106 protein-coding genes and 1 tRNA gene (2 of these 107 running past the window's edge) are annotated in these 115,343 nt (G+C 57.6%); 68 read left to right on the forward strand and 39 right to left on the reverse strand.

Translation table 11 applies throughout. The features are described 5' to 3' along the window. A protein-coding gene (locus tag MFLA_RS13015) for a TolC family protein (RefSeq protein ID WP_011480771.1) crosses the window boundary here: on the reverse strand, positions 1–715 show its 5' portion. The gene continues 551 nt to the left of window position 1, outside the view; 715 of the gene's 1,266 nt are visible here — the first part of the coding sequence; it begins with the start codon at positions 713–715; its stop codon lies beyond the left edge, outside the window. A 661-nt stretch (positions 716–1,376) separates the two neighbouring features. On the opposite strand from MFLA_RS13015, the gene MFLA_RS13025 reads away from it, so the two are divergent. Then, positions 1,377–1,709, forward strand: coding sequence for a YnfA family protein (locus tag MFLA_RS13025; RefSeq protein ID WP_011480772.1), 333 nt, complete (start codon positions 1,377–1,379; stop codon positions 1,707–1,709). Positions 1,710–2,424: 715 nt separating this feature from the next. On the opposite strand, the gene MFLA_RS13030 is transcribed toward MFLA_RS13025, so the two are convergent. Both MFLA_RS13030 and MFLA_RS13035 read right to left on the reverse strand, forming a co-directional pair. Next, positions 2,425–3,699 (reverse strand): efflux RND transporter permease subunit, encoded by a 1,275-nt coding sequence (locus MFLA_RS13030; RefSeq protein ID WP_324286811.1) that lies wholly within the window; start codon positions 3,697–3,699, stop codon positions 2,425–2,427. After that, positions 3,680–4,819: an efflux RND transporter periplasmic adaptor subunit gene (locus MFLA_RS13035; RefSeq protein WP_011480775.1), complete on the reverse strand. Its 1,140-nt coding sequence runs from the start codon at positions 4,817–4,819 to the stop codon at positions 3,680–3,682. Before MFLA_RS13035 ends, MFLA_RS13030 begins: the two co-directional genes overlap by 20 nt. A 113-nt stretch (positions 4,820–4,932) precedes the next feature. On the opposite strand from MFLA_RS13035, the gene MFLA_RS13040 reads away from it, so the two are divergent. From MFLA_RS13040 to MFLA_RS13075, 8 genes are all read left to right on the forward strand, one after another. Beyond that, on the forward strand, positions 4,933–5,700 hold the full coding sequence (locus MFLA_RS13040) for an IclR family transcriptional regulator (protein ID WP_048811755.1): 768 nt from the start codon (positions 4,933–4,935) through the stop codon (positions 5,698–5,700). 301 nt (positions 5,701–6,001) lie between these two features. Then, positions 6,002–6,844: an ABC transporter permease gene (locus MFLA_RS13045; RefSeq protein WP_048811756.1), complete on the forward strand. Its 843-nt coding sequence runs from the start codon at positions 6,002–6,004 to the stop codon at positions 6,842–6,844. Beyond that, complete coding sequence (locus MFLA_RS13050) at positions 6,828–7,643, forward strand: ABC transporter ATP-binding protein (RefSeq protein ID WP_011480778.1); 816 nt, start codon at positions 6,828–6,830, stop codon at positions 7,641–7,643. The genes MFLA_RS13045 and MFLA_RS13050 overlap by 17 nt, the downstream gene beginning before the upstream one ends. 10 nt (positions 7,644–7,653) lie before the next feature. Continuing rightward, complete coding sequence (locus MFLA_RS13055; protein WP_011480779.1) at positions 7,654–8,673, forward strand: ABC transporter substrate-binding protein; 1,020 nt, start codon at positions 7,654–7,656, stop codon at positions 8,671–8,673. Between the two features lie 37 nt (positions 8,674–8,710). Next, on the forward strand, positions 8,711–10,069 hold the full coding sequence (gene glnT / locus MFLA_RS13060; protein WP_011480780.1) for a type III glutamate--ammonia ligase: 1,359 nt from the start codon (positions 8,711–8,713) through the stop codon (positions 10,067–10,069). Between the two features lie 11 nt (positions 10,070–10,080). After that, on the forward strand, positions 10,081–11,097 hold the full coding sequence (locus MFLA_RS13065) for an alpha/beta fold hydrolase (protein WP_011480781.1): 1,017 nt from the start codon (positions 10,081–10,083) through the stop codon (positions 11,095–11,097). Between the two features lie 49 nt (positions 11,098–11,146). Next, entirely contained in the window at positions 11,147–11,791 is a 645-nt protein-coding gene (locus tag MFLA_RS13070; RefSeq protein ID WP_011480782.1) for a TetR/AcrR family transcriptional regulator, read from the forward strand. 471 nt (positions 11,792–12,262) lie between these two features. After that, positions 12,263–12,589, forward strand: coding sequence for a hypothetical protein (locus tag MFLA_RS13075; RefSeq protein WP_011480783.1), 327 nt, complete (start codon positions 12,263–12,265; stop codon positions 12,587–12,589). On the opposite strand, the gene MFLA_RS13080 is transcribed toward MFLA_RS13075, so the two are convergent. The 5 genes from MFLA_RS13080 to MFLA_RS13100 all read right to left on the reverse strand — a co-directional run bounded on the left by MFLA_RS13080 (position 12,586) and on the right by MFLA_RS13100 (position 19,651). Further along, complete coding sequence (locus MFLA_RS13080) at positions 12,586–15,726, reverse strand: efflux RND transporter permease subunit (RefSeq protein ID WP_011480784.1); 3,141 nt, start codon at positions 15,724–15,726, stop codon at positions 12,586–12,588. The two genes, MFLA_RS13075 and MFLA_RS13080, sit on opposite strands and share 4 nt — an antisense overlap. A gap of 14 nt (positions 15,727–15,740) precedes the next feature. After that, positions 15,741–16,946 (reverse strand): efflux RND transporter periplasmic adaptor subunit, encoded by a 1,206-nt coding sequence (locus MFLA_RS13085; RefSeq protein WP_011480785.1) that lies wholly within the window; start codon positions 16,944–16,946, stop codon positions 15,741–15,743. Further along, the gene (locus tag MFLA_RS13090) at positions 16,943–18,259 is read right to left on the reverse strand and encodes a TolC family protein (RefSeq protein ID WP_011480786.1); all 1,317 of its coding nucleotides are present in this window, start codon (positions 18,257–18,259) and stop codon (positions 16,943–16,945) included. The genes MFLA_RS13085 and MFLA_RS13090 overlap by 4 nt, the downstream gene beginning before the upstream one ends. Positions 18,260–18,347: 88 nt before the next feature. Then, on the reverse strand, positions 18,348–18,662 hold the full coding sequence (locus MFLA_RS13095; RefSeq protein ID WP_195742014.1) for a hypothetical protein: 315 nt from the start codon (positions 18,660–18,662) through the stop codon (positions 18,348–18,350). 101 nt (positions 18,663–18,763) lie between these two features. Further along, positions 18,764–19,651 (reverse strand): LysR family transcriptional regulator, encoded by an 888-nt coding sequence (locus MFLA_RS13100; RefSeq protein WP_011480788.1) that lies wholly within the window; start codon positions 19,649–19,651, stop codon positions 18,764–18,766. Positions 19,652–19,753: 102 nt separating this feature from the next. On the opposite strand from MFLA_RS13100, the gene metE reads away from it, so the two are divergent. Next, entirely contained in the window at positions 19,754–22,039 is a 2,286-nt protein-coding gene (gene metE, locus MFLA_RS13105; RefSeq protein WP_048812006.1) for a 5-methyltetrahydropteroyltriglutamate--homocysteine S-methyltransferase, read from the forward strand. Between the two features lie 106 nt (positions 22,040–22,145). Here the strand turns inward: metE and MFLA_RS13110 are convergent, their stop codons facing one another. From MFLA_RS13110 to MFLA_RS13120, 3 genes are all read right to left on the reverse strand, one after another. Next, entirely contained in the window at positions 22,146–23,144 is a 999-nt protein-coding gene (locus MFLA_RS13110) for a catalase family peroxidase (RefSeq protein ID WP_011480790.1), read from the reverse strand. Positions 23,145–23,318: 174 nt separating this feature from the next. Next, positions 23,319–23,942, reverse strand: coding sequence for an isochorismate family cysteine hydrolase YcaC (gene ycaC, locus MFLA_RS13115; RefSeq protein ID WP_011480791.1), 624 nt, complete (start codon positions 23,940–23,942; stop codon positions 23,319–23,321). Positions 23,943–23,990: 48 nt separating this feature from the next. Next, a complete protein-coding gene (locus MFLA_RS13120; RefSeq protein ID WP_011480792.1) occupies positions 23,991–24,851 on the reverse strand; it encodes a pirin family protein in 861 nt (286 codons plus the stop codon). A gap of 104 nt (positions 24,852–24,955) precedes the next feature. Between MFLA_RS13120 and MFLA_RS13125 the strand changes: the two genes are divergently transcribed. Then, entirely contained in the window at positions 24,956–25,852 is an 897-nt protein-coding gene (locus tag MFLA_RS13125) for a LysR family transcriptional regulator (protein WP_011480793.1), read from the forward strand. Between the two features lie 50 nt (positions 25,853–25,902). Beyond that, the gene (locus MFLA_RS13130) at positions 25,903–26,931 is read left to right on the forward strand and encodes a DMT family transporter (RefSeq protein ID WP_229407065.1); all 1,029 of its coding nucleotides are present in this window, start codon (positions 25,903–25,905) and stop codon (positions 26,929–26,931) included. 29 nt (positions 26,932–26,960) lie between these two features. On the opposite strand, the gene MFLA_RS13135 is transcribed toward MFLA_RS13130, so the two are convergent. The 3 genes from MFLA_RS13135 to MFLA_RS13145 form a co-directional block, all read right to left on the reverse strand. Continuing rightward, positions 26,961–28,220 carry an NAD(P)/FAD-dependent oxidoreductase gene (locus MFLA_RS13135; protein ID WP_011480795.1) on the reverse strand — a complete coding sequence of 420 codons (1,260 nt, stop codon included), beginning with the start codon at positions 28,218–28,220 and terminating at the stop codon, positions 26,961–26,963. Further along, positions 28,217–28,609, reverse strand: coding sequence for a c-type cytochrome (locus tag MFLA_RS13140; protein ID WP_011480796.1), 393 nt, complete (start codon positions 28,607–28,609; stop codon positions 28,217–28,219). Before MFLA_RS13140 ends, MFLA_RS13135 begins: the two co-directional genes overlap by 4 nt. 220 nt (positions 28,610–28,829) lie before the next feature. Continuing rightward, positions 28,830–29,624, reverse strand: coding sequence for a quinoprotein dehydrogenase-associated SoxYZ-like carrier (locus tag MFLA_RS13145; protein WP_011480797.1), 795 nt, complete (start codon positions 29,622–29,624; stop codon positions 28,830–28,832). Between the two features lie 123 nt (positions 29,625–29,747). Here MFLA_RS13145 and MFLA_RS13150 point away from each other — a divergent pair, with 123 nt between their 5' ends. From MFLA_RS13150 to MFLA_RS13200, 11 genes are all read left to right on the forward strand, one after another. Further along, positions 29,748–30,383, forward strand: coding sequence for a TetR/AcrR family transcriptional regulator (locus tag MFLA_RS13150; RefSeq protein ID WP_011480798.1), 636 nt, complete (start codon positions 29,748–29,750; stop codon positions 30,381–30,383). A 61-nt stretch (positions 30,384–30,444) separates the two neighbouring features. Next, a complete protein-coding gene (locus MFLA_RS13155; RefSeq protein ID WP_011480799.1) occupies positions 30,445–30,948 on the forward strand; it encodes a MarR family winged helix-turn-helix transcriptional regulator in 504 nt (167 codons plus the stop codon). Positions 30,949–30,999: 51 nt separating this feature from the next. Continuing rightward, positions 31,000–32,424, forward strand: coding sequence for an efflux transporter outer membrane subunit (locus tag MFLA_RS13160; RefSeq protein ID WP_011480800.1), 1,425 nt, complete (start codon positions 31,000–31,002; stop codon positions 32,422–32,424). After that, the gene (locus MFLA_RS13165) at positions 32,421–34,604 is read left to right on the forward strand and encodes an FUSC family protein (RefSeq protein ID WP_011480801.1); all 2,184 of its coding nucleotides are present in this window, start codon (positions 32,421–32,423) and stop codon (positions 34,602–34,604) included. Before MFLA_RS13160 ends, MFLA_RS13165 begins: the two co-directional genes overlap by 4 nt. After that, a complete protein-coding gene (locus tag MFLA_RS13170) occupies positions 34,597–34,794 on the forward strand; it encodes a DUF1656 domain-containing protein (RefSeq protein WP_011480802.1) in 198 nt (65 codons plus the stop codon). The genes MFLA_RS13165 and MFLA_RS13170 overlap by 8 nt, the downstream gene beginning before the upstream one ends. Positions 34,795–34,805: 11 nt before the next feature. Then, positions 34,806–35,708 carry an efflux RND transporter periplasmic adaptor subunit gene (locus MFLA_RS13175; protein ID WP_195742015.1) on the forward strand — a complete coding sequence of 301 codons (903 nt, stop codon included), beginning with the start codon at positions 34,806–34,808 and terminating at the stop codon, positions 35,706–35,708. Positions 35,709–35,799: 91 nt separating this feature from the next. After that, on the forward strand, positions 35,800–35,994 hold the full coding sequence (locus tag MFLA_RS13180; RefSeq protein ID WP_011480804.1) for a DUF3008 family protein: 195 nt from the start codon (positions 35,800–35,802) through the stop codon (positions 35,992–35,994). 203 nt (positions 35,995–36,197) lie between these two features. Further along, a complete protein-coding gene (locus tag MFLA_RS13185) occupies positions 36,198–39,674 on the forward strand; it encodes a response regulator (protein ID WP_011480805.1) in 3,477 nt (1,158 codons plus the stop codon). A gap of 5 nt (positions 39,675–39,679) precedes the next feature. Next, the gene (locus tag MFLA_RS13190; RefSeq protein WP_011480806.1) at positions 39,680–40,540 is read left to right on the forward strand and encodes a CheR family methyltransferase; all 861 of its coding nucleotides are present in this window, start codon (positions 39,680–39,682) and stop codon (positions 40,538–40,540) included. After that, the gene (locus MFLA_RS13195) at positions 40,540–41,148 is read left to right on the forward strand and encodes a chemotaxis protein CheB (protein WP_011480807.1); all 609 of its coding nucleotides are present in this window, start codon (positions 40,540–40,542) and stop codon (positions 41,146–41,148) included. Before MFLA_RS13190 ends, MFLA_RS13195 begins: the two co-directional genes overlap by 1 nt. Further along, positions 41,138–42,355 (forward strand): hybrid sensor histidine kinase/response regulator, encoded by a 1,218-nt coding sequence (locus MFLA_RS13200; RefSeq protein WP_011480808.1) that lies wholly within the window; start codon positions 41,138–41,140, stop codon positions 42,353–42,355. Before MFLA_RS13195 ends, MFLA_RS13200 begins: the two co-directional genes overlap by 11 nt. Positions 42,356–42,423: 68 nt before the next feature. Here the strand turns inward: MFLA_RS13200 and MFLA_RS13205 are convergent, their stop codons facing one another. Further along, positions 42,424–43,176 (reverse strand): SDR family NAD(P)-dependent oxidoreductase, encoded by a 753-nt coding sequence (locus MFLA_RS13205; protein WP_011480809.1) that lies wholly within the window; start codon positions 43,174–43,176, stop codon positions 42,424–42,426. Positions 43,177–43,291: 115 nt separating this feature from the next. Here MFLA_RS13205 and MFLA_RS13210 point away from each other — a divergent pair, with 115 nt between their 5' ends. Then, complete coding sequence (locus MFLA_RS13210; RefSeq protein WP_011480810.1) at positions 43,292–44,191, forward strand: LysR family transcriptional regulator; 900 nt, start codon at positions 43,292–43,294, stop codon at positions 44,189–44,191. Between the two features lies 1 nt (position 44,192). On the opposite strand, the gene MFLA_RS13215 is transcribed toward MFLA_RS13210, so the two are convergent. Further along, positions 44,193–44,483 carry a hypothetical protein gene (locus MFLA_RS13215; RefSeq protein ID WP_011480811.1) on the reverse strand — a complete coding sequence of 97 codons (291 nt, stop codon included), beginning with the start codon at positions 44,481–44,483 and terminating at the stop codon, positions 44,193–44,195. 168 nt (positions 44,484–44,651) lie between these two features. Between MFLA_RS13215 and MFLA_RS13220 the strand changes: the two genes are divergently transcribed. Then, entirely contained in the window at positions 44,652–45,353 is a 702-nt protein-coding gene (locus MFLA_RS13220; protein ID WP_011480812.1) for a uracil-DNA glycosylase, read from the forward strand. Positions 45,354–45,375: 22 nt separating this feature from the next. On the opposite strand, the gene MFLA_RS13225 is transcribed toward MFLA_RS13220, so the two are convergent. From MFLA_RS13225 to MFLA_RS13235, 3 genes are all read right to left on the reverse strand, one after another. Next, the gene (locus tag MFLA_RS13225; RefSeq protein WP_011480813.1) at positions 45,376–45,885 is read right to left on the reverse strand and encodes a hypothetical protein; all 510 of its coding nucleotides are present in this window, start codon (positions 45,883–45,885) and stop codon (positions 45,376–45,378) included. 71 nt (positions 45,886–45,956) lie between these two features. Next, the gene (locus MFLA_RS13230; protein WP_011480814.1) at positions 45,957–46,493 is read right to left on the reverse strand and encodes a YMGG-like glycine zipper-containing protein; all 537 of its coding nucleotides are present in this window, start codon (positions 46,491–46,493) and stop codon (positions 45,957–45,959) included. Positions 46,494–46,507: 14 nt separating this feature from the next. Continuing rightward, complete coding sequence (locus tag MFLA_RS13235; protein WP_229407066.1) at positions 46,508–46,855, reverse strand: hypothetical protein; 348 nt, start codon at positions 46,853–46,855, stop codon at positions 46,508–46,510. Between the two features lie 344 nt (positions 46,856–47,199). Here MFLA_RS13235 and MFLA_RS13240 point away from each other — a divergent pair, with 344 nt between their 5' ends. Together MFLA_RS13240 and gndA are read left to right on the forward strand one after the other, a co-directional pair. Further along, a complete protein-coding gene (locus tag MFLA_RS13240) occupies positions 47,200–47,610 on the forward strand; it encodes a MerC domain-containing protein (protein WP_048811760.1) in 411 nt (136 codons plus the stop codon). A gap of 159 nt (positions 47,611–47,769) precedes the next feature. After that, positions 47,770–49,281: an NADP-dependent phosphogluconate dehydrogenase gene (gndA, locus tag MFLA_RS13245; protein ID WP_048811761.1), complete on the forward strand. Its 1,512-nt coding sequence runs from the start codon at positions 47,770–47,772 to the stop codon at positions 49,279–49,281. A 21-nt stretch (positions 49,282–49,302) separates the two neighbouring features. Here the strand turns inward: gndA and MFLA_RS13250 are convergent, their stop codons facing one another. Then, positions 49,303–49,548, reverse strand: coding sequence for a hypothetical protein (locus MFLA_RS13250; protein WP_229407067.1), 246 nt, complete (start codon positions 49,546–49,548; stop codon positions 49,303–49,305). 180 nt (positions 49,549–49,728) lie between these two features. Here MFLA_RS13250 and MFLA_RS14720 point away from each other — a divergent pair, with 180 nt between their 5' ends. The 8 genes from MFLA_RS14720 to MFLA_RS13285 all read left to right on the forward strand — a co-directional run bounded on the left by MFLA_RS14720 (position 49,729) and on the right by MFLA_RS13285 (position 60,137). Continuing rightward, complete coding sequence (locus MFLA_RS14720; RefSeq protein WP_195742016.1) at positions 49,729–49,890, forward strand: hypothetical protein; 162 nt, start codon at positions 49,729–49,731, stop codon at positions 49,888–49,890. A gap of 61 nt (positions 49,891–49,951) precedes the next feature. Next, positions 49,952–50,359: a PsiF family protein gene (locus MFLA_RS13255; RefSeq protein WP_011480819.1), complete on the forward strand. Its 408-nt coding sequence runs from the start codon at positions 49,952–49,954 to the stop codon at positions 50,357–50,359. A 156-nt stretch (positions 50,360–50,515) separates the two neighbouring features. Next, a complete protein-coding gene (locus MFLA_RS13260) occupies positions 50,516–51,250 on the forward strand; it encodes a dienelactone hydrolase family protein (RefSeq protein ID WP_011480820.1) in 735 nt (244 codons plus the stop codon). 129 nt (positions 51,251–51,379) lie between these two features. Further along, positions 51,380–52,408 (forward strand): restriction endonuclease, encoded by a 1,029-nt coding sequence (locus MFLA_RS13265; protein WP_011480821.1) that lies wholly within the window; start codon positions 51,380–51,382, stop codon positions 52,406–52,408. A gap of 81 nt (positions 52,409–52,489) precedes the next feature. After that, complete coding sequence (locus MFLA_RS13270; RefSeq protein WP_011480822.1) at positions 52,490–54,676, forward strand: type I restriction-modification system subunit M; 2,187 nt, start codon at positions 52,490–52,492, stop codon at positions 54,674–54,676. Next, entirely contained in the window at positions 54,673–55,770 is a 1,098-nt protein-coding gene (locus tag MFLA_RS13275; protein ID WP_011480823.1) for a virulence RhuM family protein, read from the forward strand. Before MFLA_RS13270 ends, MFLA_RS13275 begins: the two co-directional genes overlap by 4 nt. Continuing rightward, a complete protein-coding gene (locus tag MFLA_RS13280) occupies positions 55,767–57,056 on the forward strand; it encodes a restriction endonuclease subunit S (protein ID WP_011480824.1) in 1,290 nt (429 codons plus the stop codon). Before MFLA_RS13275 ends, MFLA_RS13280 begins: the two co-directional genes overlap by 4 nt. 12 nt (positions 57,057–57,068) lie before the next feature. Continuing rightward, positions 57,069–60,137, forward strand: coding sequence for a type I restriction endonuclease subunit R (locus tag MFLA_RS13285; RefSeq protein ID WP_011480825.1), 3,069 nt, complete (start codon positions 57,069–57,071; stop codon positions 60,135–60,137). Between the two features lie 291 nt (positions 60,138–60,428). Here MFLA_RS13285 and MFLA_RS15020 read toward each other — a convergent pair whose 3' ends face one another. Continuing rightward, entirely contained in the window at positions 60,429–60,554 is a 126-nt protein-coding gene (locus tag MFLA_RS15020) for a hypothetical protein (protein WP_267864403.1), read from the reverse strand. Positions 60,555–61,006: 452 nt separating this feature from the next. Between MFLA_RS15020 and MFLA_RS13290 the strand changes: the two genes are divergently transcribed. Genes MFLA_RS13290 through MFLA_RS13305 form a run of 4 tightly spaced genes read left to right on the forward strand, consistent with a single transcriptional unit; the run spans position 61,007 to position 66,946 of the window. Continuing rightward, the gene (locus tag MFLA_RS13290) at positions 61,007–61,942 is read left to right on the forward strand and encodes a carbohydrate kinase family protein (RefSeq protein WP_011480826.1); all 936 of its coding nucleotides are present in this window, start codon (positions 61,007–61,009) and stop codon (positions 61,940–61,942) included. Then, the gene (locus MFLA_RS13295; RefSeq protein ID WP_011480827.1) at positions 61,939–64,116 is read left to right on the forward strand and encodes an HAD-IIB family hydrolase; all 2,178 of its coding nucleotides are present in this window, start codon (positions 61,939–61,941) and stop codon (positions 64,114–64,116) included. The genes MFLA_RS13290 and MFLA_RS13295 overlap by 4 nt, the downstream gene beginning before the upstream one ends. 31 nt (positions 64,117–64,147) lie before the next feature. Beyond that, a complete protein-coding gene (locus MFLA_RS13300) occupies positions 64,148–66,100 on the forward strand; it encodes an alpha-amylase family glycosyl hydrolase (protein WP_011480828.1) in 1,953 nt (650 codons plus the stop codon). A 24-nt stretch (positions 66,101–66,124) separates the two neighbouring features. Continuing rightward, a complete protein-coding gene (locus MFLA_RS13305) occupies positions 66,125–66,946 on the forward strand; it encodes a mechanosensitive ion channel family protein (protein WP_011480829.1) in 822 nt (273 codons plus the stop codon). 83 nt (positions 66,947–67,029) lie between these two features. Here MFLA_RS13305 and MFLA_RS14970 read toward each other — a convergent pair whose 3' ends face one another. Beyond that, positions 67,030–67,383, reverse strand: coding sequence for a hypothetical protein (locus MFLA_RS14970; protein ID WP_048811762.1), 354 nt, complete (start codon positions 67,381–67,383; stop codon positions 67,030–67,032). 34 nt (positions 67,384–67,417) lie between these two features. Further along, complete coding sequence (locus MFLA_RS14975; protein ID WP_229407068.1) at positions 67,418–67,927, reverse strand: ArsR/SmtB family transcription factor; 510 nt, start codon at positions 67,925–67,927, stop codon at positions 67,418–67,420. A gap of 9 nt (positions 67,928–67,936) precedes the next feature. Between MFLA_RS14975 and MFLA_RS13320 the strand changes: the two genes are divergently transcribed. The 3 genes from MFLA_RS13320 to MFLA_RS13330 all read left to right on the forward strand — a co-directional run bounded on the left by MFLA_RS13320 (position 67,937) and on the right by MFLA_RS13330 (position 69,571). Next, positions 67,937–68,473, forward strand: coding sequence for a ProQ/FinO family protein (locus MFLA_RS13320; RefSeq protein WP_011480832.1), 537 nt, complete (start codon positions 67,937–67,939; stop codon positions 68,471–68,473). 61 nt (positions 68,474–68,534) lie between these two features. Next, on the forward strand, positions 68,535–68,975 hold the full coding sequence (locus MFLA_RS13325) for an NUDIX hydrolase (RefSeq protein WP_011480833.1): 441 nt from the start codon (positions 68,535–68,537) through the stop codon (positions 68,973–68,975). A gap of 5 nt (positions 68,976–68,980) precedes the next feature. Beyond that, entirely contained in the window at positions 68,981–69,571 is a 591-nt protein-coding gene (locus MFLA_RS13330) for a nucleotidyltransferase family protein (RefSeq protein ID WP_011480834.1), read from the forward strand. Between the two features lie 126 nt (positions 69,572–69,697). On the opposite strand, the gene MFLA_RS13335 is transcribed toward MFLA_RS13330, so the two are convergent. From MFLA_RS13335 to MFLA_RS13345, 3 genes are read right to left on the reverse strand one after another with little or no spacing between them, the layout of a single operon-like run. Then, on the reverse strand, positions 69,698–70,702 hold the full coding sequence (locus tag MFLA_RS13335) for an XdhC family protein (RefSeq protein WP_011480835.1): 1,005 nt from the start codon (positions 70,700–70,702) through the stop codon (positions 69,698–69,700). 5 nt (positions 70,703–70,707) lie between these two features. Then, complete coding sequence (locus MFLA_RS13340) at positions 70,708–73,008, reverse strand: xanthine dehydrogenase family protein molybdopterin-binding subunit (protein WP_011480836.1); 2,301 nt, start codon at positions 73,006–73,008, stop codon at positions 70,708–70,710. Beyond that, positions 73,005–73,466 carry a (2Fe-2S)-binding protein gene (locus MFLA_RS13345; protein ID WP_011480837.1) on the reverse strand — a complete coding sequence of 154 codons (462 nt, stop codon included), beginning with the start codon at positions 73,464–73,466 and terminating at the stop codon, positions 73,005–73,007. Before MFLA_RS13345 ends, MFLA_RS13340 begins: the two co-directional genes overlap by 4 nt. Positions 73,467–73,645: 179 nt before the next feature. On the opposite strand from MFLA_RS13345, the gene MFLA_RS13350 reads away from it, so the two are divergent. After that, positions 73,646–74,560, forward strand: a complete 915-nt coding sequence (locus MFLA_RS13350; RefSeq protein ID WP_011480838.1) for a LysR family transcriptional regulator — start codon at positions 73,646–73,648, stop codon at positions 74,558–74,560. Between the two features lie 22 nt (positions 74,561–74,582). On the opposite strand, the gene MFLA_RS13355 is transcribed toward MFLA_RS13350, so the two are convergent. Then, on the reverse strand, positions 74,583–75,818 hold the full coding sequence (locus MFLA_RS13355; RefSeq protein ID WP_011480839.1) for an MFS transporter: 1,236 nt from the start codon (positions 75,816–75,818) through the stop codon (positions 74,583–74,585). 56 nt (positions 75,819–75,874) lie between these two features. Then, positions 75,875–76,198 carry a VanZ family protein gene (locus MFLA_RS13360; RefSeq protein ID WP_229407069.1) on the reverse strand — a complete coding sequence of 108 codons (324 nt, stop codon included), beginning with the start codon at positions 76,196–76,198 and terminating at the stop codon, positions 75,875–75,877. A gap of 721 nt (positions 76,199–76,919) precedes the next feature. Here MFLA_RS13360 and MFLA_RS13370 point away from each other — a divergent pair. Then, the gene (locus MFLA_RS13370; protein WP_011480841.1) at positions 76,920–78,437 is read left to right on the forward strand and encodes an ATP-binding protein; all 1,518 of its coding nucleotides are present in this window, start codon (positions 76,920–76,922) and stop codon (positions 78,435–78,437) included. A gap of 539 nt (positions 78,438–78,976) precedes the next feature. On the opposite strand, the gene MFLA_RS13375 is transcribed toward MFLA_RS13370, so the two are convergent. The 4 genes from MFLA_RS13375 to MFLA_RS13390 form a co-directional block, all read right to left on the reverse strand. Continuing rightward, positions 78,977–80,776: a GGDEF domain-containing protein gene (locus tag MFLA_RS13375; protein ID WP_011480842.1), complete on the reverse strand. Its 1,800-nt coding sequence runs from the start codon at positions 80,774–80,776 to the stop codon at positions 78,977–78,979. Positions 80,777–81,041: 265 nt separating this feature from the next. Then, positions 81,042–81,323 (reverse strand): DUF5666 domain-containing protein, encoded by a 282-nt coding sequence (locus MFLA_RS13380; protein WP_011480843.1) that lies wholly within the window; start codon positions 81,321–81,323, stop codon positions 81,042–81,044. Between the two features lie 83 nt (positions 81,324–81,406). After that, entirely contained in the window at positions 81,407–85,123 is a 3,717-nt protein-coding gene (locus tag MFLA_RS14195) for an EAL domain-containing protein (RefSeq protein ID WP_011480844.1), read from the reverse strand. 95 nt (positions 85,124–85,218) lie between these two features. Next, on the reverse strand, positions 85,219–86,037 hold the full coding sequence (locus tag MFLA_RS13390) for a 2OG-Fe dioxygenase family protein (RefSeq protein WP_011480845.1): 819 nt from the start codon (positions 86,035–86,037) through the stop codon (positions 85,219–85,221). A 383-nt stretch (positions 86,038–86,420) separates the two neighbouring features. Here MFLA_RS13390 and lplT point away from each other — a divergent pair, with 383 nt between their 5' ends. The 3 genes from lplT to pqqA all read left to right on the forward strand — a co-directional run bounded on the left by lplT (position 86,421) and on the right by pqqA (position 88,081). Beyond that, positions 86,421–87,626 (forward strand): lysophospholipid transporter LplT, encoded by a 1,206-nt coding sequence (lplT, locus tag MFLA_RS13395; RefSeq protein WP_195742021.1) that lies wholly within the window; start codon positions 86,421–86,423, stop codon positions 87,624–87,626. 97 nt (positions 87,627–87,723) lie between these two features. Beyond that, positions 87,724–87,858 (forward strand): entericidin A/B family lipoprotein, encoded by a 135-nt coding sequence (locus MFLA_RS14735; RefSeq protein ID WP_011480847.1) that lies wholly within the window; start codon positions 87,724–87,726, stop codon positions 87,856–87,858. 151 nt (positions 87,859–88,009) lie between these two features. Continuing rightward, positions 88,010–88,081, forward strand: a complete 72-nt coding sequence (gene pqqA, locus MFLA_RS14740) for a pyrroloquinoline quinone precursor peptide PqqA (protein WP_081774944.1) — start codon at positions 88,010–88,012, stop codon at positions 88,079–88,081. A gap of 63 nt (positions 88,082–88,144) precedes the next feature. Here the strand turns inward: pqqA and MFLA_RS13405 are convergent, their stop codons facing one another. Beyond that, complete coding sequence (locus MFLA_RS13405) at positions 88,145–89,002, reverse strand: LysR family transcriptional regulator (RefSeq protein ID WP_048812015.1); 858 nt, start codon at positions 89,000–89,002, stop codon at positions 88,145–88,147. Positions 89,003–89,130: 128 nt separating this feature from the next. On the opposite strand from MFLA_RS13405, the gene MFLA_RS13410 reads away from it, so the two are divergent. Further along, on the forward strand, positions 89,131–89,517 hold the full coding sequence (locus tag MFLA_RS13410; RefSeq protein WP_011480849.1) for a DoxX family protein: 387 nt from the start codon (positions 89,131–89,133) through the stop codon (positions 89,515–89,517). A gap of 129 nt (positions 89,518–89,646) precedes the next feature. Further along, positions 89,647–90,423, forward strand: a complete 777-nt coding sequence (locus tag MFLA_RS13415; RefSeq protein WP_011480850.1) for a DODA-type extradiol aromatic ring-opening family dioxygenase — start codon at positions 89,647–89,649, stop codon at positions 90,421–90,423. A gap of 10 nt (positions 90,424–90,433) precedes the next feature. Here MFLA_RS13415 and MFLA_RS13420 read toward each other — a convergent pair whose 3' ends face one another. From MFLA_RS13420 to thiS, 4 genes are read right to left on the reverse strand one after another with little or no spacing between them, the layout of a single operon-like run. Next, complete coding sequence (locus tag MFLA_RS13420) at positions 90,434–91,699, reverse strand: murein transglycosylase A (RefSeq protein ID WP_011480851.1); 1,266 nt, start codon at positions 91,697–91,699, stop codon at positions 90,434–90,436. A gap of 4 nt (positions 91,700–91,703) precedes the next feature. After that, a complete protein-coding gene (gene apaG / locus MFLA_RS13425) occupies positions 91,704–92,087 on the reverse strand; it encodes a Co2+/Mg2+ efflux protein ApaG (protein ID WP_011480852.1) in 384 nt (127 codons plus the stop codon). A gap of 25 nt (positions 92,088–92,112) precedes the next feature. Further along, a complete protein-coding gene (locus tag MFLA_RS13430) occupies positions 92,113–92,892 on the reverse strand; it encodes a thiazole synthase (protein WP_011480853.1) in 780 nt (259 codons plus the stop codon). Then, positions 92,893–93,099, reverse strand: a complete 207-nt coding sequence (thiS, locus tag MFLA_RS13435) for a sulfur carrier protein ThiS (protein WP_011480854.1) — start codon at positions 93,097–93,099, stop codon at positions 92,893–92,895. A 310-nt stretch (positions 93,100–93,409) separates the two neighbouring features. On the opposite strand from thiS, the gene MFLA_RS13440 reads away from it, so the two are divergent. The 13 genes from MFLA_RS13440 to MFLA_RS13495 all read left to right on the forward strand — a co-directional run bounded on the left by MFLA_RS13440 (position 93,410) and on the right by MFLA_RS13495 (position 106,996). After that, complete coding sequence (locus MFLA_RS13440) at positions 93,410–95,068, forward strand: tetratricopeptide repeat protein (RefSeq protein WP_011480855.1); 1,659 nt, start codon at positions 93,410–93,412, stop codon at positions 95,066–95,068. After that, on the forward strand, positions 95,065–96,225 hold the full coding sequence (locus MFLA_RS13445) for a DegT/DnrJ/EryC1/StrS family aminotransferase (RefSeq protein WP_011480856.1): 1,161 nt from the start codon (positions 95,065–95,067) through the stop codon (positions 96,223–96,225). The genes MFLA_RS13440 and MFLA_RS13445 overlap by 4 nt, the downstream gene beginning before the upstream one ends. Positions 96,226–96,234: 9 nt before the next feature. Then, the gene (locus tag MFLA_RS13450; protein WP_048811765.1) at positions 96,235–96,459 is read left to right on the forward strand and encodes an acyl carrier protein; all 225 of its coding nucleotides are present in this window, start codon (positions 96,235–96,237) and stop codon (positions 96,457–96,459) included. A 5-nt stretch (positions 96,460–96,464) separates the two neighbouring features. Further along, positions 96,465–97,505, forward strand: coding sequence for a ketoacyl-ACP synthase III (locus MFLA_RS13455; RefSeq protein WP_011480858.1), 1,041 nt, complete (start codon positions 96,465–96,467; stop codon positions 97,503–97,505). A 2-nt stretch (positions 97,506–97,507) separates the two neighbouring features. Beyond that, the gene (locus MFLA_RS13460) at positions 97,508–98,278 is read left to right on the forward strand and encodes an SDR family NAD(P)-dependent oxidoreductase (protein ID WP_011480859.1); all 771 of its coding nucleotides are present in this window, start codon (positions 97,508–97,510) and stop codon (positions 98,276–98,278) included. Next, a complete protein-coding gene (locus MFLA_RS13465; RefSeq protein WP_011480860.1) occupies positions 98,275–99,018 on the forward strand; it encodes an SDR family NAD(P)-dependent oxidoreductase in 744 nt (247 codons plus the stop codon). Before MFLA_RS13460 ends, MFLA_RS13465 begins: the two co-directional genes overlap by 4 nt. Beyond that, positions 99,015–99,659, forward strand: coding sequence for an acetyltransferase (locus MFLA_RS13470; RefSeq protein ID WP_011480861.1), 645 nt, complete (start codon positions 99,015–99,017; stop codon positions 99,657–99,659). Before MFLA_RS13465 ends, MFLA_RS13470 begins: the two co-directional genes overlap by 4 nt. Positions 99,660–99,687: 28 nt before the next feature. Continuing rightward, positions 99,688–100,821, forward strand: coding sequence for an aromatic ring-hydroxylating oxygenase subunit alpha (locus tag MFLA_RS13475; protein WP_229407071.1), 1,134 nt, complete (start codon positions 99,688–99,690; stop codon positions 100,819–100,821). Further along, positions 100,811–101,434 (forward strand): UDP-3-O-(3-hydroxymyristoyl)glucosamine N-acyltransferase, encoded by a 624-nt coding sequence (locus MFLA_RS13480; protein WP_011480863.1) that lies wholly within the window; start codon positions 100,811–100,813, stop codon positions 101,432–101,434. Before MFLA_RS13475 ends, MFLA_RS13480 begins: the two co-directional genes overlap by 11 nt. Before the next feature lie 3 nt (positions 101,435–101,437). Next, positions 101,438–102,664 carry an FkbM family methyltransferase gene (locus MFLA_RS13485; RefSeq protein ID WP_011480864.1) on the forward strand — a complete coding sequence of 409 codons (1,227 nt, stop codon included), beginning with the start codon at positions 101,438–101,440 and terminating at the stop codon, positions 102,662–102,664. A gap of 16 nt (positions 102,665–102,680) precedes the next feature. Then, positions 102,681–102,857, forward strand: a complete 177-nt coding sequence (locus MFLA_RS14745; protein WP_195742022.1) for a hypothetical protein — start codon at positions 102,681–102,683, stop codon at positions 102,855–102,857. A 127-nt stretch (positions 102,858–102,984) separates the two neighbouring features. Next, positions 102,985–103,287: a hypothetical protein gene (locus tag MFLA_RS15100; protein WP_407635284.1), complete on the forward strand. Its 303-nt coding sequence runs from the start codon at positions 102,985–102,987 to the stop codon at positions 103,285–103,287. A gap of 175 nt (positions 103,288–103,462) precedes the next feature. Next, a complete protein-coding gene (locus tag MFLA_RS13495; protein WP_011480866.1) occupies positions 103,463–106,996 on the forward strand; it encodes a glycosyltransferase in 3,534 nt (1,177 codons plus the stop codon). A gap of 21 nt (positions 106,997–107,017) precedes the next feature. On the opposite strand, the gene MFLA_RS15025 is transcribed toward MFLA_RS13495, so the two are convergent. Continuing rightward, positions 107,018–107,146: a hypothetical protein gene (locus MFLA_RS15025; protein ID WP_267864410.1), complete on the reverse strand. Its 129-nt coding sequence runs from the start codon at positions 107,144–107,146 to the stop codon at positions 107,018–107,020. On the opposite strand from MFLA_RS15025, the gene MFLA_RS13500 reads away from it, so the two are divergent. Both MFLA_RS13500 and MFLA_RS13505 read left to right on the forward strand, forming a co-directional pair. Then, positions 107,145–107,351, forward strand: a complete 207-nt coding sequence (locus MFLA_RS13500; RefSeq protein WP_011480867.1) for a CsbD family protein — start codon at positions 107,145–107,147, stop codon at positions 107,349–107,351. The genes MFLA_RS15025 and MFLA_RS13500 overlap by 2 nt on opposite strands. 122 nt (positions 107,352–107,473) lie before the next feature. Beyond that, on the forward strand, positions 107,474–108,490 hold the full coding sequence (locus MFLA_RS13505; protein WP_048811768.1) for a hypothetical protein: 1,017 nt from the start codon (positions 107,474–107,476) through the stop codon (positions 108,488–108,490). Here MFLA_RS13505 and MFLA_RS13510 read toward each other — a convergent pair. Next, positions 108,458–110,608 (reverse strand): TonB-dependent receptor, encoded by a 2,151-nt coding sequence (locus tag MFLA_RS13510; protein ID WP_011480869.1) that lies wholly within the window; start codon positions 110,606–110,608, stop codon positions 108,458–108,460. The two genes, MFLA_RS13505 and MFLA_RS13510, sit on opposite strands and share 33 nt — an antisense overlap. Before the next feature lie 142 nt (positions 110,609–110,750). On the opposite strand from MFLA_RS13510, the gene MFLA_RS13515 reads away from it, so the two are divergent. The 4 genes from MFLA_RS13515 to MFLA_RS13530 all read left to right on the forward strand — a co-directional run. Further along, positions 110,751–110,824 (forward strand) — tRNA-Gly (locus MFLA_RS13515). 224 nt (positions 110,825–111,048) lie between these two features. Further along, the gene (locus tag MFLA_RS13520) at positions 111,049–112,224 is read left to right on the forward strand and encodes an MFS transporter (protein ID WP_011480870.1); all 1,176 of its coding nucleotides are present in this window, start codon (positions 111,049–111,051) and stop codon (positions 112,222–112,224) included. A 320-nt stretch (positions 112,225–112,544) separates the two neighbouring features. After that, positions 112,545–113,606 carry an HD domain-containing phosphohydrolase gene (locus MFLA_RS13525; RefSeq protein WP_011480871.1) on the forward strand — a complete coding sequence of 354 codons (1,062 nt, stop codon included), beginning with the start codon at positions 112,545–112,547 and terminating at the stop codon, positions 113,604–113,606. A 139-nt stretch (positions 113,607–113,745) separates the two neighbouring features. Next, positions 113,746–115,343: the 5' portion of an ATP-binding protein gene (locus MFLA_RS13530; protein WP_195742023.1), read on the forward strand. Its footprint extends 535 nt past the window's final position; 1,598 of the gene's 2,133 nt are visible here — the first part of the coding sequence; the start codon lies at positions 113,746–113,748; the stop codon falls past the right edge of the window.

The following is a 115,343-nucleotide window of genomic DNA, read 5'->3' on the forward strand; positions in this document are numbered from 1 at the left end:
ATGATAGGTATTCGTATGCTACCAATGGCGAGATGCTCTCAATATCACCATCAGCTTCAGTAAATCGTGGAAGGGCATTACCCCATAAAGCAGCCAGTCGCTTGCGGGCAGCATTCAATTCGGAAACTGCCTGATTGGCCTCGATCTTGGCAGCGGATTCAGCTACGCGCGACCTGGTTTCCTCTACAGGCGAAATCTTGCCAGCCTGAACTCGCTTGGCTGCAGCATCACGTGCCTGACTGGCAATCCCCAGCGAGGCTTGAGCCAGTTTCAGCCGCTCCTGAGCTGCCAGCAAGTTATAGAACGCATTCAAGACATTGGCACGAATCTCGGCCTGCTTGGCCTCTATCGCAGCAGAGGCTGCGTTATAACGTGCCTCTGCTGCACCCAAGCGTGCCGCGCGCTTGTTACCTAGCTCGAATGGTTGGTTAAGCATCACAGCCGTTTTTTGTGCGGAGTTTCGAGTAGTTTCGACCGATGTCGATATGGATGGGTTGGGGCGCAATCCAGCTTGCACACGCATGCCCTCGACGGCTTCACGCTCCCGCATTGCAACTGCGATTTCAGGATTAGCTTGCAGAGCCAGTTTGAGTGCATCCTGCAATCGTAATGCCGCAGCAGGCTCATTTTGGCCAGGCGCAGAATAACTGGTATCGGCTGCGAAAGCCGGAAGTGCTATCAGGATCAAACTGATCCATAGGAATAAATGACGCATTGAATTCTCCAAAAAGATGGGCGGAATTCAGCGAGCGTGAACAGCTAGGGTATTTAAAGTGTTAACAGGCTGGCGTCTCGCTGAACTAGGCAGCGATGAGCCAATTGGGGCGTTCCGGCTGGAGCGGGATCACTTGAGGAAAGGACTGTAGTATCTCGATGATATGCGGTGGCGCGTTAGCCGAAGGCGTAATAGTCGGTACCGGCAACATTGATTTCATGGCACCCAAGTGACAGTAGGGGCAATCACTATCCACACTTGGCATGGGTTTGCTATCGACTTTGAGGATGGTCTGATCAAATGCGGCTGGATCGCCATCCTTATGCTGATGCGTATGATGGCCAAAATGTTGGCCGGTTAGCCCAAGCTCATGACGGCAATATTGCGCTGCTGCAGCCCATGTGGACTCCATCAGGAATATAAGGATTATCAATCTGAGTATCAACCGAACCATAAGCATAGTCTATGCTTATTTAGGTAAACCAACAAGATTATGAAAGGCTTGGTTGGGAAAACGACAAAGGCCACAATTTTTCACGGCATTTACCGACTCTAAAGACCGGGGGCGGGACGAAAACTTGTGACCTAGCGAAATTGTACGCTTCTCGAGCGTGCACCAAAAGAAATATCCTATACAATGACTTTCAAGCAAGGAAAAAAGATGTTTGAACTTAAGACTGTCGCACTATTTGTGATCACTGCTCTGGCGGAAATCATTGGCTGTTATCTGCCTTATTTGTGGCTAAATCAAAACAAAAGCCCACTTCTCCTGATTCCAGCAGCAATCTCATTGGCATTATTTGCATGGTTATTGACGCTTCACCCGTCTGCAGCAGGCAGGGTTTATGCAGCTTATGGTGGTGTGTATATATTTGTAGCTATCTTCTGGTTATGGGTAGTGGATGACATTATACCAAGCAACTGGGATTTCTTGGGAGCCTCGGTAGCATTACTTGGCATGGCAATTATCATGTTCGCGCCAAGAAGCACTTAACTAAACAATTCTATCGATTCAGCAATACTCACATAGACCAGTTCACTATGGGTTGACGGCAAAATCTATTTCAAATTTTGCTGTTCAATTTCTTGAATCTGACTTTGAACCATATTGATAAGCTCATTCAAATCTCTATTTTTTTCTAAATTGGTATAGGTCAGAAACAACAGCGTTAAAGGGTGAACCACTGTGGAGGTATGCTCAAACAGCATCTATGCCCCATGGTTTTATGTTGAATACGAAATTGATTATGGTGATTGGAAGCCTAAATCGATATTGCTATTAAACACTCTGGATCACTTAGACGAAATATCTTCTAGATCGGATATTAAAATCACACAGGCACACGTAGTAACGCCTGTGTATCTCAATAATTCAAACGACTGGAAAATGGATCGACTGAGTCAGGTACTCAAGGCTACAAGAAAAATAAAAGGTAACGAGATACCAGTTACCATCTATATATTGAGCGATGGCAGAAAATTAACTGACAGCCAAATCACTGAGAAATCGAAGTTAAAAAATCAAGGAATCGTTTTTACCCACTAGTCCCGCATGCACTCAAGAACCTAGAGTTCAACTACAGGTAAATATAGAGTTTTAGGCGTGAGCTGTATGCGCATTTCGCAATGACCACCATCACTATGCAATATAAAACATAACTGAGCAATCAGGGGGATCAAGGTGAGCATTTCTCTTGGAAATTAAGTGCCTAATTCAATGAAATTGGTCGATCAACGAGCAGGCCGATGGCCAGTACCAAGGCGAACATGGTGATCAAGTTGATGCTATAACCGAACGCATAGAGCACGGACATCGTACCAAGCATCACCACGGGTACTGCAATGGTAGGAATGATCGTGGCCCGGAAATTCTGCAGGAAAACGAACATCACGACGAACACCAAGATGATGGCTTCAACCAGCGTGTGGATGATGGCTTCGATAGAGGCCGTCACCTTGGGAGCCGTCTCATAGGGATAATAGATTTTCACGCCAGCAGGCAGAAACGGCTCCAGCTTGGAAATAGTCTCATGAATTGCAGCAGCGGTCTCCAGGGTGTTGGCGCCAGTGGCAAGGCGAATCGCCAAGCCGGATGCGGGCTTGCCGTCAAACTTGCCCGCAATGGCAAAGTTTTGGCTGCCGAGGCCGACTTCCGCGATGTCTTTCAACCTAACTTGCGAACCGTCAGCATTGACCTTGACCAGGATCTCATTGAACTCCTCAGCAGTCTTCATGCGCATTTTGCCAATGATCGTGGCATTGAGCTGAACCCCTTTGGCAGTTGGCAAGCCGCCTAACTGGCCCATGGAAACCTGCACATTTTGCTGCTCAATCGCAGTCATGACATCGCTTGGTGTAAGACTGAAGTTGTACAGCTTTGCCGGATCCAGCCAAATGCGCATTGCATATGGAGAACCGAACACAATGAAATCACCCACGCCCTTGGTTCTGACAATCGGATCCTGCAGATAGGAACCCACATAGTTACCCAAGTCCGCATTGTCCCAACGCCCATCTTCCGACACTAAAACCGCCACCATCATGAAGTTGACAGAATATTTGGCAACCCGAATTCCTTGCCGTTGCACCTCCTCCGGCAATAAAGGCGTGGCCAGTTGCAGCTTGTTTTGAACCTGTACCTGGGCAATATCCGGATTGGTACCTTGGTCAAACGTGACCGTGATGTTCATGCTGCCGTCGGAATTGCTGGTAGAGGTGATGTAGCGTAAACCATCAAGCCCATTCAGCTGCTGCTCAATCACTTGCACAACGGTATCCTGCACGGTCTGTGCAGAAGCGCCGGGATAAGTCACCGTAATAGCAATGGCCGGCGCTGCGACATTGGGATAATGGTTGACGGCCAACCTGAATATGGACACGATACCCGCGAGCATAATGATGATAGCGACTACCCAGGCGAATACAGGACGGTCAATAAAAATCTGGACATGGATTGTTTCTCGCTTACTCGGCTGCGCTGGCAGGAAGTGCCTGTATAGGCTTGAGGTTGCTTGCCGCTTCGGCCTTCACCTTAATCCCATCTCTCGCAAGCTGAAGTCCTTCAGTGATCACTTGCTCCCCAGCAGCAATTCCTGAGCTGACAAGCCAGTAATTTCCCACCGTCCTATCCGTCTCCACAATTCGCTCATGGACGGTACCATCTCCATCGACCACCATTACGATGGCCTGCCCTCGATAGTTCCTTGCCACAGCCTGTTGCGGTACCAATATCGCTTTGCTGACCGTTCCCTCTTGCAGATGCGCGTGCACGAACATACCGGGAAGCAGTTTTTTATCAGGGTTGGGGAAAGTCGCGCGAAGAATCACCGATCCTGTTTCCTCATCAACAGAAACCTCTGAAAAGTTCAACGTTCCCTGCAGTGGATATTCAGACCCATCCTCCAGAGTCAGAGTGACCGCAGCCTGTTTGTTCCCTACGCTTTTCAATTTGCCAGACTCCATCGCCTTTCTCAGCCGAAGAATGTCTCGTGTGGATTGCGTGATATCCACATAGATGGGATCCAACTGCTGGACGACAGCCAATGCTTGGGCTTGACCGTTGGTTACCAAGGCACCCTCGGTAATGACAGACCTGCCGATGCGCCCAGAGATGGGAGAAAACACTTTGGTGAACTGGAGATTGATTTTTGCAGTCTGGAGATCAGCCAAGGCCAGTCGCCTTGCAGCCAATGCGTCATCTAGCTGCTGCTTGCTGATGGATTGGGAATTCTCGAGTTGCTGATATCGGGCAGCCAGCTTTTCTGTGCTATAGAGATTAGCTTCAGCGCGATCATAGGCAGCTTGATAGATTGCCGGGTCGATTTGGTACAGTTGCTGCCCCTGCTTGACATCCACACCTTCAACGAAGAGCCGTTTCTGTACCACCCCATTCACCTGCGGTCTCACTTCCGCAATCCGGTATGGTCGTGCCCTGCCCGGTAAGTCAGCTTGCGCGGTCATTTCCCCTGCCTGGACTACATAAACGCCCACTGCTGGAGGAGAAGAATCGGTTGCTGCTTGCTCCTGCTCACAGCCAACCAAAAGCCAAGTACATAACGCAACAACCACTAGACTCAGCTTGTTTCCATTATCCGAATAGTTCATGCAGCCACCTGAGAATTGCCATTAATCGATGCAATGTATCATATAATGGTACATTGCAAAAATGAACCCATACCCTTGTTGATTATTAGGAAGGTACAATAAGCGCACTTAATATGAACAAGGATCAGGCTATGAAGCCCGTCACGCATGGCATCCAGGTCATTTCCAAGGCATCTTTGATTTTGAGAATCCTGGCCAAGAATCCGCTTGGTCTCAGCTTGGCTAAAATCGCTGAAATCGCCCATTTGCCCCGGTCGACCGTTCAACGCATCGTCAAGGCCTTGGAAGAAGAAGAGCTCGTCAGCATGCTAGAGGGCAGGAGAGGTTTTAAGCTTGGCATGGCTTTCGGGCAGCTGATGCATGAAACTCAGATCGATATCATTTCCGTCATGCGCCCTCATCTAGAACGCCTGAGCAGCGAAGTGAACGAAACTGTTGTGCTATCTTCAATTTCCGCACAGCAATCCAACGTGATTTACCGCATAGTGGCTGAGCGGGACTTGAGAGTGGTGCCCACATTGGGATCAGTACATTCGCTCTATACAACGGTTGACGGTAAGCTGCTACTGGCCCACCTCAAGGATGATGAAGTACTGCAACGCATTGGTGATGACTATCCCAGGCTCACAGGGCAAACCAAAGACATCAAAGACCTCCTCAAGGATTTGGCACAGATACGCAAGCAAGGCTTTTCAATAGACCGCAATGAGCATATCAATGGCATCAGTGCCATTGGCGTTGGTATTGACACTTTCCTGGGAAGATATGCCATTGCCATTGTCACCCCCAGCTGCAGATTTGAAGATGAGCTTGAAAACTTCAAAACCAAGTTGACCACGCTTAAAAAACGCATCTTGCTTGAGTTGGGAAGATTAGCTTGACGTCCTCACTCCCCATTACCCCACATTTCATTTCTTAGCCTCTGGATAGCGTCAGCGGTCTACTTGCAACGCCGTCAGTAAACCGCCTTTCCATCAATCAGGGGGGCAGCCTTCCAGACCGATAACGGTCGATATTGCGCCCTGAAAAATGCCCCTCATCAGTGCAGTTTGACTCAATTAGCACCATGTAAGTGCCTGTCCAATATTCAAATTCATATCAGGTAACAACCTTAATCAATTGATTAATTAATAATTAACCGGCCAGTTAATTAATTGGCATACCCATTGCTTGATGAGTGTTATGAAAAAATATCTCTCATCCACGACTAACACTGGAAAGCCTTCTGCCCAACAGGCACGTAAGCGCTTATGGGCTGTACGTGGCGGCCCAGGAAACCATGAGTTTCTCGTCCGGTGCCTGGGATTCATGATTCCCCTTGCCATTTGGTGGGCCGCCTCTCTCAGCGGCCTCATCCCGGAAACCTTCCTGCCAGATCCGCCCAAAGTGCTGAAACGGTTGCTGCTATGGATAAGTGATGAGGGCTTCGGCCAAGACTTCTGGATCAGCTTTGTCCGCGTCAGCTCGGGCTTCTTGCTTGCTGCGGTCCTGGCGCTGCCCATTGGGGTGCTGGCGGGTACTTTCCGCCGTGTACAGATATTCATCGAACCACTCATGGATTTCATCCGTTACATGCCCGCCGTTGCTTTTGTACCTTTGGTATTGCTTTGGTGTGGCGTAGGGGAAGCGTCCAAGATTGCACTGATTTTTATCGGCACCTTCTTCCAGATGGTCTTGATGATGGCTGGCAACGTGCGCCAAGTCCCCATGGCGCAGATAGAAGCTGCGCAGACCATGGGTGCGACCCGCCGTGAATTGCTGTTTAAAGTCATCCTGCCATCGGCAGCGCCAGCCTTGCTGGACACCATTCGCGTGACGCTGGGCTGGGCCTGGACCTATCTGGTGGTGGCTGAGCTGGTAGCCGCCAATGAGGGCTTGGGCTATGCCATTCTCCGCGCCCAGCGCTTCCTGCTCACAGACAAGATTTTTGCCGGCATTCTCGTGATTGGCTTGATAGGCCTGATTCAGGATCAATTGCTGCGCGCCATTTACCGCAAGAGGTTTCCGTATGCCCAATCAAACTAAGCCTGTCGCGCAGGCCATCACGATTCAGGGGGTCACTAAGCGCTTCAGGCAAGGCAAGCAGGATGTTGAAGTGTTTACAGGGATCAACCTGAATATCGAAGCAGGTTCATTCGTTACCTTGGTAGGCGCATCAGGCTGCGGGAAGTCCACGCTATTACGACTGATTGCCGGTCTGGATATGCCAGATCAAGGGGAAATCACCATGAATGGCCACCTGATTGAAGGTCCAGGCGTGGATAGGGCAATGGTGTTTCAGCATTACAGTTTGTTCCCCTGGCTGAATGTCATAGACAACATCCTCTTCAGCCGGCGCCTAGCCGCCAATGCCCACGACATGATGGCATCCACGCGCAATGGCGATGAAGAAAGGGCTGAAGCGCTGCTGTCGCTGATCGGCTTGTCGCATGCCAGAAATGCTTATCCACACCAACTGTCCGGGGGGATGCGGCAGCGGGTCGCCATTGCCAGGGCATTAATGTCCAAGCCCAGGACATTGCTCATGGACGAGCCATTTGGGGCGCTTGATGCGCAGACCCGTGAAGTCATGCAAGACCTCGTGCTGGATGTGTGGCAGCGGGAAAACACCACCGTCATTTTCGTAACCCACGACGTGGAAGAAGCCATCTTTCTGGGCCAACAAGTTGTGTTGATGGCTCCCCATCCAGGCCGGATCGACACAATCTATGAAGTGCCGTTCGGCAAAGATAGGCCAGCGAGCCTGCGTATATCCACCGAGTTCAACCAACTCAAAAGAACCGTCATGGATCGCATCCGTGAAACCTCCCTCAATCACAAGTAAAGGAATTGCCATGCCCACGACCAACGCATCACCTATCCGCATATTGTTCGCTGCACTCGTCACCGCGCTTTTTCTCGTCACAGGAAGCACGGCCTACGCTGCCGAAAAATCCAAACCGGTTGTCAAGCTGGCGACCTCGGCATGGATTGGTTATGCCCCGTTTTATGTAGCGGTCGAGAAGAACCTCTTCGACAAGTACGGCGTCAAGGTGGAACTGCAAGATTTCGCCGACCCGGCCCTGATGCCATCCGCACTGCAAAGCGGGAGCATCCACGGCGCGATGTACACCTATGACCAGGTCATCATGCTCGTCGCCAATGGCCACGACTTCAGGGTAGTGATGCCCATCGATTATTCTAACGGGGCCGATGCCTTGGTCGCTTCCAAGAAAATCAAGTCCATTGCCGAGCTGAAAGGCCGGCGGGTGGCATATCCGTTCTCAACCTGCGACAACCTGCTGGTCAATTATGCGCTAAAAAGCGCAGGTCTGACCGAGGCAGACATCAAGGGCGTGGATACGACGCCAGAAAATGTGCCTGCGGCGCTGGCCTCGGGAGTCGATGCAGGCGCCACTTATGAGCCCAACGTCACCAAGGCGCTGAAACTCAAGACGGGCGCAGGGTTCCACACTCTCTATACTTCAGCTTCCGCACCAGGCCTCATCACGGATGTCCTGTATTTCCCCGCCAAGTTCATCAAGCAGAATAAAGATCAGGTCACCGCGATTATCCGCGGCTATCTGGATGGCCTTGATTACATGAACAAGCACCCGCAAGAAGCGCAAGCCATCATTGCCAAGCAATTGGCCGCCACGGCTCAAGAAGTCGCAGAACAAGCCAAGGGGGTCCGCAATATTCCATTGGCTGACATGGCAGCTTATTACGAACCCCGCCAGGACGCCCAATCGCTTTACACCAGCGGGGCGATGATCGCTGAAATCCAGCTGAAGCGTAAACAAATCCCCAAGGCGCCAAGCATTGACGACACGTTTGACGCCAGCTTTGTGGCTGCCATTGTCGCCAAGCCTTGATCCACCCTACTCAATCACCTATCCATCAGAGAATATTATGAAAGCTGGAACACAAAAAACCCTTACCCATTCCGATCTAGTCGAGCAGGGCGTGCGATTCTTGCTCGCTTCCTACGTGGATCTGCATGGTGTCCCCAAAGCGAAGGCCGTGCCTATCTCTCATTTCGACCGGATGATGAACGGCTCCGAAATGTTTACTGGCGCGGCACTGGATGGCGTCCCTCAGGAAATCAGCGACGAGGAAGTCGCTGCACACCCGGATATGGGGTCAGCCATCGTGCTGCCTTGGTCCAAGGATATCGCGTGGCTGCCGAGCGACCTGTATACCCAGGGTGAGCCATTCAACGCGTGCAGCAGGACCATCTTGAAAAAAGTGCGTCAGCAAGCAGCCGAGCTGGGCATGGCCATGCAACTGGGCATTGAAGCAGAGTTCTTTGTGCTCAAAGACCAGGAAGCAGGAGGATTTTCCCCCATCTCGACCAGGCATCACCTGAAGAAACCGGCGTACGATGTTGCCAGGCTTCTGGACAACAAGCCCTGGCTGTCAGAGCTGGTGGAGGCAATGGACTCGCTGGACTGGGGCGTCTATTCTTTTGATCATGAAGACGGTATTGGTCAGTTTGAAATAGATTTCAGCTATTTCGAAGTGCTGCGCATGGCGGATAACTTCACCTTCCTGCGCATGATGGCCAATGAAATCGCGCGCAAGCATGGCGGCTTTGCCTCTTTCATGCCCAAGCCCTATGGCGACCGCGCCGGCAGCGGGGCGCATTTCAATATCTCATTGACCGACATCAATACAGGCCTGAACCTGTTCGAACCAGAACAGGATGACCCACGTGGCTGCGGACTCTCAACGCTGGGCTATCAGTTCATCGCGGGCGTCCTCCGCCACCTGCCGGCGATCTGTGCCGTGGTTGCACCCACGGTCAATAGCTACAAACGCCTCGTCAAGCAAGGCAGCATGTCGGGCTTCACCTGGGCACCGGTATTCTGTTGTTATGGCAATAACAACCGTACGAATACAATCCGTATACCGCTGGGAGGAAAGCGCATTGAGATCCGTGCCGTAGACAGTGCGTGCAATCCATACCTAGGCGCAGCCATGATTCTGGCTGCAGGCCTGGAAGGCATTCGGGAAAACCTGGATCCGGGCGATCCTCACCTGGACAATATGTATGAAAAAACACCCGAGGAACTCGCCTCCTTGGGGATCAGGGAACTGCCCAAAACCCTGGAAGAAGCCATTGACGCGTTTGAAGCAGACCCACTATCGCGTCAAGTGTTTGGTGATCAAATGTTCAGCGCCTGGACACAATACAAACGTGAAGAATGGCTATCCTACATCACCCATGTCTCAGACTGGGAGTATGATCGCTACCTGAAATTATTCTAGGAATCAGTTGGATGCAACCACACGTTGACACCATTCACCTCGGCACGCTGCCATTGAGTCAGGGCGGCGTCCTCGAGGACGCCAAGCTGGTGTATGCGACCTGGGGCAGGCTGAATTCTGCCGGCACCAATGTCGTACTTCTGCCCACCTATTACACCGGCACCCATGATTCATACCGGCCATGGATCGGCAGCCATAGCGCACTGGATCCGGACCGCTGGTTTATCATCAGCCCCAACCTGTTCGGCAACGGCTTGTCCAGCTCGCCCAGCCATGCGCAGACCCCAGCACAACGTGCCGGTTTTCCGCTTGTCTCCATCAGGGACAATATCGATGCCCAGCACCGCCTGCTAACTGAGCATTTGGGCGTGAAGAGCGTCGCCCTGGCCATGGGTTGGTCTCTTGGCGCAGTGCAAAGCATGCATTGGGCTGCTGCCTACCCTGCCTTCATCCGCACGGTATTCAGCATATGCGGCACTGCAAGCTGCTGGCCACTGAACCGGGCTTTCCTCGCCAGCGTCCGTGCAGCGCTTGCCGCTGACCCGGCCTGGATGGACGGCGCATATGCACACGATGCCCCGCCCACCCGGGGCCTGAAAGCATTTGGACGCGTGTATTGCCCCTGGGCCTATTCCAGCACCTTTTTCAGGCAAGCACTGTATCGCACGCTCGGGTTCGACTCTATTGAAGCGTTGCTGCTGGCCTGGGAAGAAGAGCACTTGGCATGGGACGCCTGCGACCTGATGGCCATGCTGAAGACCTGGGAACATGCGGACATAGGATCGTTGGCTGGCCAATCGGCCAGCAAAGCGCTGGCAAACATCCGCGCAAAAACCATTATAATGCCCGGGAGTTGTGATGCGTATTTCACCGCAGAAGAAGCTCGCATAGAAGGGGCCTTGATACCCAACGCGGAAGTCAGGGTGCTGGATTCCCCCTTTGGTCACTGTGCCGGCGCGCCCGGCCGATTTGAAGAAGAAACCCGCACCATCGCCATGACAGCGCATGCGCTATTGGCCATGGCTTGAACATGTTGAGAAACCGCTACCTGACCACCCACTACACTTGCCAACCATCGTGAATGAACATCGCCCCAAAGTAGCCCGCCGAGAACGTGGCGAAACCCAAGCTGCCAACATCCTCTCAGTTGCTCTGGATCTTTTTGCCAAGCACCATGTTGCCAGTGTCACGACCAAGCAAATTGCAGCCGCAAGCAAGGTCAATTCGGCCCTGCTTTATTATTATTTCAAAAACAAGGATGACCTGTTCCGGCAGGCCGTGGATCATGCGATAGGGCAGGTGCTATTGCGCTTTGAGCATGTCCAGAAAACGGCGCACGGTCCGGCTGAGATTCTTTCGGCCTGGCTCAACCTGCACTTGCAGCAGGTTGAATTAATCCGCAAGTTTGTGAAAGTGGCGGTTGACTATGCCAGTAGTGAATCAAGAACTGCAGAGACTGACGCCACCATCAGTCGCTTCTACGACACCGAACGGCGCATGCTTTGCCAGGTGTTGCAAGAAGGGATAGAGACGGGTGATTTCGCCCAGGTTGACGTTGAACAGACAGCGACATTCATTTCCACTTTCCTGGATGGCATCGTCATCCGCTCTATCGTCCTGGAGGGGTTTAATTATGCGCAGTCCGTACAGGATCTCCGCACCTTCCTCTCCCACGAGCTGCAGGTTTCCATCCAAGAATCCACCAGTTTCCCCATGGAGTGATATGCCGGGAATGCCTTAATCTGCAGGTTAAGGTGGATGCATCAACACGTATTGCGTTTAGCGAAATCTGTTTCCCCGGCATTCCAATCCCTTCACAAGATTGACCACAATCCATCGCAATATCTTGACGGAAATATGCTTGGAATCATCCACACTTCAGCCCTCCGCTCCATCGACCTTCAACCGCCAACTGATTGACTTTACACTATTTTTAAGCAATTACTGTGCCGAATGGAGAGGGGGTTCATGTGGAAATATCTCGATCAACCCGGGATTCAATTATGCTTCAATGTGCGCTGATCCCCCGTTGATCGACTTCGAAGTCCTTATCTCTTATCACTACCGAAGGTCCTGTCCTGCACGAAGATACAGACCCAACTGTGATGCCATTCTTCAGCCATTCTGGCACTGTTGCCTTGTTGGCATTATGCGGATAATGGCGGCTAGTACACCCGTGAAAGCAAGAGATCCATGCCCATTCAGGATATCCAGGTCATCAACAAACGCGACCAGCGCATCACCTTGGACAACGGCGCGACATTGAGCATTTCGGTCGAGCAGATATTCAAGGTCAACTTTTACTTGGACGATGCCATTGTCGGCTACCTGCGCTTCGAATCGCTCTCCTCACTGAACAACCTTGAGATACGCCCTGTGTACAAGCTGCGTGAGGAATCGTTCGAGCATCCGGTATTGGCGCCGGAAGCCGATGCCCTGCGCAGCGCGGCCATTGCACTCTTCCAGGCCTATACCAATGGCAAGATCATGATGGGCAAGGAAAACCAGGCGGTGCATTAACCGTGTGTCGCGGGCAGTTTGCGGTATGCCCACTGGTACAACATCGGCAGCACCAGCAATGTCAGTGCGGTGGAGGAGAGTATGCCGCCGATCACCACAGTCGCCAGCGGCCGCTGCACCTCGGCGCCAGTACCGGTGGCAATTGCCATTGGGATGAAGCCTATTGAAGCCACTAATGCGGTCATCAGCACGGGGCGGAGCCGAGTCAATGCGCCTTCATGCACCGCCTGACCTAGCGGTTTCCCCTGTTCGCGCAGATCGCGTATAAAGGAGATCATCATCAGGCCGTTCAGCACCGCCACGCCAGATAAGGCGATGAAGCCCACGCCTGCGGAGATCGACAACGGAATGCCGCGCAGCCAGAGCGCAATGATGCCACCGGTCAATGCAAATGGAATCCCCGTGAATACCAGCAGGCCGTCCTTGAAGTTGTTGAACATCATGAACAGCAAGGTAAACACCAGCAGCAGGGCCACCGGCACCACCACCTGCAGGCGCTTTCTGGCTGATTGCAGGTTCTCGAACTGGCCGCCCCATGTCGTCCAGTAGCCACTTGGCACCTGCACCTGGCGTTGCATGGCTTCCTCAGCTGCCGCAATGAATGAGCCCATATCCCGTCCGCGGACATTGGCGCTGACGACAACGCGCCGCTTGCCGTTCTCCCGGCTGATCTGGTTCGGGCCTTCCAGAAGGTCCAGGGTAGCCACTTCCCCCAATGGGATATAGCTTGCCTGCGATTGATGGGCAGTGCTTGGCAACGGGATCGGCAATTGCCCCAGCACGGCAAGATCGCTCCTCATCTCGTCTGTCAGGCGTACCACGATGTCGAAACGACGGTCTCCCTGGAACAAGGTGCCGGCATTGCGTCCGCCAACGGCAATGCTGACCGCCTCCTGCACATCGGCCACATCAAGGCCATAGCGTGCGGCTTTTTCCCGATTGATGTTGACATTGAGGACCGGCAGGCCCGTGGTTTGCTCCACCTTGACCTCCGCCGCGCCGGGAATGGTCTGCAGCACTGCCGCAATGCGGTTGCCGGTGGCATTGAGCACCTCCATGTCATCGCCAAACACCTTGACTGCAACATCGCTGCGCACGCCGGAAATCAGCTCGTTGAAGCGCAGCTGGATCGGCTGCGAGAATTCGTAGCTGTTGCCCGGCAATGTCGCTACCGCTTGCTGAATAGCATGCAGCAGCGCTGCCCGGCTTTTGTGAGGATCCGGCCATTGCGCCATGGGCTTGAGCATAACGGTACCATCGGAAACATTTGGCGGCATCGGGTCAGAAGCAATTTCAGCGGTACCCGTACGCGAGAATACACGCTCGATTTCCGGGAATTGCGCTTTCAACGTGCGCTCAATGTCCTGCTGCATCGCCACGGATTGCGTCAGGCTGGTACCGGGGATGCGCACTGCCTGCACCACCAGGTCGCCTTCATCCAGGCTGGGGATAAACTCACTGCCAATGCGCGTTGCCAGCAGGCCGCTCAGGAAAACCACCGCGATGGCAAATACCACCACGACCCGCCTGCTCTGCATCACCCAGGTCAGCAAACGCGCATAGTGTTGCCTGGCGTGACGCATCAGCACATTCTCCTGTTCAGCCACCGGGCCGGTGACACACAATGCCACCGCCGCCGGGACGAATGTGAGCGACAGTATCATGGCCCCTGCCAAGGCGATCACCACGGTATAGGCCATGGGATGGAACATCTTGCCCTCCACACCCGTCAGCGCAAATACCGGCAGGTACACCATCATGATGATGAGCTGGCCAAACACCAGTGGCCTGCGAGCCTCCTGCGCGGCAGCAAACACTGTGGCAAAACGCTCTTCGCGCGTGAGCGGATGGCCTTGTTGCTTCTGTGCATGGGCCAGGCGACGCATGCAATTCTCGACAATCACCACCGCCCCATCAATGATGATGCCGAAATCCAGGGCGCCCAGGCTCATGAGGTTGGCACTGACCTTGTTGGCAACCATGCCGCTGAACGTAAACAGCATCGCCAGCGGAATCACCAGGGCAGTAATCATCGCTGCGCGGATATTGCCGAGGAAGAGGAGCAACACGACAATCACCAGCGCCGCGCCTTCCAGCAGATTGTTTCTGACGGTCTTGATGGCCTTTTCCACCAGCACGGTGCGGTCATAGACCGGAATCGCCACCACGCCCGGCGGCAAGGTCTTGTTGATATCCCCAAGCCGCTCAGCCACCGCCTGTGCCACGGCACGGCTGTTCTCGCCCATCAGCATGAACACCGTGCCGAGCACGACCTCGCGGCCATTCTCCGTTGCAGCACCGGTGCGCAGCTCACGGCCCATGCCCACGTCCCCCACATCCCGGATACGAATAGGTACGCCGCCGACATTGCTGACGATGATGTTCTGGATGTCTTCTATGGTCGCAACCTGTCCGGGTATGCGTACCAGGTATTGCTCCCCGTGTTTCTCGATGTAACCTGCTCCCACATTGGCATTATTGCGTTCCAGCGCCTTGACTATATCCCCCAGGCTCAGGCCATAGGATGACAGGCGGGCCGGATGGGGTGCGACCTGGTATTCCCTGGCAAACCCACCAATGGTATTGATCTCGGCCACTCCGGGCACAGTGCGCAGTTGCGGCTTGATGATCCAATCCTGGATGTCGCGCAGGTCGGCGGGCGTATAGGGACTGCCATCCGGTCTCACAGCGCCCTCCTCGCTCTCCACCGTCCACTGGTAGATTTCTCCTAGCCCGGTGGAAATCGGCCCCAGCTGCGGCGAGATGCCTGCAGGCAAGATATCCCTGGCGATTTGCAACCGTTCATTGACCAGTTGCCGCGCGAAGTAGATATCGGTGCCATCCTCGAATACCACTGTCACCTGGGACAAGCCATAGCGTGAGATCGAACGCACCTGCTTGAGATGCGGCAAACCGGCCATGGCGGTCTCGATGGGATAGGTAGCACGTTGCTCGGTTTCCAGCGGCGAATAACCCGGCGCAACGGTATTGATCTGCACCTGCACATTGGTAATGTCCGGCACCGCATCGATAGGCAGTTGCTGGTAATTGAAAATCCCAAACGCGACCATGGCCAATACACCGACCAGGACCAGCCAGCGGTAGTCAATCGCGGCGCGCAGTATGCGTTCAATCATGCTGTGTCTCCTGATCAATGCGCATGGTCGGCCATGGCCTTGCCGAGCTCGGACTTGAGCACAAAGCTGCCATCTAACACATAAGCCGTGCCGACATCCAGTCCGCTCACGATCTCGACCAGCTTGCCATCTGTACGCCCGGTTTCCACAGGCGTCGCCCTGAAGCCATCGCCATGCCTCACGAACACCACTTGGCTGCCTTCCAGTGTCTGCACGGCTTGCGCACCGACGGCCAACGGCACCTCGGCTTCCCCGGCAACAATCGCCACGTTGACGAACAAGCCCGGACGCCAGGCACGCGCTGGGTTGGGCAAGGTCACACGTGCTGTTGCCGTGCGCGTCTGCTCGCCAAGCAATGAGCCGACATAAGCTACCACGCCTTGCGCCTGCGATTCGAATGCCGCCGCCCGCACGGTCACAGTGCTGCCGACCTTGACCGTATCCAGATCCTTGGCAGAAACGATAATTTCAGCCCATACCGAAGAAAGATCGGCCAGCGTCATGACATTGGTGTTGGCCTGTACGGATTCGCCGAGCGCAAGATGGCGCTCGACAATCATGCCATCGAAGGGCGCACGCAACTCGTACCGGTTCAAGTTGCCACCGCCATCGCCCGCACCAATCGCCCGTAGCTTCTGCGATGCGTTCTGCACAGTGATCTCAGCCTCCTGCAAGGCTTGTAGCGCTTGCAGATAATCCTGCTCCGCTGAAATCCTGTCCTCCCACAGCTCCTTTTCCCGTTCGTAAACCTTGCGGGCCAACGCCAGGCGCTTTTGCGCGGCCATGGCATTGCTGCGCAATTCTGAAATGCCGGGGCTTGCAAGCGTAGCCAGTACCTGGCCCTTCTTCACCTGTTGCCCCAGGTCAACGGCTACCGATTCCACAATGCCATCCACGCGCGGCACGATATGCGCCGTACGGTCTTCGTTGAAGCGAATCTCACCTGGCAAGGTCAAGGTGGTGAGAATGCGTGCAGGCCCTGCCTGCGCGATCACCAGGCCAGCCGCACTTATCTGGGCTGAGCTCAGTTGCACGATGGCACCATCCTCATGCTCGCCGCCGCGCTCCTCCGCTTGGCGGCCATGAGAATTTGCTGCCTGGACACGGTGCTCGGCACCATCGTTCTCACGCGCCCGATCGGTATCCGCCACCATGCGCCAGGCCAGCAATGCTGTCACGATGATGATGGCAAATAGGATGATGTTCTGTTTGTGGTTCATTCTGATGGTCCTTGATGACTGCCGTGTTGCGCGGCAAATAACGATGCGCCTTGCGGGCCTAGAATCGCCTCCACTTCCGCCACCGCGCGCTGCACTTCGCCCAAAGCGCGGACATATTGCCCTCGCGCGAGGAACAAGGTGCGCTGCGCATCCAGCACATCGAGAAAATCGAACTTGCCAAGTTCGAACCCGCGCGTTGTGGCATCGAGCGCGCTTTGAGCGCCAGGCAGGATATCGCCACGGATCACCGATACTTCCTGGATGGCAGCTGCCAGGCGCTGGTGGGCCTGCGAGAGATCGGTACGCAAGCGTACCTGGGTGGAAAGCCGCTCATCGCGCGCCTTGTCGACGCGCAGCTTGGCTTCGAGGATATTGCCCTGGTTGCGATCAAAGAGGGGAATGGCAAGGGCGACGCCGACCACGCTCACTGTCTCGCTGGAGGATTCACGGCGCTGCACGCCGCCGCGCACCACCAGGTCCGGGTAGCGGCGGGCCTGCTCCACCTTGAGCATCGCTTCACGCCGGCTGACCTCCTGCTCGGCGCGTACCGCCTCAGGTGCATGGGACGCTAGCTCGTCCAGATACGCCAGGTCGGGCAATTCCGGCAGGATCTCCAACTCGCCTATCGCCTCGGTGAAGCGCGGCGCGGCATTGCCCCACAATGCAGCAAGGCGTCGCCTGGCATTGATCAGCTCGGCATTAGCCTGCGTCAATTCGATGCGGGCCCCGGAAGCAGCCACGCGCGCGCGCGTCTCCTCCACCGGCGATACCTTGCCTGCCGTCACGCGGCGCGCGGCAACATCCAGGCCGCGATTCGCCAATGCCAATGAGCTCTGCGCTAGACGATAGCGTTCCTGCGCCGCCAGCACTTCGTAAAAGCGTTGCACAACATCCGCATGGATTTGCGCAAAGCGTATCTGCAAATCGGCATTTGCCAAGTCACGCGCACGTTCTGCACTCTCGATGCGGGCGCCGCGCTTGCCACCGAGTTCGAACGGCTGTCCGAGCCAATAGGTCGTTTGCCGGGTAGGCGCGCGCGTATCCTCCATTTCCACGGAAAACTCCGGGTTGCGGAACAGGGCAGCCTGCATCCGGCTCGCAGTGACCGCCTCCAGCTCACGCTGGGCAATCGCCACCTCGGGATTGGCCGCGACAGCCAATTGCAATGCCTGCTCAAGTGTCAGACTTTCCGTATGCTCATGTTGGGTTGCCACTGCCACTGGCAGCACACCTTCGCGCTGCCAGTTTTCCGCCCCAGCCACAGATACATGTAATATGGCCGCCAGACACAACGGCCAGATGAAACACCTCATCGCACTCTCTCCAGAAAAATGGAAAACGAATCCGGCGAGTGAGAGGCTGTTTAACTAGAAAAAGCTGGAAGCAGGCACCACTCGCCGTTCAGGCAGCGTGATGCCAGTTGGGGCGCTCTGGGCGCGCCTGGGGAGAGTCCGGCACCTGGGACAAGGTGCGCGATAACACATGCTGATCGGCAGGAAAGAAGACCGACATCAGATTGATGCTTGGCAACCACTGGGGCGAGGCCTGCTGATGATACCCACAATCATTGTCGCCCGCTGCAGGCGAGAAATCAGGCAGCGCATCATGATGCTCATGATCGTGGTGACCGAAGTGCTGCGCGTCAGCGCCAAGCTCGTGCCCGCAGTAAGCCCCTGCCATCGCCCAGGACATCTGGAGCGGCAGAATCAACAGCATGGTTATCAGGACGATACAGCGGAGCATGGTGCGATTATAAAGCGCGCTTTCCATCAGGCACAACTTTTCCACGGCCCTACAGACATGGATTTGGCTGCAGCTCACTGCGCTTGCCGCTGCGCCAGCTCGACGAAGGCCTTGATATAGTCGATATGCATCTCGCCCTCGCGGATGCCGAGGAAAATCTGCTTGGCGATGCCGTTCTTGCCCAGGCGCAGCGGCGTCACGTCGAACTTGTCCTGGTATTCATTGACCAGCCAGCGCGGCAACGCCGCCACCCCGCGCCCGCTCGCTACCATCTGCAGCATGATGTCGGTCGTTTCGATCGGCTTGTGGCGCTTGGGGCTGATGCCCGCTGGCATCATGAACTGGGTATAGATATCCAGCCTGTCGACCTCCACCGGATAGGTGATCAAGGTTTCCTCCGCCAATTGTTCCGGCAGCACAGACGTGGCGTTACGCAACCGGTGCCCCGGCCCCACCACCAGCACCTGCTCGTAATCAAACACGGGCTGGAAATGCAGGCCGGGCTTGTACAGCGGATCCGGCGTCACCAGCATATCGATCTCGTAACCGAACAGTGCACCGATGCCGCCGAACTGGAATTTCTGCCTCACATCCACGTCCACGTCCGGCCAAGCCGCCAGGTAGGGCGCCACCACCTTGAGTAGCCATTGATAGCAGGGGTGGCATTCCATGCCGATGCGCAAGGTGCCGCGCTCGCCTTGGGCGAACTGGCGCAGGCGCTCTTCCGCCAAGGACAGTTGTGGCAACACGCGGTTGGCTACGGCCAGCAGGTATTGCCCGGCCTGCGTCAAGCGCAGGCTGCGCCCCTCGCGCAACCATATCTGCGTGCCAAGCTGCTGCTCCAGCTTTTTCATGCTGTGGCTCAACGCGGATTGCGTCAGGTGCAATCGATTGGCGGCTGCGGTCAGCGAACCTTGCCGCTCGACTTCCCGAATGATGGTGAGATGGATCCTATCCAGCATAATGATGAATTTAATTCATGGAATATTGAAATAATACCATTTTTAATCATGAATACACTGCGCTACCATGCTGCCATCTTAATCCTGATGAGAATAATGCATATGGCGACCACTCATAACCTTGGCTTTCCGCGTATTGGCGCCAGGCGCGAATTGAAGTTCGCACTGGAATCTTACTGGAAAGGCGAATCCTCCCGTGACGCGCTAAAGGCGCTGGGTGCCACGTTGCGCCAGCGCCATTGGGAAATTCAGTCTGATCTGGATTGCGTGCCTGTAGGCGATTTCTCGTTCTATGACCAAGTGCTCGACATGAGTTTCATCCTGGGCAATCTGCCGGAGCGCTTCCGGGATTTCCGCGGCGACCCGCTGGACAATTATTTCCGCGTCGCGCGAGGCCGCTCCGCCCAATCCGCCGAGGAATATGCCGCTTGCTGCGCTGGCGTCGCGGCAGGCGAAATGACCAAGTGGTTCGATACCAACTACCATTACATCGTGCCGGAATTCGATGCCCATACCGCATTCACGCTGGATGCCGCCCAGCTGCTGGCGCAAGTAGCCGAAGCCAAGGCGCAAGGCGTCAATGCCAAGCCGGTCATCATCGGCCCGGTCACCTACCTGGCGATCGGCAAGGCCAAGGACAATACCGACAAGCTCGACCTGTTGAGCAGGCTACTGCCCGTCTATGCGGAATTGCTGCAAGCACTTGCGGCACAAGGCGTGGAATGGGTTCAGGTCGACGAGCCCATCCTCGTCACCGAGCTCGACGACGCCTGGCAGGAGGCTGTCGAGACTGCCTACAACTATTTCAAGCGCGTCAATGTCAAGCTGCTGCTGGCGACCTATTTCGGCCAATTGCGGGAAAACCGCGCACTACTGGCCAGCCTGCCGGTTGCCGGCGTGCATGTCGACGCGATCAACGGCCGTGACGATGTCGCCCCGCTGCTGAAACTGCTTTCCGCGGACAAGGTATTGTCCCTGGGCGTGATCAACGGCCGCAACATCTGGAAGACCGACCTCAATGCCGTGCTGGACTGGATCGAGCCATTGGCGCAGCAACTGGGCGAGCGCCTGTGGATTGCGCCTTCGTGCTCGCTGCTGCACGTACCAGTGGATCTCGAGAGCGAACAGCGCCTGGATGCGGAGGTGAAATCCTGGCTGGCGTTTGCAGTGCAAAAACTGGATGAGCTCAAGCTGCTGGCGGCAGCCCTGCGCAATGGTCGTGACTCGGTCAAGGCGGCGTTGGATGCCAACCAGGCCGCCATCGACGCGCGGCGCCACTCAAAGCGCGTGCACAACCCTGCAGTCAAGGCCGCCCTCGGAGAGCTGGATGCCAAGCTCGGGCAGCGCAAGAGCCCTTATGCCCAGCGTGCGGCCAGGCAGGCCGCATCTCTCAAGCTGCCCTTGTACCCGACTACTACCATCGGCTCCTTCCCGCAAACCGCCGACATCCGCCATGCCCGTAGCGCATTCAAGGCTGGTCGCCTGGACGAGGTGGACTACAAGGCGGCGATGCGAAAGGAGATCGAACGCAGCGTGCACGAGCAGGAAAAGCTGGGTCTGGACGTGCTCGTGCACGGCGAAGCCGAGCGCAACGACATGGTGGAGTACTTCGGCGAGCAATTGGAAGGCTATGCGTTCAGCCAGTTTGGCTGGGTACAGTCCTACGGTTCGCGCTGCGTGAAGCCGCCCATCCTGTTCGGCGACATCAGCCGCCCGCAGCCAATGACCGTGGAATGGATCAAGTATGCGCAATCGCTGACCAGCAAGCCGATGAAGGGCATGCTCACCGGCCCGGTGACCATGCTCAACTGGTCCTTCGTGCGCGATGATCAGCCGCGCTCCGTCAGCTGCTACCAGCTGGCGCTGGCCATCCGCGCGGAAGTGCTGGACCTGGAAAAAGCCGGCATCCACGTGATCCAGATCGACGAAGCCGCATTGCGCGAGGGACTGCCGCTGCGCAAATCCCAGTGGAAGGAATACCTCGGCTGGGCGGTGGAATCGTTCCGCATCACGGCCAACGGCGTGGAAGACGACACCCAGATCCATACCCATATGTGCTATTCCGAGTTCAACGACATCATTGCCTCGATCGCGGACATGGATGCCGACGTCATCACCATCGAGACTTCGCGCTCGGACATGGAGCTGCTGGATGCGTTCGACGATTTCAAGTATCCAAACCAGATCGGGCCCGGCGTCTACGACATCCACTCGCCCAATATCCCGACGCTGGAGCATATCGTGCAACTGATGGAAAAGGCGGCCGAGCGCATTCCCGCCGAGCGCCTGTGGGTGAATCCCGACTGCGGCTTGAAGACCCGCCAATGGGCCGAGGTCATCCCCGCGCTCACCAATATGGTGGCGGCAGCGAAAACCTTGCGCGCCTGAAGGCCCTAGCCTCTTAGCGCCTGTTCACGAGACAGCAGGAGAACGCAACTAAAACTGGAGCGGGGTTCACTTCACGAACCCCGGTCCAGTTTTTTCACATCGTCAATCAATGTGACTGCAAGCGGCGGTTGAAGCTGATGCTGTAGGTCACAGGGCGGGCATGCAGGATAGGGTCGTCGCTAGCCTCAATGCCGTCCACCAGGTTGAGCGGGCTGAACATCATGGTTTTCTCGAATGCCGCACCATCGGTGCGGAAACGGTCGATCGTCAACGTGCCCAGTTCCACGATCTGGCGGCTGTCCGGCCAAACCGACGTGGCATCGTTCACCTCGTCGCCGGGATCGGCCAGCTGCACGGAGATGCGGTAGCTGTACGCCGCCTGTTGCAGGCGACCGGGCAGTTCGTGCATCAGGTAGTCCGCATCCACTGCCTTGGCAGCGTCGGCATTCAGGAATTTAGCGCCACCGACTGGCTCGATGCGATAGCGCCCGTAGCGCGTTTCTCCCTGGGCGTTGGTAAACTTGAACGCGTTCACGCCGAAGAAAGGCTGGGTGGCGAAGCTTTCAGGCACTGGCTTGGGTGTCATCACGAACCTGAGCGCAGCGGGATGCTGGCCGAGAAAAGCCTCGATCGGCTTGGGCTGCGCCTGGCTATCGCGCGAAGCCGCGACGGCCTGCAGCAAGCCCAGGAACTCTTCCGGGGTAACCGCAGGAAAGCCGTTGACCGAGATGCATACCAGGTCCGCACTGGCCTCGTCCGCCAGCTGGAAGCGAATGGCGATTCCCTTGGGAAAGGCGCTGCCGTCGTTATCCGCGCTATTGGGCACGCCAGTGGCGTTGGAATAACGCACCACGACCGGGTGCGGCGCGGTGAATATCTCGGCCTTGGTCACCTCCGCAGCACTGGCCGCAGGGGTGAAATGGCCTTCCACGACGATGCCCTTGGCATGGTTGGAGCGAAACCCGGGATGCGGCCCCCCGGCAAGCTCGGTCAGGGTGTCCACCAATTGTTCCGCCACCGGCTTGGCGGGCGTCTCGGCAAATACGGTCGGCAACATATTGAAAAGCAGCGTTATGAACAGCATGGATCGGACGACAGGTTGCATGATGAAAGCTCCTGATTACGTAAAAAAGCTGGGCTGCAGATTGGTTGGGCTAATTCGACTAGCCTAATATCAATCAACCGCTTATGCAAACTGTCCAGCATGAGCCGGTGGCAGCCGCTACGGCCCTGATCCCCGGCGCCATACCCGGCAGCCGGGGAACCATTTCGTTTCCGCCTATTTGGTTGTCAAGGTATCGTAGGCAGTGATCAGGTTGCGGTAATCGGGAATGTGGTTGGAAAACAGCGCACCCAGGCCTTCGATGTCGCGGCGCCAGTCGCGATGCAGCTCGCAGGCCGCGCCGAACCAGGTCATCAATTGCGCGCCTGCCGCCACCATGCGCTCCCAGGCAGCATCGCGCGTCATGGCGTTGAAGGTGCCGGATGCGTCGGTGATCACGAAGACTTCATAGCCTTCCTCCAGGGCCGACAGGGCAGGAAACGCCACGCACACTTCCGTCACCACGCCAGCGATGATCAATTGCTTCTTGCCCGTCGCCTTGACCGCCTTGACGAAATCCTCGTTATCCCAGGCATTGATCTGGCCCGGACGCGCGATATACGGCGCATCCGGGAACAGCGCCTTCAACTCCGGCACCAGTGGGCCGTTGGGACCAGTCTCGAAACTGGTGGTGAGGATGGTAGGCAAATTGAAATACTTGGCCGCATCCGCCAGTGCCAGCACATTGTTCTTGAACTTGTCCGGATCAATGTCGCGCACCAGGGACAATAATCCGGCCTGGTGATCCACCAGCAATACGGCAGCGTGATCGCGGTCCAGGCGTACATAGGGCTTAGTCATGGGTTTCTCCTTGTCATGGATGATGTTGATGTTTCAGGCTTCTCAAACTTATGTAGTCACAAAACGGCCATTGTTGTAGTCAGCAATCGCCTGGTCGATTTCCTCCCAGGAATTCATGACGAAGGGGCCATGGCCGACCACCGGTTCATTCAGTGGCGCCCCGTTCAACAGCAGCAAGACCGTGTCCTGCCGCGCTTCCAATACCAGCTCGCTGCCTTCGCGCTGCATCACGGCAAGCTCGGTAGGACGAATGGTATGTACATCCCCTATGCCTACCGCTCCATTCAGCACGAAGATGGCAGTGGTATACCCCTCGGGCAAAATGAATTTTGTCGTGGCGCCGGCATTGAGGCGAACGTCCCATACATTCATCGGGCTGAAGGTGCTGGCCGGACCTGTTCGTCCGTCAAATTCACCCGCGATCACGCGCACCTTGCCCGCCTGGGCAGGTAAATCCACTTCGGGAACCTGTGCGCTGCTAATGCCCTGATAGCCAGGTTTGGTCATTTTGTCCTTGGCAGGCAGATTGACCCATAACTGGATCATCTCGAACGCGCCGCCAGTCCGGGCATAATCGTCACCGTGGTATTCCTCGTGCACGATGCCGGAACCAGCCGTCATCCATTGCACGTCGCCCGGGCCGATGGTGCCGCCAGCATCAGTGGAGTCATGGTGCGAAACCTGGCCTGCGTAGACGATGGTGACCGTCTCGAATCCGCGGTGCGGATGCTGCCCGACGCCGCGGCGCTTGTCGGTCGGATCGAAATGCGCCGGGCCGGCGTAATCCATGAGCAGGAACGGGGACATTTCCTCATGGATGTCGCGGTAGGAAAAGATGTTCTGCACGGGAAAACCATCGCCAACCCAGTGGCGGCCATTGCTTCGCTTGATGAATGCCAGCTTCTTCATGCTATTTCTCCTGAAGTGAATGTCGATGGGTCCACTATAAAGAGAAGACTTTTATGGCACTAGATGGTTAAATATGAAATTACTTTTCAATATATGGAACAATTGTGGATTTCAACGAGGCTGCCGTATTCGTCAAGGTAGTGCAGGCCGGCAGTTTCAGTGCCGCAGCACGGCAATTGCAGCTACCGACTTCCACGGTAAGCACACGCGTCGCGCGACTGGAGCAACGGCTGGGCGTGACGCTGCTGCAACGTACAACCCGCCGCCTCAACCTGACGGAGGCCGGCAGGGCCTATTTCGCTCATGCGTCGATTGGCCTGGGATATCTACTTGAGGCGGAGGCAGCGCTGGACGCGGCCCGGCAGAAGCCACAAGGCAGGTTGAGAGTCACCGCGCCTGCAGACCTGGGGGACAGCTTGCTGGCCGGTCTCGTGCAACGGCTGCAACAGCAGCACCCCGCGCTGGAGGTGGAGCTGATATTGACCGATCGTTACATGGACCTGGTCGCGGAAGGCATCGACGCCGCGATTCGCACCGGGGAGCTCCGCGACTCCTCCCTGATCGCCAAACCGCTGGGCATGGCACGCTGGGCCATGTTCGCCAGCCGCGCATACCTTGCTTCCTCGCCACGGCTACAGCAACCCCAAGACCTCAACCAGCACCGCTGCCTGCAATTCAGCCCCATGGGTCGCGATGGCTGGACACTCAGGCGTGGGGAAGACATCATGACCATCCCGCTCACGGGCAGCACCATGGCCAACAGCATCGGCATCGTACGCAACATGGCACTGAACGGACAAGGCGTTGCATTGCTGCCTACCTATATCTGCAAGACCGAACTGGCCATCGGCAGCCTTGAACGCGTATTGCCGCAATGGCAGGCACAGGCAGACCCCGTGCACCTGGTTTACCCACGCCAGCGCTTCATGCCGCCCAAGCTTCTTGCCTTGATCGATATGGCACAGGCTGAGCTGCGACCCTGGTTCAGTGATCCCGCATAACCCGCCAGCACTGCTTCGCCAGCCGGACAAAAACACCTGCACTGCATCACATGTCCGCATCGTCGCGGGATGCGGACGCATGGGGCGGCATGGTGTCTGACGATCAGCCGATGACACGCTTGCTCGGCAAGTCCTGCAGCATCGTTCATCACAAGCTCGCTTATACTATGCGTCTCATGCAAAAACCTGCCGTATCACCGTTCACGCTTTACCTGATCCTGATCTTGCCACCATTGTTCTGGGCGGGGAATTTCGTTGTGGGACGCGCAGTGCACACGGATATCCCGCCGTTCACCCTGTCACTGGGCCGCTGGGTGATCGCCCTGCTCTGCATATTGCCGTTTGCCTGGCCCACCATGCGCCGCGACCTGCCGCTGTACTGGCAATACCGCTGGCGCCTGCTGGCGGTTTCCGTGGTGGGCGTCGCTGCGTTCAACACCTTGGTCTATAGTGGCCTGCACCACACCACTGCCACCAACGGTATTTTGCTGAACTCATGCATCCCGATCCTGATCCTGTTGTTTGGCGCCATGTTCTACCGCCTGCGCCTGCACTCTTTGCAGCTTCTGGGCCTGGCACTGTCATTTTTCGGCGTGTTGACCATCATTCTGCACGGCGAATGGGAACGCCTGCTCAGCCTGGCGTTCTCCAGCGGCGACCTGGTGATTTTCACGGCCATGATCTGTTGGGCGCTTTATACGCTCTGGTTGCGCGACCTGCCCGCGAGCATCCACCGCCTGGGCTTGATGGGCGCGCAAATCATGGTGGCGGTCATTGTCCTGCTGCCGCTCTTCATATGGGAACAGGCGCATGGACAACATGCCCGGTGGGGCCAGGAAACCTGGCTGGCGCTGGCGTATGTCGGCATCTTTCCGTCGGTCATCGCCTATACCCTGTACACGATAGGCGTGGAGAAAGCTGGCGCCGCCAGGGCGGGACTCTTCATCCACCTCATGCCGGTATTCGGCAGCCTGCTGTCCGTGATATTCCTGGGCGAGCATTTGCACCTGTTCCATGCCATCGGCATCGCCGCCATTCTGGGCGGGCTGGCGCTATCGAATCGTCACCAGCACCCGTGAAGCCTAGGAAAGAAACGCAGTGGGAATATTCACCCCAGCACGTCGTGCCAGATGTTCACGGCCCAGGCGCGTGCCTCACGCGCTTCCTCCACCGACCTTGCATGTGACACGCCGCCCCCCGGCGCCGGCTTCATTTCCCCGCTGTTCGCGTCATAGCGATAGACATTGGCCACGTGCATGGCCTCTTCTGCGCTGACATAGCTATAGCAGGTATTGGCAAACACCGGCGTGGGATCGGGTTCCTCACCGGCCAGGAGGGCAATGATCGCGCTGGCGCAGACCTTGGCTTCGGAAGTCGCGATATGCGCCGATTTCGGCAGGCCGGAATCCAGCGCGTCGCCAAGGATGTGCACATGACGCGCCTTCCGCGATTCGTAGGTGACGTAATCGACATCACACCAGCGCCCATCCGCATTGCCGAAGCCGTTGTCCAAGGCCAGCCGGCCCGCGGTCTGCGGCGGGATCAGGTTCAGCACGTCGAACTTGATCCGCTCAAAAGTGGTGTCAAGTGTACCTTTGCCCGGGTCTATGTCTTTCAATTCGCTTGAGGCGTGATATTCGACCAGCCCCGGATAAAGTTCGGACCAGGCTTTCTCGAACAGCGCGCGTTTGGAAGTGATGGCGGGATTGGCGTCCAGCACCAGCACCTTGGAGCGCGGCTTGTGCCGCTGCAGGTAATAGGCCGCCTGGCATGCCCGTTCATAAGGGCCTGGCGGGCAACGATAAGGCAGTGCCGGCACGGTGATCACGAACACACCGCCGTCGGGCATGGCCTGCAATTGCTGCCGCAGGGCAACCGTTTGCTGGCCCGCCTTCCAGGCATGCAGGAAACGCGACTGCAAATCCATGCCCGCCAGGGCGTTGAGGTGGCTGTAGTCGAAACTGACCCCCGGCGCCAGCACCAGCCTGTCATAGGCGATATGACTGCCGTCGTCCAACCGGATGCTACGCCTGTGCGCATCGACGCCAGTAACGCTGGCCTGCCGCATCTGGACGCCGTGGTGCTGCACCAATTGATCGTAAGAATGGGAAATTTCCTGCATCTGCCTGCTGCCGCCCAACACCAGGTTGCTCGCGGGGCAGGAGACGAAGGTCTGGGCCGGCTCGATCAGGATGACCTCGATACCGCCTTGGCTCCACACGCGCAGATACTTCGCCACAGTGGCGCCGGCAAACCCGGCACCCACCACCACCACACGCGGCGCGCCTGCCGCTGAGGCAAAACTGCGCCAGGAAGCAGGAAGCAGCAGGCCGGCCAATGCCAGCTTGTTGAAGCTGCGACGCTTCATTGCGTCCCCGCCTGTTGCCGGTATTCACGACAAGTCGCTGTCTCGGGAGCGGTGCAGGCAAAATAGCCGGCCAAGCCGACAATTTCTTCCCATTCCAATCCCTTGGCATGCTGGTTCATCACGCTGCCGTCATCCTGCATATCGCGGTATTGCCGCATCTTGTCGAGGAAACGCCCGGCAGGCATGCCGGCCAGACTGGGAATCTCGCCACGGCTCTTACCCTCATACCCATGGCACGCCGCGCAGGAAGCCGCCAGTGTGCGGATATGATGGCTGGCCGGACCAGCCGATGTCGCCACCGGCATGAGATAGCCCATTCCCAACAGGCCGATCAGGAAAAGCCGCATCAGGATGCCGCTATGACCAAGCAGAAATGGATTGCATGGCATCGCGACCCAAGCTGCCCGCTCCTGGGATTTCCCGTTCGATGATGCATGTCGGCATGGTTCCTCCTTCAATGATGAGGTGATGATGCGATTGTGGCCGACTTAAAACCGCTAAGGCCCTGTAGTGAAGCGACACTGGCCGAGGACTCAGCCATGGGCAGCCCGTGAAAGGCAGCGCCATATCATCGCAGCGCAACTCCGCCATCAAGATAAAGTAGTGGTGCTAAAGCCTGACGTCCAGGCTGTGGGTGAACTCGTTGTCTTCATTATCGCGGATAGTGACCGTGAGCGTGCCATCCCCCTTGGCAGTGAACGGCAGGCGGAGGTTGGGGTCTTCGCTGATGCCGATGTAAGTATCCGCGGCCAGCACCGGCTCGCCATTGTACCGTACGTCAATCTTGCTGATATAGAATGCGGGGCGGAAGCCCTGCGATACCAGGTCGCGCTGCAAGCCCGTGAACATCGGGTGCTTGATTTGCAGCCTGGCATAGCGCAGGTCGCCCTCGGCAGCTTCGTTATCCAGCGCCAGGCGCATCTTGCCCGCATTCTGCCGGGCTTCCTTCTCATCCCCGTCTATCGTGCCGCCGCACCCGCCGCTCGCCCTGATCTTCGCAGCATTGACATACCATTGACCATCGCTGGTCTCGGCCACCACATGCACCAGGGAATCCGTCTCCAGGCGAATACGCGTCGCCAGCTCCGCCTTGCCGCTGTGCGGGGTGAAATGGAAGACGGCGGCAAGCGGTACCGGGTTGGCATCGACGATCACCGACACCGACTTCACGTATTTATCCTGCCCCTGGGGATGATCAATGGAAAACGCAAACGGCACCTGTGCGCCGCTTTCTGCCCGCCTGGGCGCGGTGATCTTGATCAGGTCGCTTTGCTGCAGGGTCTTTCCGGGAAACAAGTCACGCTGCATGCTCTGCCATTTCTCGTCCGTGACTTCTGCCGTGGCAGCCAGGGAACATGCCAGGCCCAGTGCGCACAATACTCCCGACAGCCAGTGTATCCTCATTGCTTTATCCATTTCATCGTATAGAATACCAACCAGTTGGTATGGTATGCCGGTATACAGATTTGTCAATAGCCTCCGCCGCGCTACCCACCCATCAGATGAGGACGACCACGGAATATCCCTATGTCCAGCCAGACCCATGCCTCCACACGTGAACGCATCCTGCATATCGCCAGGGATCTGATCTTCGCGCGCGGATTTTCTGCCATGTCAATCGACATGATTTGCGGCCAGGCCGGTATCACCAAGGGCGGGTTTTTTCACCACTTTCCCAACAAGGAAGCGCTGGGTGAAGCAGTACTGCAGCAGTTCTGGCAGGATGCGCTGGCACGCCAGCGGCAGATCCTGGAATCTGCCTACCCTACAAAGCTGGACCAGCTTGCCGCCTACCTGGAGGATGCCATTTCCACCTACCAGGACCCGCAGTTCAGCCAGGGCTGCATGCTCGCTATCTTCACCATGGGACTGGCCGAGACCAACCCGCGGCTATTCCAGGTATCGCAAGAATATTTCCAGGATTGGCGCGGGCAATTGATTGACATGCTCAGCCAGGTCAAGGAAGAACAACATCTTGCAGCATTCGATGAAACCGCCTGGGCAGAACTCTATATTGCCACGCTTGAAGGCGCCCTCCTGCTTGCAAAGGCGATGGGCGACACGAAAGTGACCGCTCGCACCCTGTCGCTTTACAAGCAGCAATTGCTGGCGGCTGCCACTCAGCCAACCATGGCAAACACCTCAAGCCCACAAAAAAATTAAGGTATTATCCCGGTCAGCTATTGACACTCTCTAAGGTACCTAACTATCATCTGTCCGTACGATGCTACTGATTAAAGAACTGCCGACCTCAGAGTCGCTGAAAAAATTTGCGGGCCATTATCCGGAAGCCGATATCGTCGCGATCTGGGAGTTCGTCAACATCCTGCGTGCCGCCTCCGATCTATCGGATGCACTGGATAAAATGTTGCAGCAGCATGGACTGCTGCAAGGTCGCTGGTGGGTACTGGTCCTACTGTTGCGTGAAGACAATCTCAGTTCCTCCCCGTCGGAGCTTGCCGAAAAAGCCGGCGTCACCAAAGCCACGATGACTGGCTTCATCGACGGGCTGGAAAGCGAAGGGCTGGTTACCCGCCTCACTGACCGCAAGGACAGGCGCAAGCTCAAGATCAAGCTGACACCGGCAGGGCGCAAAAAGCTCGACGAGGTCATGCCGGTGTACTACACCAATGTTGCCGCCCTGATGTCCACCTTGTCCCTGCAGCAACGCCAGGATGTGGTTCGCTACATGCAGACCCTGGGCGCCAACGCCGACATCATCAAGTAACACAAGCGCACCAAACCGTTTTTACATTGTTATCCTGGGCGGGAGTCCACCATGCATCGCAACATCCTCAAGGCTTTCAGCACTGCTGTCATCGCGGTGCTGCCTGGATGTATGAGCATGTCGGGAATTTCCACCACCGCACAACCTAAAGACACCGCCCAACTCGAAGCAGGCCACGACATCTCCGAGGCCCGGCACGACCTGCCCTGGCCCGGGGAGGCATGGTGGCAGGTTTTTCAAGACCCGCAGCTCGATGCCCTCGTGAACCACAGCCTGCAGCAGCATCCGGACATCCGGGCGGCACGCAGCCGGACTGCCATTGCCGAAGCACAGGCCCAGGCCGCTGGCGCCCTGCTCGCCCCGCAAGCCAGCGCCAACGGCACCTTGGTGCGCGAGCGCTTCACCTCCCTCCAGTTCATCCCGCCCCCGTGGGCAGGACATACGGAATGGAACAACAAAGCCACTCTCAATCTCGGCTACGACCTTGACCTTTGGGGACAACGCGCGCAGCAATGGCAGAGCGCGCTCGACCGCACCCAGGCCACTGCGGCGGAAGCGCAGCAGGTCAAGCTCAGCCTGACCACTGCCCTGGTGATGCAATATATCGCGCTTTCCCGCGCGCATGCGCTGCATGACATCACTCACCACAGGCTGGACATTGCGCACCAGCAGCTGGACATCCGCAAGCGCGCGCTGGCCGCTGGGCTGGGCACCGAGATCGAGGTCACCGAGGCGGAATCCCTCATCCCGGCATTGCGGGCGCAACTGGAAGCTGGCGACGAGCGCATCACCCTGCTCCGGCAGCAACTTGCAGCCTTGGCGGGCGAAGGGCCGGGTTATGCCGAACGCCTGCATCCGCCCAAACTCTCCCTGGATGCCGACATCGGCCTGCCCGATGCCCTGCCTGCCAACCTGGTCGGCCGCCGCCCGGATATCGTCGCGGCAAAATGGCGGATTGAAGCAGCCCGGCACAATATCGCCAGCGCCAAGGCCGCGTTCTACCCCAACATCAACCTCCTGGGCTTCGTGGGCCTGCAAGCCATGGGCTTCGGCAAGATCCTCACCGAAAGCGGCATGGTGGCAGGCGTTGGCCCGGCCCTCTCGCTACCCCTGTTCGATGGCGGACTGCGCCGGGGCAACTTGGCTGCGACGACTGCAGATTACGACCTGGCAGTCGAGCAATACAACAGCATCCTGTTGCAGTCCCTGCAGGAAATCAGCGCACAACTCGTTACACTGCGCTCCAACGCAATCCAGCATGCGGAGCTGCTTGATGCCCTGCGTCTTGCGCAACGGTCCAGAAAGCTTGCCCTGACCCATCACCAGGCCGGGTTGGCCAACTACCTCCAGGTGCTGGAGGCAGAACACCACGTGCTCACACAACATGCCGCCCTGGTCGATCTCGAAGCTTCCCGGCTCAGCGCCTATGCAGACCTGATGAAGGCGCTGGGCGGCGGCGCCGGACAGCCACAATGAGCCGCGGCAATACCGGGCTGGCCTTCATGCGCCGCACGCGCTGGCGCTACATGCTGCTGGGCATGCTGCGGGACTGGGTGCGCGAGGATGCCCAAACCCTGATTTATATCGGCAAGGTACTGCTGGCATGCATGCTCGCCATGTGGGTATCACTCAGGTTCGAGCTGGAGCAGCCACGCACCGCGCTGCTGACTGTCGCCATCGTCATGCAGACCAGGACCAGCATGGTGCTGGCCAAAAGCTACTACCGCTTGATCGGCACCCTGGTCGGCATTGCCACCTCCGTGCTGCTGGTCGCCCTATTCGCGCAGGAACGCGTGCCCTTTCTCGTCTACCTGTCGCTATGGATCAGTTTCTGCACGGCTGGCTCCATTGTATTTCGGCACCACCAGTCCTATGCCTTTGTCCTGGCAGGCTATACGATCTGCATCGTCGGCCTGCCTGCCACGCTCAATCCCGGGCACACCTTCGATATCGCCATGACACGGCTTTCCGAGATCATGGTCGGGCTTGCGTGTGCCAGCCTGGTGAGCGCGCTCGTGTTTCCCCAGGGGGTCGGCGAGCTCCTGCGCAACGCCGTGCGCAAGCGTTTCCGCGACTTTTCCCGGCTGCTGTGCAGTCTGAACCGCGAGAAGCTGGATGAACCAGCCGGTCAGGCAGCGACGCTGCGCATGGCGAGCGATATATTCGAACTGGAAATATTCCATGCCTCCTCATCCATGGAAAGTAGCCACTCCCGTGCCTACCGCGAGCAGCTCAACATGCTGAACTCAGAATTCATGGCGGTCAGCACCAGTTTTCACTCTTTCGAACAATTGATGCGACGCCTGCATACAAGCGGTCACCCGCAGGTGGTAGACAGCCTGATGGTCCTGTTTGCCCCGATCCAGTCGGCGGTGCTGACCCACAGGCGTGAAGCGCAGGACGAGCTTGAAGCCAGGCAGGTAGCGCTCACTATCGATGCATTGGTGCAGCGATGGCCCACCCACCTGAACGAGGTCAGATCGTCACTGCCCAGCACGCTTACCGATAATGAGAAGCTGGATTTCGCTACCGGGGCGGAGCTGAGTCTGCGCATACTCTCGGAGCTGCATGCCTATGTTCATACCTACGCCAGCATGCGTAAACCAGAAAAAATGGGCATATCCAAACCCAGGCGCAGCCCGCGACTGGGCATGCACTTTGATCCGCTGGCCGCCTTGCTGGCAGGATTACGTGGGGGATTGGTGTTTGCGGTGATGTCCTTCCTCTGGATCGCCTGCGACCTGCGATCAGGCATTGAAGCCATCACCATCGCCACCATTGCGAGCACGCTGTTCGCCTCATCGCCGGCGCCCGGCAGGACGGTACGCCAATTCATCATCGGCGCTGTGATTGGCACGGCACTGCTTTATATATGCAACTTCCATCTGCTGACGCAGGCGCAAGGCTTCGTCATGCTAGCGCTGGCATTGTGCCCCGCGATCGCGATCGCGGCCTGGTTCACCACCAGGCCTGCCATCGCCGTCATTGGATCGGGCATCTTCATTGTCTTCTTCCTGCACATCGGCTTCAACAACGTGTTTGCCGCCGATCCGGTCAATTTCATTAACGAAGCGATCGCGGATCTGCTCGCCATCATGCTGGCAGGCCTCTTCTACAGTCTCATCGACCTGACCAACGACCTGTGGTCCCGCACCCGTGTCGCCCAGGCGTTGCGTGAGCTAATTCGGGATGCCTGCATCCAGACACCTCCGCCGGCGCGCGCCAAGCTTGAGGCCCATGCGCGGGAACTGCTCCTGCGCATGGGATCGGCACGCCGCGTGGCAGATGCCAAGGACAAGGAGGTGGTCGACTGGTTGCTGTCCACCCTGGAAATCAGCCAGGCCGTCATCGCACTACGTTTGGAATTAGACCGCACTGACGACGCCATCATTCGCAGCTCCATCGACCAAAGCCTGCTGCAACTGGCCCGGCTGTTCGCACAGCCCAGCAGCACGTTGCGGAGAAGCGCCATCACCTCGATCGCTGCCAGTATCGAATATCTGCAATCCAAGGCTCCCTTAGGCATCCCCAATCATGGGCAATTGCTCACCATGCTGCACTTCATCCATGGGGCGCTCCTGGACAAGGACTCGGTGCTCACACCCATCGCGCCGCTGGAGGATTCATCCATACCCGGAGCGCTGCGCCATGCCTAGAGAACTCGCCTTTCTCGATGCCTTGATGCCCACCCTGGTGCTGGCTTTCCTGGCCGCATTGATGCTGTATTGGCTGCTGGACAAGGCCCTGTTGTGGCTAGGCACCTATCAATTCATCTGGTATCGGGCACTGTTCCGCCTGGGCCTGTTTGTCTGCCTGTTCTGTTCGCTCGGGCTACTGATCTACTGACTGGAATGCATATGAAAGACCTTTACAAGCACATCCTGCGTATTTCTCTCACACTACTCGTCGTGGTGACCGCCGTGATCATGGGGCACATGCTCTGGGTACGCTACATGGACTCGCCATGGACACGTGACGGCAGGGTGCGTGCCGATGTCGTCAATATCGCCAGCGACGTCTCCGGCCTGGTCACCGAAGTCGTGGTGCACGACAACCAGTTCGTGAAAAAAGGCGACGTATTGTTCCGTATCGACGCCGAGCGCTACCACCATGCCCTGGAAGAGGCAGAAGCCAAGCTGGAGCAGCGCAAGATCAACCTCGCCCTCAAACGGGGGCAGTCCACGCGGCGCGCCATGCTCGACGACCAGGTGATTTCACGCGAGGACCGGGAGGATTCCGACCTGATCACGCTGGCAGCCAAGGCTGACCTTGACCAAGCCCGTGCCGAACTCGGCCATGCCAGACTCAACCTCGAGCGCACCGAGGTGCGGGCGCCTGTCGACGGCTGGGTATCCAACCTGCTGGTGCGGCCAGGAGATTATGCCCAGGCGGGCGAAGCCAAGCTCGCGTTGATCGACCAGAAATCCTACTGGGTCTACGGCTACTTCGAAGAGCACAAGCTCGCCCTCATCCATGTGAACGACCCGGCGGAAATCCGCATGCTGGGCACCGACTTCGTCCTGCACGGGCATGTCGAAAGCCTCGCGCGCGGCATCACCGACCGCGACAACCCAACCGATGTCAGGCTGCTAGCCAACGTCAACCCAAGCTTCAACTGGGTGCGCCTGGCCCAGCGCGTGCCGGTGCGCATCCATATCGACGACATTCCCGAAAACGCCGTGCTGGTCGCCGGCATGACCTGCTCAGTGATCATACATCCCGTCGTAAAAGCCACTAAAACGGCCATGCCCCCTGCTTGATTTCTCCCACAGCAAGAAGAGACATTGGCTGACTGCCATACACCTCACATTTGCGCACACTGAACGCTCCCAGGATTGCAGGAGAAGCGTCATGCCAGCAAAATCCAAGGCACAGCAAATGGCTGCCGGTGCCGCGCTCGCAGCCAAACGTGGAGAAGCCAGCAAAAAAGACCTGAAGGGAGCTTCACGGAGCATGGTCGAGAGCATGAGTGAACAGGAACTTGAGAAGCTCGCCTCCACCAAGCACAAGGGCAAGCCATACAAAGTGGAGCGCGATAGCCACTGATGAGGTAACGCAAGAACCGCAAGCCCTGCCTTGCGGACACTTGACGTAGGACGCGGTTACCCGACTTTGTAAGACTATTCCTACTTTAGCGAAAATCGCTGCTTATTTACTGGAATTATCGCGATATTCAGCGCTTTTGGCGCCTGCACGCCTCTCAGTTGCGCTACACTAACGCATCTTGAGATCTGCAGGATAAGCATTTCATGAGCGGTTATCAGGCTAATAATATCGATCAAACCAGTTTCAAGCGCATCCTGCGCCGCAACATCATGCTACCGCTCGGCGTCGGTATCGCGAGCGCTGCGCTTTTCGTCATCCTCATCTTCAACCTTCTGGACTCCATGAACTGGGTGGAGCACAGCGAACGCGTCATCGGCAAGGCCCAGGAAGTATCCAAGCTGGCGGTGGATATGGAAAGCGGGATGCGAGGCTACCTGTTGAGCGGCGATAACAGTTTCCTTCAACCCTACCTGCTGAGCAAACCCAAGATTCAGGCTGAAATCTCGGGATTGGCGTTGCTGGTCAAGGATAGCCCTGCCCAGACGGACCGCCTCAAGCGCACCCAGGCCTATATCGACCAATGGCATGAATACGCCAGCCAGATGATCAGCAAGCGGCAGGCCAGCGAGGATTTCATGCCCATACTACGTCAGGGCAACGGAAAAATGCAGTTCGACGCGATTCGCAATGAACTTGCCGCATTCGTCGCCGAAGAAGAACGCATACTCAAGACCAGGAGCGACAGCGCTCGCAAGACCACATCCTTTTCGCTGGCCTCCTACCTGTTGTTCGTGCTGGGGCTGACCGGGTTCCTGGGCTACTTTGGCCGCCGCGAGTTGCTGAGCCTCTCCCAAAATTATGAAGAAGTGCTGCGCCACCAGCAGGAACATGCCGATCACCAACAACGGCAAACCTGGTTGCGTACTGGCCAAACCGCGTTGGCTGAGCTAGGCATCGGGCAGATGGCATTACCGCAGCTGGGCCGCACCTCTCTCGACTTTCTGGCCCGATACATCGGCGCTCAGGTAGGCGCGATGTATGTACGCGAAGACGATGGCGCACTCAGGCGCTTTTCCACTTATGGCTTTAGCCCTGAGCACGAGCAGCAAGATTCTGTCATACGCGCTCATCAGGGTTTGCTGGGACAGGCCGTGGCAGAAAACCGCACCCTCGACCTTGACGACCTGCCGAGCGACTATATCAAGATCAACTCGGCCTTGGGCGACGCCACGCCACGCCACCTGGTCATCGTGCCGATCAACAATGACGGACGCATCAATGGTGTGATTGAGCTGGGCTTCATGCGCAAGCCCGAGCCGCTGGACATGGAGTTTCTTTCCTTGATTTCCGGCAACCTGGGGATCGCCATCGAGGCCGCATTGTCGCGCCAGCGCCTGCAGGATCTGCTGGCTGAAACCCAGCAGCTCAACGAGGAACTGCAAGTACAGCAAGAAGAACTGCGTACCAGCAACGAGGAGCTGGAAGAGCAGTCCCGTATCCTGGAAGAATCGCAAGCCACCCTGGAAAATCAGAAGGCCGAGCTGGAGCAAACCAATGACAAGCTTGCCGAGCAGGCGCTCAGGCTGGATGAAAGGAACGCCGCATTGCAGGAGGTGCAGGCCCAACTCCGCGAAAGGGCGGAGGATCTCGAGCGGGCAAGCCAGTACAAATCGGAATTCCTCGCCAACATGTCGCATGAGCTGCGCACGCCGCTCAACAGCTCCCTCATCCTCGCCAAACTGCTCGCCGACAACCGTGAAGGCAACCTCAGCGAGGAACAAGTCAAATTTGCGCAAACCATTTATTCCGCCGGCAATGACCTGCTCAACCTGATCAATGACATTCTCGACATTTCCAAGGTAGAGGCCGGCAAGCTGGAACTGAAGCCGCAGGAGCTCGCCGTCCAGCACTTGGCAAACTCGCTGCAGGCCGTATTCGAGCCGCTTGCCCAGCAGAAAAAGCTTGATTTCAGCATCGATATCAGCCCGCAAACCCCGGATACGATCTATACAGACCGCCAGCGTTTGGAACAGATATTGAAGAACTTACTCTCAAATGCCATTAAGTTCACCGATAAAGGCAGCATTTCCCTGCATATCTCCAACAATGCACATGACCAGATCAGCTTCACCGTGAAAGATTCGGGCATCGGCATAGACCCGAGCATGCATGAGGCCATCTTCGCGCCGTTCCGCCAGGTGGACGGCACCTCCAGCCGGCGCTATGGTGGCACCGGCCTTGGCCTGTCGATTTCCCGCAACCTCGCTGCCCTGCTGGGAGGTTCCATCAACGTGGAAAGCGCACGCGGCGAAGGCAGCAGCTTTACGCTGCTGGTGCCCAGGCAATGGCAGCCTGCCGCCATGCTGCCGCCGCCCCAGCCATCGCCTGACCCAATACAGCCTGTGCAGCAGCAGGAGCCGCCGACAAAACAACCGAAACAGTTCTCAGGCCCGACATTTCCCGATGACCGCGAACAGGCCCACGGCTCCAAGCGGCTGGTGCTGGTGATCGAGGATGAACCTGCATTTGCGCGCATCCTTTTCGACCTCGCGCATGAGATGGGTTACCAATGCCTGGTGGCGCATGCTGCCGACGAAGGATTGCTTGTTGCGGAAAAATATCAGCCACAGGCCATTCTGCTGGATATTCGCCTACCGGACGAATCCGGACTCAGCGTGTTGCAGACCCTCAAGCAAAACGGACTCACTCGCCACATCCCGGTGCATGTGGTATCCAGCGAGGACCATAGCGAAGCCGCGCTTCACCTGGGTGCCATCGGTTATGCGCTCAAGCCCACGACGCTGGAGGAATTGAAGCAGGTATTTGCACGACTGGAAGAAAAACTCTCGCAGAAAATCAAGCGCGTACTGTTGGTCGAGGATGATGCGCGCCAGCGCGAGAGCGTGCATCAGCTGATCGCCGATGACGACGTGGAAATCATCGCGGTAGAATTCGGCGAGCAGGCGCTGGAGCAATTGCGCCACAATATCTTCGACTGCATGATCATCGACCTCAAGCTGCCCGACATGCAGGGCAGCGAGCTGCTGCAACGCATGTCGAGCGAAGACATCTGCGCCTTCCCGCCCGTCATCGTCTACACTGGCCGCAACCTCAGCCGTGACGAAGAGGAAGAACTGCTGAAATACTCGCGCTCCATCATCATCAAGGGCGCGCGCTCACCCGAGCGCCTGCTGGACGAGGTCACCTTGTTCCTGCATAAGGTGGAATCCGAACTTTCCAGCGAGCGGCAGCGCATGTTGCAGGCCCTGCGCAGCCGCGAGCGCGTGTTCGACGGACGCCACATCCTGCTGGTGGATGACGATGTGCGCAACGTGTTCGCGTTGACCAGCGCCCTGGAACAGAAGGGAATGAAGATTGAAGTGGCGCGGAACGGCCTTGAAGCCATAGAAAAACTGAACCGGATTCCCGATATCAACCTGGTGCTGATGGATGTCATGATGCCCGAAATGGACGGCCTGGAGGCCACGCGCCGCATCCGTGCCGACAGCCGCTTCGAGCGTCTGCCTATCATCGCCATCACCGCCAAGGCCATGAAGGATGACCAGGAGCAGTGTATGAAGGCCGGCATGAACGACTATCTTGCCAAGCCCATCGAACTGTCACGCCTGTATTCACTATTGCGTGTCTGGCTACCCGCCGGGCTCAACCACACTGAGTGAGGCACATGCAGCAAAAAACTGTCCATAGTCCGGAACAGCCTCATGCCCACATGAGCACGCTGGACATCGAATTGCGCCTGCTGGCAGAAGCGATCTACCTGCGCTACAACTATGATTTCCGCGATTACACCGGCTCATCGCAGAAACGGCGCGTGGTACAGGCCGTCCGCGCCTTTGGCTGCAAGTCTGTCTCGGAGCTGCAGGCGCGCATCCTGCACGACGCGGACTTGTTCATGCAGCTGCTGCAATTCCTTACCATCCCGGTGAGCGAAATGTTCCGCGACCCCGGCTATTACGCTTGCCTGCGCGAGGAAGTCCTGCCTATCCTCAGGACCTATCCTTCGCTCAAGGTCTGGGTCGCAGGATGCAGCACGGGTGAGGAAGTGTACTCCTTGGCCATCCTGCTGCGCGAGGAAGGCCTGCTGGAGCGGACCATCATTTATGCCACGGATATCAATCCGGTTTCGCTGGACAAGGCGCGAAGAGGCGTTTTCCCGTTGGCACGCATGCAGCTGTACACCAAGAACTACCACGATTCCGGGGGAAAGCAGGCGTTTTCCGACTACTACACCGCCGCCTACAACGGCGCACTGTTTGACCGCTCTCTATGCGAAAACGTCACATTTGCCGATCACAGCCTTGCCACCGACAGCGTCTTCTCGGAAACCCACCTGATCTCCTGCCGCAATGTGCTGATTTACTTCAACCGCAAGCTGCAGGACCGCGCACTGGGGCTGTTCCACGACTCACTCTGCCATCGCGGCTTTCTCGGCCTGGGCAGCAAGGAAAGCATCGATTTTTCCGAGTACAACAAGCATTTCGAAGCCGTACAGAAACGTGAACGCATTTTCCGCAAGGTGGAGTGATGCAGAAAGCATTCTGCCATCTCCTGCAACAGCGCATGATCCGCGCGGTCGTCATCGGCGCTTCCGCTGGCGGCGTCAACGCCATGCTGAAGCTTTTTCATCGCCTGCCGGCACGTTATCCCATGCCTATCGTGGCGCTGCTGCACATGCAGCACATGCGTGATAGCAGGCTGCCGGAGTTGTTCCAGCATCACCTGAGAATGCCAGTGAAGGAAGCCGAGGACAAGGAAGAGATTGCGCCCGGCACCTTGTATTTCGCCCCGCCCGGCTACCATCTGGCGATTGAGCACAACCTGCAGTTCTCGCTGAGCTGCGAGGCGCCCTTGCACTTTTCGCGGCCTGCCATTGATATCCTGATGGAGTCCGCCGCAGATGCCTATGCGGACACCTTGCTCGGGATCCTGCTCACGGGCGCGAACCCGGACGGCGCTGCCGGCTTGCGGGCCGTCAAGCAGGCGGGCGGCCTCAGCGTCGTTCAGGACCCGGATGAAGCGGAAATAGACTACATGCCGCGCGCAGCCATCAGCCTGCAACAGCCCGACCTGGTATTGCGCCTCGCAGACATCGAACAATTATTGATCTCATTGGGAGAAACTTATGTCCACTGATACGGAGCTGCTGCCCAGCAAGTTGCTGATTGTGGATGACCTGGCGGAAAACCTGCAGGCGCTCTCTGCCATCATCCGTGGCGAGGACCGTGTCATTTACGAGGCAAGGTCGGGAGAGGAAGCCCTCGCATTGATGCTGGAGCACGACTTCGCCTTGGCCATCCTCGATGTGCAGATGCCGGGCATGGACGGTTTCGAATTGGCCAACTTCATGCGCGGCACGGCCAAGACGCGGGACATTCCCATCGTGTTCGTCACCGCAGCGGCGACTGAGTCCAACTTCGACTTCCGCGGCTATGCCACTGGCGCCGTCGATTTCCTTCACAAGCCCCTCGACATCGGCGCCGTCAAGAGCAAGGTCAACGTCTTCGTCGCCCTGCACCAGCAACGCATGGAAATCCAGCGCCAGGTCGCTGCGCTGGAAGCCAGCCGGAAAAAGCAGGAATCCCTGCTTGCGGAACTGCGCCACACACAAGCGGAGCTTGAGAAATCCATCACCATCCGTGACAACTTCATCTCCATGGTGGCGCATGAACTGCGCACCCCGCTCAATACCCTGTTCTTGGACGTGCAGGTGCGCACCCTGCAGCTGGAACGCGGCAATCTCGCCGCCTTCAGCCAGCAGGAACTGCAGAAAATGACGGAACGTGACCGTCGCCAGATCAAGAACATGATCCGCCTGATCGACGACATGCTGGACCTCACGCGCATCTCCAGCGGCAAATTGTCCGTGCGGCCAGTCAGCACCAACCTAACCGAACTACTGCAGCGCCTGGTGCACGACCTGACACCGCAGGCGCAGGCCTTGGGTTACACCCTGGAACTGGCAGCGGAAGAGCAAATCCATGGCGAATGGGATGCCTTCCGCCTGGAGCAGATCATTGCCAATCTGCTGACCAACGCCATGCGCTACGGCAGGGAAAAGCCCATCCGCATCTCGCTGAAGCGACAAGACGGTCACGCCCTGATTGCCGTCAAGGACCACGGTGTAGGCATTTCTCCTGAAGATCAGGCCCGTATCTTCCTCGCCTTCGAGCGTTGCCAGGGCAACCAGGTGAGTTCAGGATTGGGGCTGGGGCTGTATATTGCCCAGCACCTAGCAGAAGCGCACCACGGCAGGATCACCGTGCAAAGCACGCTCGGTGAAGGCTCTACCTTCACACTTCAATTACCGCTGCATGTCCAGCCGCAGGCGCTCCGAGCCTGAGGGAACGCAAGCCGCACCGCGGGTCATGGCAAAATCCCGGCGCAATAGTACCTGCACCGGGAAGCAGCCTACAGGAACATCCCGCCGGACGCCTCAATGCGCTGGCCGTTGACCCAGCCGCTTTCTTCCGACAGCAGCACCGCCACCAGGCCGCCGATATCATCGGGCAGCCCCACGCGCCCCAATGCCGTCTGCTCGGCCACGAAACGGTTGAGGTCCGCATTGTCGCGCACCGCACCGCCACCAAAATCCGTGGCTATCGCCCCCGGCGCCACAACGTTGACGCGAATGCCGCGTGGCCCCAACTCCTTGGCAAGATATCTGGTCAGCACCTCGACCCCACCCTTCATCGCAGCATAGGCTGCGTAACCCGGTAGCGAGAACCGCGTCAGGCCGGTGGAAATATTGAGAATATGCCCGCCGTCCCGCAGCAAGGGCAATAATGCCTGGGTGAGGAAAAACACACCCTTGAGATGAACATTGGCCAGCGCATCGAATTGTGCTTCCGTCGTCTCGGCAATCGGGCTGTGGATGCCCATCCCGGCGTTATTGACCAGGAAATCGAAATCCTGCCTGCCCCATTGCTGTAGTACCGGGCGCACCTCGGCGGCAAAAGCCGCGAAACTGCTGCTGTCGCCCACATCCAGCTGCAGGGCGGCAGCCTTTGCGCCAAGCTCACCGATCTCGGCGACCACGGCGTCTGCCTGCTCCCTGCCATTACGGTAGGTGATGATACTGTCCACACCTTTACGTGCGAGATGCAACGCCATGTTGCGTCCCAGCCCTCGGCTACCGCCGGTGATCATTGCAATCTTGCTCATTACATTGTCTCCTTCATGAATGATGTGGACATAGTCTATTGCGACAACAAATCGTGATAAATACCCACAAAATGATTACACTGTTCACTTTAAATGAACAAAATAGGCACTCCTCTTGGACAAGCTGCATGCCATGACGGTATTTACCCGCGTTGCTGAGCTTTCGAGCTTTACTCAGGCAGCCACCAGCCTGGGATTGCCCAAGGGCAGCATTTCCATGGCAGTGCAGAAGCTGGAGGCGCATCTTGGCACCAGGTTGTTGCAGCGCACCACGCGCAAAGTCGTGCTCACGCATGACGGAGAATTGTTCTATCAGCGCTGCAAGGATTTGCTGACCGATATGGACGAGCTCGAATCCATGTTCCTGCTCGACGAAACAGGCATTCAGGGACGCATACGTGTGGATGTGCCGCTTGCCGTCGCACGCGAAGTGCTGATGCCGCACCTGCCTGCATTCCTACGGCAGCATCCCGGCATCAGAATCGAGCTCAGCAGCACTGACCGCAAAGTGGACCTGGTAGCGGAAGGCTTCGACTGCGTGATACGCGTCGGCAGCCTGGGTGACTCGGGACTGGTCGCACGCCAGGTCGGCCTCCACCCCATCGTCAATTGCGCAAGCCCGGCATACCTGCAACAGCACGGCACGCCGCAAACGCTGGACGAGCTGACGCGACATTTCGTAGTGCATTACACGCAAGTGCTGGGCTCTGAGGAAGCCTACTGGGAGTACGTCCAGGGAAGCGACATCATCCGCATGAAAATGCAGTCCATCATCACGGTCAACAACAGCGACGCCTATACCCAGGCATGCCTGGCAGGCCTGGGTATCATCCAGGTACCACAGGCCGCAGCCCGGCCCTATATCATGCAAGATAGGCTGGTCGAATTGCTGCCGGAATACCGCGCAGCACCGATGCCAGTCTCCATGCTGTACCCGAACCGGCGTCACCAACCTCGCCGGGTCCGTGTCTTCATGGACTGGCTGGTTGACCGCTTACAGGACTACCTGGCCTGACTCAATTGCTCGCCAGGCAGGAGGCAAGGTAGTTCCGCCGCGTATCACCGTCGAGGTTCATCGCCGTGGCACTGATCTGGCACTGCTTGCGGGCCTGGTGCGCCGCCTCGCTCACAGAGGACAACACACAATTGTTGAGGTAGTGCTCACGCACCTGCCCGTTGAGATTCATGGCGGTTGCATTCACATGGCAGGCCTTCATGATCTGGAATTCGTCTTCCGCCAACGATGTGGCATTGGCAGGCAAAGCGGCCCAAAGGGACAAGGATAGGGTAGCCAGGGTTTTCATCATGCTTTCTCCATAGTATCGAACTCGCATCACCGGCAAGTCTGGCGCCCGCCTCGATGGTTCTTGCGCTCAGAAAAATCCTCCCTGGAACGATATTACGCCTTTTGCGCTTGCCCGGCAGCAATGAATTTAGTACCGTAGCCCGCATCATTCTCCCCTGGTTGAACGACAATGAGCACAATGCTGGACCCCGTGACCCATCCACGTCCGGAATCACTCCCGCCCGCCTGGGTGGAGGCTATTCCTGAATTGCAGGCGCTGTACCACAGCATCAGCGCCAGCCTGGAACCAGAGCAGGATGTACGTCCGCGCCGGGGACTATGGTTCGAAGCATTGCGCCAGGTCGAGCCAGCAGCGGCAAGGGTGGTACTGCTGGGACAGGATCCCTATCATGGTGAGGATCATGGCATCCAGCAAGCCCATGGCTTGTCATTCTCCGTACCGGAAGGCGTCAGGCCACCGCCCTCGTTGCGCAACATGCTCAAGGAAATGCAGACGGATGTGGGCCAGACCCTGTCGAGCGGCAACCTGATGCCGTGGGCGAAGCAAGGGGTGCTGTTACTCAACGCCTCGCTCACCACGCGCGGCGGCGTGGCAGGCGCCCATAGCAAGATATGGCAGGCATTCACGCATGCGGTCATGCGCTATCTGGGCCAGCGCGAAGCGCCGCTGGTATTCATCCTGTGGGGAAACCATGCGCAGCAGTTTCGCCCGCTCATTGCGTCCTGGCACCAGGTCATCAGCTCGGCACATCCTTCACCGCTATCCGCCCACCGCGGATTTTTCGGCAGCCAACCCTATTCCAGGGTCAATGCTGCGTTGCGCAAGCTTGGGCTGGGCGAGGTGCAGTGGGGAGAGCCGATAGCCCGCTGAACTGCACTGTCCAGCCCCGGCGTTACCTTGCCAGCAGGTCTATCGCCGTCAGGATGACATAGGTGGTAGGATCGTAAACCACGTTATAACCTTGGTAGTAGCCGATCACATATCCTGGCGGCGGCGGTGGCAACGTGCGCAGCACATGGACCGGTACGGGAGTGATATAGGGACGATACGCGGGCAGGACGGCGTAGCCGGCGCGGAAATCCGGCCTGCGGTCCCACCTGACCCCGCGCAGGCTGCGCTGGTATTGCGTATACAGCCTTGCCCTGTCCTGGTCGCGGAATTGATAGTGCACGTTCTGCTGCACAATCACGGGACGCGCACCGCGATCCCAACGCCTGTCTTGCTGCCGGTACTGCCGGTCGCCATGACCACGGTCATGGCCTCTATCCCAGCGTTGCTCCTGACGCTGCCCCCGATCATGCCTGTCGTCCCGGTCCGCATAGGCGGCCGCCTGGCCGAGCATGCTGGCAATCAATACCATGCCAAGGGCTGACCAAAGCCTGTTTTTATTCACCTGTTTCATACTGTCCTCCTGATCCTGCGTTCTCGAACGCGCTGTCTATCCCCGATACATGCAAACAACTTGAAAATGTTCTATTCCCGGTAATCCGGCGGTACGCCGGCCGACAACGGCTCGCCGCGATATCCCGGTGGCGGGGGCGGAGGCGGCACGCTGCGGCGCACAGGGGCCGCTTGCTCGCGGACCTGGGCCAGCCTGCCCGACACCGCCACCTTGTGCCCCTTGGCGTACATGCATTGCGTATAGGCATTGTCGTAACGCGCTTGGGAAGCCTGGTAGGAGTCCGCCGCCATGCCGGTACCGGCCATGGTGCCGACCAGCAAACCGGAACCCGCGCCGACGGCAGCCCCTTCATGCCCGCCGACCGCGGCGCCGAGCAAACCGCCCACCACCGTGCCCACTGCGGCACTGGTCACTGCGCTATCCTGGGCCGCGGTCTTGGCAGAGCCGCTTTGCTCCAGGCCGAACTGACGGCAAATGCTGTCGTCATAGCGGAATTGGTCGAAACTCTTGGTGCTGCCCGGCAGAGCCATGCGACTCGGGCCGTCCGGGGGCAAGGTGGCGCAGGCGCTCAACAACAGCAACGGAATCAATGCGGCAACGCGTTTCATGATGCATCCCTCCATTACCGTGCCGGCTGCGGCGCAACCTTTTGCCAGCCGGCAGGGCATTCCTTCACATAGGGATAGTAACCTTCCGGCTGCTTGCAGTAATACCAATACCCGCTATCCGCCGCCTCGGGCGCGGCGCTTTGCTGCGGAACCTGCTCGATGTAGACCGGCGGCGGCACGGGTGCCGGCGCGGGGGCGACGATCACGGGCGGGTAATAGGGATAGGTAGGCACTGCGTAGTAGGGGCGCGGATAATAGGGCCCCCAGCCGGGTCCATAGCCTGGGCCAAAATAAAACCCGATATTGGGGCCGCCATGACGGTGCCCGCCCCGCCATGGGTCAGCCTGGGCACTGACGCTCATCAGCAAGCTGCCGGTCAGTGCAAGAAGTATCATCGACCGTTTAGAGATTGCCACCATACACCTCGATTCGTCCCTTGTTTGGAAAGTAAACATAAGACTGGCAAGGCTGAGCCTAAGTTTGTAGGGCCAGTGTAAAGTTAGGTAATTCTGGGTAAACAATCCCCTGACAGTCATATCCCAGCTAGCAGGCTCTTTTCTCAGTCGGCTGACTGGCAGACACGGCAGGCAAAAAACAACCACAGACTGAGAAAAACCGCCGGTTCCCCGTGTCATAAAATTGCAACACAGTTGCTCCATGCCACGCATTGGGCTAGAATCCACATTCGTTAACCTCTGCAACTGTGGTGCACATCATCCGCCTCACCGATCCAAAATTCCTTAGCTGGGACAAATTCGGCAATTTCGTCTCGCTGCTTTGCCTGATCCACTGTACCGTGCTGCCCTTGATCGCCATGATCCTGCCGCTTTCCGTGTTCCTCGATGAGGCTGTGCACGTCTGGCTGTTCATTGCCCTGCTGCCCGCAGCCATTTTCGGCGCATGGTCGGGCTGGCGACATCACGGCGACAGCAAGCCCAGCCTGTTGCTGGCTGCCGGGCTGGCCTTGGTCGGCATCGCGGCATTCGCGCCCATGGACACCGCCGCGGAAATTGCGCTGACAATACCAGGGAGTTTGCTGCTGATTGCAGGACACACACTCAACCGCCGCCTCAACCTCCTTTCCCACCTGACCGCCACCACCACGGCAAACTCCTAAAAAATCACCATTATTACCGGCGTTACCGGAACTTTGGCTTTGTAGGTTTCTCCATAAAGGTCTATAGTCTGGCCTGGGAGCATTCTTACCGGTCTGTATATGATCGCGTGCTGTTTGGCTCTCGTTCCTATTCACCCTAACTCAAAAGAAGCAATCATCATGAGTACAAATACCGCAGATATTGGCCTCATTGGTTTGGCAGTCATGGGGCAGAACCTGGCACTCAACATCGCAGATCATGGCTACACGATCTCCGTCTACAACCGCGACCCGGAAAAAACGCGCAAATTCATCGCCCACTGCAAGGAAAACGAGCCTTCTGCCGATAACCTCAAGGGTTTCGAGGACCTCGCCACCTTCGTATTGAGCATCAAGCGCCCCCGCAAGATCGTATTGCTGGTGAAAGCGGGCAGCGCCACCGATGTCACCATCAACGCATTGGTACCCTTCCTGGAGGAAGGCGACATCATCATCGATGGAGGCAATGCCCTGTGGACGGATACCATCCGCCGCGAAAAGGAACTGCGCGCGAAGGGGCTTGAATTTATCGGCTCCGGCGTGTCAGGCGGCGAGACCGGCGCACGTTTCGGCCCATCTCTCATGCCGAGTGGCACGCGCAAGGCATGGTTCCACCTGGAGCCCATCTGGCGCGACATTGCCGCCAAGGTGGACCCACGCACTGGCAAGCCTATCGAAGGCGCCGCACCGGGCAAGCCGGTACAGGGCGGTTTCTCCTGCGCAGAGTATATCGGCCCTGATGGCGCGGGCCATTATGTCAAGATGGTGCACAACGGCATCGAATACATCGACATGCAACTGATCTGCGAAGCCTACTGGCTCATGAAGAACCTGCTCGGCATGCGCGCGGACGAAATCGGCCAAGTATTCGAGGAGTGGAACAAGGGCGAGCTGTCGAGCTTCCTGATCGAGATCACCGGTGACATACTGCAACAGAAGGACCCTGCCGGAGACGGCTTCCTCGTGGACAAGATACTGGATGCCGCGGGCCAGAAGGGCACCGGTCAATGGACCGCCGCCAACGCGCTAGAGTTGGGCTCTCCAGCCAATGCGATTGCCGCCGCCGTCTTCGCCCGCGCACTATCCACATTGAAGGCCGAACGCGTCGAAGCCAGCACTATCCTCAAAGGGCCCACGGTGAAGCTGGAATCCGATCGCGAACAACTGATCGAGGCGATCCGCAACGCATTGTATTGTTCCAAGATATGCGCCTATGCACAGGGCTTCCAACTCATGGACAAGGCGCAGGTCGCCTACAACTGGAAGCTCAATTTCGGCGAGATCGCGCAGATATGGCGCGGCGGCTGCATCATCCGCGCCCGCTTCCTGCAGAAGATCACCGATGCTTACGCGCTGGATTCACGCCTCAAGAACCTGATGCTGGACCCTTACTTCACTGAAGCGCTCGATGAAGGCCAGGCAAGCTGGCGGGAAGTGGTCACGCTAGCCGTGCGCAACGGCATCCCGGCCCAGGCGTTCTGCGCAGCGCTGTCCTATTACGACGGCTACCGCAGCGCATCGCTGCCGGCCAACCTGCTGCAGGCACAACGCGACTACTTCGGCGCCCATACCTACGAGCGCACGGATCAGCCGCGCGGTGAATTCTTCCATACCGACTGGCCAGAGCCTGGACGTCCGCAGTTCAAGGTATAAGCCCACCCAGGGCGGGAGCCCTCAGTTCCCGCCCGTCAAGACTGCAGCAATCGCCCGCAGTTCCTCCTGAGGATCGGCATACTCCTCATACGCGTGCGAAGTTCGCCGATACCAGTAACGGCTGTTCCATTCATCGCCCTCGATCTTGTGCAACACCGCATGTATCCAATGCGCGACCTCCTCATTTGCATCCTGTGCAATCCGGTGCGCACCGTCCCAGTCGCCGTCCAAAGCCAGCTCCACAGCCCTCAGCAATGACTGTTGCATCCTATCCTCCTTCATCGATCCATGCGCCATGTGGATTTTGCAGGGCAGACGGCATTTCCTGCAAGCGTGCAACACGGCTCCACTTACTGCAGCCTACACGGCACCGGTTTTCACGTCATATCGTTGTCACAACGGTACGCGATGATGACTGCCATGTTTCCCTGAGCCAGGAGTATCCCCATGCAACTTCTCAGCCAAGCCTTGCTGCGCTTGGCCAGCGCCATGGCGCTGGTCATCCTCTATATTCAGCACCTGCTGCTGCATATCGCGGCGTCATTCCCTTCGTCAACAATTGTCATTTTCTCCAATGCCGGGCAGCGCATCAGGCGCAATCGGCAGTAAGATAATCATTGCAGATCCCGGGCCAGAGCATGGCTCAACACCTCACGAGGAGACTCTTGCAATGAAACCGCTCATCCGCATCCTGTTGTTATCCATCCTCAGTATCACTGTCGCTCAGGCCAACCCGCAGCAGGACAAGATGAAATCCTGCAATGCCGAGGCTGCCGCCAACAACCTGAGCGGCGACGCCCGCAAGGATTTCATGAAGTCATGCCTGTCCGCGACAGCCGACACACCGGCCAACACCCAGCAGGCGCGCATGAAGTCATGCAACGCCGCTGCCGGAGAGAAAAGCCTCAAGGGTGACGACCGCAAAGCATTCATGAAAAACTGCCTGTCCAGCGGCCCTGAGCTCGCGGGCAATACCCAGCAGCAGAAAATGAAAACCTGCAATGCCGAAGCCGGCAAGCAAGACCTGAGCGGCGAGGCTCGCAAGGCGTTCATGAAGCGCTGCCTGTCCGCCAAATAAGCTCTGCCAGCCAGCCCTGAAGCATCTTCAAACCCGCTGGACGGGGCTGGCCTGCCTGATCAAATCCACATCTGATCGATATCCCTGCCCGAATTGTCCCTGGCGCGATAGAATATCGCCAGTTCTGATAATTAAATTTGTGGGAGGAGCCACGCAATGCTGATTCAAAGCCATATCGTCGACCTGGAAACCCCCACCGGCACCATGCGCACCTATGTGCATCGTCCTGCCGGCGAAGGCCGTTTCCCCGCCATCCTGTTCTACTCCGAAATATTCCAGCAAACCGGCCCTATCGAGCGTGCCGCACGTTTCCTCGCAGGCCACGGCTATGCCGTGCTGGTGCCGGAAGTTTTCCACGAACTCAACCCGATCGGCACCGTGCTCGCCTATGACGACGCGGGCCGCGACAAGGGCAATGCCGACAAGGCGGCCAAAGACGTACAAGGTTACGACAGCGACAACCGCGCCATGATCGAATGGGTACAGTCACAACCCTGGTTTAATGGCAATATCGGCGCTGCAGGCTTCTGCATCGGCGGCCACCTGGCATTCCGTGCCGCCCTGCAACCGGAAGTCAAGGCCACCGCCTGCTTCTATGCCACCGACCTGCATACCCAGATCATCCCCAGCAAGCCGGGCCAGCACAGCATGGAACGCCTTGCCGACATCAAGGGCGAACTGCTCATGATCTGGGGCAAGCAGGACAACCACATCCCGACCGCAGGCCGCGTACAGGTCTACCAACAATTAACGGATGCCGGCCTCAGCTTCACCTGGCACGAATTCAACGGCCAACACGCCTTCATGCGCGACGAGGGCGAACGCTACGACCCACAGCTCGCCGCCATCGGCTACCAACTGGCCTTGCAATTGTTCGGTAATACGCTGTAAGCCAAACTCAAAACCGCAGGTTCACCCCTGCGGTTTTTCATCGCTGTGTTTCCCCGCCTGCCGCCCGGAAAAACACATGCCACAAGCCCTGCACAGACAATCACCTGCAAATGCATACCTGATAGAATCATGCAGAACCAAGTGAAAACCAACTCAGGGGCAGTCAGATTGGCAAGAATGTGGATGATACGGGGAGAAGGCGGCAGCCTTTACGATGAATTCAGAGAAAACAATATCGCCGCAATCGGATGGAGCCAATTCGCACAACACGCAAAACAAGGCATCTCCCGCAAGCAATTAATCACTCTTTACGAGCAAGCAGACCCCCACGCCAAGCCTGGCACCATTATCTCCGGTGCTTCACAAGTCTGGCGATTTGTGAATGAAATCAGCGTGGATGATTGGGTTATCACTTACTCTCCCATCAACCGCACCTATCTGATCGGCAACATCCTCAGCGAGTCTGAATATCGCCATGACTTGGTGAGTCAAGGCATGGCCTTGGTACGCCGGGTGAAATGGCAAACCCAGGAACTGGCACGGGATGATTTGAGCACCCCCAGCAAAAACAGCCTGGGCTCAACCATGACAGTTTTTGAAGTGCCCGCCGCCGTGGCCACAGAAATCCTGGGAATATTACAAGGTAGCTCCACAGGTTGCGGAACACCACCCGATGAAATCATCGACGACCCGCTTGCAGACATTGATTCCCAGGCCTTGGAACGCATCAAGGATATGGTCAACAAACTGGACTGGGACGACATGCAGCAACTGGTGGCCGGCATCCTGCGCGCCATGGGCTACAAGACCCAGGTTGCGCCGCCCGGATCAGATCGTGGCAAGGACATCGTCGCTTCGCCCGATGGCTTCGGCTTTGAACATCCGCGCATCGTCGTAGAAGTTAAACACCACAAGGGACAAATTGGTAGCCAGGATATCCGCAGCTTCCTCGGTGGCCGCCACAAGGATGATCGCGGGCTGTACGTCAGCACCGGTGGCTTCACCAAGGATGCCCAATACGAGGCCGACCGCGCATCCATTCCATTAGCAATGTGGACACTGGATCATGTAGTGCGTGCCCTGATCGAACACTACGACGCGACCGATGCTGAAACCAAACGCATTGTGCCGTTGAAGCGGTTGTACTGGCCAGCTTGAGCTGGCCAGTACAACTCTCCGCCAATGCCATAACATGACCATTACTGGCGAACTTACGCACTTGGAACAAGAAGATTTTTGATGAATGTCCACACACACGAAGTACTGAAAAGCACCATATGGGAGATCGCCAATCGACTGCGCGGCCCCTACCGGCCACCTCAATATCGTCTGGTCATGTTGCCGATGGTGGTGTTGCGTCGCCTGGATTGCGTGCTGGAGCCAACCAAGGACAAGGTACTCAAGCAGTACGAAAAGCTGACGGCGCAGAACATGCCGGAAAGTGCGATGGAGCGCTTGCTTGGCCGCGCGGCGGATCCCAAGCGCAATCATCCGCTCTACAACACCAGCCCATTCACCTTCGAGCGGTTGCTGGGCGACCCGGAGAACATTGCACCGAATCTCGTCTCCTATATCAACGGCTTTTCCCCTACGGCGAGAACCATTTTCGAACGGTTCAAGTTCACCGACCAGATCGAAAAACTCGACGCCAGCAATCGACTGTTCACCATTGTCAAGGCGATGGCCGATGTCGATCTGCATCCAGATCGCATAGACAACCTGCAAATGGGTTACCTGTTCGAGCATCTGGTGATGCGCTTCAACGAACAGGCCAACGAAGAAGCGGGCGATCACTTCACGCCGCGTGAAGTCATTCGCCTGATGGCGAACCTCGTCTATACAGGCGAGAAAGACGTCTACACCCCAGGCATTTTCCGCACCATTTACGATCCCGCCTGCGGTACCGGCGGCATGCTGTCGGAATCGGAAAAATTCATCCTCGACCAGAATCGCCAGGCCAATCTGGCCTTGTTCGGGCAGGAATACAACGATGAATCCTGGGCCATCTGCTGCTCGGACATGCTGATCAAGGACGAGGACACCAGCAGCATCGTGCTGGGCGACACGCTGGGTGACGGCAAAACCCGCGACGGCTTCGAAGGAGAAAAATTCCACTACATGCTGGCCAATCCACCTTTTGGCGTGGAATGGAAAGATCAGAAGACCATCGTCGAGAAAGAGCACAAGGAGTTGGGCTTCGCTGGTCGGTTCGGCGCCGGATTGCCCGCTATCAACGACGGTTCGCTGCTGTTCCTGCAGCACATGATTTCCAAGATGCATCCCTACAAGGCCGGGGATGAAAACGCCGTTGGCTCCAAGATCGCCATCGTCTTCAACGGCTCGCCGCTGTTCTCTGGCGATGCAGGGTCGGGGCCGTCGAACATCCGCCGCTGGATCATCGAAAACGACTGGCTCGATGCCATCGTCGCTCTGCCTGATCAACTGTTCTACAACACCGGCATCTACACCTATGTTTGGCTGGTCACCAACCGCAAGGCGCCCGAGCGGCGCGGCAAGGTGCAGTTGATCGACGGCACGCGCTTTTGCCAGCGCATGAAGAAAAGCCTCAACAACAAGCGCCACGAAATCACCGAAGATCAAATACGCGAACTGACCCGCCTCTACGGAAATTTCCGGGATGGCGAAACGGCAGAGGTCGTGATCGACCACAAGACGGGCGAGAAGGAAACCCGCGTCGTTTCCCGCATCTTCGAGAACCGTGAGTTCGGCTTTCTCAAGGTGACGGTGGAACGCCCCTTGCGCATGAACTTCGAGGCCAGCGCCGAGCGCATCGCCAGGTTGGACGCGCAATCTGCCTTTGCCAACCTGGCGACCTCCAAGAAGCGCAAGGACGACAAGGCCGCAGCACGCGAGATTGCGGCTGGCCGTGAACAGCAAGACGCCATTCGCAACCTGCTGGTCAGCCTGGAGGCCAAAGGCCGCTACAGGGATCGCAAGGTGTTCGAAGCCGATCTGGACAAAGCCGCCAAAGCTGCCGGGGTGAAACTGGCCGGGCCCATCAAAAAGGCCATCTTCGCCGCGCTGGGCGAGCGCGACCCGGAGGCCGAGATCTGCCGTGACGCCAAGGGCAGGCCGGAGCCCGACAGCGAACTGCGTGACACCGAAAACATTCCGCTGCCTGCAGGCATCGTACTCCCGCTGCCGATGGACTTTGGTCCGGACAAGCCCAATGACCGGTTGATCGAGTCCTTTCGTGACGTGATCGACGCCTACATGGCGAAGGAAGTGCTGCCCCACGTGCCCGATGCCTGGGTCGATTATGACAAGACCAAGGTCGGTTACGAAATCCCGATCAACCGGCATTTCTACGTCTACAAGCCACCTCGCCCCTTGCAGGAGATCGAGGCTGACATCCGCCAACTCGAAGGCGAGATCGCCGATTTGCTCAAAGGACTGCTGGCATGAGCAAGAAGGACATCGTTCCTGCCGCGCAAGGTGAGCTGCTGATTTACCCGGCTGGGGGTGGGGTGGGGGGCATCCGCGTGTTGCTGGCCGGCGAAACCGTCTGGCTGACCCAGGCCCAGATCGCCGAGCTTTACCAGACCACGCCCCAGAACATCACCCAGCACCTCAAGGCGATCTACGCCGAAGGCGAACTGGAGGAGGCGGCAACGTGTAAGCCGTACTTACAAGTTCGCCAAGAGGGGGGCCGAGCCGTCTCCCGCAACACCAAGCACTATCGGCTGGAAGCCATCCTCGCCGTCGGCTATCGCGTGCGCTCCGCGCGCGGCACTGAGTTCCGTCAGTGGGCCACCGCGCGCCTGGGCGAGTACCTGACCAAGGGCTTTGTGCTGGATGACGAGCGGCTCAAGGGAAATGCCAGCCCCACGGATTATTTTGATGAGCTGCTGGCCCGCATCCGCGACATCCGCGCCAGCGAGGCTCGGGTCTACCAGCGCATCCGCGAAATTTTCAAGCTCGCGGTGGACTACCGCGAAGGCGACCAGGCTACCCAGCGCTTCTTTGCCACCATGCAGAACAAGATGCACTACGCCGCGACCGGCCTGACCGCGGCGGAAATCATCCGCCAGCGTGCCGATGCCGCCAAGCCCAACATGGGCGTCACCACCTGGAAAGGCAGCCGCGTGCTCAAGCAGGACGTGGGCACGGCGAAGAACTACCTGGATGCTCAGGAAATCGACACCCTCAACCGCATCACCGTGATGTTCCTGGATCAGGCCGAATTTCGCGCCATGCGTCGGCAGGACATCCGCTTGGCCGACTGGGATGCGTTCCTCGACAAGTTCCTGCGCGATACCGAACTACCGGTGCTGGATAACGCTGGCAAGGTCAGTCGCCAGCAGGCGCTGGACTGGGCTGAAGGGCAATACGACGCCTTCGCCGAGCGGCGGAGGCAGGAGGCCGAGCAGGTGGCGGAGGCGCAGTATTTTGAAGATCTGCGCAGTGCGGCGGATGCTGTGAAACTTTCCATTGGCACAAAGAAATCTGCAGCTAAGAAAGAAGCAAAGAGCAGGACAAAGAAGAGAGGTGATGCATGAGCGCGCGTGACTGGCAGGCATTACCTGCGGGATGGAGCCGTCGCCGCTTGCGGTTCGATGTGCGCACCAATCCGGTGAAATCAGAACTTGAGTTGCCCGGTGACGCCGAAGTGTCATTTGTTCCCATGGATGCCGTCGGCGAATTAGGCGGCTTGCGACTAGATCAGACACGAGAACTAGCTGATGTCTACGCTGGCTACACCTACTTCGCAGATGGCGATGTCTGCATTGCCAAGATCACGCCATGCTTTGAAAACGGCAAGGGTGCGATTGCTGAAGGGCTGAAGAATGGCGTGGCATTCGGTACCACGGAGCTGCACGTATTGCGGCCGCTGCCCACCTTGGATGCCCGTTTCCTGTTTTATCTGACCATCGCCCACGACTTCCGCAGCCATGGCGAATCGGAAATGCTGGGAGCAGGGGGGCAGAAGCGTGTACCAGAAGGATTCTTGAAAGATTGGACGCCACCATTACCGTGTATCCAAGTACAGCAACGCATAGCACGGTTCCTGGACGAAAAGACCGCCCAGATCGACGGGCTGATCGAAAAGAAGCGCGCACTTCTGGACCGGCTGGCCGAAAAGCGCCAAGCCCTCATCACCCGCGCTGTCACCAAGGGCATGAACCCCGATGCCCCCATGAAGCCCTCCGGCATCGACTGGCTAGGTGATATTCCGGCGCATTGGGAGGTTCGAGGCCTAACTAAATGCACTACACGTGTGGATTATCGTGGAGCGACGCCGGAAAAATCATCTTCTGGTGTTTTTTTGGTAACGGCAAAGAATATTAAGAACGGTCGGATTGACTACCAGATTTCTCAAGAATACATTCCAGAGGACATTTATGAGCAGGCAATGCGTCGTGGCCTGCCAAAGTTGGGGGAGGTCTTGTTTACGACAGAGGCCCCTCTAGGCGAGATCGCGCAGGTTGACCGAGAAGATATTGCACTAGCTCAACGAATCATTAAATTTACGACTTCGACACCTGAATTGGAAAACGACTATCTCGCCTACTGGATGATGTCTATGCCGTTTCAGGCGCAAATTCAAAGTCGAGCTACCGGATCGACCGCAGTGGGCTTGAAAGCAAGCAAAATTGTTGATCTGCCCTGTTTGCTTCCACCGAAAGATGAGCAGAAAGATATTATTTCCCAAGTTCGCCAGAGCTTAATGAAAATAGATGAGATCGAAACGGCGATTTCGGACTCATTAGAGTTCAAGATTGAATATCGCGCTGCCCTCATCACCGCTGCCGTCACCGGTCAAATCCCGGAACTCAACGGATAAGGAGATCACCCGATGTCCGGCCACACTGAAAACGATTTCGAAACCGCCATCGAAGCCGGACTGATCGGCACAGGCGGCTACGTCAAACGCTCGCCCAACGCTTACGACGAATCGCTCGCGCTGTTTCCCGATGACGTGACCGGCTTTCTGAAAGACAGCCAGGCCACCAAATGGGCGCAGCTTGAGGCCCTGCTCGGCGTCAAGACCGAAGCCACAGTGCTCGACAGTCTGGCAAAGGAACTGGAGATCAAAGGCACGCTGCATGTGCTGCGCCACGGCTTCAAGTGCTACGGGAAAACATTTCGGCTGGCCTATTTCCGCCCCAACTCGGGCATGAATCCGGAGGCGGCCGCGCTATATGCGGCCAATCGGCTGACCATCACCCGGCAGGTGGCGTTTACCTCTGTGATGAAAAATGCCGAGGGCAAGCACCGCCGCTGCATCATCGACGTGACACTGAGCCTCAACGGTTTGCCAGTGGTGACGGCGGAACTGAAAAACCCGCTGACCGGCCAGCGCGCAGCCGATGCGGTGCGCCAGTACGTCGAGGCACGCGACGAACGTGATCTGCTGTTCGCCTTCAAAAAACGCGCCCTGGTGCATTTCGCGGTGGACCCGGACGAGGTGTGGATGACCACGCGCCTGAAGGGCAAGGAGACGGTGTTCCTGCCCTTCAACCGAGGGCATAACCACGGTGCGGGCAATCCACCCGTGGAGGGCAACTGGAAAACCCATTACCTGTGGGACGAGGTGCTTCAAGCCGATAGCCTGCTCGATATCCTGCAACGCTTCATGCACCTGGAGGTCAAGGAGCGGCAGGTCAAGACCGACAAGGGCGCACGCACCATTCGCAAGGAGACCATGATTTTCCCGCGTTATCACCAGCTCGATGCGGTGCGCAAGATGGTGGCCCACGCACGCGAGCAGGGTTCGGGGCGCAATTACCTGATCCAGCATTCGGCGGGTTCGGGAAAATCTAACTCCATTGCCTGGTTGGCGCACCGGCTCGCCAGCCTGCACGATGCCCAAGACCAGAAAGTATTCCACTCGGTAGTGGTGGTGACCGACCGGCGTGTGCTCGACCAGCAGTTGCAGAACACGATCTACCAGTTCGAGCACAAGACCGGTGTGGTGGAGAAGATTGACGAGGATACGCAGCAACTGGCGCGCGCCTTGTCGCAAGGCACGCCGATCATTATCACCACCATCCAGAAATTTCCTTTCATCTCGCAGGCACTGTCCACGCTTGAGCGCAAGGGCGCAGGCGTGAAGATCGACACCGCGGGCAGGCGCTTCGCTGTGATCGTGGACGAGGCGCATTCCTCACAAAGCGGCGAGACAGCAACCGCACTGCGCGGCATGCTGAACCGGGACGGTATCGAAGCCGCGATCGCCGCGCAGATGTCGGACGAGGAGGATGACGATCTGTCTGCCGAAGCCAGAGCGGCGCTGCTGCGCGATGCACTCAAGCGCGCACGTCAACCCAATCTGTCGTTCTTCGCCTTTACCGCCACACCGAAGTTCAAGACCAAGGTGCTGTTCGATGAGCCGGGACCGTCGGGTACCTCGCCGTTCCACGAATACACCATGCGGCAGGCCATCGAAGAAGGCTTCATCATGGACGTGTTGCAGAACTACACGACCTACAAGCGCTTCTTCGGCCTCATCAAACAGGTGGAGAACGACCCGGAAGTGCCACGCAAGAAAGCTGCCAAGGCGCTGACGCGCTATCTGGAATTGCACCCGGTCAACATCGAGCAGGTGGTGTCCGTCATCGTGGAACACTTCCGGCTTTATGTGATGCACGAGCTGGGTGGGCGCGCCAAGGCCATGGTGGTCACCGGCTCGCGGCTGGCCGCGGTCAAATACAAGCTGGCATTCGACCAGTACATCAAAGCCAACGGCTATACCGGCATCCGCTCGCTGGTGGCTTTCTCCGGCACGGTGGAAGACCCGGACGACCCCGGTGCCTCGTACACCGAAGTGTCCATGAATGATGGTCTGGCTGAAAGCGAGCTACCGGAAACCTTCGAGCGTGACGACTACCGCGTGCTGCTGGTCGCCGAGAAGTACCAGACCGGCTTCGATCAGCCGCTGTTGCAGACCATGTATGTGGTGAAGAAGCTGGCCGGTGTGCAGGCAGTGCAGACCCTCTCGCGCCTCAATCGCATGGCGCCGGGCAAGGCGCGCACCTTCGTGCTGGATTTCGCCAACGAGGAAGACGACATCTTCAAGGCGTTCAAGCCCTACTACGAAGCAACGCCCATTGGCGAGAATGCCGATCCACATCGCCTCTCCGAGTTGCAGCACAAATTGCTGGAATGGGCCATCTTCGCGCCCGCCGACGTGGGCGCATTTGCCGAGGTTTGGTATCGGCCCAAGCGTGAACATTCGGCCAGCGATCACCGAGTGATGAATGCCTTGCTGGATACGGTGGTGCATCGTTTCGGTGAGCGCGAGGAACACGAGCAGGAGGAATTTCGCGGGCAGCTCACCGCTTACCGGAATCTGTACGCCTTCCTCTCGCAGATCATTCCTTATCAGGACAGCGAACTTGAGAAGCTGTACACCTTCGTGCGCAACCTGATCGCCAAGCTGCCGCCCCCGGGCGACGGACAGGCATTCGTGCTGGATGACGAGGTGGCGTTGCGTTACTTCCGGCTGCAGCAGATGACCGAAGGATCCATCGAACTGGGTAAAGGTTATGCTGCCCCTTTGAAGGGACCTACTGACGTGGGCACCTTGCGCGTGGCCGAAGAGCCTGTGACGCTGTCGAGTCTGGTGGACAAACTCAACGAGCGGTTTGGCACCGACTTCAATGAGGCTGACCAGTTGTTCTTCGATCAGATCCGCGCCACGGCAGAAGGCAACGAACAGATCATCGAGGCCGCGCGCGCCAACAATCTGGGGGATTTTTCATCTTATCTCGAACGCGCTCTAGACGAATTGTTCATCGACCGCATGGAGGGCAACGAGGAAATCTTCTCGCGCATCATGACCGACAAAGCTTTTCGTTCGGCGGCACACGAGCATCTGGCACTCGAAATCTTCCGACGCGTGCGGGAGGATGCAGAAAAATAACAGAAAAAAACTGCTCAGCAATAGCGCGCCTGAATTTCTTAATGTTTACCGACCTCGGCTCGTGCTGCTGCAACACAATGTCATATCCTCATAATATTTATTATTTTGAGTTGAATATAAAAAAGGAAAACGTGCTGCACATGGCGCAGGCGGTCAGCACAGAGCAGGTGGTGTTCTACGACTAGGGCATAGGGAACGGATATCACTTACATCGAATTCGTCGGCGTCTGGGATAAGGTAGGATCGCTTGGCATTCCCATCCCCTGAGGCACGCTAGGCGAGTGCCAACTCCTATTCCACGATACCGAGCCCAGCAAGATCATCCTTCATGCCCGCCATACCGTGTCGATCCGATAATCGCAACAATCCTGGGCCGAATTGCGGGGCGAGAAACCGCCACTGGACTTGAAGAGCCATTGCGTTACCTGATGGATGTTTTCGGAAACGGCACAAAGAGGACTAATTTTTGAACCTCACCTCAAGAATGCCATCCAAGCTGATGCACATGACCAGCAACACCATGAGCGCAAAGGCATCCACCTGGTCCGAGAAGAGCATGCCTCAACACTCCCGGGCCAGTTCACACATCGGTCAGGCAACGCTGGTAAGCCATACAGACAGTTATCGTAGTAAGAGTCAGACCCTTGCGCGGCTACTCGATGAAGCATTCGCAACTGGCGCAGGATAGCTGTGGTCTGCATTCCATACGCCAACCGCTTGCCACGCCCGATCATGCCTTGCGCCCAGCACAAGCGGCTAACAAAACTCAGCTTGGCGACCTAGCCAGCCAGCCGTCACGGGCAGGAAGGCAATGCAACCTGGCAGGCGAGCTTTGTCAGCCGCTGTACATAATAAATAAAGGAGCAGCAGTGGCATTAACTCAACGTGACTTCAAGAAAAACAACGGCCATGCGGTTGCCATCTTCGGCGAGGTGCTCGCCGATGTCTTCCCCGATGGCAGCGTGCTGGGCGGCGCCCCGTTCAATGTCGCCCGCCACTTGCAGGCATTTGGCCTGCATCCTGTGATGATCACCCGCGTCGGCCAGGACGACCTCGGGCGCGAACTGCTGGAGGAAATGCAGCGCCTGGGCATGGATACCAGCGGCGTGCAGATCGACCCCGTTCATCCAACCGGACAGGTGAAGGTTCACCTATCCCCCAGCGGGCATCAATTCGAGATTTTGCCTGCGCAGGCCTATGACTATATTCATGCCGGCGTGACGCACATGGTCACCATGGCCACCAAGCCCGACCTGGTGTATTTCGGCACGTTGGCCCAGCGCAACATGGAATCGCGCCTGGCCCTGGATAATTTTCTCAACTATGGCACCAGCCCCCGCTTTCTCGATATCAACCTGCGCGACCCGTGGTATGACAAGCACACAGTGCGCCGCTCCCTGTTGCGCGCCGATCTCGTCAAGCTCAACGATGAGGAGCTCGCCATCCTGGTCAAGATGTTGCGGTTGCCAGGACGCTCGCCACAGGAACATGCCGCCGCACTGATCAAGCGCTTCAACCTCGATTTGCTGCTGGTAACAGAAGGCGACAAGGGGAGCTGGCTGATGAATGCAGCAGGGCAGGTGGAAGCCGTGGAGGGCGCAGAGCCGCCCCAAACCTTTGTCGACACGGTAGGTGCTGGTGACGCTTTCGCTTCGGCCTTCATCCTCGGCATCCTCAAGGGCTGGCCTGCCGATGTGACCCTGGCGCGCGCCAACCAGTTTGCTGCCGCGCTGTGCAGCGTACGCGGAGCCGCGCCGTCTTCTCTGGCGTTCTATGTGCCATACAAGCAGGAGTGGCAACTATGAGCACACCTGACGAACGCCCTATCTATATCATGATGATCAGCATGCATGGGCTGATCCGTGCCGAGAACCTGGAGCTGGGCCGCGATGCCGATACCGGCGGGCAGATTACTTACGTCGTCGAGCTTGCCCGCGCGCTGGGCAAGCATCCGATGGTGGAGAAGGTCGACCTGATCACGCGCCGCATCGAAGACGAGAACGTGTCGAAGGATTACAGTGTTCCCGAGGAGCAGCTGGAACAGAATGCCCGCATCATCCGCCTGCCCTGCGGCCCCAGGCGCTACCTGCGCAAGGAATCCCTGTGGCCGCACCTCGACCAGATGGTGGATCAGTGCCTGCATTTCCTGCGCAGCCAGGGCGGCCGGCTGCCCGACCTGCTGCACACCCACTATGCTGACGCCGGCTATGTCGGGAGACAGTTGTCCCTGCTGCTCGGCATTCCGCAGGTGCACACAGGGCACTCCCTCGGCCATCCCAAGCGCCAACGCCTGCTTGCGGCTGGCCGCAAGGCATCCAGCATCGAGCGCCAGTTCAATTTCGAACGCCGGATTGCCGCAGAAGAATCCATTCTCGAACACGCATCCATGATCGTCACCAGCACGCAGCAGGAGATTGACGAGCAGTACAGCATGTACCGGCATTTCGACTACCAGCGTTTCCGCGTCATTCCTCCCGGTACCGACACCACGCGCTTTTCCCCCCCTGGCCGCCGCAAGATATCTTCGGAGCTGCAGGCGCAGATCGACCGTTTTTTCTCCAACCCCGACAAGCCACTGATTCTGACCATTTGCCGCCCTGAGGTACGCAAGAACCTCAAGGGCCTGATTGCAGCCTTCGGCGAAAGCACAGAGCTGCAGCAGCAAGCCAACCTGCTGATCGTGGCAGGCGCGCGCGATGACATCCGCCAGCTGGAGGAGTCGCAGCAGCAAGTTATGCTGGAACTGCTGCTGGATATTGACCGCTACGACCTCTGGGGCAAGGTTGCTATCCCCAAGCATGTCTCGCAGGACAACATCCCCGAGCTATACCGCCTGGCAGCGCGCCGCCGCGGGGTTTTCGTCAATGCCGCCCTCACCGAGCCATTCGGCCTCACGCTGATCGAGGCTGCCGCCAGCGGCCTGCCCTTTGTGGCGCCGGACGACGGCGGCCCGCGCGACATCGTGCAGAACTGCCGCAGCGGGTTACTTGCCAATACCTTGGACAGCAACGCGATTGCCAGTGCCTTGCTGGATCTGCTGTCGGACAAGAAGCGCTGGCGCACCTGGGCCAAGAACGGCCTGGCAGGCATCAGGCGGCATTACAACTGGCCCGCCCACGTCAACACCTATATGAAGCAGGTCAGTCAGGTGTTGCGGCGTGACCGCAAACGCTGGCGCCGCCAGCTCGTTATTACGCTGGATTCGGGCAAATCCTATATGCCGCTGGTTAACTCCGCCCTGATCAGCGATATCGACAATACCTTGCTCGGCGACAAGCGCTCATTACGGCAACTGGTGCACTGGCTCAAGGAGCGCAAGGGCAAATTTGCCTTCGGTATCGCTACCGGCCGCACCATAGAAAGCGCTGTCAATATCCTCAGGCAATGGCAGGTTCCCATTCCCGAGGTATTGATCACCTCCGTCGGCAGCGAGATCCATTACGGCGCGCGCCTGATTCCCGATACCGGCTGGGCGAACCATATCCGCCACAAATGGCGCCGAGACGCCTTGGAGGAAGCCATGAAATATTTTCCGGGACTGACGCTGCAGGCAGAGGAAAACCAGCGCGAATTCAAGCTCAGCTACATCGTGGATCCGGACAAGATGCCGCCGCTGGAGGAGATCAACCTGCACCTGCGCAGCCAGCAGTTGTTTGCGCAACTGATCTACTCGCACAACGAGTTCCTCGACCTGCTGCCCATCCGCGCATCCAAGGGGCATGCCATCCGCTACCTGGCCTATAAATGGGGCGTGCCCGTCCGGCACTTTCTGGTGGCGGGGGATTCCGGCAACGACCATGAGATGCTGGTGGGCGACACACTGGGCGTGGTCGTCGGCAACCATAGCCAGGAGCTGGAGCAACTACGCGGCATGGAGCAAGTCTATTTCGCCAAGGGGCATTACGCGGCTGGCATCCTGGAGGGCATTGCCCATTACCGCTTCGATGAAATCGAGCCCAGCCCTGTCAGCGAGCATTAGCCTCACAGTCACTGCAAGAAAGTAGAACGGCATGTACGAACAAGTCTCCCACTCGTTACTGAACGATATCCTCATCGGCCTGGACCCCAAGGTGGGTTGCGAAGACCTCAAGCACTTCTATATCCGCCTGGGGGCGAATTTCTACGCCATTCACTCATTGTTCCACCAGCTTTACGGCGACCGGCAGGATTTCCGCCTGCAGATGCACAAGCTGGTGGCCGTCATGGCGAAGCAATACGTCAGCCGACCCCAGGAGCTGCGCCATCGCGACCTTGCGCGCGAAAAGGATCACAACTGGTTCCTGAGCCAGAAGCTCGCGGGCTATGCGCTCTATTGCCAGGAATTTGCACAAAGCCTGAAAGGCATGCATGAGAAGCTGGACTACCTGCAGGAGCTGGGCATCAACCTGATCCATATCATGCCCATTCTCGATGGCCCAAAGGGACGTAACGATGGCGGCTATGCCGTGCGTGACTTCCGCAAGATCGATGAGAAATACGGCACGCTGGAAGATCTCGATACCCTGAGCGCCGAACTGCGCAGCCGCGATATGCTGCTGGTGCTCGACGTCGTGGTGAACCATACATCCGACGAGCACGAATGGGCGCTGAAAGCCCAGCAGGGCAACAAGAAGTACCAGGAGTACTACTACACGTATCCGGATCGAAAGATCCCCGACCTGTTCGAGCAGACCATGCCCGAGGTATTTCCCGATACCGCGCCCGGCAACTTCACCTGGAACGAGAAGATGGGGCGCTGGGTGATGACGGTGTTCAACAACTTCCAGTGGGATCTCAACTACAGGAACCCGTCTGTATTCATCGAGATGATCGATATCATCCTGTTCTGGGCCAACCACGGCGCAGACGTGATACGTCTCGATGCAGTCGCCTTCCTCTGGAAGAAAATCGGCAGCCCCTGTCAGAACGAGCGGGAGGCGCACCTCATCCTCCAGCTCATGAAAGACTGCTGCCAGGTAACCGCGCCCGGCACCTTGTTCATCGCCGAGGCCATCGTCGCCCCGCTGGAGATCATCAAGTATTTCGGCGAGGATGCAGTCAATGCCAAGGAATGCGAGATCGCCTACAACGCCACCTATATGGCCCTGCTGTGGGATGCCGTCGCCACCAAGAAGACCCTGTTGCTCAACCGCGGGCTGCGTAGCCTGCCCACCAAGCTCGACGGTGCCACCTGGCTCAACTACGTGCGCTGCCACGACGATATCGGCCTGGGCTTCGACGACAACGACATTCGCGCCTCGGGCTACGACCCGCAGGCACACCGCCGCTTCCTGGTCGATTACTACACCGGCGCCTATCAAGGCTCCACGGCAACCGGCGTTGCCTTCGGCGTCAACCCCAAGACCGGGGACGCACGCATCTCGGGTTCGCTGGCCTCCCTGGCGGGGCTGGAAACCGCCCTGTTGCGGAATGACGCGCAGGCCATCGACACCAGTATCCGCACCATCATCCTGCTGCATAGCATGATCGCGTCCTTTGGCGGCATTCCGCTCATCTATTACGGGGATTCGATCGGCACCCTCAACGACAACACCTATCTGGATGATGAAAACAAGCACCATGACAGCCGCTGGGTGCACCGTCCCAGCCTGGACTGGAACAAGGCTGCCCGCCGCCACGAACCTGGCACGGTGGAAAATCGCATATTCACTGCTATCCAGAGGATACTGGCCGTGCGCAAGCAGATTCCTGCTTTTGCCGACCTCAACAATCGCGAGATCTTCGAAACCAGCAACCCGCACTTATTCACTTTCCTGCGCTTCACATCCCAGGGCATGCATTCGCGCGTGCTCGTGATCGCCAACTTCGACGCCTCCCCGCAGTACATGAACCTGCGGGAGCTGGATTCGGTCAATCTGTTCAGGCATGTCGAAGTCAAGGATCTCTATAGCGGGGAGACCCTGTCCACCAAACACGGCACCCTGGAGATTCCGCCACTCGGCTTTTATTGGTTACAGCTTTGATTCAATTGGCAGGAAAGGTGACTCATGCCCTCGTTTCTCGCTTTTCTCGGCACGCCTGACAATATCATTCCGTTGATCATGTCGGCGTTGCGCATCACGTTCGTCGTGCTGGCCGCCATTTTACTCATCCGGTTCTGTAACAAGGCTATCCGCATGCTCAAGAACAGATTGCGTGCCCGTGCGCAGCGGAATCTGGAGGAGCTCAAGCGTATCGAAACGCTTGGACGCGTCATCAGCTATGTCGCCACCACGGTGATTGGCACGATTGCCGTGATCGAGGTGCTGCACGAATTTGGCATCTCGCTCGCGCCCGTGTTGGCCGCCGCCGGTATTGTCGGCGTGGCGGTAGGTTTCGGCGCGCAAAGCCTGGTCAAGGATTACTTCAATGGGCTGGTCATGCTGCTCGAAAACCAGATCCGCCAGGGTGACTCCATCGAGACTGCTGGCAAGAAAGGTACGGTAGAAGAAGTCACCCTACGCCATATCCGCTTGCGCGACTACGAAGGCACGGTGCACTTCATCCCCAACAGCGTCATTACGACCGTAAGCAACATGAGCCGGGGCTTTGCCTATGCGGTGATCGACATCAAGGTTCCCATCGCCAGCGATTTCACCCATATCATGCAGGTAATGCGCAGTATCGGAACACAATTACGCGCTGATGAGGATTTCCGCGACAAGATTCAAGGTGACCTTGAAATTGCCGGTATCGAGCACATGGATCATGAAACTGCCGTGCTGCGTGCCCGATTCCAGGTCAGGCCGCAGGACAAAGGCAGTGTGCGCAGGGAATTCATGTACCGGGTGAAGCAGGCATTGGATACGCCGGTGCAATCAGCCGAATAAACGGCAGGACAAACACGTGACAGGCAGTATCCCGGGGCCGCTCTTAAAAACTCCGCCCGGGATGGTTCATCACACAGGGAAGATCAGGCCAGCTTTACCGGCCCATGGTCGTCACAATGGTCGCCATGAGGATGGTGCAGATGCCCGTCCACCAGGTAATCCACATGATCACCGTGGGGTACTGCCGCATGACCGCATTCAGGGCCATGCACATGCCCTGGTTCATGTCCTGCGCAATGATGCGTTGGCGTGCATGCTTCCGGGTTGGTTGCCGATACCGCAATCACATGTTCATCCACATGGGTTTCATGAGGATGATGCAGGTGCCCATCGTGCAGGTAATCGACATGGTCTTCATGCACAATGGCCGTATGCCCACAATCAGGCCCGTGCTGGTGGGCATGCTCATGGTGATGAGGGTGTTTACAGGTTGTCATAGCCGCGACTCCTTTTCTAATGAAAAACAACAATTCAACGGCCGGAAACCGCCTCAGCCGCATGATCAAGAATATTGCGCAGCAGTCGATGCACATGTACATCGGCAAGCGCATAGAACATATGCTTCGCTTCGCGCCGTCTGGTCACAAGGTTTACGGCATGCAGCATTTGCAAGCGTGCCGACACACTGCTGACCTTGTCCTGTTCCAGTGCGACCAATTCTGAAACACACATCTCACGCTGAGCAAGCCAGAGCAACAGCCTTAACCGCCCGGCATCGCTCAATGCATGGCATATGGCCGCAGCCTTATCGAGCTGCGCTGACTCCACCATCTTGCAATCCGACATGGCGTCATCATGATGGCAAGCAGTGTTTATATGATTCACCATATCGATCACTCCAACATTCCATGGAATAATAGAATGTTGGATTCGAGCCGTCAAGCCATTCTGCCGGGCATGCTGAGATTCATCACGAATGACTGCAAAGGTATCTCTGAATATATTGCATTCAGTAGTAGAATTGTATTTTTCACCCCGCAAGATAACACCATGGGCTTTGAACAACTCGCAGAACTGAAAAAACAACTGGCCGCCAAAGCCAAGGCAGAGCGTCCGGTCAATCCTCAGCCAAAGGCACAAGCCCGATCAAAAGCTTCTGCTCCGCGCAAACAGCAGGAAAATCCGGTAGATCCCGTGGTGCTGACCATTGGCAGGTTACAACGGCTTTTCCCCAAGGCATTCCCTAAGAACCCGGCGCCCAAGCTGCCGCTCAAAATCGGTATCCACAAGGAATTGCTGGCAAAAGCCAGCGAGATCAAGCTGGAAGAAGCTGCCATCACGGAAGCGGTCAAAACCTGGTGCCGGGGCACCCGCTACTGGGCCAGCATCGTCGAAGGCGCGCCGCGCATCGATCTTGAAGGCAATCCGGCAGGGGAGGTCACGGCCCGCGATGCGGCACAGGCAAGGGCACTGGAAGCGCGACGCAAACAGCCTCGCAAGCCCAAGGCTGAGACTGTCACTGCACCAGAACCAGAACCAGAACCAGAACCAGGCAATACTCAATATCCAGCAGACCCTACTGCCTGAGATGACGAGCACATGAAGAGGTGTCGTCGCCGACAAAACCAGCACATCTCGCCATTACGCCATGGCACTAACGCCTCACCCGATTCCTGCCACGATCGCTATTGTCGTCCATGAGCAGCGGGTATTGCTGGTACGGCGCGCTAATCCTCCCGATGCAGGCTACTGGGGATTTCCTGGCGGCAAGATCAATATTGGCGAAACGATGGAGCAAGCCGCCATCCGGGAGTTACTGGAGGAAACCGGCATCCATGCCGAGGCCATGCGGGTCATCACCGCCGTCGATGCATTCTCGCACACCACCGCCCTGCAGCTTGAGCAACATTTCGTGCTGATTGCCGTGCTGTGCCGATGGCTTTCCGGTACGCCAGTTGCCGCTGATGATGCGCTTGAAGCCAAGTGGTTCTTCCTGTCAGAGCTTGACCAGCCTGGCCTGCTGCTGAGCAAGGATGTTGCAATGGTCGCCCAGCTGGCTCTATCGCACATGCTTACCGCTGAAGATTAGTGGACATGAAGATTACCGCCATCCTGCTCGCCGCCGGACATTCCCGCCGTTTCACCCACGGTAATAAATTGCTTTACCCCCTGCAGGGCGGAGAAGCCACTGCCGTCGTTGCCGCTCGCCACTTGCTTGCTGCGTTGCCTGACTGCCTGGCAGTGGTCCGGGCGCCCGCACTTGCCCAAATACTTGCCGACTGCGGGCTGGAAACCTTGTCCTGCAAGCCGCACGAACAGGTGATGGCCGACAGCCTGGCAGCTGCCGTCCGGCATGTGGTTTCACGCCAGCGGCCTCCGGATGCCATCGTGGTGGCACTGGCCGATATGCCATTTATCCGCCCGGACACCATTGCTGCGGTAGCGGCGCAACTGGCAACGGGCGCTCGGATCGCCGCGCCCGCCTATCAGGGAGTGCGTGGCCACCCCGTGGGATTTAGCCACCAGCTTTTTGCGCAACTGGCGGCATTGTCTGGCGATGAAGGCGCCCGCTCTGTCCTGCAACGCCATGCACAGGATATCGAGCTGGTTGCGTGCGACGACCCAGGCATCCTTCAGGACTTCGACACCTGGGAGGAGTTGCAGCGCTTATTGCCCGCACCCTAACAGGCCGGGGCCCACTACAAGCATGGGCGCGCCGAAAGACGCATTACACCCGGCAAAGCGCTCCAAGCCCAGCCTATGCGTTGCGTCCAGCAAGGCAAAGCCATCGGGAGACTTGGACAGCTGCGTTTAACTGGCGCAAGCATTGCCCGTAGACAATGCATTCGCGATCGACTGGCTGGTGATCGCCGCCGCACGCTGCTGCGAGCGAACCTGAATGATCTCCGCCAGAATGGCGATGGCGATTTCTGCAGGCGTGCGACTGCCGATCGGCAAGCCTACCGGACCATGTAAACGGCCGATCTCTTCTTCGTTGAGGTCGAACATGCGCAGGCGCTCGCGGCGCTTATCCTGGTTGAGCCTGGAACCGAGCGCGCCGACGTAGAAGGCTTCCGAGCGCAATGCCTCCAGCAGGGCCATGTCGTCGAGCTTGGGATCGTGCGTCACTGCCACGATGGCAGTATAGGCATCAGGCACCATTTCCAGCACTGCGTCGTCGGGCATGCATTCGCACCATTGCACGCCATCCACCTGCCATTGCGCACGGATTTCCTCGCGTGGGTCGCACACCAGCACATGGAATTCCAGCGCCTGCGCCATGCTGGCGAGGATGGCGCCCAGCTGGTTGGCGCCGATGATAAGCAAGCGCCATTGCGGGCCAAAATAATGATGGAACCAGCCATCCTCCAGGCAAGCCACGGCGCCCGGCATGGCTTCGCCAAGTACGATGTCATTGGTGCCGAGCCGCACGGAGCGGCGCAACAGCTTGCGTTGCCGCAGGCTTTCCAGGACCGGCCGCAACACGTCGGCATCCTGCACCTGCTCGACGAAAATCTGCAGGCGGCCGCCGCAGGGAATGCCATAGCGCTGCGCCTCGTCGCGGCTGACGCCATATTCGAGCAGGCCATTCACCTCCGGCAGGCGGCCGTCGCGCGCCCGCTCAATCAGCTCATCCTCGATACACCCGCCGGAAACGGAACCCAGCAGCTGACCATCGTCGCGCAATGCCAGCATGGCACCCGGCAGGCGCGGCGACGAACCCCAGGTCCGCACCACGGTGCACAGGTGGACCCGATGGCCCGCCTGCAGCCAGGCGATCGCGTGTTCCAGCGCGTCTTGCTCAGGAGCATGCATGACGCTTATGCCTTCAATTGGTCGCGGATCGGCAGGGTGCGGATGCGCTTGCCGGTCGCGGCAAAAATGGCATTGCATATCGCCGGGGCAATGGTCGGTGTCACGGGTTCGCCAACGCCGCCCAGCGGCACATCCAGCCCATGATCGACCAGATACACATGGATATCGCGCGGGGCTTCCTCGATGCGCATCACTTGGTACTCATGGAAGTTGTTTTGCTGAGCAACACCGTTCTTGAAGCTGATCTCACCCGTGAGCGCCAGGCTGGCCCCCATAATGCACGCGCCCTCCGCTTGTGAGCGGATACGGTCCGGGTTGACCTGCGGCCCGCAATCCACGGCAATATCCACGCGCGGGATGCTGATTTCACCGTCATCACTCACTACCAATTCAACCACGGCGGCCACATAAGTAACGAAGCTATAGCAGAACGCCAGGCCCAGGCCGTGGCCTTTGGGCAGCTTGCGCCCCCATCCGGCTTTTTGCGTAGCCAGCTCCACCACGTGGCGCATGCGCCCGATATCCAGCGGGTAGCGCTCGGGCGACTCGCCGTAGTTCCAGCTGTCCGAGATGCTGTCCGGGTCGACCTTGCGCGCAGGGCCGAGCAGATCCAGCAGGTAATCGCGGTGGTCGCGCCCGGCCTTGTGCGCCAGCTCGGCCACGAAGGACTGGGTCGCAAAAGCATGCGGGATATTGGACACCGAGCGAAACCAGCCGATGCGGGTATGCGCAGGGACTGGAGGGCTTTCCACCCGCATATTGGGAATGGTGAATGGCAGGTTCACCGCGCCCATGCCGAGTTCGAACGGTGCGCCGCCCTGGGCGTTCTCGACGAAGATGGAGGCAATGGTAGGCGCGGTGGTGCGATGCAGCCACGCAGTCGGCATGCCCTTGTCATCCAGCGCTGCCTCGATGCGTTCGAGCGAGACCGTGTGGTAATAATCATGGTGCAGGTCATCCTCGCGCGTCCAGGTGACCTTGACCGGCTTGCCGTCCATCGCCTGGGAGAGCAGGGCGGCCTCCACCACGAAATCCGGCTTCGACTTGCGGCCGAACCCGCCGCCGAGCAGGGTGACATTGACACGGACATGCTCCGGCTTGAAGCCGAGATGACCGGCCACGGCATTCACTGTGGCCTGCGGATCCTGCACACATGCCCAGGCTTCGCATTTTCCCGCGACGATACGCGCCGTCGCAGCTGGCGGTTCCATGGTGGCATGCGCGATATGCGGCTGGTAATACTCTGCGGAAAACACCTGTTTGGCCTTGGCCAGCACGCCTGCCGCATCGCCGGTGTCGCGCATTGCCTTGGCGGGCTTGCGGGCCGCTTCCTCCATGGTCTTGCGGAAAGCGGACGAGTCATACGCGGCATTGGCGCCATGGTCCCAGTCGATCTTGAGCGCCTCGCGCCCCTTGATGGCCGCCCAGGTGTTATTCGCCAGCACCGCGATGCCGCCCAGGGGATGGAACAAGGGCGGCAGGTTGCTGCCTTGCAGCTCGATCACCTTGACGACGCCTGGCACCTTGAGCGCCGCACTGGCATCGAACGACTTCACCTTGCCGCCGAACACTGGTGGCCGCGCCACGACCGCATGCAGCATGCCTTCCAGCTTGGTATCGATACCGTAATGCGTGGTGCCAGTAACGATTTTCCGGCCGTCGATATTGCGCGTGTTCTGTTTGCCGATGTAGCGAAACTCGGAAGCTGGCTTGAGCTGCAGGTCTTCTTTCGCAGGGATGGGCATCTTGGACGCTGCCGTTGCCAGCTCGCCGTAACCCAGCGTCTTGCCGCTGGGCTTGTGGATCACCTGGTGCTGCCTTGCCTGCACTTCGCTGACCGGCACACTCCAGGCAGCGGCAGCAGCAGCTTCCAGCATCATGCGGGCCGTGGCGCCGATGCGGCGCATGGGCTCGAAATGATGGCGCATGCTGCGCGAGCCATCTGTATTCTGGTTGCCGTATCTCGCTTCGTTACCCTCGGCCTGCACCACATTGACCCGCGCCCAATCTGCCTCCATCTCATCGGCTACCACCAAGGGCAGGCTGGTACGCACGCCCTGGCCCATTTCCGAGCGGTGCGCGACGATGTTGACGATACCGTCCGTGCCGATGGAAACGAATACCAGCACATCCTCCTTGAGGCCGCCCGGCATGGCATCGCCGCCGTATTTCTTGGGTTCCCCCGTCGCCGCGCGCACCAGGCCGCTGACGCTGATCGTAAGCGCGAGACCAGTTGCCAGCCCCATGCCCTTGAGCAGGCGACGGCGGCTGAGGTCTGGCAAGTCCAATATCAGTGACTGGCTCATTTCGCACCCTCCTTGGCAGCAAGCTTGATCGCCGCACGAATGCGCGGATAGGTGCCGCAACGGCAGATATTGCCGCTCATGGCTTCATCGATATCCTCATCCGTGGGATGGAGCGTGGAGCGCAGCAACGCGGTCGCCGACATGATCTGTCCAGCCTGGCAATAGCCGCACTGGGCAACGCCCAGCTCCAGCCATGCCGCCTGCACCGCCTTGCCCACCTTGTCCTCGCCCACGGCTTCCACCGTCGTGATTTTCTTGCCCACAGCAGCCGAGACCGGCGTGACGCAAGCGCGTACCGGTTCGCTATCGAGATGGATGGTGCATGCGCCGCACAAGGCCATACCGCAGCCGAACTTAGTACCGGTCAATTGCGCAACATCACGGATAGCCCACAACAAGGGCATCTCATTGGGCACATCGAGTTGCCGGCTTTCGCCGTTGATATCCAGGGTTACCATAGGGATTCCTTATATTTCATTCACGGGGAAACGCTATATATGAAACAATATATCGTTATTTTTCAACCAGATACTGTTGAGTATGCGGATATTTCCCTACGCGATAAATGGAAATATGCTTATTTTAGAATTCCATTCCATGGAATAATCATGACTGGACAATAAAACCGGACCTTCTTATGCTCAACCGCCTGGAAATGATGCGCATCTTTTGCGTCACTGCGGAAGCTTCCAGCTTCAAGGAAGCAGCCGCAAGGCTCAGCATCTCGCCACAGGCGGTCACCCGGGCCGTCAAGGAATTGGAGTCGCTGCTCGGGGAGCCGCTGTTTTACCGCAACACGCGTCACATCCGCATCACGGAATTTGGTGAGCAATTGGCCCTGCGCGCACGCGAGGCCATCCACAGCATGGATGAATTATTCATCACCGACAACAGGCTGCAGGAACAGGATATAGGCGGCGTGGTGCGCATCACCGCACCCGTCGTGATTGGCAGGCGTTTTCTGCAACCTGTGCTGAGCCGCATCACCAGGGAGCACCCGCATATCACCATCGACTTGCGCCTTTCCGACATGCATAGCGACGTGGTGGAACAACAGATCGATATCGGGGTACGGGTAGGATTGCTGCGCGACAGCAGTTTTGTCGCCCGCTCACTCGCCAAGGTATCGTTTCTCGTCGTCGCCACGCCAGCGCTGGCAGCACGCGTCGGAATGCCACAGCAACTGAAAGATTTGCATGACGTTCCCACCATCGCCCTCGTCGACAAGAGCAGCGGTAAGAACTGGCCATGGTTCTTTGCCGACGGACAGCAGATCAATCCCAGGCAGGCCAGCTTCATCACCGACGACTCCGACAGCGAAGTATCGCTTGCCCTGGAGGGCGTCGGTTTTGCCCAGATTGGCGCGCCGCTGGTGATACCGCAACTCAAGAGGGGAGAGCTGGTGAGCGTGCTTGACGATTTCGTGGCGCCAGCCTGGGACTTGAACGTCTACCGTCCACGCCGTGGCCCGGTGCCGGAACGCATTCGCCTGGTGTATGACGAAATTGTCCGGGCATTGAGCGACCCGGCGCATTTTCCTACCCAGCGCTAGGCGGCCGATCGGCCTTCAGGGATCAGTGCAGGTCGCGCATGTTAAGGCGGCGCAGCTTGGGCGCGAAGCGCGCCACTACGCCTACTACCGCGATCGTCATCGCTCCACCGAAAATGACGGAAGGGATCAAGCCCATCAGCCTGGCTGCGATGCCCGACTCGAAAGCGCCCAGCTCGTTGGAAGAACCGATGAATATGCCATTGATTGCGGAAACACGGCCTCGCATGTCATCCGGGGTGATCAATTGCATGATCGTCGTCCGCACCACGACCGACACGCCGTCGCAGATGCCGGAAATCAGAAGCAGAAACGCCGCGAGCCAGAAATTCCTGCTCAAGGCAAAGGCAATGATGCTGAGCCCGAATCCTGCCACCGCCACCAGCAATATCCGCCCGGCCCGGCGATTGACCGGGTGATGTGTGAGCCAGATGCCGGTGGCGATCGCACCCACCGCAGGGGCGGCGCGCAGGATGCCAAGGCCTTCCGGCCCGTGCTGGAACACATCATGGATGAACATCGGCAGCATGGCGACCGCGCCGCCGAACAATACGGCAAACATGTCCAGCGCCTGCGCGCCCAGCATGACCTGGTTGCTGAAGACAAAGCGCAAGCCCTGGGCGATGCTGGCAAACACCGGGGCCCCCATCTCGACAACCGGCGTCTTCACCTTCAGGCTCAACATAGCAACGACGGCGACCCCCGCGAATACTGCGGAACAGGCGTAAGCCGTGCTGATGCCCGCGAGGGCGATCACACCGCCCCCGATCGCCGGTCCCAGCACCAACCCGGTCTGCAACACCGAACTGCCGATGCTGGCGGCGCGCGCAAATTGCTGGCGCGGCAATACCAGCGCGAACAGGGCGCTATAAGACGGGCCGATGAAAGCGCGTGCAAAACCAACGCAGGCAATCGAAAGATAGATGAATTGCGACGACTCGCTGGGATGCCACAACCATCCGGCAGCGATCCCGGCCAACACCAGGGCATTGATCGCGAGCACGATGCTTGCCATCACGCCGAACAGGCGACGGGAATAGCGATCAACGGCATAACCGGCGAACAGGGCAGTACAGAAATAAGGAATCACTTCGGCCAGGCCGATCAGGCCCAGCGATAGGGGGTCGCGCGTGATCTGGTAGATATGCCAGCCCACCACCACTGCCATGATCTGGTACGAGAACGTGATGCTGACGCGGAAAGCCAGCAGCTTCAGGAAGGCAATATTGCGCAGCGGGTAAGAGGATGTATCAGATGTCATGCAGGTATTGTAAAGAATACGCCTTCTTCATGACACCAGCCGGCCCCGGCCAGGAATCAGGAATATTGGCCCAGCCAGCGCCGCACCAAGGCAAGCACCGGTAATGCGGCCAAGCCTCCCAGTGCATCTGCCAGCAAGTCGTCCAGGCCAGCCTGCCTCCCCTCAATATACAGCTGGTGCAGCTCATCGGCAGCGCCCAGCATCACCACGATGATCCAGACGGCAACCAGCGGCAACCGGAAAAAGGCCAGGCCAGTAAGCACCCCAACGGCACCAAAGACGAAGAAATGCACGACCTTATCCCAGGGCGGTGGAAACAACGAGCCTGCTCCAGGCGCCTCCCCCCCGATAAAAATGCCAGCAACCAACAGGATGAGCATGCCCAGTGCAAAGTATCTCAGGCGTTCAGGTGTGATCAAATGCGTGTTTGTATTCAGGATGAACAAATGAAATGCGGCGAACCACAATGTCCTGCTATGCTAGCACGGCAGGACGCCGGCAACCATATCTAACTGCGGCAAACTTCATGCCAACGGCTTGGGTAGGGGGTGGTGAAGATATCAACTTGTTCGAGTACGGGTCCATCGACCAGAGCATCGTAGGGACTTAAAAAAAATAGTATTTCTATCTACACACTAGGGCTCTTGGACAGAAGGCCATTTTTTCGGCTTAGGAGCCAACTGCTATCCATGCGGCCCCTGAAGGGTAGTTAGGAGAGAGAGCTGGACATGGCAGCGGCCGCTGGGATATGCAGAACTGCACGGCAAGCGAAGCTCGCAGGCCCACAAAGCTGGAAGCCGCGGGCCGTGGGCGTCAGGGATGCGCAAATAGCGAACCTGGAGCAGCGCAGTTCGCGTAGCAAAGACACATATAAAGAGTATTTCGCTTATTATCTAATTATTTTAATGACCGCTTTCGGCCAAGAGCGGAAGTCCTCGCATCTGTAGATCTTTTGGTGTGACTAAAAAGAAGTGTGAAGATTTTTCGCCAATACGTTCCACTAAATATTAAATTCGATCTGTTTAGGTGATCAATCGTCTTCGCTGACTAGTCGCCTGTTTATAGTTAGATGCCGATTGGCAACATAGAGGGGAGAACAAGATGAAAATAAAAGCCGTAACTGTGAACCGATTTAGAAGCTACTCAAGCCCCGTGACGGTACAGGTTGATGACTTGCTCGTTCTAGTTGGCCGTAACGACATTGGGAAATCAACGATTCTTGAAGCGTTGGACATCTTTTTCAATGAAGGCAAGGGCTGCGTCAAGATTGACAAGGACGATATAAACAAAGATTGCCTTGCTCAAGGGCAGGATTGCATTGAAATCCAAGTCGAATTTACTGATCTCCCTGAAAATATCGTTATAGACACCACAAACCAAACGACACTGCAGGAGGAATATTTGCTAACGTCTGAGGGAACCTTGCATGTCATCAAGAGATACCCAAATGCGGGGAAGGAAAAGGTATTTATTAAGGCTAACCATCCCGCGAACCCAGAATGTACTGACTTACTTCTGAAAAAGAACGCTGATCTCAAGAAGATATTGGAAGCTGGTGGCTTCGATTGCCCGGACAAAACAAAGAACGCTGAATTAAGAAAGGCGATCTGGGGCGGGCAGGCTAACTTGCAGTTAGGCGATTGCGAAATTGAAGTTGCCAAGATTGATGCCAAGAGCATCTGGGAACAACTTAAGTCGTATATGCCGCTGTACACGCTGTTTCAATCTGATCGAAAGAATAGCGATTCTGACGATGAAGTCCAGGATCCAATGCGTATCGCTGTCAGAGAAATCCTTGGTGATCCAAAAATTCAAAAAGACTTGGCGCAGGTCACGAAAACGGTGAAGACACGTCTGGATGAGGTGGCGCAGAGAACTCTAAAGAAGCTTGGCGAAATGGCTCCGGCCATTGCCAATTCGCTCGATCCTCAACTTCCTGATTTCGCCAGCCTGAAGTGGTTGGATGTCTTCAAGAACGTCTCTATTACCGGGGATGATGATATACCCATCAATAAAAGAGGAAGTGGCGTAAGACGCCTTGTGCTGATCAGTTTCTTCCGTGCAGAAGCAGAGAGGAGAAAAAATGAAGCCAACTTGCCCGATATCGTATACGCCATAGAAGAGCCGGAAACATCTCAACACCCAGAGCATCAGCGCGCTTTGACTGATGCTCTGATTGCCCTGTCCGAGGCGCGCAACACTCAGGTGCTACTCACAACACACAGCCCAGAAATCGTCAAGCGTCTGAAGTTTGAAAACATTATTCTGATTTCAAATCAGATTCCGACACGAGTCTCGCCCGTGCTTGAGCATGGGTTACCATATCCAAGCCTTAACGAAGTGAATTTTTCAGCGTTTGGAGAGGCGTCTTATGAGTATCACAACGAACTATACGGGTTCATTGAGGCAGAAGGACGCTTGGATGATTACAAGCGCAGCAAACCACTGCGTCAGTACAATCGTCTTCGGCGAGATGGTTCTACGGTAACGGAGCAAGTCATTCTTACCGAATACATTCGCCATCAAATTCATCATCCGGAGAACGACCGGAATGTATTATTTACCACAGCTGAACTCACAGAGTCTATCGAGACAATGCGACTGTATCTCCAAGCTTGATACGCAAAAAGATGCAGTATCGAATAAATCGTTGCAAGGGGCGTTTGACCCGCAGCCAAGTTTTTTGCTGCAAAGATAGTCGTCGCCTCAAACTCCCCATAAGACAGGCGTTAGGTGCTCCTTTTCAAGGTAATTATTCACTGTCCGCTTTGGGTCGAAAGCAGCCATCCAATTTAAAGGAAAACGGGGAAGTCCCTCCCCGACCCCACAATAACCAACGTTCGGCAAACGATACCGTATCCGCCCCCACCACAATCACGTGATCCAACATCCGCACACCCACTCATGCCAGCGCATGCTGATGGCTCTTCAGTCAGCAATCTACCCGCACCGCTTGGCTCTAAATCAAGCTTGAATGGTCATGGAAATGATAACCGCCGCCGCATAATTTCAGCGCCTCTTTGAGGAACTCTCGCATATATACCGACGCGCTGTCGGTCGCACGACTGAATAATGCGCTGTATGCGATCAACTAGCGAAAACTCAGGCTTTGCCGATAGAGATCGGGACTGTAGGAAGTGCGGTGAACATCAACAGGCTCAATCGGCAATATCGGCCGCGCCTGCCACCATGTTGCGGCCTGCCTGCTTGGCGTGATACAGCGCCCTGTCCGCGCGTGGCACCAAGGACTCGGGAGGTTCATCCTGTTCCCGCTCCGCAACACCGGCGCTGAAGGTGATCAGGACACGCTCATTGTTGTGCATGAAGAAATTACGTGTGAGGTCCCGCTGGGCGCGCTTCATGATTTCCACAGCCTCGGCTTCTCCCGTGTCCGGCAGGATGATGATGAACTCCTCGCCGCCATAGCGCGCCAGCACATCGGTACTGCGCAATGAAGCCTTGAGCACCTTGGACAAATGCACGAGCGCCTTGTCGCCCGTCGCATGGCCCAGCCTGTCGTTGAGGCGCTTGAAATGGTCGATATCCATCATGGCCAGGCTCAACCGCGTGGCATGGCGCCTCGCCCGGTCAAACTCGCGCTCCAGTGCCTGCTCCATGCCGCGCCGGTTCAAGGTTCCGGTCAGGAAGTCCTCGTGCGCGACTTCGTTCACATGCTCCAGCTTGGCGGTCAGCTCCTGCACCAGGCGTTCCGATTCGGCTACGCGTTGCTGTGTCTCTGCCAGGATTTCCCGCGACTGGCGGATATTGAAGCTGATGCTGCGCGTGTCTTCCAGCATATGGTCAATCAGCGCATTCAGCTCGACGATGTCTTCAGATTCCGTGATTTTCTGCCTGTAACCGTCGATTTTTTCCTGGTATTCGTTGGTGCTGTCTACCAGGTCCGCGAGGCGGCCGACAAAGACTTCTGCCATTTTCTTCATGGAGTCCCGCGCATCCAGCAAGCGGGGCTTGAGCTGACCCTGCTTGAAGATCAGCTCCTTCAGGCTGCTTTCCGCGTCGTAGAGCATATCCAGTGACAACGGTTTCTGCAGCAGCTCCTGCACGATCATGGTCTGCCCATGCAGCCACTTGTCTTCCATCACCAGCTCATTCATGCTGGTGACTACCAGGCGCAGCAATTGCAGCAGTCCCTCATGGGTGCGCTGCTGAGTATCGCCATGCATTTCCAGCGTGAACAAGATGGACTTCAGGGCCTCCCCCTGCTTGAGCACATCGTGTTCCGCATAAGCAAGGCGGATATCCTCGAGCAAGGCTTCAGCCTTTTTCGCCATTTCTGGCCAAGCAGCCAGCTGCGGAATCACGATCAGCTTGATGGTGCGCATCAGCATGTTGCGCCAGTGGTCTGCGATTCTCGCATAGTAGGCACGCGCTGATTCCTGCCCGTCACCAGCTGGCACTGGGGCGGCATCCTGGGCCGGCACGCCTTCCTGCTGCGCGTCATTCACCAGGTTCTCGCTGATGCCGGACCCCCATGAGCTTGCCAGGGCGTGGATTTTCTGTGGCAATCCCGGGTCCTGCTCGAAATTGCTCAGCAGGCGCTGCAAGCCTTCGCGCTTGCGGCTAAGGGTGATGCCCTTGTGGCTGACCTCCAGTTGCTTGAGCAAGTGCCGAAGCGCCACTGGCCAGGTGACTTCATCCTCTGGTGCCGCCTGCGGCAGCAGGTTGCTGAGCTGCTCCTTGAAACGCGTCCAGTTACCGGCATCCACCGATTGCTTGATCGCCTGCGCCGCCACCAGATATTTCGGGTTCTGTACGCCGGCGGCGAGCAACACCTCATGCAATGAATCGGCAAGCCCGGAAGCGCTGTCCATGGATTTCACCCCGGCAATTTCGTCATAGACAATACGGAAATTATCCGGCGTGGGCGGTATCTTGCGCGAGGAAAGCTGTATCAGCGTTTTGCGCGCAATCTCAATGGCAGAGGCAGATTCTTGCATGATCGCTCAATCTTCAGGCAATTAGTGGAATTGGACGTGACAGCCGCCGGACTGCGGCATGCAGCCCAGACGATCAGCATAGCGCTAATCGGGAAGATTCAATATATGAATCAAGCACATTTTCACCCCGGCATTTCCAGATATGCCACGACATGATAGGACCTGCCCGGACTGGGCCAACGTCCGGGCAGGCATCAGGCGCACCTAGCGTTGCGGATGCCTTTGGCTTGATATGATGGCTGGCAACTTAGGCAAGCAGGCGGCATTACTTGGCGCACTTATCCTTCTTTTTGGTTTCGATCTCTTCCACCAGACCGTCTTCAATCTCGACTTCCACGCAGGCACCAACGACCAGTGGGCCATGCTTTTCCTCGAGCTCGGTCTTCTTGGTCACCTCCAGCTTGCGACCGGATACGACCCAGGTGCCTTCCGCCGTTTGCGGGCGGCTTTCAATCACGCCGTAGAATTCCTCTTCTGCCGCCTGGACGCTGAAGGTCGCCCCTGCCAGCATACAGATGGCAAACCCGGAGCATAGTATTTTTTTCATGGCATATCTCCTCATGTGGATACAGTCAATATGTGAAAGATTGCACATATCCAGAGGGATAGTTCCCAAAAACCAGGCAGATGTCAATTCACGGCGAGGCCAAACTCGCGCTCGAGTTGCTCGGCTGGTTGCGGCCTGCCGAAGAGGTAGCCTTGGTATTCGAGGCAGCCGTGCTTCTCCAGGAACTGTTGCTGTTCCCAGCTTTCCACACCTTCGGCCACGACCTCAATCCCCAGTCCATGACCCAGGGCGATGATGGTTTGCACGATGGAAGCATCATTGCTGTCGACCAGGACGTCGCGTACGAATGAGCGGTCTATCTTGAGCTGTGACAGCGGCAAGCGCTTGAGGTAGGCCAGGGAGGAATAGCCGGTACCGAAATCATCCATGGAGAACCCCACGCCCATGGCCTTGAGAATGTTCATCTTGGTAATCATCTCCTCGATGTTCTCCACCAGTGTGCTTTCCGTGAGCTCCAGCTTGAGGGACTGCGGATTGGCGCCCGTTTCCTTCAGGATGGAGAATACGCGGTCAATAAAATCATGCTGGTGAAGCTGGCGTGCACTCACATTGACGGAGAGCACCAAGCCAGCCGTCTCAGGGCGCCCCGCCCAGGCCACGAGCTGCATGCAGGCGGTTCTCAGCACCCATTCCCCGATCGGCAGGATCAGGCCGGTTTCCTCTGCAAGCTCGATGAACGCAGCCGGGGAGAGCAAGCCCTGTTGCGGATGTTCCCAGCGCACCAGCGCCTCCGCCCCCAGCAAGCTTCCCTGGCTATCCACCTGCGGCTGGTAATACAAGCGCATCTCATCGCGGCGCAATGCCTGCCGCAGATCCTCTTCCATGGCGGCGCGCTTGGTGATCAGTGCCTGCATCGCCGGGTCGAAGAAGCGGAAGGTATTACGTCCGGCGGCCTTGGCCTCGTACATCGCCAGGTCAGCCCGCTTCAGCAATTCGTCCACGGTTACCTGCTGCTCGTTGCAGAACAGGGCCACTCCGATGCTGCAGGAGGAATAATGCTCGTATCCCGACAGCCTGAAAGGCTGGCTCAACGCAAGGAGAATCTTGTCGGCAACCAGGCTGGCTTCCTGCGCGGCATTGCAGCCTTGTTCGCTGAGATTTTCCACCACCACTACAAACTCATCCCCGCCCAGGCGCGCCACGGTATCAGTGATGCGCACGCTGTTGAGTAAGCGCTGGGCCACCTGCTCCAGCAGCATGTCGCCGAAATCATGGCCGTGAGTGTCGTTAAGCGTCTTGAAATTGTCGAGGTCGAGAAACAACAAAGCGCCGGAGCGTTTCAGCCGCATACTGTTGAGCAATGCCTGCTCGAGCCGGTCAAGCAGCAGTAAACGGTTCGGCAGATTGGTCAGCATGTCATAGAAAGCCAGGTGCTGAATCCTGCTTTCGGCCGCCTTGCGCTCGGTGATATCGCGCTGCACCGAAACCCAGTGCGTGAATACCCCAGCGCTGTTCGCAATGGGCAGGATGTCCATTTCCAGCCAGATTTCCTCACCATTCTTCCGGTAATTAACCAGCTCAGTGCGCACAGACTCACCCTGTTTGAGCAGGGCCTTGACGCGCCATAACTCTTCCATCTGCGTGTTTGGCCCGTCCAGGAACCCTGGGTCCTTGCCCAGCACCTCTTCCGCCGTGTAACCCATAAGCCGCTCGAATGCCTTGTTGACGAAAATGATGCGCGGATTCTGCTTGCCTTCAGAGTCGGCTTCGGCAATCAGGACGATATCGTTGAGCCGCGCAATGCTGGTTTCGAGTAACTTAAGCTGCTCCTCGGAGTGGTGACGCTCGATCGCGATTCCAGCGATATGGGAGCATGCGCTCACCAGTTCCATTTCACGCTGCTCGGGCACGCGCACTTCGCGGCTATACACTGCGAATGTGCCTAGTACCTGCTGATTGCTCGACAAGATGGGCATGGACCAGCATGCCCTCAGGCCAAAGCGCCTGGCCAGGTCACGGTAATTGCGCCACAGCAGGTCCTGCTGGATATCCGCCACCACTACCGTGCGGCGCTCATAGGCAGCCGTCCCGCAAGAGCCGGCTGCAGGACCGATCTGCAAGCCCTTGAGTTTGTCCAGGTAGCGCTTGGGCAAGCGCAACGCAATGCCCCTGGCAAAGGCATTTGCCTTATCCAGCAGCATGATGGAGAACATGAGGTCTGGATATTGCTCTTCGAGCAACGTGACCGTCGCCAGCAGCACATCATCCAATACGGCACCGGCAGCAATGCGCTCCAGGAGATGCCGCTGCTCGACCTGCAGGGTTTCCTGGCGTTTCTGCTGCTCGATATTCTCCACCACCTTGATCAGGTTGCGCGGGCTACCGTCAGGCCCCTTGATCAAGCTCGCGCTGATCCGCACCCAGACAGAACGACCGGATTTGGTCGTGTAGCGCTTTTCCACGACCGAACGGTCAATCTTGCCTTCCAACAACCATTGCCGGTTCTTCCAGGCATCCAGTTCATTTCTGCCATCATTCAGGTCGCGGCAGTGCATCTTCTTCAGCTCATCCTCGGAATAACCCACGATCTCGCAGAACGCGGGGTTCACGAGCAGGAACTGTCCATCGACGGAAGTCATCGCAATGCCTGCAGAGGCACTATGGAAAGTCAGCCGGACTTGTTCCTGGCTGGACTGAAGCTCCATTTCGACCATCCGCCGCTGGCGGACTTCCTCATGCAGGGCTTGTGTCCGCTCCCGTACTCGCCTGCGGATCTGCAGGTTCCAGAGCAAGACGAGGCCGGCAACTATGCCTGTGAACAAGGCCCCGGCCATGAACCAATTGACCAGGGGGTTGGTGGCATCATCTCCATCCTTCCAGAGAAATCCGTCCAGGGAGTACCCTGGCTCGACCAGGCCCAGCTCGGCAAAAGTATGGGCAATGAAATCCCAACGCGCCCGCGACATCCGTCCCAGCTCGATCATCTCCGGCAAGATGAAGCGCTCCATCTCCCTGGCTTCATACATCAGCTGCTGCGTGCTGGGAGGTGGTTGCCTGGCGGAAGGCATCTGCAGAATCAACTGGGAAATTTCATGCGGATTGGCCAATGCATATTTCCAGCCCTTGAGACTGGCACGTACAAAAGCCTCTGCACGCTCAGGGTGGGCCTTGAGTTCGGCTTCTGTCGTGAACAGGGTATCGCCATAGAAATCGACACCGAAATCCATCGCCATCAGCATGGAGGCATCAATGCCCAGCTCTGCCATCCGCAGCGGCTCCACCGTGGCATAGGCGGAAATAACATCTACCCGGTCTTCCAGCAAATCCTCCAGCTGGCCGCGATGAGGCAGGATGGTAACCTCCTGCAGGTCGATGCCATGTTTGCGCAGCAATGCCCGGTGCTGGGGATCCTGCCACTCGGAGTTCGCCAGCATGATGCGCTTGCCTGCCAAGTCGGCCGGACTGCGGATATGGCTGGACTTCTTGCTCAGCAGCACATGGGCGGGATGTTGAAAGATCGTAGCCAGAGCGACGAGCGGCTTGCCGTGAAGGCGGGCGATGACGATCTCTGCATCGCCCACGCCGTATTGGGCATCGCCGGATACGACGCGATCGATGGAGGAGCGTTCCATATCCGCTTCCACGATCTCGACATCCAGGCCCTCGTCACGATAAAAGCCTTTTGCCTGCGCCGCATAATAGCCGGCGAACTGAAACTGGTGATACCACTTGAGCTGCAGCCTGACCTTCTCCAAAGGCTCGGCAAGCGCCTGCCCACCGGCCAGGAGCAAGCCGAGCAACAGGACACGCAACAAGGCATGATGAATCGAATCGCTCATATTCCTTTACTTCCGTGGCCACTCTCGCATGTGTGGCCACTCAAGGGCATGCTACAGATGCCGTATCAATCAAGCGCAGCAGGCACATACTACTTTTACAACTTGGCAGTGAACGTCACGACCAGTACGTCGCGATAGGCCGCCTTGGCTGGGTCTATCTGCTCGACCGGCGTCACGCCGTGCATGCACCGCCGATCATCCACCAGGGCACAGTCAAGTGGGTTAGTGAGGGTGAAGCTGTCCAGCACGACCTTGTCCAGATTGTGCAGCGTCGTGGTGCCGCTGGATATATTGACGCGCTTGACCATCATGACCAGTACATAATCCACCCCGTCCCGATGGACACCTTCCGGTGCGGGCTGGCCACGCTCATGCTGGTTGGTTTCTATGCGGAATTGATGGGCCTCGATATGCCAGCGCGTCTGCGGTCGCAGGTGGCTGAACAAGTCCCGGCTGAGCTGCAGGATGCTCTGCATCGTCTGCCCCTGAATCACGGCAGGGGGGATAGGCTCATAGATGCGCGCAATCCCGCCATTGAGCGAGTTGTACTCCCGGCTCTGGTAGTGCGGCTGGTGAGGCTCCAGCATGATGGGGCCTTCGGTGGCGGCACTCAAGGTGGCGAAGCGGCGCCGGCGATAACGACCACCATCCGCCATGTACTCATCCAGGGGCATCCCGTCCCAGCTGGCGTCAAAGGCCTGCCAGTCTTGCAGGGCCTCTGAATTGGAGGCCAGCAGCCATTCCCTTATTTGCTGTCCGGGAACAAAGCTGAATCCTTCAGCTGCAATCTTTTCACAAAGGCTTACCTTGTCATTAACCTGCTTCAAAAGCTTTTCACTCACTTCACACCGCCAAGGGTTGATATTCATTATTCTAAGGCTTGCACGTTCACTCCGGCTTGCCGGGCGAACCATACCAGCATATTAGCGAATCACGGGTGATCTTTGAAAGAAACTTGCTTGCCATTCATGATGGCAAGCAAGTTTATCGTCATACGAACGTCCGCCCGGTTCCCGCCGCGTGGCAGGATATCTCCCCGTGATCTCAACACTGGGAATACCGCATCACAGGCACATCTTGTCTTTCTGCAACCTCTGATAGCATGGCAGCATCACACAAAATGCCATACAAGGCAGCGAGAATATCGCATCGCGCTATGATGGTGTGCCAGGCAACATTGCCCGGCAACGGAAAACTCACCGTTGCCGCACCATGGTGACCATGAAGGCCTTGTTCGACACCGCCGACACGACCGCTGATATTAGACGCACGCCAGTGAACTGAACGAAAGATGAACATGACACCCCATACTTCGCCCATTCCGCACACCTCGTTGCTCAGTCGCGGCATGATGGCCATCATGCTTGCCCAGTTCCTCTCGGCATTGGCCGACAACGCATTGCTGTTTGCAGCGATTGCCCTGATCAAAGCTGGCAGCGCGCCGGCATGGCAGATTCCCTTATTGCAGGAATTCTTCGTGATCGCCTATATCATCTTGGCTCCGTTCGCCGGGCCCTTCGCCGATACATTGCCGAAAGGGCGCGTGATGCTGATTGCCAATAGCATGAAATTCCTGGGTGCCGCAGCGATGATCGCCGGACTCAACCCGTTGCTGGCCTATGGCATGGTCGGCCTTGGGGCCGCCACCTATTCGCCGGCCAAATACGGCATCCTGAGCGAACTGGTAGCGGTGGACAAGCTGGTCAAGGCCAACAGCCTCATGGAAGGCTCCACCATCGTCGCCATTTTGCTGGGCGCAGTCCTGGGCGGCTGGCTCGCGGATTTCTGGCTGGCCGGGGCATTATACGTGATCGCCACGGCTTACCTGCTTGCCGCGGCCATCAATCTGCTGATTCCTCGCTTGCCGCCATCACATGTACTTGCCGATTTCTCGCCGCTTGCCATGTGCCGGGATTTTCTCCAGGCCACACGCACCTTGATGCGGGACCGGGACGCCAGGTTTTCCATCACCGGCACCAGCGTTTTCTGGGGGGCAGGCAGCACCTTGCGTTTCCTCCTGGTCGCCTGGGTACCGGCCGCGTTGGACATTCACGACCTGAGCACGCCTGCCGGCTTCAGCGGCGCCGTTGCCATCGGGATCGCACTCGGCGCCATCGCCGCAGCGCGCTGGGTGGACCTGCGCACGGTGAATCGCGCTTTGCCCGCAGGTATTCTCATCGGGCTGGCCATCATGGCATTCGCCTATAGTGACACTATCGCCACCGCCATTGCATGGCTGCTGCTAATCGGCTTTCTCGGTGGCTTCTATGCCGTGCCACTCAACGCATTGCTGCAGGAAAGAGGTCACGAATCCGTGGGATCCGGGCACGCTATCGCGATCCAGAACCTGTTCGAGAACATCTGCATGCTCTTGATGATGGGGTTCTACATCCTGCTCAGCAGGCAGCAGCTGCCGGTCATCCCGGCCACCGTCGCCATCGGCGGGCTGGTGTTCCTGGCCATCGGCGGATTAGCATGGTCCCGCATCCGGCCGGCCAGGTAGGAGCCGTCCTACATCTTATTCAGCCATTATCCGAATATGCTGCTGAGTTGAAGCCACTATATTGCTAATACTCGATCATTTCGGCAAGGAGAACACCATGAAGAAACTGACTGCGTTGCTGATGCTGTGCGGATTCATTGCGCTGACCGGCTGTAATACCATGAAGGGCGCAGGCCAGGACATACAGCGCGGCGGCGAAAAGCTGGAGAACGCTGCAGAGCGCCACGACTGAACTGGCTCATGCATGCTCATGAAAATCATGAGCTGATTTTAATGGCTGACACGCATGCTAAACCTGATGGAGGGGCGTAAAGTCTGCTTCACGTCCTGCAATGTGCAGGATGGTAGCAACCCCGATAGTCGTTATGTTAAGGAGGTTTATCATGTGGACCAAGCCAGAAGTGACCGAAATGCGTTTCGGCTTTGAAGTAACAATGTACGTTTGCAATCGCTAACCGATTGTCCACGTGCATCACACAAATGGGAGCTCATGCTCCCATTTGCTTTTTCGGCATTGGCTAGGCCGCCCGGAACCATTCCTGCAGGAAGTCGGCAAAGCTGCGCACCATGAGTGACGCCTGCCTGTGTGGCGGGTACAGCGCATAGACAGCGCCGATATCGGCAGTATATTCCTGCAGCACCTGCACGAGCGCCCCTGTCTCCAGTGCCTTGCGCACATAAAATTCAGGCAGGCCGACGATGCCCAGCCCGGCAATGGCAGCCTCGCACATGACTTCGCCATGGTTGGAGCGCAACACGGGATGCACCTGCAGCTTAAGCAGTTCGCCCGCATCCTCGAACAGCCACTCCCCGGCCTTCGACGTAATACACCGATGTCGGCCTAACTGCATCGGCGATTGCGGCGCGCCATGCTGCGCCAGGTAGGATGGGCTGCAGCAATAGGCCAAGGCCGAGTCTGCCAGCTTGCGTGCGATCAGCCCCTCATCTGGCTGTTTGGTGATACGGATCGCCATGTCGTAGCCTTCTCCGACCAGATCCACCACGCGGTTGTCCACATCCAGCGCCACTTCCAGATTGGGATGCAACTGCATGAAGCGGTTGAGCGCAGGCGAGAGCACCATGCTGGCAAATGACACTGGTGCAGAAAGGCGCAGCAATCCCCGTAACTCGCCTGTGCTGCTGGCAACTTCCTGCTCGGCCTCATCGATCTCCTGCAGGATGGTTTGGCAGCGCGTGAAAAATACCCTGCCCAGCTCGGTTGGCGACAATTTTCGCGTCGTGCGCTGCAACAGGCGCGCACCCAGACGTTCCTCCAGCTCCATCACCCGCCGACTCACCAGTTGCTTGCTGATGCCCAAGTGCCTGGCAGCCGCAGTGAAGTTTCCGTGTTTCACCACTTCGGCGTAAATACGCATTTGTTCCAAAGGGCTCATATTGTCAACCAAAAATGGACAGTCTTACCATTTAAATCATGATTATCATTCCATGAATTACAAAATACAATGGATGCATTCTTTTAAAACCTATCGCAAGGGAGCACCTCATGAATGCAGCCAACATTACCGCCTTGACCGGACGGGCACTTCTAGCCGCCATTTTCATTATCAGTGGCTTCGGCAAGCTGGCAGACCCGGACGGCACGATCGCTTATATCAGCAGCACCGGCGCACCCTTGCCGGAAATAGCCTATGCCATTGCATTGCTGGTCGAACTGGGCCTGGCCACGGCATTGCTGATCGGCTATAAAGCACGCATCTCGGCCCTGTTGATCGCCCTGTTCACCCTGGCCACTGCGCTCATGTTTCACTTCGACTTGAGTGACCAAGTACAGACCATTATGTTGTTGAAGAATCTGGCGATCACCGGTGGCCTGCTGCAGGTTGCCGTCTATGGTGCCGGCAGCCTGAGCCTTGACGCCTATCGCCGTTGAAAATTGGAAACAAACAATCCAAGCGGTGGTGCAAGCAACGCGTCAATTCGGGGGAAAATGCCGGGACAGCGTATCCACGATATTCTGGCATGACGGATGCAAGGGTAGATTCCGAACAGGAGCTATGCCATGAACACATTGTTCATTTCGCACGGGGCGCCCAGCCTGGCGCTCGAACCTGGAAAAACGGGCGCCATGCTGGCAGCACTGGGGCAGACATTGCCGCGCCCGGATGCCATCCTGGTTGTTTCGGCACACTGGGACACGTCGCAACCCCGGATCAGTGCTGCCACGCAACCCGACACCATTCATGATTTCAGCGGGTTCCCGCGCGCCATGTATGAGATGCAATATCCCGCGCCAGGCGCACCCGCCCTGGCGGACATTGTCGCCGAATCCCTCGCGGCGCAAGGTATGGCCGTGGAGGTCGATCCTGTACGCGGGCTGGATCATGGCGCCTGGGTGCCGTTGATGCTGATGTATCCGGAAGCGGATATCCCTGTCACTCAACTCTCGATACAAAGCCATGCCGGGCCTCGGGCACACTACCGGCTGGGGCAAGCATTGGCCGGATTGCAGGCCCATCGCGTCATGCTGCTGTGCTCTGGCGCCATTACCCACAACCTGCACGATTTCTTCAGTGCGGACCGCGACGCGCAGGTCTTGGACTATGTGCCCGCATTCAGTGGATGGATGGCGGAAAAAATCGCCGCTGGCGATGTCGAGGCATTACTGGACTACCGCCGGCAGGCGCCGGGCGGAATACGGGCCCATCCATATGAAGACCACCTCATGCCGCTATTCGTCGCCCTGGGTGCAACCCAGGGAAAAGCCGTACGCCATACACCCGAGCATACCTTTGGCATCTTGGCGATGGATGCCTATGTCTGGCACCAAGGTGCCTGACTGAGATGATCTAAGGACGATCGCTACCTGGGTCAGGCAAGGGAAAGTTTTTCGGCAGGAACACCCACATGCGACCTTCCTGTTTCATGGCGCCAGCTTGCCGGCCGGCTGCATCGCCCGCGCCCCAGAAAAAATCGGCACGCACCCCGCCCTTGATCGCCCCGCCTGTATCCTGCGCCATTACCAGACGGTTGAGCGGCGCGCTGCTGTTGGGATATGTGGTGGCGAGGAATACCGGCGCGCCCAGCGGAATGAACCTGGGATCAACCGCGATCACCCGCTCAGCGAGAATGGGCACCCCAAGCGCGCCCAGCGGGCCGGGCAGGCCGGGAGGCAGTTCACGGAAAAAGACATAGCTGGGGTTGGTATTCAGCAGCTCCTGCAACTTGCCGGGATTCCGGCGCGCCCATTGCTTGATGCCTTGCATGGACGCCTTGTCCAGCGTCAATTCGCCGCGCTCGACCAGGGTACGGCCGATCGACTGGTAGCTCATGCCGTTCTGGTCTGCATATCCCACATGCACGGATTCGCCATGATCAAGCTGAACCAGGCCCGAGCCTTGGACTTGCAGGAAGAACAGCTCTACCGGATCATCGACCCAGAGCAACTCACGCCCCGCCAGGGGTGCCATGCCGCTCTCGATCTCGGCACGCGTGAAATAGGGCACCAACTTGTTCCCCACGACACGGCCACGCACGCGCTTGTTGGCCAGTTCGGGAAACAGGCTGGCCAGCTCCACGGTAATCAGGTCGTCAGGACGTCCATACAGTGGATACCGGTACCGCGCGGTCTTGACCCGGCTGCCCTTGAGCAAGGGCTCATAATAGCCCGTGACCAACCCAATATCGCTGCCGTCCTGATTGGTCGCCTGGTAGACATCGAAATATTGCTGGAAGTAGGCCAGCACTTGACCCTCAGTGGGATTCTGGGGCAAGTGGGCGGCCACTTCGCATGCGGCCTGCCATGGCTGGCGGTTTTTCAGGGTACTGCATCCCAGCAGCCAAGCAGGCCAGGCAGCCTTCAGTTGCGCCTGTTCCAATCCGGCCAGGTCCTGCCAGCGAGCCGGCCTGAGCAGGCTATAGTCAGGAATCTTGCGCGCGGGAACTTGTGTAGACGGCTGGGTGGGCTGATCCGGCACCTGTACGGAAGGTGCAGGCATTTCCGGGCAATGGCAGGGCTGCTCGACCCGGACATGCTCATGGCCGCCACACGCCGCCAACATCAACACCAATAACAACCATGGCTGCTTACGCAGGCTGTCAAAAGGCGTGTTCATGGAGTCAGTGCAGTACGCGTGGCATGTTGAGCTGGAAAGGCGCGATCTCGCTATCGAACTGCGTACCGTCTTCTGCCGTGATGTGGTAGAAGCCGCGCATCTCGCCCACAGGCGTGTTCAACATAGTGCCACTGGTATATTGAAAGCGCTCGCCAGGCTGGAGCAGGGGTTGCTGGCCGATGACCCCAAGACCGCGCACTTCCTGCGTCTTGCCGGTGGCATCGGTAATGATCCAGTGGCGGCTGATCAATTGCGCCGCCACGTTGCCGGTATTCTCGATATGGACCGTATAGGTGAAGACGTAGCGGTTCTGTTCCACGTCTGATTGGTCAGGCACAAACGCTGTCTCTACCTTCACTGAAAATGCATAGCGCTTGTCCTTGGTCATCTGGCTTCCTCAGTTCGTAGCTAAATTATCCGATGAGGCCGCTGGTCGGCGAGCTGGGCGAGGCGGAATAGAGCTTGCGCGGCATGCGGCCAGCCAGAAAAGCCTCACGACCGGCCTCGACGGCCTTCTTCATTGCGCCTGCCATCAGCACCGGGTCCTTCGCTGCGGCGATCGCAGTATTCATGAGCACGCCCTGACAGCCCAACTCCATCGCGATCGCAGCATCCGAGGCCGTACCCACACCAGCATCGACCAGTACCGGAATCTTGGCATTCTCGATGATGATCTGCAAATTCCACGGGTTCAATATGCCCATGCCGGAACCGATCAGAGACGCCAGCGGCATCACCGCGGCACAGCCCATGTCTTCCAGCTGCTTGGCAATGATGGGGTCGTCCGAACAATAGACCATGACGTCGAAGCCATCCTTGATCAGCGTTTCTGCGGCTTTGATGGTTTCCAGCATGTTCGGGTACAGGGTGTTGGGATCACCCAGCACCTCAAGCTTGACCAGCTTGTGGCCATCAAGCAGTTCACGCGCGAGGCGCAGGGTGCGCACGGCATCCTCCGCACTGTAGCAGCCCGCGGTGTTCGGCAGATAAGTGAATTCTTCCGGCGGCAGGTAATCAAGCAACGAAGGCTCTCCCGCATTCTGGCCGATATTGGTGCGGCGAATCGCCACCGTGATGATCTCGGCGCCGCTGGCATCAATGGCGGCCCTGGTCTGCTCGAAATCCTTGTATTTTCCCGTACCCACCAGCAGGCGTGAATTGTAATGCTTGCCTGCAATATTCAATGTATCCACTCAGCCGCCTCCTACTGCGCCCACGATTTCAAGTTTGTCGTCATTGTTCAGTGCCGCCTCGGCAAAGCTGCCGCGCGGCACGATTTCACCGTTGCGCTCAATGGCAAGACGCTTCCCAGTCAGCCCCAGTCTTTCTATCAGCTCTCCCACCGTCAGGCGTTCAACATCGAACTGCCGGGGGTTTCCGTTGATGGTCAGATGAATCAATTGATTACCCTAATGACATTATCCAAAGTGAAATGATCGAATTGAAGACAGCGGAACCGCCGCCGATAGAGCGACATTTTACGTAGGTTCGTGGGGAATTAGCAAACCAGCAATGTCCGGATCGTGTTTACATTGCCTGAATAAGCGGCCAATTACCCTCTTGCTCTCGGCATGGCTGCCGAATATCCGGCAGTAGTATAAAAACCTGGGTAAATGCCCTGGCACTCTGCTTGACGGGATTTGCCGCGACATATAGGCTTCAGCAGATTATACAGGGCGAACATCAAGAGAATAAGACAAGGCAGAGAAATTGTCATATCAGCCATCCGCACATTCACAAGCATTATTCAAGGCCGGCCTAGCCGCCGAGGCTGAGCACAACTACCTGGAAGCCTTGTCAAAATACACCGCCTCGCTGGAGGCCGGGAATGGTCAAATCCAGACCTGGCTGAGAATCGGCAACCTCTTCTTGCGCACGATGAAATACCAGCAGGCAGCGGAGACCATGGAATTCGTGCTGGGCATGGACCCACAGAATATCGAAGCCATCTATGGCCTGGCGATTGCCTATTTCTACCTCGGCCGTCATGAGGAAGCCTGTGCCTTCATCGACCACGTGGCCGAAACAGCGCCGGACAACGCCACCTATGCATTGGATCGCGCCAACATCCACTCGCTCGCCCGGCCCGACCCGGCACGCAAGCGCCAGCTCTATGAAGCGTGGGGGCAGCGATTCGCCGACCCTCTCGGCAAGCACCCTGCCGCATTCGATCATGACCGCGCACCCGACCGGGTACTGCGCATCGGCTACGTCTCAGGTGACATGCGTCATCACGCTGTGGCCTACTTCATGGAACCGGTGTTTGCTCACCATGATCCAGCACAGGTGGAAACCTTCGTCTATGCGACCAGCCGCGAGCAGGATGCCGTCACCGAGAGGCTGAGACAGTATGTACCGCATTGGCACGATGTCTCCAGGCTCAACGATGAGGCGCTGCATGCCCTGATCCGCCAACACAAGATCGATATCCTGGTCGACCTTTCCGGCCATACCCATGGCAACCGCCTGTTTGTCTTTGCCCGCCGTGCAGCGCCGGTGCAGGTGACATGGCTGGGCTACGTCGGCAGTACGCTGGGCATGCAGGGCATGGACTACCGACTCACCGACTGGGGCATGGACCCGGCAGGGAATGAACGGTACTACGTCGAGAAGCTCTTCCGCCTGCACTGCATGGCCAGCTACATCCCGCCGGACGATGCACCGCTGGAGCCTGTTCCACCGATGCTGCAGGGCAATCCGCCCACCCTGGCCTCGCTCAACAGTTCGCGCAAGCTTACCGACTCCGCCCTGCTGGTCTGGAAGCAAATCCTCGAAGCCCGCCTCGATGCGCAGCTACTGATTCACGTGCAAGAAAAAAGCGTGGAGGATGCCGTCAACACCATAGAACCCAGACTGATACGGCTGGGGCTGCCGCTTGACCGGATCATCGTCTCGCCCATGGTGCCGATGGAGGAATTCATGACCCGCGGGCAGATCGTGGACATCGCACTCGACAGCTTCCCGGTATCCGGCGGGACCACGACCTTGCATACGTTGTGGATGGGCTTGCCCATCATTGCCATGGATGCTACCGATGCTGTTTCCGCCTCTACAGCGTCCACGCTGAAAGGGCTTGGTCTGCATGACTGGGTTGCCGCCACCGAGGAAGCGTATGTTGCCAAGGTGCTGCACCTGCTGGATCATCCTGAATATTTGGTCGAACACCGTGCCCGGGCGCGCCAGCTGCTGCAGCAATCCGTCCTCATGGATTATGCAGGCCGTTGTCGCGACCTGGAAACCGCCTATCGCCAGCTCTGGCTCAACCACCTGCTGGGCGAGCCCAGATTCCTCACGCTCCACACTCCATACAGTGAAGATCTGCAGCAATTACGCAAGACCTACGAAGCGGAACAAGCGCGCGCCCTATGAGCTACTCTCATGCCATTCCGCTCCTGACCCCGTTACTGCCTGACCGGGATGCGTTGGCGCCCTATCTTGCCAAGCTGGACCACAACCGCCATTACTCGAATTTCGGTCCACTCAATCGCGCACTGGAATCCCGGCTCGCCGCCATTTTCGAGCAACACAGCCCACATTCCATCCATGTCACCACGACCAGCAGCGCCACGCTGGCACTGGAACTGACGCTCAGTAGCCTGGACCTGCCGCCAGGCAGCAAAGTAGTGGTGCCGGCCCTGACCTTCGTCGCCTCACTCACAGCCATCATTCGTGCAGGATATATCCCGGTCGTCGTCGATATCGACCCAGCAACCTGGTTGCTGACACCGGAAATCGCCGCAGAAGCCGCCCTGCGAACCGACGCGCGTGCGGTGCTGGCCGTTGCCGCGTTTGGGCAGCCCCAGGACACGTGGCGATGGAGCGAATTCCAGCGTCGATATGGCATCCATGTCGTTGTCGATGCCGCCGGCGCCTTCGGCAGCCAGTGGGTGGAAGCGCCAGATATCCCTGTTATTTACAGCATGCATGCCACCAAGTCGCTCGCAGCGGGCGAGGGCGGGCTGGTAGTCAGTGGTGACCAGGCTGTCAATGCCACTGTGCGTCAGCTCAGCAACTTCGGCATCAATCTTGACGCCAGTGCGGGCTTCCCCGTCGGGCACCTCTCGTTTGTCGGCAGCAACGCCAAGCTGTCCGAATATCATGCCGCCGTCGCTCATGCCAGCCTCGACCAATGGGATGCGCAAGCCAGGCTCAGGCAAGACATCTATCGAGATTACCGACAGGCCCTGGAACATGCCTGTGGCGACCAGCTGCAATGGCAGGCGGGCATCACCTTGGCAGCGCCGACGATCTTCTGCCTGCGCATGGCAGGAGAAGCGCGCGACCGGCTGGAAACCATCTGCCAGCAACGGCACATCGCCACCCGGCGCTGGTACCAGCCGCTTCTGCACCAGCATGCCGCGAAAGTGGCCCCCATCCTCAAGCAGCCGACTCCAGTGGCGGAAGCCGTGGCATCAGGCCTGATCGGTCTGCCGTTTTCCCCGTTCCTGAATCCAGAAGACATCATTCGAATCGTTGACGTTGTCAACCTGGCAAGCACGCGACGCAATTTCATTCACCATCAGTAGAAAATCACCATGGATAACATAGAAACCTTTATCGAGAAATTTACCGCTGCAGTCGATTTTCAAGAACCCATCCCCCTCGCCCCCGACTCGCAGTTTTCTCAAATGCCAGAATGGGATTCGCTGGCAGCCTTAGGGGTAATTGTCATGTTCGATATGGAGTACGGCAAAACCATTACGGGTGAAGACTTACAGAAAGTCGCGTCAATCAGCGACCTTTATCAACTCATCAAGTAGTAATCATGGCTAGCTCAACACTACACAATGTGCGTTTTGCCGGCATGGCGAGCTGCGTTCCCAAACGCATCGTCTCCAACCTGGCCGACTGCAAGCCACAGATCCGCGCTGAACGCGAACGGTTAGTCCGCAACATCGGCATCGAAACGCGGCGCATAGCGCAGGAGTGGCAATGTTTTTCCGATCTCGCTTTCGAAGCGACGGAAAAACTGCTGGACAGCCTACAATGGCGAAAAGAAGAAATCGATGCATTGATTGTCGTCACCCAGTCACCCGATTATCTGATCCCGGCCACCGCCATCATCCTGCAAGACCGTCTCGGCCTATCCCAGGCAACCATAGCTTTTGACGTCAATTTGGGATGCTCTGCTTATCCATTCGGCATTCATTTGCTGGGCTCAATGATAGCGGCAGGTGGAATCAAAAAAGGCTTGCTGCTGGTAGGCGACCGCAGCGCCTCCGTCAACGACCCAATTTTTTCCGATGCGGGCACGGCCACTGCTCTCGAATTTGATGAAAATGCGCCGCCCATGCATTTCGACCTGAACAGCGACGGCAGCGGCTACAAAGCCATCATGCTACCGGTCGGTGGCCATCGCGAGCCTGTTGGCATGCAGCATCTGGTGCCTTTCCGCAAAGACGAAAGCGATCACTGGCACCGCGCCACCGACCTCGTGCTCGACGGCCCGGCCGTGTTGAGCTTCTCGACCCAGCGCGTACCGCCTGCAGTGGAAAAGCTGCTTGCCTATGCGGGAACCAGCAAGGACGAAGTGGATTACTTCGTGTTCCATCAGGCCAACCGCATGATCAACGAGACGATTCGCAAAAAACTCGGGTTACCAGCAGAAAGAGTGCCGTCAACCTTGCATGACTTCGGCAATAGCAGCGGCGCGTCATTGCCGGTCACCATGACGGCAAGGATCAACAAAGAGCTGGAAGCCAGCCGCAAGCGCGTGCTGCTATCGGGCTTCGGTATCGGTCTGTCATGGGGCACTGCCCTAGTCGATATCGAAAACGCAAAGTTTCCCGATCTTATTGAGGCATGAGCATGGCACTTCTGAACCACGCCGACCCATTCAGCCTGATTGGCAAACGCATCCTCGTCACGGGTGCATCGTCGGGCATCGGCCGACAAATCTCCATTAGCTGTGCGCAAGCCGGTGCAGAGCTGGTCATCAGCGGGCGAAACACCGAGCGGCTTGAAGCGACCTTCGCAGCGCTGAAAGGCAACGATCACAGGCTAATACAGGCCGATCTCAGCAAACAAGAAGATATTGATCGCCTGGTGGCGGAAGCGGGCATGCTGAATGGACTGGCACATGCCGCTGGCATATCCAAGCTGGTCCCGCTGCGCATGATCAACCGCGCCCATCTCGACGAGATGTTTTCCGCCAATACCTTTGCGCCCATGATGTTGACGCGCGGCTTGCTGGCGAAGAAGCGCCTGGCTGCTGGCAGTTCCATCGTCTTCATCGCCTCGGTGGCCTCGCACATCGGCCCCATGGCGAGCAGCGCCTATGCAGCCAGCAAGAGCGCCTTGCTGGGCATGGTACGCAGCCTGGGACAGGAAGTCGCCAAACAGGGCATGCGCGCCAACTGCATCGCGCCGGGCTATGTGCGCACGCCTTTGCTCGATGGCCTGCAAGGCAGCGGCGGCAACATGGAAAATCTGTTTGACCTGACACCGCTGGGCATGGGCGAGCCAGAAGATGTCGCCCATGCCGCGTTGTTTTTCCTGGCCGATGCCAGCCGCTGGATTACACGCAACTACTTTGTCGTGGATGGCGGATTGACCGTGCCGATGGATGTGTACGCATGAGCAATCCAATACATTCGTTACGCAATGTCTTCTCTCTCGAAGGCAAGACCATTCTGGTCACCGGAGCCTCTTCCGGCCTGGGCCGGCAGACCGCGATTACCTGTGCTGCGCGCGGCGCGCGCCTGATCGTGACCGGTCGCGACGAGCAGCGTCTCCAGGAGACATTGGCGCAACTGCAGGGTGAAGGACATCTCGCCATCATCGCCGACCTGACACAGATAGCCGATCGCGAGCGCCTGGTGCAAGCCAGTCCGCATATCGACGGACTCGTGCATTGCGCCGGCATGCAGAAGCATTGTCCGATTCGTCAATTGACCGAACAAGCCATGAACGATATCTACCATGTCAATTTCCTGGCTCCGGTCATGCTCACGCAACGCCTGTTGCAGACGGGTTCCGTGATGCGCCAGGGTTCCATCATCTTCCTGCTGTCGACCGCCGCTCATCTCGGCACGCGCGGCGTCGGCCCCTATTCAGCCATGAAGGCAGGCCTAATCGGTATCATCAGGTGCCTGGCGCTGGAACAAGTCAAGCACAAGATACGCGTCAACGGCATTTCGCCGTCGGCCGTCGCGACGCCGATGTGGGACAAGGATCAGCTCGAAGCACAGAAAGCGCGACACCCGCTCGGCCTTGGCGAACCACAGGACGTTGCCAATGCCGCCGTCTATCTGCTGTCCGACGCCAGCCGCTGGGTCACAGGCACCAGCCTCGTGATGGATGGCGGCTCGATCCTATGACGTATCCGGTACTGATCATCGGCGCCGGCGGCTGGGGCCGCGAGGTACTGGCGCAGATGCAGGGCGATCCTGCATGCGGCACCACGTGGGTCATCAACGGCTTCCTCGATACGCGCACACGGATGCTCGACGGCCTGGACTGTGATATTCCCATCGTCGGCGACCCCTTTAGTTACGTACCGCGGCAGGATGACCATTTCGTCTGCGCCGTCGGAGATCCGCGTGGGCGCCAGCAATATGCGCAGCCGCTGCTGGACAAGGGCGCACGCTTCATTCCGATCCTGACTGGCGCCTATCTGAGTCCGCGCATCCACATCGGGCAAGGCACGCTGCTGTGCCATCGCGTGCAGCTGAGCCCTGATGTCTGGCTCGGCGACTTCTCCAATATCCATACCAACACCGTGATCGGTCATGACGTGCGCATTGGCCGCTATGCGCAGGTCGGCGCCATGACCTTCGTCGGCGGCGGTGCCAGCATCGGTGACTTTGCCGTCGTTCATCCGCATGCCACCATCCTGCCCGGCATCCGCATCGGCGACGGTGCCACGGTCGGGGCAGGCTCGGTCGTGATCAAGAATGTGCCCGATGGCGCCACTGTCTTCGGCAATCCGGCCAAGCCGCTTTCCCAGAAACATACATGAACAAGGGTCGATGCTAATGCAGTCCAGAATGCATCCCAGATATTATCTGTCGCTCGAGATATTCGAACGCGAACAGAAGAAGATTTTTCGCAAGGCATGGCTGTTCGCCGGCCTGAAGACCCTGCTGTCCGAACACAATGCGTTTATCACGCGCAGGATTGCAGGCATCCCGATCGTGATCCAGAATTTCCACGGTGAATTGCGTGCCTTCGAGAACGTATGCCTGCACCGCAATGCGCTGCTGCAGACGGAAGCCGTTGGAAAACGTCCGCTGGTGTGTGCATATCATGCATGGCGCTACGATGCCGAAGGCAGAGTCGATCACATTCCCGAGTGCGATGCCGTCTATCGATTCAGCGCCGAAGAAAAGCAAGGTCTGAAGCTGCGCCGATTCGCGTTGCATGCGGTGGGCAACGTGCTGTTCATCAATCTCGATACCGACCCGCTGCCGTTCGAGGAACAATTCACGCCGGCCTTCATCGATCTGCTCGAAAGCAGTTCGAACACCTACGACACCGAAGTCATGGTGACGACCTGGCATGGCAAATTCAACTGGAAGCTGGCCTACGAAAATCTGCGCGATGCCAACCATCCGCGCTTTGTGCACCCGAAGAGTCTCGCAAAGACCGTCAAATTCACGCCCACGGTCGACGAAGCGCTGTTCCGTGAATCCGGCCTGCAGCTGACCGACACCTCGCCTTCCGCACTGCGCCGCGAGATGCGGCGCTTCAGCCATGCGGGCGCCGATGCGCCGATCCCCGACCTGCAGCACTTCGGTTGGCACGAACTGGTAGAACGCTGGGGCGATCAGGATTCCTATTACAACTGGCTGGCCTTTCCCAACCTGCACATCGCGAGCGCCAACGGCGGGTTCTCGTTCACGCTCGAACATCACATCCCGATCGCGCCCGACCGCACCGATCTCGAAATCTACTGGTTTACCGCGCGCAAGAAGCAGGCCTATGCCTTCTCGCATCAAGTGCTGCTGGCGCAGATGCATGGCAGCAAGCTGGTGGTCGGCGAAGATGTGGAAATCATGGAACAGGTACAGGCAGCCCTGCATGCCGACGCACCGCTGCCGAATCAGGGCGCCTACGAATCAAGCAACCGGCTGGTCGAACGCTGGTACACGACATTGATGGACGGTGATCATGACATCTAGATGGATAGTCGGCGGTGGCACCTATCTCGAGCAGGCGTTCAGGGCCTGGCAACAGGCTCATCCGGACGACACTGTTGAAAAAATCGATGTGCCGCAAGGCCGCGATTACCGTTTCGATCTTGGCGTACTCGATGGATTGAATCCGGCCCAAGGCGTCATGTTCGTGGCCTTCGACGAACGCTTCGGCAATTTCAAGCGCATGGAACTCATGCAAGCGGCAATGGAGCGTGGCTTCAAGCTGGAGTCGTTTATCCATCCAAGCGCTTCCATCAGCGCGGGCGTCGCCATCGGCATGAACGTCTTCATCGGTGCACACGCCGTGATTGGCCATGGCAGCCGCATCGACTACAACACTGTGATCCATGCCGGCGTGCACCTCGGGCCCGGCAGCCGCGTCAAGGCATCGTGCTGGGTGGAAAACGGCGTACAGATCGGGGCGAACGTCGATATTGGCACTCATTGCACGATACGCATGGGGGCGGCCATTCAAGCCGGCATCAAAGTAGGTCGGGGCGCCGAACTAGGCTGGCCCCAGCTCTACACCAGCGACGTGCCGAACAAGACGGTATTCGACATTCGCTACGATGAACCGATCTACACTCACGAGGGATGATGCATGACTCAACAAACCGACCTGCAAAGCAAGACCAACATTGATCCTCTTGCCATGAATGATAGTTTTCTGGCGGCGGCGGATGCATTGGCCGTCGATCCCATGTTTGGCATCCCTGCCAATGTGCGTGAAGTCATAGCGCGCCGCGGCAATGCGACCAGACTGGTCATTCTCGGCACCAAAGGCTTTGGCGCACATCTGATGAACGTCAGGCACGAACGGCCTTGCGAGGTTATCGCCGCAGTGGACGATTTCCGCTACCACTCGGGAGAGCTTTATTATGGTCTGCCGATCATCTCTACCGATCGTTTCACCGAACTCGCCACACATGATCGTGATCTCGTCGCCCTTAATACCTGTCGTTATGACGGGCCCAAGCGTTTCTTCGATCAGATCTGTCGCACGCATGGAATTCCACATCTCAATTTCGAGCAGGCGGTACGCGCCTTTGGCCTACAAGGCAATGTCGATTATCGCGTCGATGATTGGGGAGCCGATATCGTACGCAACATCCCGGCATTCCAAACATTGGCACAACGTCTGGCCGACGACTATTCTGTACAAACGCTTTATGCTGTGCTGAATTTCCACCTCACCTGCGAACCTGAGTATTACCATGAGGTTGAACGTCCTTATTCCACGCTTTATTTCCGATCAGGCCTGCTGCGCTTTTCCGATTCGGAAAAAATGGTGGATTGCGGTGCTTCCATTGGGGAATCGCTGGCGGGCTTGATCGGCGTGACCAAGGGAAAGTTTGAACGTGTGTGGATGATCGAACCAGACCGCATCAATCTGCAAACCCTGCAAAACGTTTTGCGCCGCTATACGGACACCAACTTTGCTTCCAGGATCACAGTGCATGGCTGCGGTGCCGGCGAAAATACCATCCGGGTTCCCTTCAACCACGAAGGCGGTCACGGAGGTTTCGTCAAACCAGCAGATGCCGACCATGAACCGGCCGACTTGATCGATGTTCGTCCTATCGATGACATCATCGATGATGCCCCGACCTTCATCAAGATGGATATTGAAGGCTCCGAGCTGTCGGCCCTAAAAGGGGCGCGCCGAGCAATATCAGAACACAAACCGAAACTAGCTATTTCCGCCTATCACCGTTCGACTGACTTGCTTGACTTAACCAACTATATCCTTTCGATCCGCCCCGACTACCAGATCGGATTGCGCCACCACACGCCGGATCGCTGGGATACCTGCCTTTACTTTTATTGAGCGGAATCGGCGTCTCATGAATTTCTCCCGTATTATCTGCCTGTCGGATCCGCTGCTTGGCAGATATGGCGAGCTCTATCAAGCGCATGAGGGATGGGATTTGCCCGGACAGAGGCCGACCCTGGCACGCATGGCTGCCTATGCGCTTGGTCGGTGGGTGACATCAGATGCTGCCGTTCTCGACACCGGCTGAACATCCGCTGTTTTGGCATTGAAGCTTCTGCGCTTGCCTCCAGCTATACGGGGTTCGACAACAATCCCGACCTGATCGAGATCGCCAATCGCCTCGCGCGCTACCATCAGGTAAAAAACTGCCGTTCATGTGTTGTGATTTTGATGCGCTCCATACTCATAACGACAGAAAATTCGACGTAATCTTTTCCTTCGCCGTACATGTCTGGATCGGTATTCCGATAGCTGAATACATCTCCCGCCTCAGAAGTATGCTCGCGCCACAGGGTATCCTCGTCATCGAATGTAATAATCTGGACAAGAATGATCACGATTTCCTGAGCAACATGCGACTGTTTCTTGAGACAGGGTTCATGTTGTTGCATAGAGGCGAAATTATCGATGACGGCATCATTCGGCGGGCATTCTGCGTACTCAAGTCCCTGCATTGACGCGGGACTTGATAGGCCAGTGACATTCATCGGAACAGTCATGCGAGATGATAAGGTAATGGCAATTCCGACATCAGCCACACTTTCCTGTCGCTGTTTCTCTCATGCCATGTCTGCCGCCCCATCTATACTCTGAACTCTGAATCTTCCAAATATTTCACAAAGGTCCCAAGGAATGGCAGGTGAGCTTCCGCTGGTCAGTATCGTCATACCCGCCTACAAGGCTCGCTATTTCGAAACGGCTCTTGATGGTGTGCTGGGTCAGGCCTACCCTGCGTTGGAACTGATTATCTGCGACGACAGCCCTGATTTCCGCATTGCTAAACTGATCGAACAGAAGACAGCATTAGCAAACTTTACTATCGGCTATTTCAGAAACGAGATTCGCCTTGGCGAACTGGCCAGCACCGCCAAAGGCATCCGTCTCGCCCGGGGGAAATACATCAAGCTGCTGCACGATGACGATGTACTGGAGCCCGATTGCATCGCCGAGCAGGTGGCAGTCATGGAAAATGAGCCTGACATTGCCTTGGCCTCTTCGCGTCGCCAGCGCATAGACGAGAACGGCGAGGCGTTGCCGGATATCCTGCACACCTGTTTCCCGTTTTCCGGGGATGTGATCGTCAACGGCAAGGAGCTGGTTTCTTTTTTTGGCGATCACACGATCAATTTCATTGGCGAGCCGAGCTGCATCCTGGCACGGCGCGATGATCTGCTGGAGATCGCAGACGAGTTGATGTCGCTCAATGGACACATCATTCATTGGGTTGGCGATCTCGCGCTATACGCCAAGTTGTTGCAAAAAGGCAATTTGGCCTTCCTGGCCAAGCCGCTGACCAAGTTCCGCGTCTCCAACACGCAGTTCAGCCAGGTTGGCCGCGACCAGGTCGGTATTGGGGATCAAGGCCATGCCGACTTCCGCAAGGCCATCCGCGACCTGGGCTGGTATCGCGCGTCTGGCGACAACAAACTGGTCAACGTCGCGCCTATCACATCATTGAAAGCGCGCGTGTTCAAGCCGGTCAACCTACTGGCGGCGCTGCACCGCGCAGCGGGGTTGGGCAGCGTATCGCTGGCGAGCTGGATGGGCATCCGCCGTCCAACGGCAGTACAGCAGGCGCTCATTGACCAGCACTTGGCAACGTTGCAGGGCGGCCCACGCATTGCCGTCATGCTGCTCGACCACTCCGGCTCGACCGAGGCTATTGCCCATACGCTGTCCAGCCTGCAAGAAAGCAACCGTTACCGCAACCTGGAGATATGGATATTCTCTCCCCTGACCTTGCCCGATCTGGCGGACAAGGCCAAGGTGCTGACACTGGACCCAAGCCGAAACAGCGCCAGCGCCATCAACGACGCTCTTGCCAACACGCAGGCGGAGTGGATATTGCTGGCCGAAGCCGGGTCCGACTTCCTGCCCAGTGGCCTGTTGATCGCCGCGCTGGACTTGCCGACCCTGCCAGCGTCCTGCCATGCCGCCTATGCCGACGACATCCTTCGGCTGGAAGACAATGAGCTGGGCCTCAACCTGCGCCCGGACCTCAACCTGGACTTGCTGCTCAGCTTCCCCGCCAGCATGTCGCCACATTGGTTGTTCCGCAGGACGACCCTCATCGAACAAGGCGGCTTTTCCATCACATCAGGACGTGCGTTTGAGCTGGAGTACCAACTGCGCCTGATCGCGCAACTGGGCCTGGGCAGCATTGCCCATATCAGCGAGCCGCTATTGATCGGCCAGCCGCTGGACCTACAGGCATACCCGGAAGAACCAGCCGTCATCGCGCAACATCTGCGCGCACGCGGCTACGAGCAGCCTGTTATCCACAATCATTTGCCGAGGTGTTATGCGATCGATTACGGTCATGCACAGCAGCCCGGTGTAAGCATCTTGATCATCATCAAGGACAGGCTGCCCCAGGCGCAGCGTTGCCTGGAAACTCTGCTCGAAAACACCAGCTATGCCAATTACGAGGTGCTGCTACTGGACCATGGCAACCAGGCTGCGGACATTTGCACCTGGCTGGCTGGCATTGAGTCCATGGGCTTGCCGCAATTGCGCATCCTGCGCTTCGACGCCGCAATATCGCGCGAGGCCTTGTGCAACCAGGCGGCCCAGCAAGCGTTGGGCGACTTTCTAGTCTGGCTGGGCGACGGGGCCGGCATCCTCAACCGGGACTGGCTGCAGCAGCTCCTCAACCACGGCTTGCGCCCCGAAGTAGGGGCCGTTGGTGGAAAATTGCTTTCCGCCGACGGCAAGATACGCCATGCCGGCTTGCTGCTCGGCCTCAACGGCCCGGCAGGACGCGCGTTTGAAGGCCTGTCTCACAACGAGGGCGGCTATATGCAACGCCTGCAGGTTGAGCAGCAATATGCCGCCTTGAGCAGCGAGTGCCTGTTGCTACGCCGCGAGCTATTCCTGCAGGCCGGTGGTTTCGATGAAGACCCCTTGCTCTCGCGGTGGTCCGATGTCGACTTGTGCCTGAAGCTGCAGCAGGCTGGCTTTCTCAATGTTTGGACGCCGCGCATGACGCTATTAATGGACATGCCGGTGGCTGCTGCCGCCAGCACACGAGAAGAAGATGCCATGTATGCCCGCTGGCTGCCCGTGCTGGCGCGCGATCCTGCCTACAATCCCGGCTTCTCGGTAAAAGCCGAGCCGGGATTCAAGCTTGCCGAGCCGCCATTGTGCTGGCGTCCCTTGCAATCATGGAAACCGCTCCCGACCATTCTGGCGCATCATGCCGATGCCTTTGGCTGCGGCCATTATCGCGTCATCCAGCCCCTGATGGCCATGCGCGAGGCGGCGCTCATCGACGGCACGATATCCGGCAGCCTGCTTTCACCGGTCGAGCTCGAACGCTACCAACCCGATGCCATCGTGCTGCAGCGCCAGACCACGGAAGACAGAGTGGAGGCAATACGCAGGATCAAGGCATTTTCCCAGGCGTTCAAGGTCTATGAGCTGGACGACTACCTGCCCAATTTGCCGATGAAGAGCATCCATCGCCAGCACATCACCAAGGATGCCATCAAAGCCTTGCGGCAGGGGTTGGGTTTCGTTGACCGCTTCGTCGTCTCTACCCCGGCCTTGGCGGAGGCATTTGCCGGCCTCCACCCCGATATTCGCGTGGTCAGGAACCGTCTACCGGTCAATTGGTGGAAGGGCCTGCAAAGCCAGCGCCGCATTGCAGCCAAACCTCGCGTGGGCTGGGCCGGCGGCAACAGCCACACCGGGGACCTCGAATTGATCGCGGATGTGGTCAAGGAGCTGGCAGACGAGGTCGAGTGGGTATTCTTCGGCATGTGCCCGCCAGCATTGCGCCCGTATGTGCACGAATTCCACACTGGCGTCGCCATTGACCAATACCCGCAGGCACTGGCCAGCCTCCATCTGGATCTCGCACTGGCTCCCCTGGAACCCAATCTGTTCAACGAGTGCAAGAGCAACCTGCGCTTGTTGGAGTACGGCGCATGCGGCTTCCCGGTCATTTGCAGCGATATCCGCTGCTACCAGGAGAATGGCCTTCCCGTCACCCGCGTGAAAAACCGCTTCCGCGACTGGATAGACGCCATCCGCATGCATATTGCAGACCTGGATGCGGCCGCCCAGGCAGGAGATGCGTTGCGCCATGAGGTCCTCACCCATTGGATGCTAGAGGGAGAGCACCTGCGCGACTGGCGCCGCGCCTGGCTACCGGACGGCCATTGAGATCACGGGCTTCACCGCATGTCAGTGCATGCCGACATGCGATTCATCCTCACCCTGACTGCTTTCGGGCGGCATCTGCTCTACCATGAACTCCAGACGAATCGCCATGCGATTTTCCACTGGAACATCATTCACAAAGGAGTCCGCCATGAACTGGGATCAAGTAGAAGGTAACTGGAAACAACTCAAGGGCAAGGTGCGCCAGCAATGGGGCAAACTGACCGATGACCAATTCGAGCAGATCAAGGGCAACCGCGAAATGTTGTCCGGCAAATTGCAGGAGCTCTACGGCATCTCCAAGGAAGAAGCCGAAAAACAGATCGATTCTTTCAACAAGAGCTGCACCAAGCACTAGTCAACTAGTGTAGTTTGATTCTCCTCTAGTCCACTCCTCCACCGGCCTATTGGCCGGTTTTTTCTTGTTGATGGTCTGGGTTTTGCTTGAGTATCATCATAGGAACTTTCCGGATACTACCCATGGCCCTGCCCAGCTTCAGCTACCTACAATGCAGTTTTGCCGGCATGGACTTCATCCTGCGTATCGAGACCGCATTGTTGTCGCCTGCCATTCTCTCCGGCAACCGCATCCTCGAGACCATGCCAGCACCCGCATTCTGCCAGGCAGTTCCGGCACCCTATTTCGAGGCGATCGAGGGCAACAAACTCTACAAGCTGGCCTACTATCTGGAAAATCTAGCGTCATTGCCGCCCGCCAAGCGTATCTGGAGTTATGGCTCAGCCCAGTCCAATGCCATGCTGGCCTTGAGTGCGCTTGCACAACTCATGGGCACGGAGTTTCATTATGTGCTGCCATACCTCGCCGACGCGCTGAAAACGCAGCCCAAGGGCAACCTGGCCTTGGCATTGGATCGCGGCATGCAACTGCATATCGACAGCAAACTATACCGCCGCATGACGCAGCAGGCGTTCGTGCCAGGCGAGCACGAATGGATATTCGCCGAAGGCGCCAATCACGCGCATGTGGCGCACGGCTTCGGATACCTGGGCGCTGAAATCAGCGAGATCGCCGGCACGCTGGGATTCAAGCAGGTATTCCTGCCATCAGGCACCGGGAGCAGCGCCTGCCACCTGGCCGCCTCGCTGTCAGGAATGGAAGTCATGACGACACCGGTATATGGCGATACGCCTTACCTGCAGCAGGTGTTCTCAGCAATGCAACCGCAACACCATCCCGTCATCCTGACGCACGAACCGCATTACCGTTTTGGCTCGCTATACCGCGAACTGTGGGAGCTGCAGGCCGAACTGGTGGCAGAAACCGGCATCAGTTTCGATCTGCTGTACGACTTGCCCGCCTGGGCCTGCATCCTGCAACATCGTGAGCGTTTCAAGCAGCCCTGGCTGTACCTGCACCAGGGCGGCATGAAGGGCAGCGCCACCATGCGTGAACGTTATGTCCGGATGTTCGGGTCAGAACGGCCCTCCAAGGCAGGCGCCAGGTCAGAAATCCAGGGTAAGGCCGAGGTTGATTGAGCGCCCCATGCCTGCAACAGGCCCCATGGGTACGGATGCCTGCCGCCCGTCGGCCACCCATTGCGCAAAATTCACCCCACCCGTCGGCAAGGCGTAATAGCGATCGAACAAATTGGTCACGCTGAAATCCAGCCTGGCCTTGGACCATTGATAGCTGCTGCGCAAATCCACTAGCGTGTAACCACCGGTCTCCGGCTCGAGCCGGACATCATCCACGCGTGTTTTGGCATCGACGAATTGCACATCTACACCGTTGGACCATGCGCCTTTTTTCTGCTCCAGGCTGACACGGGCGTTGAGCGGCATGATCTGGTAGAGCGACTCACCATTGATACGCTCGCCACGGGTCCAGGCCAGACTGGCCTTGGCGCGACCCTGTCCCCAGGCAGTATCCTGCCAAAGTTGCTTGGCGCCTTCCATGTTGATGCCATAGAAGCGTGCATCCTGGTTATCAAAAACCAAATGAGTGCGCGGTGCATTATTGGGTACTCCGGCACGCGCATCCCGCTCTACGCCGATGTAATCCTGTACATAAGTAAAATAGGGGGTCACCCTGGCCTGCCACGAAGCTTTCTCCGCATCGTGCCAGTCCAGCGTTGCGCTGATGGTATTGGCTTTCTCGGGCTTCAAGTCCGGATTGCCAATGTAGCCATTGACATCGCCGAACCAGCCGATCATGTTGCGCGCCATGCTGCCGGTACCCCAGGAATAGCGCTCATACAAGCTGGGGGACCGTGTCTTGCGCGCGTAACCAAACTCCAGGCTAGTCGTATCAGAGAACTCATATTTACCGCTTGCTGTCATGTCGAGATGGTTGTCGCTGGCAGAACGGCTACTACCATTGAAGCGCTGCGCGGCGGCATGGTCTGCAGCATTCATCCCCATGGTGGAATATGCCTGCACTTCCCCGACAGTACTGCGAACATGGTCGATGCGCGCGCCGAGCATGCTGCTCCATCGGCTATTCCATTGAGACTCGACTTCCGCAAAGATGCCCGCACGATCACGGCGCCCATCATTGATATTCACAAAAGTGCGGGGGCCCATCATCATGCTTCCCGCAACAGGAGGCCAGTAGTCATCCAGCGTCTGGCGATGAAACTCATTGCCGACACGCAACGTATGCACATCACTTAACGGAATGCTTGCCTTGATCTGGTAACCCATATCCTTGCCGCGCGTCTTCATCGGCATCTGCCCCGGCTTTTCTGATGAGAAAAAGCCCATTTCATGGCTGACTTCCTGCCAATACAGGCGGGTATCCAGGTCGCCCCAGGCAAAATGGCGGCTATAGCTCGCATTGATCGAATCTGCCTTGTTGTCGATCAAATCCATTCGCTGATTGGGGAAACCTTGGTGCGGCACTTCCTGGTGACTGAGGCGCAGGACGAAATCCTCGTTCTCGCCCTTGGCGCCGATCGTCAGGGTCTGGATGTGACGCTCGAATTGCGAGGCAAGTACCTTGTCGCCGTTGCCGTCACGGTAGCTCTGGCCCCTGTCCATGGTGCTGGTGAAACTCAGGCTGAGGTTATCGCTGGCGGCTGTGGCATTCAGTGCGGTGCTGAGTCCATTATTGTTGCTGCGATACACCGTGGAAAAGCTGCCCTTATACAGCCATGCATCCGCATTGGCAGCGTAGATAGGCTTGGCAGAATCCACAGTGATTGTCCCGGCAATGCTGTCGCCACCCATGCTCACGGGCGTAATGCCCGCCAGCACACTGATATTGGCCACCGCTGCGGGCGAAATATACGTCAGCGGTGCATTCATGCTGTTGGCACAGGCTGCCGTCAATTCGGCGCCGTCAACCAGGATGCGGATGCGGTTGTCGTTCATCCCCCGGATATTGGGCAGGGCGGAAATGCCGCCTGCCTGGTAGGAGTACACGCCAGTGTAATCCTGCAACAGGCTCGCTGTATCCGCACTGTTGACCATGCGCTTGTGCAAATCGCTATTGCGGTCATGCGCATGCGCCGTCACTTCAATTTCCGGCAAGTGCTCCATGTGCTCATGTGCCGCATTCGCGGCAGTGCCGAACAGAGAAGCCATCACCAGCGCCGTCCATTTCAGCGACATCGCCTGATGTGTACCCACACGCACTCTTAGCTCTTTCCTCATTTCCGCTCCCGGCTCCAGTCTATGCACCGATGCAATACAAAACCGCTTATTTTAATTGGAATGGGGCAGCTCAACGGTGCGACATAATGTCGCACCTCAAGCATGTCCTAAATAGAATAAATAGGTATAATTGCTCGCCTGTGCGGGCGTAGTTCAATGGTAGAACGCCAGCTTCCCAAGCTTGATACGCGGGTTCGATTCCCGTCGCCCGCTCCAATTCCCTGATACTTCCGGCAGCGCACTATGTTGCAATCCAAGACCAAGCCTATATAGGCCGTTCTTTAATATTAAGGCCGCTACAGTCGGACAAATTTCACGGCCATGCCACGGCTCAGCAATCCAGGCAGTGTTAGGATGCTCTCCACTGCACTGACAGTCCCTGTTTTTAACTTTATATATTCGCTGTCAACTTGGTTGGCATAATTACCCCATATCGATCCATGCACACTGCAATATATCGCCGCCAGGCATTATTCACATTTTTCCTGCTGACAGGTCTTGCAGTGGCTTCCTGGGTCACACGAACCCCGGCAATTCGAGATCAGCTTCAAGTATCCATTGCAGAAATGGGCTTGATCCTATTCAGCATATCCGTAGGGGCGATGACGGGTATCCTGAGCTCGGGTAAATTGGTACGACATTGGGGCACAAGGCCTGTGATCCGAACAGGCATGCTGCTGTTGCTGTTAGGGCTGGGCGTCATGGCAGCGGGGCTAAGCTGGACATTGACGTTGCTGGTCGCACTTGGCCTCATGCTGTTTGGATTGGGGATCGGTGTGGGAGAGATCGCCCTCAATATCGAAGGCGCCGAAGTGGAGCGCATCACGCATCAGCCCACGCTTGCCATGCTGCACGCGGGTTTCAGCCTGGGTACCTTCCTGGGCGGCATTATGGGGATTGGCCTGACCAGTATTGCATTCCCGGTGACATGGCATGTTGCACTCACTGCGTTGGCGGGGGTTCCAGTGGTCTTATGGGGATTGCGGGCCATTCCAGCCGGAGTAGGCGCTGAGTCGGTGCCTCAATCCGGCCTGCGACCAAAGACGAGCCAGCCGCTCAAGCCATGGCGTGACGTACAACTAATGTGCATCAGCCTGATTGTACTGGGCATGGCGCTGGCAGAAGGGTCGGCCACGGACTGGATCCCCATCCTGATGGTGGATGAGCATCAATTCAGCGCCGCCACTGGTTCCATGATCTATACCGGCTTTGCCGGCATGATGGCGCTCGGCCGCTTCAGCGGCCACTATTTTCTCGAACGCTATAGCAGGGTATCAGTGGTTCGCGCGAGCGCGCTGCTGGGCGTCATCGGGATTGGCACGGTCATCTTTGCCGACCATCCCTATATTGCCGCCGCAGCCGTGCTGTTCTGGGGCCTTGGCACCTCACTCGGCTTTCCGCTGGCGATTTCCGCAGCCGGCGATACCGGGAACAGTAACCATGCCACTGCGCGCGTCAGCATCGTCGCCACCGCTGGCTATGTTGCCTTCCTGGCCGGCCCACCCCTGTTGGGCTTCCTCGGAGAGCATTATTCCTTGCGCCATGCCTTGCTGGTCGTGCTGTTTCTGGTAGGTCTGGGGTTTTTCCTTGCCCGGGCCGTGTCTACACGCGCCTGACCGCGTCATACCACCCGAAGTGGGGTAATAAAACTGCTACAGAAATGGGGAAGGCTGCCGATATTTTCTATTCAGGGCGTTAACACCGGGGAAACGAGCCCGACCGGCCGTTTTTAGTAAGGTACTCACCCTAATTTCCTGCAATGGCTTGTCCGGATTCAATATTGTGAATATCAATCAATGTCATCAATGCTTCAATCTTTTACGTCTGCCTGTATGATAATAATGCAACTTGTCCTCTGCATCATGGCTGACCGGTACCCGAAGCGGTTGTAGAGGATGTGACGAGTACCCCCCCTGGACTAAGAACATAGGCAATTATGAAAACCTTCAACCTCGTTGATACCGCCAAGGTGCTGATACTGGATGACCAAGCTGTCAGCCGCTCTATCTTGTCAAAGATTGTGAGAAATCTGGGGCGTGGTATCAAGACTTGTGAGTTCTCCTCTCCCACCGAGGCATTGCTCTGGGCGCAAGACAATACCGCCGACCTGTTGCTGGTCGATTACGAGATGCCGGGTATGAACGGCCTGTGCTTCATCAATGAAATCACGCGCCTACCTCAATATCAAACGGTGCCCACCATCATGATCACGATCAAGCAGGATGTGGAAATTCGTTATGCGGCACTGGATGCCGGCGTGACCGACTTCCTCACCAAACCGGTGGACATGCATGAATGCATGGCACGCTGCAAGAACCTGATCACCCTGCGCCAGCAACGGCTTACCCTGGAGGACAAGAGCCGGCTGTTGGAAAGCATGGTGCGCGAAGCTACCGAAAATATCCTGATGCGGGAAAAGGAAACCCTGATGCACCTCGCCCGTGCGGGGGAATACCGCGATTACGATACTGCACAGCACCTGTTGCGCATGTCGCTTTACAGCCGCGTGCTGGCAGAGGCGCTGGGCTTCCCCGAGGACGAGGCGGAGCTCATCGAGCTGGCCGCGCCGTTGCATGACATCGGCAAGATCGGCATCCCCGACAGCGTGCTGCTCAAGCAAGGCCCGTTCACGCCGGAGGAAAAGAAGATCATGCAGCGGCATCCGCTCATCGGCTATGAAATCCTGCAGGGCAGCCCATCCAAGTATCTGCAGAAAGGCAGCGAAATTGCACTCGCCCATCACGAAAAATTTGACGGCTCTGGCTACCCCTATGGCATGTCGGGGCAGGAAATCCCCTTATCGGCCCGTATTGTAGCGGTAGCGGACGTATTCGACGCTCTGACCAGCCGCCGCCCTTACAAGGAGGCGTGGAGCGTGGATAAAGCGATCGAATACCTGATTGCGGAAAGTGGCAAGCACTTCTACCCGGAATTGATCAAGCTCATTCCCGACGTACATATCCTGTTTGAGGAAATTCACAAGCGCCATGCTTCCTGAGTTCGTGCATTTTCCTTCAGGGGACTTGAATATAACTTTATCTAGGCGCAATCTAGTACGCGTCATTGCAATGATACGGAGCTGCGATCTCCATCACAGCGCCTTTCAACTTTAAACACTCGACCAGCCTATGTCACTGATGCAACCTTTCAAGCGCGCCAGGCAATACTGGCTGACTCTGAGCAGGCATTGCGACCCGCTGGAGCTTGAGCAGGCCGTGATCCGCATCTGGCTTGGCATGACCTTCCTGTCCTTCCTGGTCTACCGGGAATTCACGGCTCCCAATCCCATCAGCGACAACTTCCCACTCGCCATTCCCATGACTGTGGTATTCCAGGTTTTGTCTTTCACGCTGTTCGGGCTGATCCTGTTCACAACCAAGCATGCCGCCTTGCGCAGGCTGTCCGGAGCATGGCTGGACATTGGGTTGCCCACCATGTTCATGGCGATGACGGGCGAGCTGGGCGTCATCTTGGTCGGGGTGTATTTATGGGTGACCTTTGGCAACGGCTTCCGCTTCGGCAAGAAATACCTGCTCCACTCCCAGGCACTGAGCTTGATCGGCTTCCTCTACACCATCAATGTCAACCCGTTCTGGTTGGAGCACAAAGCAATCAGCTACAGCCTGCTGCTCATGCTGGTGGCATTGCCGCTCTATGTCGCCACCCTGATCACGCGTATCGAGGAAGCCAGACAGAAAGCCGAGGTTGCCAACCATGCGAAAACCCGCTTCGTCGCCAATATGAGTCACGAAATCCGCACCCCGCTCAACGGCATCATCGGCATCAGTACCCTGTTGCGCAATACGCAACTCAATCCCGAACAGGATGAGCTGCTGCGCACGCTTGAAAGCTCATCCAAGCTGCTGCTAGCCCAGCTCAATAATGTGCTCGATTTCTCCAAGATCGAGCAGGAAAAGATGCAGGTCGAAAAGACCGAGCTCTCGCTGCGTGACCTGGCCGAGCAAACCATAGAAGTATTCAAGGGCCAAGCGCTCCACAAGCGCATCCGCCTGGAGAAAGACATCAGGATCGACGACGTGCGCGTCAAGAGCGACCCTTACATCCTGCAGCAAATCCTGGCCAACCTGGTCGGCAACGCCGTCAAATTCACCGAGCAAGGCGCGGTCACACTGTCAGTGCATGCCCTGGAAACCACAGCGGATCACGGCGTCTACCGCATTGAAGTCGTTGATACCGGCATTGGCATTTCTGACGAGCATCGCGAACGCATTTTCGAGAGCTTTACTCAGGCGGACATCTCCACCACACGCAAGTTCGGCGGCAGCGGTCTCGGCCTGACCATCGCCAAGCGCCTGGTTGAAGCACTCGGCAGCGAGCTGCACCTCAGCAGCAGCCTCAATGCCGGCAGCCGCTTCTGGTTCGACCTCTCTCTGGACATCGTCGCGCCAGCGCCGGCCGCCCCGCTGGTTGTCATCGATAACCATCCCAAATCCGCCACCAAGCCGCTCAAGATTCTGGTCTGCGAGGACAACGTCACCAACCAGACCATCATCGTCAAGCTGCTGCAATTGCCTGGGCACCACGTCTCAGTAGTGGACAACGCCGACGATTTGCTCGATAGGCTGGAAGTCGAGCAATTCGACCTCGTCGTGTCCGACCTCAACATGGCCGGCATGACGGGCATTGAAGCGCTCAAGCTTTATCGTTTCCTGCGGCCGGAAGACAAGAAAACCAAGTTTATTCTGTTCACTGCGGATGCAACGGTGGAAACCAA

This window comes from Methylobacillus flagellatus KT (assembly GCF_000013705.1).
GTDB lineage: Bacteria > Pseudomonadota > Gammaproteobacteria > Burkholderiales > Methylophilaceae > Methylobacillus > Methylobacillus flagellatus.

What these genes read in the sequence shown, in the direction of transcription:
- MFLA_RS13025 (WP_011480772.1), top strand. Translation starts at nt 1,377, where the DNA reads ATGTTTGAACTTAAGACTGTCGCACTATTTGTGATCACTGCTCTGGCG.
- MFLA_RS13035 (WP_011480775.1), bottom strand. Translation starts at nt 4,819, where the DNA reads ATGAACTATTCGGATAATGGAAACAAGCTGAGTCTAGTGGTTGTTGCG.
- MFLA_RS13040 (WP_048811755.1), top strand. Translation starts at nt 4,933, where the DNA reads ATGAACAAGGATCAGGCTATGAAGCCCGTCACGCATGGCATCCAGGTC.
- MFLA_RS13045 (WP_048811756.1), top strand. Translation starts at nt 6,002, where the DNA reads ATGAAAAAATATCTCTCATCCACGACTAACACTGGAAAGCCTTCTGCC.
- MFLA_RS13050 (WP_011480778.1), top strand. Translation starts at nt 6,828, where the DNA reads ATGCCCAATCAAACTAAGCCTGTCGCGCAGGCCATCACGATTCAGGGG.
- MFLA_RS13055 (WP_011480779.1), top strand. Translation starts at nt 7,654, where the DNA reads ATGCCCACGACCAACGCATCACCTATCCGCATATTGTTCGCTGCACTC.
- glnT (WP_011480780.1), top strand. Translation starts at nt 8,711, where the DNA reads ATGAAAGCTGGAACACAAAAAACCCTTACCCATTCCGATCTAGTCGAG.
- MFLA_RS13065 (WP_011480781.1), top strand. Translation starts at nt 10,081, where the DNA reads ATGCAACCACACGTTGACACCATTCACCTCGGCACGCTGCCATTGAGT.
- MFLA_RS13075 (WP_011480783.1), top strand. Translation starts at nt 12,263, where the DNA reads ATGCCCATTCAGGATATCCAGGTCATCAACAAACGCGACCAGCGCATC.
- MFLA_RS13080 (WP_011480784.1), bottom strand. Translation starts at nt 15,726, where the DNA reads ATGATTGAACGCATACTGCGCGCCGCGATTGACTACCGCTGGCTGGTC.
- MFLA_RS13085 (WP_011480785.1), bottom strand. Translation starts at nt 16,946, where the DNA reads ATGAACCACAAACAGAACATCATCCTATTTGCCATCATCATCGTGACA.
- MFLA_RS13090 (WP_011480786.1), bottom strand. Translation starts at nt 18,259, where the DNA reads ATGAGGTGTTTCATCTGGCCGTTGTGTCTGGCGGCCATATTACATGTA.
- MFLA_RS13095 (WP_195742014.1), bottom strand. Translation starts at nt 18,662, where the DNA reads ATGCTGTTGATTCTGCCGCTCCAGATGTCCTGGGCGATGGCAGGGGCT.
- MFLA_RS13100 (WP_011480788.1), bottom strand. Translation starts at nt 19,651, where the DNA reads ATGCTGGATAGGATCCATCTCACCATCATTCGGGAAGTCGAGCGGCAA.
- metE (WP_048812006.1), top strand. Translation starts at nt 19,754, where the DNA reads ATGGCGACCACTCATAACCTTGGCTTTCCGCGTATTGGCGCCAGGCGC.
- MFLA_RS13110 (WP_011480790.1), bottom strand. Translation starts at nt 23,144, where the DNA reads ATGCAACCTGTCGTCCGATCCATGCTGTTCATAACGCTGCTTTTCAAT.
- ycaC (WP_011480791.1), bottom strand. Translation starts at nt 23,942, where the DNA reads ATGACTAAGCCCTATGTACGCCTGGACCGCGATCACGCTGCCGTATTG.
- MFLA_RS13120 (WP_011480792.1), bottom strand. Translation starts at nt 24,851, where the DNA reads ATGAAGAAGCTGGCATTCATCAAGCGAAGCAATGGCCGCCACTGGGTT.
- MFLA_RS13130 (WP_229407065.1), top strand. Translation starts at nt 25,903, where the DNA reads ATGTCCGCATCGTCGCGGGATGCGGACGCATGGGGCGGCATGGTGTCT.
- MFLA_RS13135 (WP_011480795.1), bottom strand. Translation starts at nt 28,220, where the DNA reads ATGAAGCGTCGCAGCTTCAACAAGCTGGCATTGGCCGGCCTGCTGCTT.
- MFLA_RS13140 (WP_011480796.1), bottom strand. Translation starts at nt 28,609, where the DNA reads ATGCCATGCAATCCATTTCTGCTTGGTCATAGCGGCATCCTGATGCGG.
- MFLA_RS13145 (WP_011480797.1), bottom strand. Translation starts at nt 29,624, where the DNA reads ATGAGGATACACTGGCTGTCGGGAGTATTGTGCGCACTGGGCCTGGCA.
- MFLA_RS13150 (WP_011480798.1), top strand. Translation starts at nt 29,748, where the DNA reads ATGTCCAGCCAGACCCATGCCTCCACACGTGAACGCATCCTGCATATC.
- MFLA_RS13155 (WP_011480799.1), top strand. Translation starts at nt 30,445, where the DNA reads ATGCTACTGATTAAAGAACTGCCGACCTCAGAGTCGCTGAAAAAATTT.
- MFLA_RS13160 (WP_011480800.1), top strand. Translation starts at nt 31,000, where the DNA reads ATGCATCGCAACATCCTCAAGGCTTTCAGCACTGCTGTCATCGCGGTG.
- MFLA_RS13165 (WP_011480801.1), top strand. Translation starts at nt 32,421, where the DNA reads ATGAGCCGCGGCAATACCGGGCTGGCCTTCATGCGCCGCACGCGCTGG.
- MFLA_RS13170 (WP_011480802.1), top strand. Translation starts at nt 34,597, where the DNA reads ATGCCTAGAGAACTCGCCTTTCTCGATGCCTTGATGCCCACCCTGGTG.
- MFLA_RS13175 (WP_195742015.1), top strand. Translation starts at nt 34,806, where the DNA reads ATGAAAGACCTTTACAAGCACATCCTGCGTATTTCTCTCACACTACTC.
- MFLA_RS13180 (WP_011480804.1), top strand. Translation starts at nt 35,800, where the DNA reads ATGCCAGCAAAATCCAAGGCACAGCAAATGGCTGCCGGTGCCGCGCTC.
- MFLA_RS13185 (WP_011480805.1), top strand. Translation starts at nt 36,198, where the DNA reads ATGAGCGGTTATCAGGCTAATAATATCGATCAAACCAGTTTCAAGCGC.
- MFLA_RS13190 (WP_011480806.1), top strand. Translation starts at nt 39,680, where the DNA reads ATGCAGCAAAAAACTGTCCATAGTCCGGAACAGCCTCATGCCCACATG.
- MFLA_RS13195 (WP_011480807.1), top strand. Translation starts at nt 40,540, where the DNA reads ATGCAGAAAGCATTCTGCCATCTCCTGCAACAGCGCATGATCCGCGCG.
- MFLA_RS13200 (WP_011480808.1), top strand. Translation starts at nt 41,138, where the DNA reads ATGTCCACTGATACGGAGCTGCTGCCCAGCAAGTTGCTGATTGTGGAT.
- MFLA_RS13205 (WP_011480809.1), bottom strand. Translation starts at nt 43,176, where the DNA reads ATGAGCAAGATTGCAATGATCACCGGCGGTAGCCGAGGGCTGGGACGC.
- MFLA_RS13215 (WP_011480811.1), bottom strand. Translation starts at nt 44,483, where the DNA reads ATGATGAAAACCCTGGCTACCCTATCCTTGTCCCTTTGGGCCGCTTTG.
- MFLA_RS13220 (WP_011480812.1), top strand. Translation starts at nt 44,652, where the DNA reads ATGAGCACAATGCTGGACCCCGTGACCCATCCACGTCCGGAATCACTC.
- MFLA_RS13225 (WP_011480813.1), bottom strand. Translation starts at nt 45,885, where the DNA reads ATGAAACAGGTGAATAAAAACAGGCTTTGGTCAGCCCTTGGCATGGTA.
- MFLA_RS13230 (WP_011480814.1), bottom strand. Translation starts at nt 46,493, where the DNA reads ATGAAACGCGTTGCCGCATTGATTCCGTTGCTGTTGTTGAGCGCCTGC.
- MFLA_RS13235 (WP_229407066.1), bottom strand. Translation starts at nt 46,855, where the DNA reads ATGAGCGTCAGTGCCCAGGCTGACCCATGGCGGGGCGGGCACCGTCAT.
- gndA (WP_048811761.1), top strand. Translation starts at nt 47,770, where the DNA reads ATGAGTACAAATACCGCAGATATTGGCCTCATTGGTTTGGCAGTCATG.
- MFLA_RS13250 (WP_229407067.1), bottom strand. Translation starts at nt 49,548, where the DNA reads ATGCAACAGTCATTGCTGAGGGCTGTGGAGCTGGCTTTGGACGGCGAC.
- MFLA_RS14720 (WP_195742016.1), top strand. Translation starts at nt 49,729, where the DNA reads ATGCAACTTCTCAGCCAAGCCTTGCTGCGCTTGGCCAGCGCCATGGCG.
- MFLA_RS13255 (WP_011480819.1), top strand. Translation starts at nt 49,952, where the DNA reads ATGAAACCGCTCATCCGCATCCTGTTGTTATCCATCCTCAGTATCACT.
- MFLA_RS13260 (WP_011480820.1), top strand. Translation starts at nt 50,516, where the DNA reads ATGCTGATTCAAAGCCATATCGTCGACCTGGAAACCCCCACCGGCACC.
- MFLA_RS13265 (WP_011480821.1), top strand. Translation starts at nt 51,380, where the DNA reads ATGCAGAACCAAGTGAAAACCAACTCAGGGGCAGTCAGATTGGCAAGA.
- MFLA_RS13270 (WP_011480822.1), top strand. Translation starts at nt 52,490, where the DNA reads ATGAATGTCCACACACACGAAGTACTGAAAAGCACCATATGGGAGATC.
- MFLA_RS13275 (WP_011480823.1), top strand. Translation starts at nt 54,673, where the DNA reads ATGAGCAAGAAGGACATCGTTCCTGCCGCGCAAGGTGAGCTGCTGATT.
- MFLA_RS13280 (WP_011480824.1), top strand. Translation starts at nt 55,767, where the DNA reads ATGAGCGCGCGTGACTGGCAGGCATTACCTGCGGGATGGAGCCGTCGC.
- MFLA_RS13285 (WP_011480825.1), top strand. Translation starts at nt 57,069, where the DNA reads ATGTCCGGCCACACTGAAAACGATTTCGAAACCGCCATCGAAGCCGGA.
- MFLA_RS15020 (WP_267864403.1), bottom strand. Translation starts at nt 60,554, where the DNA reads ATGGCTCTTCAAGTCCAGTGGCGGTTTCTCGCCCCGCAATTCGGCCCA.
- MFLA_RS13295 (WP_011480827.1), top strand. Translation starts at nt 61,939, where the DNA reads ATGAGCACACCTGACGAACGCCCTATCTATATCATGATGATCAGCATG.
- MFLA_RS13300 (WP_011480828.1), top strand. Translation starts at nt 64,148, where the DNA reads ATGTACGAACAAGTCTCCCACTCGTTACTGAACGATATCCTCATCGGC.
- MFLA_RS13305 (WP_011480829.1), top strand. Translation starts at nt 66,125, where the DNA reads ATGCCCTCGTTTCTCGCTTTTCTCGGCACGCCTGACAATATCATTCCG.
- MFLA_RS14970 (WP_048811762.1), bottom strand. Translation starts at nt 67,383, where the DNA reads ATGACAACCTGTAAACACCCTCATCACCATGAGCATGCCCACCAGCAC.
- MFLA_RS13320 (WP_011480832.1), top strand. Translation starts at nt 67,937, where the DNA reads ATGGGCTTTGAACAACTCGCAGAACTGAAAAAACAACTGGCCGCCAAA.
- MFLA_RS13325 (WP_011480833.1), top strand. Translation starts at nt 68,535, where the DNA reads ATGGCACTAACGCCTCACCCGATTCCTGCCACGATCGCTATTGTCGTC.
- MFLA_RS13330 (WP_011480834.1), top strand. Translation starts at nt 68,981, where the DNA reads ATGAAGATTACCGCCATCCTGCTCGCCGCCGGACATTCCCGCCGTTTC.
- MFLA_RS13335 (WP_011480835.1), bottom strand. Translation starts at nt 70,702, where the DNA reads ATGCATGCTCCTGAGCAAGACGCGCTGGAACACGCGATCGCCTGGCTG.
- MFLA_RS13340 (WP_011480836.1), bottom strand. Translation starts at nt 73,008, where the DNA reads ATGAGCCAGTCACTGATATTGGACTTGCCAGACCTCAGCCGCCGTCGC.
- MFLA_RS13345 (WP_011480837.1), bottom strand. Translation starts at nt 73,466, where the DNA reads ATGGTAACCCTGGATATCAACGGCGAAAGCCGGCAACTCGATGTGCCC.
- MFLA_RS13350 (WP_011480838.1), top strand. Translation starts at nt 73,646, where the DNA reads ATGCTCAACCGCCTGGAAATGATGCGCATCTTTTGCGTCACTGCGGAA.
- MFLA_RS13355 (WP_011480839.1), bottom strand. Translation starts at nt 75,818, where the DNA reads ATGACATCTGATACATCCTCTTACCCGCTGCGCAATATTGCCTTCCTG.
- MFLA_RS13360 (WP_229407069.1), bottom strand. Translation starts at nt 76,198, where the DNA reads ATGCTCATCCTGTTGGTTGCTGGCATTTTTATCGGGGGGGAGGCGCCT.
- MFLA_RS13370 (WP_011480841.1), top strand. Translation starts at nt 76,920, where the DNA reads ATGAAAATAAAAGCCGTAACTGTGAACCGATTTAGAAGCTACTCAAGC.
- MFLA_RS13375 (WP_011480842.1), bottom strand. Translation starts at nt 80,776, where the DNA reads ATGCAAGAATCTGCCTCTGCCATTGAGATTGCGCGCAAAACGCTGATA.
- MFLA_RS13380 (WP_011480843.1), bottom strand. Translation starts at nt 81,323, where the DNA reads ATGAAAAAAATACTATGCTCCGGGTTTGCCATCTGTATGCTGGCAGGG.
- MFLA_RS14195 (WP_011480844.1), bottom strand. Translation starts at nt 85,123, where the DNA reads ATGAGCGATTCGATTCATCATGCCTTGTTGCGTGTCCTGTTGCTCGGC.
- MFLA_RS13390 (WP_011480845.1), bottom strand. Translation starts at nt 86,037, where the DNA reads ATGGTTCGCCCGGCAAGCCGGAGTGAACGTGCAAGCCTTAGAATAATG.
- lplT (WP_195742021.1), top strand. Translation starts at nt 86,421, where the DNA reads ATGACACCCCATACTTCGCCCATTCCGCACACCTCGTTGCTCAGTCGC.
- MFLA_RS14735 (WP_011480847.1), top strand. Translation starts at nt 87,724, where the DNA reads ATGAAGAAACTGACTGCGTTGCTGATGCTGTGCGGATTCATTGCGCTG.
- MFLA_RS13405 (WP_048812015.1), bottom strand. Translation starts at nt 89,002, where the DNA reads ATGCGTATTTACGCCGAAGTGGTGAAACACGGAAACTTCACTGCGGCT.
- MFLA_RS13410 (WP_011480849.1), top strand. Translation starts at nt 89,131, where the DNA reads ATGAATGCAGCCAACATTACCGCCTTGACCGGACGGGCACTTCTAGCC.
- MFLA_RS13415 (WP_011480850.1), top strand. Translation starts at nt 89,647, where the DNA reads ATGAACACATTGTTCATTTCGCACGGGGCGCCCAGCCTGGCGCTCGAA.
- MFLA_RS13420 (WP_011480851.1), bottom strand. Translation starts at nt 91,699, where the DNA reads ATGAACACGCCTTTTGACAGCCTGCGTAAGCAGCCATGGTTGTTATTG.
- apaG (WP_011480852.1), bottom strand. Translation starts at nt 92,087, where the DNA reads ATGACCAAGGACAAGCGCTATGCATTTTCAGTGAAGGTAGAGACAGCG.
- MFLA_RS13445 (WP_011480856.1), top strand. Translation starts at nt 95,065, where the DNA reads ATGAGCTACTCTCATGCCATTCCGCTCCTGACCCCGTTACTGCCTGAC.
- MFLA_RS13450 (WP_048811765.1), top strand. Translation starts at nt 96,235, where the DNA reads ATGGATAACATAGAAACCTTTATCGAGAAATTTACCGCTGCAGTCGAT.
- MFLA_RS13455 (WP_011480858.1), top strand. Translation starts at nt 96,465, where the DNA reads ATGGCTAGCTCAACACTACACAATGTGCGTTTTGCCGGCATGGCGAGC.
- MFLA_RS13460 (WP_011480859.1), top strand. Translation starts at nt 97,508, where the DNA reads ATGGCACTTCTGAACCACGCCGACCCATTCAGCCTGATTGGCAAACGC.
- MFLA_RS13465 (WP_011480860.1), top strand. Translation starts at nt 98,275, where the DNA reads ATGAGCAATCCAATACATTCGTTACGCAATGTCTTCTCTCTCGAAGGC.
- MFLA_RS13470 (WP_011480861.1), top strand. Translation starts at nt 99,015, where the DNA reads ATGACGTATCCGGTACTGATCATCGGCGCCGGCGGCTGGGGCCGCGAG.
- MFLA_RS13475 (WP_229407071.1), top strand. Translation starts at nt 99,688, where the DNA reads ATGCATCCCAGATATTATCTGTCGCTCGAGATATTCGAACGCGAACAG.
- MFLA_RS13480 (WP_011480863.1), top strand. Translation starts at nt 100,811, where the DNA reads ATGACATCTAGATGGATAGTCGGCGGTGGCACCTATCTCGAGCAGGCG.
- MFLA_RS13485 (WP_011480864.1), top strand. Translation starts at nt 101,438, where the DNA reads ATGACTCAACAAACCGACCTGCAAAGCAAGACCAACATTGATCCTCTT.
- MFLA_RS14745 (WP_195742022.1), top strand. Translation starts at nt 102,681, where the DNA reads ATGAATTTCTCCCGTATTATCTGCCTGTCGGATCCGCTGCTTGGCAGA.
- MFLA_RS15100 (WP_407635284.1), top strand. Translation starts at nt 102,985, where the DNA reads ATGTGTTGTGATTTTGATGCGCTCCATACTCATAACGACAGAAAATTC.
- MFLA_RS13495 (WP_011480866.1), top strand. Translation starts at nt 103,463, where the DNA reads ATGGCAGGTGAGCTTCCGCTGGTCAGTATCGTCATACCCGCCTACAAG.
- MFLA_RS13500 (WP_011480867.1), top strand. Translation starts at nt 107,145, where the DNA reads ATGAACTGGGATCAAGTAGAAGGTAACTGGAAACAACTCAAGGGCAAG.
- MFLA_RS15025 (WP_267864410.1), bottom strand. Translation starts at nt 107,146, where the DNA reads ATGGCGGACTCCTTTGTGAATGATGTTCCAGTGGAAAATCGCATGGCG.
- MFLA_RS13505 (WP_048811768.1), top strand. Translation starts at nt 107,474, where the DNA reads ATGGCCCTGCCCAGCTTCAGCTACCTACAATGCAGTTTTGCCGGCATG.
- MFLA_RS13510 (WP_011480869.1), bottom strand. Translation starts at nt 110,608, where the DNA reads ATGAGGAAAGAGCTAAGAGTGCGTGTGGGTACACATCAGGCGATGTCG.
- MFLA_RS13520 (WP_011480870.1), top strand. Translation starts at nt 111,049, where the DNA reads ATGCACACTGCAATATATCGCCGCCAGGCATTATTCACATTTTTCCTG.
- MFLA_RS13525 (WP_011480871.1), top strand. Translation starts at nt 112,545, where the DNA reads ATGAAAACCTTCAACCTCGTTGATACCGCCAAGGTGCTGATACTGGAT.